We start from the raw sequence: 111,916 nt of genomic DNA, 5'->3' as shown, positions 1-111,916 counted from the left end.
CGCCGCCTGGCCGAGCGCCACGGCGCCGGTCAGCCAGGTGAACGCCTCGGTCCGCGCCCCGGCCGGGACGAGGCCCTCGACCAGGGTGTAGCCGGTGATCAGCGCGGGCGCGATGCACATGCCGACCAGAAGGCCGAGGCCGGCCAGCACGAGCACCGAGTGCGCGGCCCACAGGCCGGACGCCGTCAGCGCGAGGGCGGCATAGCCGACGACGAGGCGGTGCTGCGGGGCGGTTTTCCAGGCGATCGCGCCGCAGACCAGGCCGGAGAGCATGTTGCCGGCGGCGAAGGTGCCGTACAGGACGCCGTTGAGGCCGGGCTCGCCGATCGACTCGGTGAACGCGGCCAGCGAGACCTGCATGCCGCCGAAGACCGAGCCGATGCCGAGGAAGGTCACGATCAGCACGCGCACGCCGGGGATGCGCAGGGCGGAGGTGTGCTCCACGTGCGCGTGCCCGGCCGCGGCGACCGTGGGCTGGGTGCTCTTCTGCGCGGCGAACAGCAGACCGCCGATCAGGGTCAGCGAGGCCTCCGTGATCAGACCGGCCGCCGGGTTCACGGCGGTGCACAGGGCGGTCGCCAGCAGCGGGCCGAGGACGAAGGTCAGCTCGTCGGTGACGGACTCGAAGGCCGCGGCGGTGGTCATCAGCGGCGAGCCCTTCAGCCGCACGCCCCAGCGGGCCCGGACCATGGGCCCGACCTGCGGGACCGAGGCGCCCGTGGGCACGGCGGCCACGAACAGCGCCCACAGGGGGGCGTGCGCCAGCGCGAGCGCCGTGAGGGTGAGGCCCGACACGGTGTGCACGAGCACGCCGGGGATCAGCACCGCGCGCTGCCCGTGGCGGTCGGCGAGGCGGCCGCTGTACGGCGCGAACAGCGCCATGGAGACGCCGGTGACCGCGGCGGCGGCGCCGGCCGCGCCGTAGGAGCCGGTGGTGTGCTGCACGAGCAGCACGATGGAGATGGTGAGCATCGCGAACGGCTGGCGGGCTGCGAAGCCGGGCAGCAGGAATGTCCAGGCGCCGCGGGTGCGCAGCAGTTGTCCGTATCCCGGACGGGCGGGAGCCGGCGAGTCCTTCGACTGCTTCGACGGCTCGGAGGTGACCGTGGATGCCACGGCCCGTGCCTTTCTGCCGCCTGGTAGCGCGCCCGTGCGGGGGCGCCGAGAGCTGTCCTCTTGCGCTACTGCGGTAGATACCGGTGCCACTGACGAGGACGTCCCGGCCGCCATACGGTCGCGCCAGCTCTGCGTCAGGCAGAGTTGGTTCGATCAAAGTGCGCCTTCATCGTACAGGGGTCACTGATCCTCGTACCTGTGAAAATGAGCACCAAGATGCCTCCGGGCCTCTGAATGGCATCCGTGTGAACAGGACGAAACACGCACTTAACGCGCGTCCTCAGTGCACGTTGCCGTTCGTGCCCAGCCAGCCCGCGAGCTTGCCGCCGTGGCCGACGGCGCGCAGCCGTCGCTCGGCCGCGTCCCGGACGGGGTCGGTGGCGACGACGAGGAGTTCGTCGCCGTGCCGCAGGACGGTCGTGGGCAGCGGCACGAACGACGTCCCGTCGCGCACGACCAGGGTGACGGCGGCCCCGGCCGGCATCCGCAGCTCGTTGACCTCGACGCCGTGCATCTTCGAGCCCTCGGGGATCGCGACCGACAGCAGATGTCCGCGCAGCCGCTCCAGGGGCGCCGACTCGATGCCGAGGTCGGCGGCCTCGCTGCCGTCGCCCAGCCGGAGCTTGCGGGCCAGCCAGGGCAGCGTCGGACCCTGGACCAGGGTGTAGACGACGACCAGCACGAAGACGATGTTGAAGATGCGGCGGCTGGCGTCGACGCCCTGCACCATGGGGATCGTCGCCAGGATGATGGGGACCGCGCCGCGCAGCCCGGCCCAGGACATCAGCGTCTGCTCCTGCCACGGCACCCGGAACGGCGTCAGGCACAGCACCACGCTCAGCGGCCGCGCCACCATGGTCAGCACCAGCCCGATGACGAGCGCGGGCCACACGTCGTCGCCCAGCTCGTGCGGGGTGACCAGAAGGCCGAGCAGCACGAACATGCCGATCTGGGCGATCCAGCCGAGCCCTTCGGCGAACCCGCGCGTGGCGGGCCAGTGCGGCAGCTTGGCGTTGCCCATGGCCATGGAGGCGAGGTAGACGGCCAGGAAGCCGCTGCCGTGCGCCATCGCGCCCGCCGCGTACGCGGTGACCGCGATCGCCATGACGGCGATCGGGTAGAGGCCGGAGGCGGGCAGCGCGACGTGCCGCAGCCCCCAGGAGCCCAGCCAGCCCACCGCGAGGCCGATGGCCGCGCCGATGGCCAGCTCCAGCGCTATCTCGCCGATCAGGACGTACCAGTGCTCGACGGGGCCCGAGGTGGAGAAGGAGACCACCAGGATGACCACCGGGGCGTCGTTGAAGCCGGACTCGGCCTCCAGGGTGCCCGTCACGCGCGCGGGCAGGGGGATCCGGCGCAGGACGGAGAAGACCGCCGCGGCGTCCGTCGAGGAGACGACCGCTCCGATGATGAGCGCCTGCCGCCACTCCAGGCCGATGAGATAGTGCGCGCCCGTCGCCGTGACGCCCACGCTCACCGCGACCCCGGCCAGCGCCAGCGCGGAGGCGGCCGGCAGGGCCGGCTCGATCTCCTTCCACTTCGTGCTCAGACCGCCCTCGGCGAGGATCACGACCAGGGCCGCGTAGCCGATGACCTGGGTGAGCTCGGCGTTGTCGAACTTGATGTCGCCGATGCCGTCCTGGCCCATGAGGACACCGATGCCCAGGTACACGAGCAGGCTGGGGAGTCCGCTGCGCGAGGAGATCCGGACCGCGGCGACGGCGACGAGCAGGACGAGCGAGCAGACGAGCAGGAGCTGGTTGAGGTCGTGGACAGTCAGCGGCGGTTCCCTTCCCTGGCGCGCACTCATCCCGCGCGTGGGAGCACATCTCCCTATGGGACACGAAAAGGCGCGTCCCGGGCCCAACTACTTCGTTACCTTACCTAACTCTTGACGATTTCTTGACGCTCGGCGAGGCAGGATCGAACATCCTTCCGTGCTGGTTCCCTACTCCGAGTCAAGTGGCGCGAGGCCCTGCGCCTATGGTTGCTCCAGCACTCCAGGACCGCCTGCCGCTCGCGTTAGGACAGCAAGGACAGCGATGCCCCCCAACACCACCGCCACAACGGGTGACAAGCCCGGCAAGTCCGGCAGGAAGAAGGGGCGCAAAGCCCGTCTTATCGTGCTTGTACTGGTGCTGGCCGTGATCGGCGGCATCGGTTTCAGCGGGTACTGGTCGATCAGTACCGTCCGGGCCTCGTTCCCGCAGACCAAGGGTTCGATCACGCTCCAGGGCCTTTCGGGGCCCGTCGACGTGAAGCGGGACGGGTACGGCATCCCGCAGATCTACGCCTCCTCCGACGAGGACCTCTTCATGGCGCAGGGCTATGTCCAGGCGCAGGACCGGTTCTACGAGATGGACGTGCGCCGGCACATGACGTCCGGCCGTCTGTCGGAGATGTTCGGCGAGAGCCAGGTCGACAACGACGAATTCCTGCGCACCCTGGGCTGGGACCGTGTCGCCAAGGAGGAGTACGACGACAAGCTGTCGGACTCCACGAAGAAGTACCTCCGGGCCTACGCCGAGGGGGTCAACGCCTACCTCGCGGGCAAGGACGCCGAGGAGATCTCCCTCGAATACGCGGCGCTCGGCTTCGTCAACGACTACAAGCCGGCCGAGTGGACCCCCGTCGACTCGGTCTCCTGGCTGAAGGCGATGGCCTGGGACCTGCGCGGCAACATGCAGGACGAGATCGACCGCGCCCTGATGACCAGCCGCCTCGGCCCGCAGCAGATCGCCGACCTGTACCCGGACTACCCGTACAAGGTCGACGGCGAGTCGAACACGATCGTCCAGGACGGCGAGTACAGCACGCTGAACGAGGCGTTCGAGGCGAGCGACGGCACGAGCGGCTCCGGTGACGGCTCCGGCGACGGGTCGGGCACGAGCGGCACGTCCGGCGCCACGGGCACGTCCGGCTCCTCGGACGCCTCGGGTACCTCCTCGGACACCTCGGGCCTCCAGGGCCAGCTGATCGGCCTCTACGACGTCCTGGACGACCTGCCGACGGCCGTGGGTGTGAACGGCAACGGCATCGGCTCGAACTCCTGGGTCGTCTCCGGGGCCCACACGATCACCAACAAGCCCCTGCTGGCCAACGACCCGCACCTGTCGGCCTCGCTGCCCTCCGTCTGGTACCAGATGGGCCTGCACTGCCGCACGGTCTCCAGCAAGTGCCAGTACGACGTCACCGGCTACACCTTCGCGGGCATGCCCGGCGTGATCATCGGCCACAACCAGGACATCTCCTGGGGCATGACCAACTCCGGCGCCGACGTCACCGACCTCTACCTGGAGAAGCTCTCCGGCGACGGTTACCAGTACGACGGCAAGGTGAAGCCCTTCACCACGCGTGAGGAGACCATCAAGGTCGCCGGCGGTGACGCCAAGAAGATCGTCGTCCGTGAGACCCAGGACGGCATGCCCCTGCTGTCCGACCGCAGCAAGGAACTGGTGAAGGTCGGCCAGAAGGCCACCGTCGACAACGCGGCGCCGGACCGCGGCGACGGCTACGGCATCGCCCTGAAGTGGACCGCGCTGGACGCGGGCAACACGATGGACGCCGTCTTCGCCATGGACAAGGCGAAGGACTGGGACGGCTTCCGGAACGCGGCCGAGAAGTTCGACGTGCCCTCGCAGAACCTGGTCTACGCGGACACCGACGGCAACATCGGCTACCAGCTGCCCGGCCGCATCCCCACGCGCGCGAAGGGCGACGACGGTTCCGTCCCGGTCGCGGGCTGGGAGTCGAAGAACCAGTGGACCGGCCAGATCGAGTTCGACGAGCTGCCCTACGAGTTCAACCCGAAGCGCGGCTACATCGTCACCGCCAACCAGGCCGTGATCGACCCGGACAAGTACCCCTACACCCTCACCACGGACTGGGGATACGGCACCCGCAGCCAGCGGATCACCGAGCTGATCAAGAACAAGATCAAGGGTGGCGGCAAGATCTCCACCGACGACATGCGCCAGATGCAGACGGACAACTCCAGTGAGATCGCCCAGGAGCTGGTGCCCGACCTGCTGAAGATCAACATCGACGACCCGGACGTCCGCGAGGCGCAGGAACTGCTCCAGAACTGGGACTTCGTCCAGGACGCCGACTCGGCGGCGGCCGCCTACTTCAACGCGGTCTGGCGCAACATCGTCACGCTGGCCTTCGGCAACAAGCTGCCCAAGGAGCTGCGCGTCGAGGGGCAGTGCCTGTGGGTCGACCCGGCCAGCGCGACCAACGCCGTGGACAACACCCAGAAGGTCCGTGAGTGCGGCCAGCGCGAGCCCGACCAGGCGCAGCCGGACGGCGGCGACCGCTGGTTCCAGGTCGTGCGCAACCTCATGGACAAGCCGGACAGCGACTGGTGGACGACGCCCGAGGTGGGCACCCGTGAGGGCGCCGACCACAACCGCGACGACCTGCTCAAGCGCGCCATGGTCGACGCCCGCTGGGAGCTGACCGCGGAGCTCGGCAAGGACATCGACACCTGGAGCTGGGGCCGGCTGCACCGCCTGTTCCTGAAGAACCAGACCCTGGGCACCAGCGGTCCGGAGTTCCTCCAGTACATCCTCAACCGCGGCCCGTGGAAGCTCGGCGGCGGCGAGGCGGCGGTCGACGCGACCGGCTGGAACGCCGCGGGCGGCTACGACGTGGTGTGGGTGCCGTCGATGCGGATGGTGGTCAACCTCGACGACCTCGACAAGTCGAAGTGGATCAACCTCACCGGTGCCTCCGGGCACGCCTTCAGCGCCCACTACACGGACCAGACCGGTAAATGGGCCAGCGGAGAACTGCTCGACTGGTCGTTCTCGAAGAAGGCCGTCGACGACAGCACCAGCGACACCCTGGTGCTCAAGCCCTGAGCGCATGAGCACCTGAGCCACGACGAAGGGACCCTCCACGCGCGCGTGGAGGGTCCCTTCGTCGTTGGCGGGGGCGTCCCGCTCAGGTGAAGCGGCGCACCCCCGACGGCGTCACCACCGCCTGTACCGGCCGGTCGTGCGGCTCCGCGGGGACCCGTGGGACGACCTCGGTGTCGTACAGCAGCACCACCAGCGCGGGACGGGCCCCGGCCGCGTCCAGCCGCGCCAGCACCCGGTCGTACGACCCTCCGCCGCGCCCCAGGCGCATCCCGCGCGCGTCGACCGCGAGCCCCGGCAGGAGCACCACGTCGGCCTCGCTCACGGCGTCGACGCCGAGCCGCTCGCCGGCCGGCTCCAGAAGCGTCATCCGGCCGCCGTGCCGGACGCGGGCGAGGGAGCCCTCCCCGGTGTACGCGCCCCAGTCCAGATCGTTGTCCGGCAGGAGCGCGGGGAGCAGGACCCGCACGCCCCGCGCGTGCAGCGCGTCCAGCAGCGCAGGCGTGCCGGGCTCGCCGCCCACGGAGACGTACGCCGCGACCGTGCGCGCATGCGCCAACTCGGGCAGTTCGAGGGCGTGCTCGGCCAGCGCGGCGGCCGTTGCCCGCAGGTCATCCGTCGTCAACCTGTTCCTCACGGAGAGGAGCTCTCGCCGCAACATATGTTTGTCAGAATCGGGTCCGGTCCCGTCGTGGCTCATGGCTGACATCCACTCCACTCCAATGCAGTCATATGAACACGTATTAACCGGAGCTACAGATTCCTCTCAAAGCCACCGGATAAGGTTGCGGACATGACTCAGTCGCACCCCAGGATCAGCAAGGCTGTCATTCCCGCGGCCGGCCTCGGTACCCGGTTCCTGCCGGCCACCAAGGCCACTCCCAAGGAGATGCTGCCGGTCGTGGACAAGCCCGCGATCCAGTACGTGGTCGAGGAGGCCGTCTCCGCCGGTCTCGACGACGTCCTCATGATCACCGGTCGCAACAAGCGCCCCCTCGAGGACCACTTCGACCGCAACTACGAACTCGAGTCGGCGCTCCAGAAGAAGGGCGACGCCTCCCGGCTCGCCAAGGTCCAGGAGTCCAGCGACCTCGCCACCATGCACTACGTGCGCCAGGGCGACCCCAAGGGGCTCGGACACGCCGTCCTGTGCGCGGCCCCGCACGTCGGGCAGGAGCCGTTCGCCGTCCTGCTCGGCGACGACCTCATCGACCCCCGCGACCCGCTGCTCCAGCGGATGATCGAGGTGCGGGAGCAGCACGGCGGCAGCGTCGTCGCGCTCATGGAGGTCGAGCCCGCCCAGATCCACCTCTACGGCTGTGCGGCCGTCGAGACCACCGCCGACGGCGACGTGGTCAAGGTGACCGGCCTGGTGGAGAAGCCGGACCCGGCGGACGCCCCGTCGAACTACGCGATCATCGGGCGGTACGTCCTGGACGCGGGCATCTTCGAGGTGCTGCGCAAGACCGAGCCGGGCCGCGGCGGCGAGATCCAGCTCACCGACGCCCTCCAGCAGCTCGCCCAGGACGAGAAGGCCGGCGGCCCGGTGCACGGCGTCGTCTTCAAGGGCCGCCGCTATGACACCGGAGACCGCGGCGACTACCTGCGTGCCATTGTCAGACTCGCGTGCGAACGTGAAGATCTGGGTCCGGACTTCCGGTCCTGGCTTCGCAGTTACGTCACCGAGGAGATGTAGCCACTTTGAGCACCGCCGCGCCTCACCCCACCGGCCAGGACCACCTCTGGTCGGTGGACGAGCACCTGGAGGACATCCTCGCCACCGTCCGCCCCCTGGAACCCATCGAGCTGCAACTCCCCGACGCCCAGGGCTGTGTCCTGGTCGAGGACGTCACGGTGCCGGTCTCCCTGCCGCCGTTCGACAACAGCTCCATGGACGGGTACGCGGTCCGGGTCGCGGACGTCGCGGGCGCGAGCGAGGAGTTCCCGGCGGCTCTGGAGGTCGTCGGGGACGTCGCCGCGGGTCAGGCCGACCTGCTCCACGTGGGGCCCGGACAGGCCGCCCGCATCATGACCGGCGCCCCGCTGCCGTCCGGCGCCGAGGCCGTCGTCCCCGTGGAGTGGACCGACGGCGGACTGGGCGAGGGCCCGGTGAGCGCGATGCGCGCCCGCAGCCTCGCCCCCGAGCAGGCCTCCGGGCAGGTGCGCGTGTACCGGGCCGCCGAGGCACGCGCGCATGTACGTGCGAAGGGCAGTGACGTGAAGGCCGGGGACCGCGCCCTCGACGCCGGCACCGTCCTCGGACCGCCCCAGATCGCCCTGCTCGCCGCGATCGGCCGCGGCACCGTCCGGGTCCGCCCGCGCCCGCGCGTGGTCGTCATGTCCACCGGCAGCGAACTCGTCCAGCCCGGCGAGGAACTGCTCAGCGGCCAGATCTACGACTCCAACAGCTTCGCCCTCACCGCCGCCGCCCGGGACGCGGGCGCCATCGCCTACCGGGTCGGCGCGGTCGCCGACGACGCGGAGACCCTCCGGTCCACCATCGAGGACCAGCTAGTCCGCGCCGACCTGATGGTCACCACCGGCGGTGTGAGCGTCGGCGCGTACGACGTCGTCAAGGAGGCGCTGTCGTACGTGGGCGACGAGGACGAGCCCGGCAGCGGCATCGAGTTCCGCAAGCTCGCCATGCAGCCCGGCAAGCCCCAGGGCTTCGGCTCGATCGGCCCCGACCACATCCCCCTGCTGGCCCTCCCCGGCAACCCGGTGTCGTCGTACGTCTCCTTCGAGCTGTTCGTGCGCCCCGCCATCCGCACCCTGATGGGGCTCGACGACGTCCACCGGCCCACCACGCGCGCGAGGCTGATCGCGGACAAGGCGCTGACCTCGCCGAAGGGGCGCAGACAGTTCCTGCGCGCCACCTACGCCGACGGCGTCGTCCGCCCGGTCGGCGGCGCCGGATCCCACCTGGTCGCGGCCCTCGCCCACGCCGACGCGCTGATCGTCGTCCCCGAGGACGTGGAGTCCGTCGCGCCGGGCACCGAGGTCGAGGTCGTCCTCCTCGGCTGACCGGCGGCCCGCCACGTGCGCGTGCCCGTCCGTAGGACGATCCCGTTCCGCTGAGTGCTCCCGCATGGGGGTACCGTGTCGCGCACAGCTGGCCCTGCGCCGCACCGCGACGGGCCCGGACCGGGAGCGCCACACAAGCATGAGTACGCAGGACCGACTGACGCACATCGACGACGCGGGCGCCGCCCGCATGGTCGACGTCTCCGGCAAGGACGTCACGGCGCGCACCGCGCGCGCCAGCGGACGCGTCCTCGTCTCGCCCCGGGTGATCGAGCTGCTGCGCGGCGAGGGCGTCCCCAAGGGCGACGCGCTGGCCACCGCGCGGATCGCGGGCATCATGGGCGCCAAACGCACCCCGGACCTGATCCCGCTGTGTCACCCTCTGGCCGTCTCCGGTGTGAAACTGGATCTGTCGGTCGCGGACGACGCCGTGGAGATCATCGCCACCGTGAAGACGACGGACCGCACGGGCGTCGAGATGGAGGCGCTCACCGCGGTGTCCGTCGCCGCGCTCACCGTGATCGACATGGTCAAGGCGGTCGACAAGGGAGCGGTGATCACGGACGTGCGTGTGGAGGAGAAGACGGGCGGGAAGTCGGGCGACTGGAGCCGGGCATGAGCGAGGGCTCGTACCGCGCGCTGGTGGTGACCGCCTCCAACCGGGCCGCCGCCGGTGTCTACGAGGACAAGGGCGGCCCGCTGATCGCCGACGCGCTGGGGCGCTTCGGGTTCGCGGTCGACGGTCCGCTCGTGGTGCCCGACGGGGACCCGGTCGAGGCCGCGCTCCGGGACGGCGCCGAGGCCGGGTACGACGTCGTCGTCACCACCGGCGGCACCGGGATCTCGCCCACCGACCGCACCCCCGAGGCCACCCGCCGGGTGATCGACCACGAGGTGCCGGGCATCGCGGAGGCCATCAGGGCGTACGGCCGGGAGAAGGTGCCCACATCGGCGCTGTCCCGGGGCCTCGCCGGGGTGGCGCGCCGCACCCTGATCGTCAACCTGCCCGGATCCACCGGCGGGGTGAAGGACGGCCTCGCCGTCCTGGAGCCCCTGCTGATCCACGCCGTCGACCAGCTCCGCGGCGGCGACCACCCCGGACCCAGCCACGGGGGTGCCAGCTGAACAGCCCATCCTGGCCCGTCGAACTCGCGGAGGGCGACATCGTCCTGCGGCCCATAAAGCTGCGCGACCAACGGGCCTGGCGCGAGGTGAACCGGCGCAACCGGGACTGGCTGCGCCCCTGGGAGGCGACCATTCCGCCGCCCGCGCCCAGCGGGCCCATCGCGCACCGGCCGACCTACCGCCAGATGGTCCGGCATCTGCGCTCCGAGGCGAACGCGGGCCGGATGCTCCCGTTCGTCATCGAGTACCAGGGGCGGCTCGTCGGGCAGTTGACGGTCGCCGGGATCACCTGGGGCTCGATGTGCTCCGGGCACGTCGGCTACTGGGTGGACCAGTCGGTGGCCGGCCGCGGGGTGATGCCGACGGCGGTGGCGCTCGTCGTGGACCACTGCTTCCGGACCGTCGGACTGCACCGCATCGAGGTCTGCATTCGGCCCGAGAACGGGCCCAGCCGCCGGGTCGTGGAGAAACTCGGATTCCGCGAGGAAGGGCTGCGGCCGCGCTATCTCCACATCGACGGAGCCTGGCGCGACCACCTCGTCTTCGCACTCACGTCCGAAGAAGTGCCGGAGGGCGTGCTGAACCGGTGGCGGCGGACCCGTCCCCGGACAGAACCGCGCAATCACCCCCAGAGCACCCCCGGGAATCCCACCACCCCCGGAAATTGAATAAGTGTTCGAAAATGATCGAGTGGTGACCGTCTCGGGGCAATGAATTCGCGCCCTCGGCGGCCTGCTGATCGCATCGGTCACAAAAAAAGCTCGAAATATCAGCCAGATCGTGCGACACACCGGCCCAATTGGCGGATGGCCTCACGCAAACCCCTCTACCGTGTGAGGCGTGAGCAGCAGCGGCCTCATCTACGCAGTCATCGTCGGGGCCTGGGCCGCCTACTTGGTGCCGATGTGGCTCCGTAGGCAGGACGAGCTGAACGAGGCCCGTCCGACGGAACGCTTCAGCACCGCCATCCGGCTGCTGTCCGGACGGGCGGGCATGGAGCGCCGGTACGCCAAGGACCTGCGGGCGCGCTCCACCGAGGAGGGGGAGTCCGGCGCCGAAGCTCCGGACGGCCTCACCGGCTCGGTGGACGTCCGGGCCTTCGCCATGCCCCCGACCCGGCCCCAGGCGAAGGCGACGATCCACGAACGCGGCGGCCCGGAGCGCGCCGGTCAGGAACGCGGCGGCCCGGAGCGCGGCGGTCAGGAACGCGGCGGCCAGGAACGCGGCGGCCCGGGGCGTTCGGACCCCTCCCGCGATCCGGCACGTGACCCCTCCCGCGACCCGGCACGTGACCAGGCGCGCGAAGCGGCCGCCCGTGATCAGTCCTCCGCCAAGCCCGGGCGGGAGCAGGCGCACCCGGGTGCGGCGCGCGGGGACCACGCACCCTCCGGCCCCACCGGCCCCTCCGCACCCGCCCACGAAGGCACGGCCGCACCGGCCCCCCAGCGGGTGCCGGCCGCCCGGCGCACGCCCGCCGCACAGGCGGCCGCGGCGCGCGCCCAGCGCACGAAGGCGCTCGCGCGCCGGAGGCGCACCACCGTGATGCTCTTCGTCGCCTTCACCCTCGGCGCGGTCGTCGCGGCCGTCGGAGGGCTCGCCTTCCTCTGGGCGCCCGGCGTGCCCGCCGTACTGCTCAGCGCGTACATCGCCTATCTGCGCGCCCAGGAGCACCGCCGCTTCGCCTACCAGATGGACCGCCGGCGGGCCGAGGTCGCCGCGCAGCGGCTGCGGGAGCGCCAGCCGCGCCGGCGCGCACCGTCGTCGGCGTCGGTGACGGTCGAGACCGGCCTCGACGCCGGCGCAGAGGAGCCGCACGCGGGCCCCGAACCGGAGACGGACCCGGGCCTGCTGGCCCTGGCCGCCGACCGCCGGGCCCTCGTCGAGCAGACCGACCACGCCGAATGGGTCGACCAGCAGCGCGAGCGCCAGCGGCGCCCCGGCCAGGGCGACAGCTGGGACCCGGTGCCGGTGCCGCTGCCGACGTACGTGACCGCCCCGGTCGCGCCGCGCGCCACCTCCGACGTGGACCTCGGGGCGCCGGACGCGTGGAGCTCGGCGCGCTCCAGCACGGTCACGCCGGAGCAGGACGCGGCGGACGCCACCGGCGAGCGCGACGCCGAGGACGGACCCGACGGGGAGCCGGGAGACGCGGACTCCGCGGACGGCAAGGCGGACGGCGGCAAGCACAGCGGAGCCCGCCGCGCCGCCTCCGCCCGCCGCGCCCGCGAACGGGGCCGCACCCCGCTGTTCGACCAGTACGAGGACGGCGAGCGCCCGCGCGCCGCCAACGAGTGAGCCGTCCGCTCGCCGTCCTCACCCGTGACCTGCGCCGGGCCCCGGGAACGGATTTCCAAGCACCCCGACAGGGATGCTAGAGTTTCACTCGTTGCAAGGGCCTGTGGCGCAGTCTGGTAGCGCACCTCGTTCGCATCGAGGGGGTCTGGGGTTCAAATCCCCACAGGTCCACGCAGCTCAAAGCCCCGGTCGGGATTCCTGACCGGGGCTTTGGCCATGTCGTACAGCAGCGAAGTACAGCAACTACTCCGGATCTTGCTTCCCAAGGTGCTTGCCCAGCTTGCGCAGTGCCCGGCGGGTGGCCTCCGACGGGACGTGCGTGTACACCTCCATGGTCACCGCGATCTTGCTGTGCCGAAGGATCTGCATCGCGACCCGCGGGTGCACGTCGAGGGCAGCGAGGAGCGAGCCGCAGGTGTGCCGGGTGTCGTGAAGCCTGATCTGGCGGACGTCGGCGCGGGCGGATCGGTCCATGAACCGGCGGTTGAAGTTGCGCGGTTCGAACGGTGTGCCGTAGCGCGTCGTGAACACGAAGCCGAAGTCCGACCACAGCTCGCCGGCCGCCTGCTTGGCCAACTCCTGTTCCTTCCGCCTGCGCTGAAGAGCAGCGATGCAGATCTCCGGGAGCGGCAGCACGGCCGCGGAGGCTTCGGTCTTGGTCTCGGCATGGACCAGGCGCCGGTTGATGCGCTGGAGCTGCATCTGAACCGTGATCACCCCGGCGTCCAGGTCGACGTTCTCCCAAGTGAGGCCCAGCACTTCGCCGCGCCGGAAGCCGAGTACGAGGATGAGCACGTAGGCCGCGTACAGCGGGTCGTGGGCCGCGCTCGCGGCTTCGAGGAACTGCCGAGCCTCTTCGACGGACCACGGGTGCCGCTTCTTCCTCCGTGCCGACCGCACCTTGACCAGGCCGGCCACGTTCTTCGGGATCATCTCCTCCGTCATGGCGTTGGTCAGGGCCGACCGCAGGACCGCGCGGGCGTCCTGGACGGTGCGGCGGGACGGGACGCGCTCGCAGCAGTCGCCGGCGGCGCAGCAACGGGGCGTGTCCCGCTTCGCGTCGAGACCCTGGGCGCAGCACTGGCACTGTTCCAGAAGGGTGTTCACCCAGTTCCGCACGTCCCGGACGGTGAGCTTGTCGAGCCGCTTCGAGCCGAGCCCCGGCGTGATGTAGAGCCGGACGTGCATCGCGTAGGTCTCGGCGGTCTTCGGCTTCAGGTCGGGCGTCACGACCTCCTTCAGCCACCGCGCGAGGTACTGCGCGAGCGTCGGGGAGGACGTGACCACCGGCCCTTGCTTGGCTTCGGCGTGCAGCTTGATCCACTTGTCGTGGACCTCTTCCCGGGTCTTGCCGTAGACGTACTTCCGCTTGCGGTTGCCCTCGGGAGTGGTCACCCAGGCGTAGGCGGCGAAGCCGTTCTTGTACGGGTAGATCGAGCCCTCACCGTTGCCGCGCTTCCCGCTCATGCTGACACCCCCTCAGGAGCGGAGGTGACGCGCTGGACGTACTCGTCCACCCAGGCCGGCAGGATGCGCCGGTTGCGGCCGACCTTCACCGAGCGGATCTCTCCGGTGAGGATCAGCATCTTGGTCTTGGAGAGGCCGAAGCGGAGCAGGACCGCGACTTCCTCTGTGGTGTGCCACTTCGGTTCGATGATGGTCGTGGTCATGCTGCTCGTTCCTCCCAGTCCGGCTGGTCTTGCAGGGCTTCGCGTGCGGTTTCGCGGTTGAGTTGGATGTCGCGGCGGATGTTCCCGGCGAGCCAGGATTCGCCGGGGCTGTGGCCGTGGCCGGCGTAGGTCCAGTGGGCGAGGGTGAGCGTGGTTGCCTCCGGGGCGTCGGGGGCGGGCAGGCCGAGGGCTTCGCGTTGCTGGGTGGCGCGGTAGTCGGCGCGGGTCTGGCGGAGGGCGCCGAGGGTGGTGGAGTAGCGGCGGGATTTGGTGGAGAAGTGGCCGCGGAAGCCGAGCATGTGGGCCCAGTCGCGGAGCTTGCGGTCCGGGTAGAGCGCGTGCAGGTCGAGACAGGTTTCGATGAGCCGGCGGGGGTGTTCGGGGACATCGAGGAGGGTCAGGGCTTCCTTGTTGCCGATGCGGCGGTCGACGGTTCCGGTCGTCTCCGCGGCTTTGGTGGCGTACTTGGCGACGTAGGAGGCGACGGCCTGTTCGGTGATGTCCTCGCCGTCGCCGAAGGCCCGGATCGTGCGGACGTCGAGCTGTGTCCCCCAGGCGAGGGTGCGGGCGGGCTGGTCACCGGCCGGGGGGATGTCGACCGCGACGCGGGCGGCTGCGGCGTGGATCGCGTCGGTGAGGAGATCAAGGGTGGCCCAGGCCGGGGGCGGCGAGTCGGGCCCGTCGGGTCCGTCGAATCGGATCACCGCGTGGAAGTGGACGGCCCCGCGCTTCTGGTACTCGGCGACCTTGCCGAAGGCGACCCGGGACTGTGCGTGGGCTTCCTTCTGGGTGAGTCCGGCCCGCTTGGCGATCTCACGGCGCAGGTAGATCGTGAAGTACCGCCACAGGTCGGAGGCATGGTTGTTCCACAGCACGGCGCCCGCGTAGTCGTACGTGTCCGGGTCGAGCGGGGTCCCGAGTTCGGGCGCGTCCTCGGCGTGGCGGATGCCGCAGCGGCAGGGCCGGGTGCCGGGCCGGTTGTGGACCGGGCCGAAGGACGGGGCGGTGAGGGTGGCGAAGACGCGCGGGTGATTGCGGATGGTGGGCGGGGTGCCTTTGGCGGGGTCGCCGACGAGGCCGGCGCGGATGAGGTGGTAGGTGTCGCCCGCGTACGTCCAGGCGCAGGCCGGGCAGCGGGAGGCGCGGCGGTTGCCGCAGGCGATGCGGAGCCGGCCGCCGGGTTCGTTGTCGGTGTCGTACGCGTGGAGGACGTGGCCGGTGGCGCGGTCGCGGGTGACGGTCGCGCCGCGCAGGTGGATGGGGTCGGAGCAGCCCCCGGTGCGGCGGATCTGGTCCTGGATGCGGTCGAAGCCGGGGGACCCGGCCAGCCTCAGCACGTCGGCGAGGGTGGCCGGGTCCTCCAGGCCCGCCGCGGGGGCGAGACTCATCGGGCGCCGTCCTTGCGGTTCTTGCTCGGGGGGTCGGAGTGGAAGCGGGCGGTGCCCAGGTCGCGGCCCTCGTGCTCGTGGCGAGGGGAGTTGGGGTTGCGGTCGTTCCAGTCCTCGGCGCAGACCTTGTGGACGGGTTCGCCGGTGTGGGAGCGCATCGGGGTGGGCCGGCCGCACTGGGTGCAGGGGCAGTCGCCGCTGTGGTCGAAGTGGCTGGACGACCGCCAGTTGAGGAGGGCCATGGTCACCGCCCCCAACGACGCTTCTGCGGGGTGCCAGCGGTGTTGCTGGACGGCCCGGACAGCGGGGTGCGGCCGGGGCGGGACGCCTGCGCGTCGCGCTCCTTGTCGTGGCGCTGGTGTGCCTTGGCGATCTTCTTCAGGTGGTCGAAGTCGCCGTCCAGTGCGTCCGGGGGGATGCGGTCGGCGCCGCGGCTCCAGTTGCGGGGCATCAGACGGTCACCCCCTGCTTGCGCGATGCGCCGGTGGTGCCGGTGCCCTTGCAGGTCGGGCAGTTGACGGTGAGCGTGGCGCGGGTGCCGTCGCAGTGGCGGAGACCGGTGGTGATGGTGGCGGTGGCGTGGCCGTTGCAGTCGCGGCAGACGCGCGAGGCATGGATGTGCTGGGGCATGATGGGGCTTCCCTTTCGGGTCCGTTGGATCAGGAAGGTGGAGCCGTCCGGGGCGGCGGAAGTTTGGCGACCGAGGCCGCCCCGGACGGGCGTTACTTGCGGCGCTTGCGCGGGATGGGCGGGATGGAGTCGTAGGACTCCTGGCCGGCCCGGAAGTCGTTCAGGTCGGTCACGCTCTTGTCCGTGCCGATCTCCCGCATGATCCGGTTCATGGCCCGGGTGTCGCGGTGCCGGCGGGCGATCGCGTAGTCACGGCCCAGTTCGGCCATGCGCTCGTCACGAGCGGGCTCGGCGTTGCTGCTCTTGCGGCTGAACAAGCCCATCTCAGTGCTTCCTTTCGGAGTTGAGGATCGAGCGCAGGACGACCGCGCAGACGGCCACGGAGGCGGCGGTGATGGCGACCGCGAGCAGGAGCGAGACGAGGACCGCGCCGACGACGAGGACCACTCCGGCACCGCCGGCGGCGAAGGCGAGCGCGCTGCCCGGGGTGAGCTGCACCGTGGGCCGGTTCGAGACCGGAGCCACCGGGACCGCGGCCGGGGCGATCGGGACGACTGGTGCCGGGGTGGGTCCGGTGGGGGCCGCCGTGGTGGCGGGCGGTGCGGTGTCCTGGGGCGGGTACTTCGGGGTGAACATGCAGGTGATCCCTTCTGTGAGCTACTTGATGACGGTGGACAGCGCGGGGGCGAGGAAGCTGTCGGCGACGAGGTAGCCGCCCAGGAGGAGCACGGCGACCAGCCACCAGGGCGGGCGGGCGAGCTTGATCCCGAGGAAGCCGACCGCGAGCAGGGCGAGCCAGAGCGGAACGTCCATGACGGGTGGTCTCCTAGGCCTTGCAGTGATGGGTGCGAGCGGCGAGTTCGGCAGCGGCACGGTCGCGGTAGTCGGTCGAGAAGCCGCAGCCGGGGGCGGTGCAGGCGGCGGTGTGCATGTCCCTGCCGCGCCCGTCGTAGTAGGTGGCGACCTGGACGGGGCCGATGCGGATGCGGTCCCGGAAGCGGCGGTGCACGGTCATGGGCGGTTGGTCCTTCCCGGTCAGGTGAGTTGGAGTTGCGCGGCGATCGCGGCCGTCGTCGGCGCGGGCAGGCCGAGACGGGCGGACAGGACGTCAGCCGGCATCGGGCTTCCCGTGCTGGCCCGGTGGGCTTCGGCGAGCCTTCGGGCGTGGTCCAGCAGCGCGGCCGGAACCGCGGGGGCAGGCTGCGGCGGCGCGGGGTCGAGTTCCGGGACGGTCGCGGCCGGCTCGGGGGCGGGTTCGTCGTCGGTGCGGTGCATCTCGACTTGAGGTGCGGCCGGTTCATCCACAGGCTGTGTGGGGGCGGGCGGGTCGGCGGGGGTGTGGACCAGGAGGGTTCCGCCGAGGAAGGCGAGGGCGGGCCAGCCGGCTACGAGGAACCGCAGCCAGGCCGGGACTTCTCCGAGGTCGAGGAGTCCGGCGGTCGCGACGTTCGCGCCGAGCGAGGCGGTCAGGGCGATCACGAACCAGGTCCAGGCGGAGCGGTCCCGGCGGGCGGTGCGCAGTCGGCGCCAGGCGGCGACAAGAAGCAGGTCCACCGAGATCGGGTAGGCCCAGGCCTTCCAGCCGGACTGTCCGGCGGCTTCGGCGAGGTCGTGCAGGTGGGCGAAGGACAGCGCGCCGGCGATGACGGCTTGGATCAGGACCGCGTCCGGGCGCAGGGACTGTGCCGAGGCGTTCACGTCTGGCTCCGCGGAGGACGGCCGAGGGCCTGGGCCACGGCGTCGCGGTCGGCGTCGGTGTAGGCGGTGCGGACGCCGGAGATCGAGAGCCCTGCCGCATCAGCGAGCGACGCCAGCGTGTAGGGACGCGGGCCGACGAACTCCCTGCCATAGGCCAAGTGGGCTCGTATCTGCTGGTCCAACTGATCGCGCGCGTCCCGCAGGGCGGCGAGCTGGCTGAGGAAGTCAGCCGGCAGGAGGGTGTCCAGCGCTGTCAGGTGCTCAGGCATGGGAAGGGCTCTCCCTCTTCAGGCAAGACGGATGAGGATCGGAGACGGGCGGGGGTCGGCCGCCCGGCTCCAGGGCGGTTTCAGTCGTCGGCCGAGATCACGCCAGCGCCCAGGCAGTTCAGGCAGAGGCCGGTCTGTTCACCGGCTACGCGGCGCTTGCGTCCGACGTGGACGGTGCGGGAGACCTCACCCGTGCCGTGGCACACCGGGCACTCCGCGGGCGCCGGGGCGATCTTCTTCTTCCTGGTGGCCATGGCGGTCACGCCCCGAGCCGGGGGTAGCCGTGGCCGGCAGGCGGGTAGACACCGGCGGCACGGTGGGTGAACTCGGCGTCGAAGGCGTTGCTCAGGGCCGTGGTGAAGGCGTCCCGCTCGGGGTGGAAGTGCAGGTGATCGAGGAAGGTCTCGAACAGGACCCCGAGGCGGTTGGCGTCGTCGCGTTCGGCCGGGTCGTACTCGTACCAGTGCTTGCGGGCCATGGGTTCCTCCCGGTTCCAGGCATGGCGGGGGTAGGGACCTGGCGCGAGGGGCGGTCGCGCCGACCGTGGAGCAAGGGGTGCTACTCGGTGACCGGGCGGGGCTTGACCAGCGAGGGACCCGCGGCCGGCGTCTCAGCCGGGGCGAAGGGGAGGAACGGGTCCAGGAACGGCAGCTCCGGGACCAGGTGGGCGAACTCCCGGCACACCGCGACCACTTCGGCCTTGGAGGTCTGAGGGGTGCGAATCTTCGACCAGCCCCCGGAAGCGTCCGCCGCGACGGCGGTGCCGGGGCGCTCCATCGGGATCAGGCTCGCGGCCTGGACCGCGTCCGGGGCGACGTCGGCGAGGCCCATTTCCGCGGTCTGCTTGTCGTTGACGCGGTGCACGACCCGGCCGGTGAGCTGGGCACGGAGCATGGTGGCGCCCTTGCCCAGGTCGGAGCCGAAGCGCTGCCCGCAGATCTCCAGGTACATACCGGCCGCACGGGCCATCTGCGCGAGCCGGATCAGCGAGGTGACCAGCCGTTCACGGCGCTCTTCGTCCTTCCGGCTGGAGATCAGGAAGAGTTCCGCGATCTCGTCGACCAGGACGACCACCGGCACGGGACGCACACCATCGGGCAGTTCCCACAGGTCAGAGACGCCGTGCAGGCTCAACAGGTCGAAGCGGTCTTCCATCTCCGCGACCAGCACCGCCAGCAGCGAGGCGGCCTCATCCGGAGTGGTGGCCAGGGCGGAGAGACGGGGCGCGAAGGCGGACTGTTCCACCCCGCGCTTGCAGTCGATCCCGACCAGGGCGACCGGCAGTTGAGCCAGCCCCTTGATCAGGTTGCGCAGGAACATCGACTTCCCCGAGCCGTTCGCGCCCAGGGTCAGCGCCATGGGGGCGTTGCGGTAGTCCCGCTCGAACGCGGTCCCGTCCTCCCGCAGCGCCACCGGAACCACCAGATCGTGAGGGCGGGCGGCACGGGGCATCCGCACCCGGTTGAGCACGTCGTAGCCGGTCATCCGCAGTTCCACGAAGCCGGGCTTCGTCTCCACCACGGTCACCGAGTGCACACCCCAGGCGTGACGCAGCCGCTCCGAGGACGCCACCAGGTCCGCGGGCTCGAGGCCGGCCGGGAGCCGCAGGGTCACCCGCAGCCCGGTCGACGTAGGCCGCACCCGGCGGATCTTCGGCGGAACCGGCTGCACCTCACGGCGGGCGACGTTGCGGGTCATGAACGCCCGCAGTCCCGACGGCTGCACCGTCAGCCCGCACACGTCCATCGTCGACCGGTACGACAGGGAGAACCGGCCCCAGGTGACCGGCAGTCCGACCAGCGACCAATACACACGCGGGGCGCGTACCTTCGCGTAGCCGAGGCCGCCGGCCCCTGCTAAGGCTCCCGTGGCTTCCAGCCACACCGACAGGTCTGTCATGTCAGGCCGCCGGGGTGATCGCGACCGCGCGGAACGAGATCCCGTGGCGCTTCTCGCCGTTGAAGGTGTTCTCCCAGTCACGGGCCTTGAGTCCGATCACCTTGACCGGCATGCCCGGGGTGAGGCCCTCGGGGAAGCCCGTCTCCGGGATCGTCACCTGGTACAGGTTGCCCTCACCCTCGTCCGAGACCAGCAGGCCCACGGTCGACAGGCCCGCACCGGTCTCACGGTCCATGGCCCGCTCACCGGTCTTGGCGTTGGCTAGCTTCGGCGCCGGCGCGGTGGCCACGAACACCACAGCGGTCGAGACGTCGATCTTGAAGGACGGCATTATGGAATCTCCCTCAGGGGATGAGCCCCGGGCTGCGTTGTGATCTTGGCGGATGCACGTAGCCCGGGGCGTCTTGGTGTCCGACACCAACGAAGCTACTCGCAGAAAAACTGCGAGTCAACAGAAAACCTGCGACTAGCAGTAGAAGTCCGACTCTGCGAGACTTGGCGCGACAAGAAGGAGGAGGAATGACCAACTTTGGGCTTTTCGTTCGCTTCACGCTTCGCGAGGGTGCCGGCGAAGCATTTGACGCCCTGATGCGAGAAACCACCGCAGCGATCCAGGCTCACGAGCCCGGCACGCTGGTCTACGCCTGCCACCAGGTCGAGGGCGCACCGAATGAGCGGATCTTCTACGAGCTGTACGCCGATCTCGACGCGTTCGAGGAGCACGAGCGCCAGCCCCACACTCAGCACTTCCTCGCCGAGCGGACCAAGCACGTCGAGAAGACCGAGGTTGACCGGCTCCAGCCGTACGCCGGCAAGTACCCCACAGGAGACGAGGCGTGACAGGCTCCGACCCCAAACTCCTCGGCCCGCGAGTCAAGGAGTTGCGCCGCGCAGAGGGCATGTCGCAGGGCGATCTTGCGGTCGCGGTGGGGCGCTCGGAGAGCTGGGTTTCGCAGGTTGAGCGAGGCGTACAGCCCGTCGAGCGGCTCTCTGTCCTTCAAGCCCTTGCCGATGCGCTGAACGTGCCTGTCCGTGAGCTTCGCCCGGACGCCGCGCCAGCCGAGAGAGCCGAGCCTGAAGAGGCGCACGCGAGCAACGACCTTGACGGTCTGCGCGTCGCACTCACCGGGCACCCGGCTCTGGGCAGCTTGTTCGGTCAGCCGCCATCCGGACCGGTCCCGTCTCTCGCTGAGTTCCGTCACCAGGTGGACGTGGCCTGGACACTGACGCACGCGTCGAGCTACGCGTCATTGAGTGATCATCTCGCCAACCTGCTCCCGAGCATTGAGGCAGCGGTGCGCCACGCGCCGGCGAGCGACCGCATAGAGCTTCACGCCCTCCGCGCGAAGGCGTACCAGGCGGCAGCAGCGAGCTTCACCCGGCAGGATCAGGCCGACGCGGCATGGGTCGCAGCCGATCGGGCGCTACAAGCTGCCGAACTTGCAGGCCAGCCGTTGGAAGTGGTGGCGAGCCTGTTCCGCATGGCGCACGCTTTCATGCGGCAGCAGCACATGGACCAGGCCGAGCAGGCAGCAACGTCCGCCGTGGCGGTCATGGCTCCCAGGGCGGAGGCATCCACGTGCCCCCCGGAAGAGCTGTCGCTCTTGGGCGCCATGAACCTGGTTCTCTCGGTGATCAACGCCAAAGAGGGCAATCGCGGGCGAACCCAGGAGCACATCCACCGGGCACGAGAGATCGCCGCGCGGTTGGGCGAGGACCGCAATGACTTCGACACCGAGTTCGGGCCGACGAACGTCGAGATCCATGCCGTAAGCACGGCTGTGGAGCTGGGAGACGCAGGGCTCGCCCTGGAGGTGGCCCAGCAGGTTGATGCCTCGGGCCTTTCTCCCGAGCGGCAATCGCGTTTCCTCCTTGATGTGGCGCGAGCGCACGCGCAGCGGCGACACGTCGGCGAGGCCACAGCCGCACTCTTGGAGGCCGAGGTTCTGGCGCCTGAACAGATCCACGATCATCGCTTGGCCCGGGATGTGATCCGCGACCTGGTCCAGCTCTCAGAGCCCCGCGTCCCCGAGTCCCTGCGTGGCTTGGCCGAGCGCAGCGCAGTCGGCTAGGTCGCTTCTTCTGGATCACTTCGCGCCAGAAGAGGGCAGTTCGGCGCGTCATATGGGGAGCCAGCGTGCCCGGCCTGGCCAATGCCTCTGCTGCAGCTCGCCTTTCTGGCCCAACAGGCGAGTGACGGGCTCAACATCAGCTGAGATCGTGGGTTGCCACGAGGAAGCTTCGAATGCAGGAGGTTGTGGTGGCGCACGAGTGGGAGTTGCTAAATGACCAGCCGTCTGAGGAGGGGTTTCCCGAGGCCCTCCGCGCTCCGACCGCATCGCCGGCGCTCAATCTCGGCGTGCAGGTGATCGGTAGCAACATCGTTGGAAACGACGTGGTCGAAGTTGCTGCGCAGTACATGGCCGAGCACGCGCGGCTCGAAATGTGGATGGGTAGGCACAGGCCACCCCTGGGTTTCCGTCAGCAGTTCGAGATGGGCCGTGCCGCTCACGAGGGTCTGATCCTCGCCCACGAGGCATGGATCGCGTTCCAGGCGGCGTATCAGGTGTCTGGCCGGAAGGTGGACCACGTACGGGACGAGCGGGAGAGGTTGAAGGCAGCCTTGTGCCAGGCCACCGACGCTCTGGTCAGCGCCCGAGGCGACGACTGAGCATCTGGACCGGCACGCCGCGCGTGGCATGCAGCCACAGCCAAGCTCAAGCACTGGCACGGCCTGACCACCCGCTACGACAAGACGGTCACCATTTACCTTGCCGCACACCACCAGTGAGCGGGCTGCCAACGGCCCGCCCTGCCGTGGACACGCGACGTGATGTTGTTACAGGTTTCTCTACCTCATCAAGGCCCGCGCACGGCGCGGGCGCGCGCCGCCTCGTTGTCGGGGCCGCCGCCCTGTCTTCGCCAGCGGCGGCCCCGACAGGCGGCGCGCTACGTGCAACGGGCAGGCGAGAAATGATCTACCACGTACGTGAGTCCCTGGACAGACTTATCGCATGGGGGCATCCACAGAACACGTCGCATTCCGCCTGACGTTCACCGACTACCACCAAGACCCGCACGACAGCGACGTCCTACGCCGAGCTGTCACGATCCAGGCGGACCGACTCACCTTCCGCGATGAGCACCTGACGCTCTGGCTCGCTGGTACCGAAGTCGGTCACTTCCCTCTAGAGATCATCGAGTCCGTGTGCCCCGACGCACAGCCCAACAAGATCCGGGCAACCCCGGAAGAGCTCCGGGCCCGATACCCGAACATGGGCGCCCCCTGGTCCACCGAGGACGACAAACGTCTCCTTGCCCTCTACCAGCAAGGCGAACGAAGCCTCAACTCCCTCGGCAAGCAGTTCGGCCGGAAGCCCAGCGCCATCGGCTCTCGTCTGGCGAAGCTCGGCCTCGAAAGCCTGGGCTGAGAGACCCCTCCAACCAGCACCCATGCGGGCTCACCTGAGGCACAAACATGCCTCCGGCGGGGGCGCTCAGGCTCCGAGATGGCGGGGGCGCCGTTCGCGGGTGCTGGCCGAGTGTGGCGTGCGCGGGGTACTCCCATCCCGTCTGCCGTCGACCCAGGCAGAGCCGAGCAGCCGCGGCCCAGGGCGTCAAGGTCGTTCGTCCAGCAGGGCGCTCCACCTTGACGCCCTGAACCACGCCTGCTCCACGATGTGTGGGTCGACGGCAGACGGGATGGGAGTCAGGGCGAGTGGTCATCGGACCCTGGAGAGTTGCAGGCGACGTCACAGCCAGAGAATCAGCGCGACGATCACGACAAGGACAAGGAAGGGGCTGGCTATAGCTTTACGAAGCTCCCGTTCACCTTTGCCGGGAAACATGGGGTCGTCGCCTTCATCGGTGAACTTGATCGATGAGTCGGATTTTCCGGTCAGGATGTCACTCGCATCCCGGATCAGCGCTGCGGCTGCCTTCACATCGCCCGATTCCTTCAGCATCGAATCCACTTTGGCCAGCATCTCGGGTGAAGAAACTGCCAGACGTCGTACGTTTTGCTTGGTCTCCTCGTCAACTCCTTCATTTCTGATAATCGTTTGAAATACGCTGCCGTTATTGGTCTGGATGTACTGATCAATCGCCGTCCCGGTCATGATCCCCTCCGCCGCATGTCGTGTTGCTCACCAGTGAGGGTGCACGGTCCAGGCTTAGGCGAAACGATGAGGCGCACTCGCCTCCGCTCTTGGACTGCCCGAGCGGACCAGCCAGAATGAGTGCGATCAAGACGGCGGCGACAGCCGACACGGTGGCCACACCTACCCGTGCAAACGGATTGAGAGCCTGGCCGATCGTCTTGACCAAGGTGGGCCACTTGTGTGTGACCCAGAGGACGAAGATCACACCGATGAAGGCAAAGACGAAGACTCGATCTCGCACAAATGCCCCGACATGCTCATCGGAGGACAGTTGCACCAAGTTTGTTATGAGCCATTCGAGAGTTGGCAATACGTAAGGGAAGTACTTGTTAATCAGTTCGATGCCGAACAGGGCCGCCAAAATGGCCAAGACGGCGCCGGACGCGTAATAAGCAATTCCAAGCCACCCCGCGTTGTTGGTTGCAGGAAGCTTCACTGCTTGCCGTCGCGGTAATTGGTCTGTGAAACGCTGCCATTGTTCGTCTCAATGAACTGCCCGTTGACGGTGATGCCTCCCGACCGTGAGTTATGAGGAGGGGGAGTGTTGGCAGTGCCGCCGTCCGGCTGTGTGTTGTTGGCAGGAGGTGCAGGGGCAGGGGTGGGGTTGGTGGTGGAGCGTGAGCGCGTCCACCTAGCGGTGATCACGGCGCCGCCGAGTAGGAACACTCCGCCGATCAAGGCGGTGAATATCTCGATCATGAAGCCCCCCAGAGCATCCGCCAAAGGTCATCAAAATGCTACCCGCTACAGGTAGTTGAGGGCCCGGGCATCCGTCAACGGGGACACGCAGCAGCGAGGCACGACAAGCAGTCCCGGCCAGTAGCGTGAGGCTGCTCTGCTGTACAGCAACGAAGTACAGCAACCACCGCGACCGCAGCCAGGCATCACCGACCGCAGACACCTGAGCGACCAGCCCGGCAGACCCCAGTGACCTCCCCGCCTGTAGTTCGCATCGAGGGGGTCTGGGGTTCAAATCCCCACAGGTCCACGCAGCATAGAGCCCCGTCGGCGGAAGCCGACGGGGCTCTATCGTGTTTCCGGCCCGGCCGGGGCTCAGTCCCGCTCGCCCGCGGCTTCTCCCGGGTGGGTGCGCAGGGCCAGGGCCGTCGGGAGCAGGGTGCCCGCCAGGGCCAGGACCGCGCAGGCGGCCGTCGTCAGGGCGAGGGCCGGCCAGGGGACGGCGAGGGCCCAGGGCGCCGCGAGCAGGTGCAACGCGCCGGTCATCCCGGCCAGGTTGACGACCGTCACCAGGAGACCCGGCACCGCACCCACCGCCACCACGGTCAGCGCCTCCGCGGCCGCCAGCCGCAGCACCTGCCCGCTCGTGGCACCGGCCAGCCGCAGGACCGTCAGATCCCGGCGGCGCTCGGCGGCTCCCATCATCAGGGTGTTGGTGAGCGAGATGCCCGTGTAGACGAGCGCGATGCCGAGGACCAGCAGGGTGACCAGCCGGGTCGTCCGGTTGGACTGCGGGGAACTCGCCCGCACCCACCGCGACTTGTCCGCGACCCGTACGCCGTCCACCGCCCGGAGCGCGGCCAGGGCCGCCGCCCGGTCCGCCCCGGACCGGACCCGTACCTCAACCCGGTCCACGCCCGCGCCACCGGCGTTGGCCGGGGTGACGTACGCGCCGTTGTCCCCGGTCCCGGTGGCCAGTACGGCGGCGATCCGCAGGGTCCGTGCCGTGCCGTCCCCGAGCCACACCCGCACCCGCCGCCCCACCTCGTGCCGTGCCCACTCCCGCGTGACGACGATCGACCCGTCGTCCAGGTCCGCGACCCGGCCCGCGGTCACCGGAAGGCGCACGGTGGCGGCGAGGAGCGCCGGATCGGCCGCGCGCGCCCCGGACTTCACCAGGGCGACCCCGTCCTCCAGGGTGTACACGGCGGTGGCCGCGCTCGCCGACACGACGGTTCCCGGCACCCCGCGCAGCCGCGCGACCGACGCCGCCGGGATCGTCGTACCGCTCTCGGGGGTCACCACGTAGTCCGCGGCCGTCCGCTGCCCGGCCTCCGCGGCGCGGGCCTCGCGCAGGGTGGCCGTCGCGCCCAGCAGGGAGCCCGCCAGGGCCACGGTGACCAGGACGGGCGCGGCCGCGGCCGCGGTCCGGCGGGCGCCGGTGACGGCGTTCGCCCGCACCAGCGGGCCGAGGGCACCGGGCAGCCGGGGCACCAGCGGACGGACCAGCACCGGCGAGAGCAGCGCCACCGCCGTGATGAGCAGCATCGGGCGGCTGATGTACGTCTTGCGGTGCAACAGGTCGCCAGGGGCGGTCATCAGGGCGTACGTCAGGGTCGCGCACGCCGTGAGCAGCAGCGCGACACCGCACGCCCGCCGCCCCCGGGTCAGCGCGCGCCCGTCGGCCGAGGCCTCGCGCAGCGCCTGTGCGGGCGTGGTCCGGCCCGCCCGCCAGGAAGCGGCGGCCGCCCCGCACAGGGCGACCAGCAGGCCCGTCCAGAAGGCGAGATGGTACGGCCAGGCTCCGGCCTCGCCGCCGCCCATCGTGTACCAGTCCGGCGCGAGCCCGCCGTCGACCACCAGCTCGGCCAGCCGCGGGGCGGCGTACGCCCCCAGGGCGCAGCCCGCCGCCGAGGCGAGCGCGCCGACCAGCAGCGCCTCCGCCAGGACCGAGCGCCGGAGCTGGCCCGGGGTGGCCCCCGCGGTGCGCAGCAGCCCGAACTCCCGGCGCCGGCGGTCGACCGCGAAGGCGAAGGTGGAGGCCACCACGAACACCGACACGAAGGCCGTCACCCCGCCCGCCGTGCCGAACAGGGCGTTGAGCGCGGTGAGCGCCTCGGCGTCCCGGCCGGGGTCGGCGTCCGCGAGGCGCCGCGCGTCACCGGTCAGCACCCGCGCCCCGGCCCCGGCATCAGCCCCGGCTCCGGTACCGTCGCCACCGCCCGCCCCGGCGGCGACGACGGACCGGACCGCCGAAGGATCCGCCTCCACCACCAACTGCACGGACTCGGGCGCGAGTCGGGCGGCCTCGGCGTCCGGGTAGAAGACGGCGTCCTCGAAGCCCCGCGCGGGCACCGTCCCGACGACCCGGACCGTCCCGTCCCCGGTGCGCAGCCGGTCGCCCACCCGCGCCCAGCCGCCGGTGGTGACCACCTCGCCGGGCGCCCCGGGAGCCCGGCCCGCGCCGAGTTCGTACGGGGCGAAGCGTGCCGTCGACCAGGGGTGCCCGACCAGGCCGCCGGGGCCGCCCGCCACGCGGACCGGGAAGGAACGGTCCTCGGTCACCGGGCCCAGGGCGCGCAGCGCGGTCACGGTGGCGGGCGGGACCGGGCGGGGGCGTGCGAGGCGCGCCGTACGCTCCCCGGCCGGGGTGTCCACGCGCAGGGTGTCCCCGCCCCTGACCACCACGGGCGCCGCCGCGAAACGCTCCGGCGTGCGTGCCGGTGCCTGTTGCGAGGCCGCCAGCGCCTGGCCCATCACGGCGAGCAGCCCGACGCCGAGGGCGAGCGCGACGAAGCTGCCGGCGAAGGCGGCCCAACGGGCGCGCAGGGTGCGCAGCGTGACGCTCAGCATCGGGAGTCCTCCGGGGAAGCGCCGCGCACGCCCGGCGCACTGCTCAAAGAATCCGCCCCCGGCCCCGGCCCCGGCTCCGCCCCCGGCCCCGGCTCCGCCCCCGGCCCCGGCTCCGCCCCCGGCCCCGGCTCCGCCCCCGGCCCCGGCTCCGGCTCCGGCCCCGGCCGCAGCTCCCGCCCCAACTCCTGCCGCAGCCACGTCTCCCGTCCCAACTCCCGCCGCAGCCCCGTCTCCCGCCCCACCTCCCCGCAAGCGGGAGCCGCCTCCCACCCCGCCATCCGTGCCGCGATCGTCTCCGCGTCCGCCCCGGCCAGTTCGCCGTGGACGCGGCCGTCGACCAGGAAGACGACGCGGTCCGCGTACGAGGCGGCCAGCGGATCGTGAGTGACCATCACCACCGTCTGGCCCCCGTCGTCGACCAGGGCGCGCAGCAGGGTGAGCACCTCGCGGGCGGTGGTGGATTCGAGGGCGCCGGTCGGCTCGTCGCCGAAGAGGACCTCGGGGCGGGTGATCAGGGCGCGGGCGAGGGCCACGCGCTGCTGCTGGCCACCGGAGAGCTGGGCGGGGCGGTGGCCGGCCCGGTCGGCGAGCCCGACCTGGCGCAGTGCCTCGCGCACCCGCGCCCGGGGCGGCCGGCGCCCGGCGAGCCGCAGCGGCAGGACGACGTTCTGCTCGGCGGTCAGCGCCGGCAGCAGGTTGAACGCCTGGAAGACGAAGCCGACACGGTCCCGGCGCAGCAGCGTCAGCCGGCGCTCGCTCAGCCCGGTCAGCTCGGTCCCGCCGATCCGTACCGACCCCGAGGTGGGCCGGTCGAGACCCGCCGCGCACTGGAGCAGCGTGGACTTGCCCGAACCGGACGGGCCCATGACGGCCGTGAAGGAGCCGCGGGGGAGGGCGAGGGTGACGTCGTCGAGAGCGGTCACCGGGGCGCCCGCCGATCCGTACGTCCTGCGCACGGCGGTGAGTTGGACGGCATGGTCGGTCATCGTCTTCTGGACTCCCACTCGTCGGCGGCGACGCCGCAACAGATGCCCGGTCGTTCTCCGGTGGGACCACGAAACCGTGCGAGGGGCCGTCCCGTCGTTGGGGCAGGGGCGAGAGCCGGGGTGGGGCCAGGCATACCCCAAAGGCTCGGCCTGGGGGGATGGTCCGCCCTCGTTCCCCCTGCCTACGGTGATCCGCATGCGACCCCGAAACGTGTGGCAGGCCCTGACCCGCCCGGGCTACCTGCTCTCCCCGTGGCCCTGGCGCGCCGCCGCCTACCTGCTGACCGGGGCGGTCACCGGGGCCGTCACGCTGGTGGTGCTCACGGCCTCGGCCGTCGCCGGCGGGGTGCTCGCGCTCGTTCTCGTCGGGCTGCCGCTCCTCGTGGTCACCGCGCTCGCCGGACTGCCCGTGGCCGCGCTGGAACGGCGCCGGCTGCGGCTGGTCGACGCGGACGACGCGCCCGGCACGCACACCGAACCGCCGGCGCCGGGACTGCGCAGCTGGCTCACCACCCGGCTGCGTGAACGGGCCACCTGGCGTGAACTCGGCCACACCGTCCTGACCGCCTGCCTCCTGTGGCCGGCCGAGGCGCTCCTGCTCGCCGTGGCGCTGCTCTGCCCGTCGGCCGTCGTCGCCACCCCGCTGCTGCTGGCGACCGTCGGCGACGGCCGGGAGACGAAGGTGCTGAAGGTGTGGACGGTCACCGGATGGCCCGCCGCCCTCGCGGCCGCCGCGCTGGGTGTGCTGCTGCTGGCCGCGGGCGGATACGTCCTCGGGGTCGCGGCCGGTGCCCGTGCCGCGCTCACCCGGCTCCTCGTCGCCCCGCCCGACGGCGGCCCCGGCCCCCGGGTCGTCGAACTGACCCGCTCCCGCGCCCGCCTGGTCCACGCCTTCGAGGCGGAACGCCGGCGGATCGAGCGGGACCTGCACGACGGCGCCCAGCAGCGGCTCGTCGCCCTCACCCTGAGCCTGGGCCTGGCCCGCCTCGACGCCCCGCCCGGCGGCCCGCTCGCCGAGCAGCTGGCCCGCGCCCACGAACAGGCGGGCGCCGCCCTCGCCGAACTGCGCGAGCTGATCCACGGGATCCACCCCAAGGTGCTCGCCGACCACGGCCTGGAGGCGGCCGTCGCGGACGCCGCCGACCGCTCGCCGATACCCGTGGACGTGGCGTTCGCGCCGCCCGTGCCCCGGCTGCCGCAGGCGGTGGAGGCCGCCGCCTACTTCGTGGTCAGGGAGGCGCTCGCCAACGTGGCCCGGCACAGCGGGGCGGACCGCGCCGGCGTACGCGGGGAGCACCGGGACGGACGGCTGGCCCTGGAGGTGACGGACGACGGCCAGGGCGGTGCCGACGGCGCTCGCGGCACCGGCCTCACCGGACTCGCGGACCGGGTGTCCGTGCTCGATGGAAGACTGACGCTGACCAGCCCCCCGGGCGGACCGACCCTGCTGCGTGTGGAGATCCCTTGCGAGCCGACAGCGACGGCCGAACCCTGCGTGTAGTCCTCGCCGAGGACGGCGTCCTGCTCCGGGACGGCCTCACCGCGCTGCTCACCCGCTTCGGCCACCGGGTCGTCGCCGCCGTCGGCGATGCCCCGGCCCTGCTCACGGCGGTCGCGGAGCACACACCCGACATCGTCGTCACCGACGTCCGGATGCCGCCCGGCTTCCAGGACGAGGGGCTGCACGCGGCGGTCCGGCTGCGCGCCGAACGCCCCGGCCTGCCGGTCCTCGTCCTCAGCCAGTACGTCCAGCGCGCCTACGCCGCCGAACTCCTCGACTCCGGCGACGGCAGCGGCGTCGGCTATCTGCTCAAGGACCGTGTCGGTCAGGTCGAGGAGTTCGTGGACGCCCTGCGCGAGGTCGCGGCCGGCGGCACGGTCGTCGACCCGGAGGTCGTACGACAGCTGCTGCGCCGCCGCCGTGACCCGCTGGCCCGGCTGACACCGCGTGAGCGGGAGGTGCTGGCGCTGGTCGCGGAGGGCCGGTCCAACGGGGCGATCGCCAGGGCGCTGGTGGTGTCGGAGGCGGCTGTCGGCAAGCACATCGGCGGCATCCTCACGAAGCTGGACCTGCCGCCCGCCGACGACACCCACCGCCGGGTGCTCGCGGTGCTGGCCTACCTCAGGAGCTGAGGGGCTTCGCGAAGCACCGGCTGGACTCGTACTCCCGGTAGTAGCCGAACTTGGTGCAGGGCGTGTAGCCGCTGGAGGCGTAGAGGGCGATGGCCTCCGGCTGCTCGGTGCCGGTCTCCAGCACCATCCGGGTCCGGCCGGACGTCCGGGCGTCCTCCTCCAGCGCGAGCAGCATCCGCCGCGCCAGCCCGCGTCCGCGCATGTCCCGGATCACGAACATCCGCTTCAGCTCGGCGTCGCCGTTCTCGTTGCCCTCGCCGTTCTCGTCCTGGCTGCGCCAGCCGCCGGTGGCCACGGGCCGGTCGGTCGCGTCGTAGGCGATGAGGTACACCCCGCGCGGCGGCTCGAAATCGGCCGGTTCCAGGACCGTGGCGTCGCCGCCGTCGCCGTAGCGCTCGTGGTACTCGGCCTGGACCTCGTCGTTGAGCTTGACGGCGTCGGGGTGGTCGAAGGGGACCCGGCGTATATTCATGTCACTCACAGTACATCTATACACAATCGTGGACGGCGGACATCGGACCCCGTCCAGTGTGCCGGTATCGTGCCCGGGTGCTGACCGTGACCTCCGTGAACGTGAATGGACTGCGCGCCGCCGCGAAGAAGGGCTTCGTGGAGTGGCTCGCCGACACCTCCGCCGATGTGCTGTGCCTCCAGGAGGTGCGCGCCGAGGCGAAGCAACTGCCCGACGAGGTCCGCGCCCCCGAGGGCTGGCACGTCACCCACGCCCCCGCCGCCGCCAAGGGCCGGGCCGGCGTCTCCCTCTACACCCGCCGTGAACCGGACGCCGTCCGTGTCGGCTTCGGCTCCGCCGAGTTCGACACGAGCGGCCGCTACGTCGAGGCCGACCTGCCCGGTGTGACGGTCGCCTCCCTCTATCTCCCGTCCGGCGAGGTCGGCACCGACCGCCAGGAGGAGAAGACCCGCTTCATGACCGAGTTCCTGGCCCACCTCAAGGACCTGCGCGAACGCGCCGCGGCCGACGGCCGGGAGGTCCTGGTCTGCGGCGACTGGAACATCGCCCACCAGCAGGCCGACCTGAAGAACTGGCGCTCCAACACCAAGAACTCCGGCTTCCTCCCGGAGGAACGCGACTGGCTCACCCAGGTCCTCACCCCGGAGGCCGGCGGCTACGTCGACGTCGTGCGAGCCCTGAACCCGGACACCGAGGGGCCGTACACGTGGTGGTCGTACCGGGGGCGGGCCTTCGACAACGACTCGGGATGGCGGATCGACTACCACGTCTCGACGCCCGGGCTCGCCGCCAAGGCGGTCAAGGCGACCGTGGAGCGTGCCGCCACGCACCCCGAGCGCTGGTCCGACCACGCGCCGGTGACGGTGGTCTACGACCTCTGAGACCCCGCCCCGCGCTGAAGCCGTCGGTCCAGCGCCAGGGACAGTTCCGCTTCGACCACGCTGCGGGCCAGGGGGCGCAGGCGGGGGAGGGCCTCTTCGCCGGCGTGGTGCAGGACGAGGGTGGTGAAGAGTTCGGCGAGGGCGTCGGCGTGCTCGCGGACGCGGGCGCCGACGGCGAGGACGTCCGCGAGCGGGATGCCCTCGTGGACCAGGGCGGCGGAGACGTCCAGCAGGCGGCGGCTGATGTGCACGATCTCCTCGCCGTCGGTGCCGAGGTAGCCGAGGTCGAGGGCGGCGGCGAGGTTCTCGGGGGTGACCTGGCCCTCGAAGCGGGCGGCGAGTTCCTCGGGGGTGAGGTGGACCGGCTCCTCCTCGGTGGGGCCGCCGACGCCGATCAGGTCGGCGACGTCGCGGCCGTGGTCGAGGGCGTCGGCGAGTTCGGCGATGCCGTTCAGGGTGTGGCCGCGCTCCAGGAGCGTGGCGATGGTGCGCAGCCGGGCCAGGTGGCTGTCGTCGTACCAGGCGATACGGCCTTCCCGGCGCGGCGGCCGGATCAGTTTGCGCTCGCGGTAGAAGCGCAGGGTGCGCACCGTGATCCCGGCCTCCCCGGCCAGTTCCTCCATGCGGTACTCACGCTTGTCTGCCACGTCGGAAGCCTATGTTGTACCGCCGGTAACTTTCCTTCCCCCGGGCTCTATCGCTCGGTGCGGAGCTGCTCTACAGTCCAACTGCGCCAGTGTTCACTGGCAGAGTCGCAGCGGGAGGTGACGCGATGGCCGAGCACGTACGGGTGGCGGTGGTCGGATCCGGGTTCGGCGGACTGGGAGCCGCCGTACGGCTGCGCCGGGAGGGGATCACCGACTTCGTCGTCCTGGAGCGGTCGGACAGCGTCGGTGGCACCTGGCGGGACAACAGTTATCCGGGGTGCGCGTGCGACGTGCCCTCGCATCTGTACTCCTTCTCCTTCGCGCCCAATCCGGACTGGCCGCGCACCTTCTCCGGGCAGGAGCACATCCGCGCCTATCTGGAGCACGTCACGGACGTCTTCGGGCTGCGGCCGCATCTGCGGTTCGACGCCGAGGTCCAGCGGATGACCTGGGACGCCCAGGAGCTGCGCTGGGACATCGAGACGAGCGGCGGGCGCTACTTCGCCGATGTCGTCGTCTCCGCCACCGGGCCGCTGTCCGACCCGAAGATCCCCGACATCCCGGGGCTCGACACCTTCCCGGGCAAGGTCTTCCACTCGGCCCGCTGGGACCACGACCACGATCTCACCGGCCGACGGGTCGCCATGGTCGGCACCGGCGCCTCCGCGATCCAGATCGTGCCCGCCATCCAGCCGCAGGTGGAGCGGCTCACCCTCTTCCAGCGCACCCCGCCGTGGGTGATGCCCCGCGTCGACCGGTCCATCTCCGGCGCCGAGCGCGCACTGCACCGGGCCCTGCCCTTCACCACGCAGCTGCGCCGCGGGCTGCTGTGGGGCATCCGCGAACTCCAGGTGCAGGCCTTCACCAAGCACCCCGACCAGCTCGGCCTGGTCGAGAAGCTCGCCCGGCAGAACATGGCCCGTGCCGTCAAGGACCCGGCCCTGCGCGCCAAACTCACCCCGGACTACCGCATCGGCTGCAAGCGGATCCTGCTCTCCAGCAGCTACTACCCGGCGCTCACCCGGCCCAATGTGGACGTCGTCACCGGCGGTCTGAGCGAGGTCCGCGGGTCCACGCTGGTCGCCGCCGACGGCACCGAGGCCGAGGCCGACGTGATCGTTTTCGGTACGGGCTTCCATGTCACCGACATGCCGATCGCCGATCGGGTCGTCGGCGCCGACGGGCGGACCCTCGCGGAGAGCTGGAAGGACGGCATGGAGGCCCTGCGCGGCGCCTCCGCCGCCGGCTTCCCGAACTGGATGACGATCATCGGGCCCAACACCGGCCTCGGGAACTCCTCCATGATCCTGATGATCGAGTCCCAGCTGAACTACATGGCCGACTATCTGCGCCAGCTGGACGTCCTGGGGGTCCCCCCAGGCCCTCAAGGCACTGGGGGAGGCCGCGCCGCCCTCGACGCCCGCCCGAGTGCCGTGCACGCCTGGAACCGGCGCGTGCAGGACCGGATGCGGCGCACGGTGTGGAACACCGGCGGCTGCACCAGCTGGTACCTCGACTCCAACGGCCGCAACACCACCATCTGGCCGGGCACCACGGGCGAGTTCCGGCGCGCGACCCGCCGCGTCGACCTCGCGGAGTACGAGGTGCTGCGGGCGCCCGCCCTCAAGAAGGACGAGGTGACGGCGTGAGCGCCCACCGCGAGCTGACCGCGGTCTCCGCCGACGGCACTGCTCTGCACGTCGAGGTCCACGGGCCCGACTCCGCACCCGCCGTCGTCCTCGCCCACGGCTGGACCTGCTCCACCGCCTTCTGGGCGGCCCAGATCCGCGATCTGGCCGCCGACCACCGGGTCATCGCCTACGACCAGCGCGGCCACGGACGCACACCGCCGAGCCCGGTGTGCAGCACGGACGCGCTCGCCGACGATCTGGAGGCGGTGCTCGCCGCGACGCTCGCGCCCGGCGAGCGGGCCGTGATCGCCGGTCACTCCATGGGCGGGATGACGGTGCTGGCGGCGGCCGGCCGGGACCGCTTCCGGGAGCACACGGCGGCCGTCCTGCTGTGCAGCACCGGGGCCTCGCGGCTGGTCGCCGAGTCCACCGTCGTACCGCTGCGGCCCGGGCGGTTGCGGACCTGGCTGACCCGGCACATCCTCGGGTCGAGGGCGCCCCTGGGGCCGGTCACACCGGTCGCCAAGCGGATTCTCAAGTACGCCACGATGGGCGCCGGATCGGCCCCGCACCTGGTCGACTCGTGTGCCCGGATCGTGCACGCCTGCCCGCGCCGCGTGCGGTACGCCTGGTCGCACGTCCTGAGCATGCTCGATCTCGAGCACGGGGTCCGGGAGTTGAGGGTGCCGACCGCGGTGATCGTCGGTTCCGGCGACCGGCTGACCCCGCCGGTGCACGCCCGCCGGATCGCGGCCGCGCTGCCGGACTGTCTCGGCGTGACCGAACTGCCGGGCCTCGGCCACATGACGCCGGTCGAGGCGCCCGAGCTGGTCAGCGGCCGGATCCGGGCACTCGTCACCACGTACACGCAAGCGAAGGAGGGCGCATGAGCAGGGTGGGTCTCGAAGGACAGGTCGTGGTCGTCACGGGAGCGGCGCGGGGCGTCGGTGAGCTGCTCGCCCGCAAGCTGTCCGCGCGCGGTGCGACGGTCGCGCTGGTCGGGCTGGAGCCGGATCTCCTCAAGCAGGTCGCGGAGCGGCTGCACGGGGACAGCGGGCACTGGTACGCCGACGTCACCGACCACGAGGCGATGGCGCGGGTCGCGGCGGAGGTGAAGGAACGCTTCGGCAAGGTGGACGCCGTCGTCGCCAACGCGGGTGTCGCGAGCGGCGGGCCCTTCGTCGACTCCGACCCGCAGGCGTGGCGGCGGGTGATCGAGGTCAACCTCATCGGGTCGGCGGTGACGGCCCGCGCCTTCCTGCCGCTGCTGATGGAGAGCCGGGGGTATCTGCTTCAGATAGCCTCCCTCGCCGCGATCACACCGGCCCCGATGATGACGGCGTACTGCGCGTCCAAGTCGGGCGTGGAGGCGTACGCGCACAGTCTGCGCGCGGAGGTCGGGCACCGGGGGGTGCGGGTCGGCGTCGGGTACCTGTCCTGGACCGACACCGACATGGTGCGCGGCGCCGATCAGGAGGACGTCATGCGGGAGTTGCGGCAGCGGCTGCCGTGGCCGTCGAACAAGACGTACCCGCTGGGCCCGGCGGTCGACCGGATCGTGGCCGGCATCGAGCGGCGCTCCGCGCATGTGTACGGGCAGTGGTGGCTGCGCGGGATGCAGGGGGTGCGCGGATATCTGCCGGGGCTCATCGGTACGGTCGGGCAGCGGGAGATGAAGCGGTTCGCGCCCAGGTTGCAGGGCATGCGGACCGGGCTGGTGGGGGCGGGCGGGGCGGCCGACGAGGAGGCCCGCGCTACGCACCGTAGTTGATCGAAATGCGCGGCATGTCCTCCCGTGTGAATCTGGTCGAGGCCCCGACGCGGGGCCTCAAACCCCCTCATCTCCCACAGGAGTGAACCCACATGGGTATGAAGGACAAGTTCCAGGACCAGTCCGAACAGTGGCAGCAGCAGGCCAAGCAGAAGGCCCAGCAGGCCAAGGAACAGGGCCAGCAGCGGGGCCGCGGCCGCGAGATGGACGAGGACCCGGAGCGCATGCGGCGCGAGCGGGAAGACAGGGACCGCATGAACCAGGACTACGACGCCTAGCCGCCGCGCTGGGCTTCGGCCACTGACGCGGGGTGCCCTTCCCTTCGGGGGAGGGCACCCTGCTTTTGGGCGTGCGCGTTGGGCCCGCTTCGGGCCCGCGTTGGCCCTGCGCCGGGCCTAGGGGGTGTCTCGCTAGGAACCTTGCCGGGGAGGGAGTTTCGGGCGGGAGCGGTCCGGGACTCCGCTGTGGTCCGGCGGTGATGCCGGGGGGTTGGTGGTCAGGAGGTCGAGGGCCAGTCGGACCGCGTCGTCGAGCTGGGCGTAGCGGCCCTCGGCCCAGTCCAGGGGGGTGCGCAGGGCCTCCAGGTCGGGGATGACACCGCGGTTCTCCACGGACCAGCCGTACGCGTCGAACCAGGCCGCGTTCATCGGCACGGTGATCACCGTGCCGTCGCCGAGCTGGTGGCGGCCGGTCATGCCGACCACTCCGCCCCAGGTGCGCTGGCCGACGACCGGCCCGAGGCCGAGCAGCTTGAAGGCCGCCGTGATCATGTCGCCGTCGGAGGAGGTCGCCTCGTCGGCGAGCGCGACGACCGGGCCGCGGGGCGCGTTGGAGGCGTACGACACCGGCTGGGCGTTGCGGGTGAGGTCCCAGCCGAGGATGGTGCGGGTGAGCTTCTCCACGACGAGTTCGCTGATGTGGCCGCCCGCGTTGCCGCGCACGTCCACGATGAGCGCGGGCCGGGAGACCTCCATGCGCAGGTCGCGGTTGAACTGGGCCCAGCCCGAGCCGCCCATGTCGGGGATGTGCAGGTACCCGCACTTTCCGCCGCTCAGCTCCCGTACCACCGCGCGCCGTTTGGCCACCCAGTCCTGGTAGCGCAGGGGGCGTTCGTCGATCAGCGGGACCACCGCCACCCGGCGGGAGCGGCCCGCCTCGCCCTCGGCCGGGGTGAACGTCAGCTCCACCGTCGTGCCGCCCGCCCCGGCCAGCAGCGGGTACGGGCCGGCCACCGGGTCCACCGGGCGGCCGTCGACGTGGGTGAGGACCGCGCCCTCACGGATGCCGGTGCCGGCCAGCGGCGAGCGCGCCTTGGAGTCGGAGGAGTCGCCGGGCAGGATCCGGTTGACGGTCCAACCGCCTTCCCGGTGCGCGAGGTTGGCGCCGAGCAGGCCCTGGCGGCGCTGGTAGTGCGGCGGTCCTTCGTTGCGGCGGGCGGCGGAGACGTACGCGTGCGAGGTGCCCAGCTCGCCGAGGACCTCGCGGAGCAGGTCGGCGAACTCGTCGGGGGAGGCGACCCGTTCGACCAGCGGGCGGTACTGGTTCAGTACCGCGTCCCAGTCGATCCCGCACATCCCGGGGTCCCAGAAGTACGCGCGGATCAGCCGGCCCGCCTCCTCGTACGACTGGCGCCACTCCGCGCCCGGGTCGACCTCGTGCAGGATGCGCCGCAGGTCGATCCAGACCGTGGAGTCCAGGTCCCCGGACTCGCTGGAGGGCACCGCCCGCAGTTCGCCCTCGTCCACCACGACCAGCCGGGTGCCGTCCCCGCTGACGGCGAACCAGTCGAGGTCGCCGACGAGTTCGGACTTCTTCGCCTTGCTGATGCTGAAGTGCTCCAGCGTCGGGCGGCCGCTGGTGTCGTCCGGGTTGGCGAACGTCTCGCCGAGCGCGCCCGAGATGGGCCACCGCAGCCAGACCAGTCCGCCGCCCGCCACCGGGACGAGCGCCGAGTACTTGGACGCGCCGACCGGGAAGGGGGTCACCCGGCTCTCCAGGCCCTCGATCTCCACGGTGACCGCGCCGTCGGCGCCGTTCTCGTCCTCCGCGGGGTCCAGGCCCCCGGCGGCCGGCCGGCCCTCCGGGGTGAGTGCGAAGGGGGAGGGTGTCGCGGAGGACAGGGGCACCAGGTAGGGGCGGCAGCCGAGCGGGAAGGACAGGTCGCCGGTGTGGACGTCGTAGACCGGGTCGAAGCCGCGCCAGGAGAGGAAGGCGAGATAGCGGCCGTCGCGGGTGAAGACCGGGTTCTCGTCCTCGAAGCGGCCGTTGGTCACGTCGACGATCAGCCGGTCCTTGGTGCGGGCCATCTTGATCTGGCGCAGCGACCGCCCGATCCCCGGGTGCGACCAGGTCAGCCAGGCCCCGTCCGGCGAGAACGCCAGGTCGCGGACGGGCCCGTTGACCGAGGAGATCAGCTCGGTGACCTCGCCGTTGGAATCCTCGGTGGCGTCGATGAGCAGCAGCCGTCCGTCGTGGGCGGCGATGGCCAGCCGTTCGCCCTCGGGGTCGGAGACCATCTCCAGGACCCGGCCCAGTTCTCCGGAGGCCAGCCGCCGGGGGGTGCGGTCGCCGGTGGCCCGGGGCAGATAGGCGATCTCGACGGCGTCCTCGCCCTCCGTGTCCGTCACATAGGCGACCTGTCCGCCCGAGCCGAGCATCTCCGGCAGCCGTACCCGTACCCCGGGTGTGTCGGTGATGGTCCGGGCGGGCCCGTCCCGGTGGGTCAGCCAGTACAGGCTGCCGCGCACGACCACGGCGCTCGCCCGCCCGGTCTCGTCGACGGAGATGCCGTCGACGTGCTGGGCGGCCGGGATCTGGTACGGCCGCCGTCCGGCCCGCGGCCCGCCCAGCCGTACGTCGAGCCGGCGCGGGGCGGAGCCGGCCGCGAGGTCGTCGACGATCCACAGGTCACCGGCGCACTGGTAGACGACGCGGGTGCCGTCGCCGGCGGCGTGCCGGGCGTAGAAGGCGTCGTGGTCGGTGTGCCGGCGCAGGTCGGAGCCGTCGTAGGCGCAGGAGTAGAGGTTGCCGACGCCCTCGTGGTCGGAGAGGAAGGCGATCCGGCCGCCGGCGAACAGCGGGCTGGAGAGGTGGCCGTCGAGGTCGGGCAGCAGCCGCTGTCCGTGCAGCCAGAGCCGGCCCGTGGCGCCGCCCCGGTAGCGCTTCCAGGCGGCGGGTTCGTGCGGGGGAGTGCCGGTGAGGAGCAGGGTCCGGCGTTCGCCGTCGAGGTCGGCGGCCTGGATGTCGGAGACCGGGCCCCAGGGCAGTTTGCGGCCGGGGGAGCCGTCGGTGGGGACCTTGTAGGACCAGGTGAAGTAGGAGAAGGGCTCGCCGTGGGAGGCGACGGCCAGGATGTCGCTGTGGCCCTCGGCGTCGGGGGGTGTCCAGCCGCAGACCTGGGTGTCGGCGCTGCCCCAGTACGTCAGCCGTTGTCCGGGGCCGCCGTCCACCGGCACCAGGTGGATCTCCGGGACGAGGCTGCGCCAGGTCGTGTACGCGACCTGGCTGCCGTCGGGCGAGAAGCGCGGGTGTCCGGTCTTGGTGCGGTCGACGGTGAGCCGCCAGGCGCGGCCGGGGCCGTCGAGGGGGGCCAGCCAGAGGTCGTCCTCGGCCACGAAGCACAACAGGTCACCGCTGAGATGGGGCAGACGCAGATAGCTCACCTCCCCATGCTTTTCCGGCGAATGGGGCCGGGCAACTTATGTGCCCTTCACAGACGTGAGCCAGCGCACGTACGAAACAGTTTCGTTTCGCTAGCTCTCAGGGTATCTTCATGGTGTACGAACACGAGATGCCGTCGCAGCGGGAAGGGTGAGGGGCATGACTGAGACCACAACGGTGCGTCGCAGTCGCATCACGCCCGAGCGTGAGGCCGAGCTGTACGAGGCCGTGCTCGACCTGCTGCGCGAGGTCGGCTACGACGCCCTCACCATGGACGCCGTCGCCGCCCGCACCCGATCCAGCAAGGCCACGCTCTACCGCCAGTGGGGCGGCAAGGCCGACCTGGTCGTGAAGGCTCTGCGACACACCAAGCCGGACCACACCGACCTGATCGACACCGGCTCCCTCCGCGGTGACCTGCACGCCCTCGTGATGCTCGAGGACGACTGCACCATCGAGCAGAACTCCGCGCTGATGCGGGGCATCGCCATGGCGATGCACAACAACCCGGACCTGCGCCAGGCGTTCCGGGCGCAGCTCGTGGAGCCCGAGATGAACGGGTTCCACCAGGTGGTCCAGCGCGCCGTCGACCGGGGAGAGATCCGCCCGGACTGTCCCGCGCTGGAGTTCGTCCTGCACATGATGGTCGGCGGCTTCATCACCCGGGCCCTGCTCGACGACCAGCCGCCCACGCAGGCCTTCATGCGTTCGTACCTCGACGCCGTGGTCCTCCCCGCCCTCGGCGCGCCCACCTCCTGAGACACCCGACCGTCCCCACGGTCCGCCCATCCTGACGTCACCGCTCACGTCGTCGGGCCGATCACCCCTGCCTCCCCGCCGGGTTGGTCACCCCTGCCCTGAACCACACACGACCTGACCGGGAGTACGCCTCCGTGGCCACGTTCCTCTACAAACTCGGCCGGCTCGCCTTCCGGCGACGGCACTTCGTCGCCCTGATCTGGGTGGCGCTGCTGACGCTCGCGGGCGTCGGCGCCGCCTCCGCACCCGCCGCCGGCAACTCGTCCTTCTCCATTCCGGGTACGGAGGCGCAGAAGGCCTTCGACCTCCTCGAACAGCGCTTCCCGGGCATGAGCGCCGACGGCGCCACCGCCCGCGTCGTCTTCAAGGCGCCCGACGGCGAGAAGATGACGGACGCCGCCAACAAGGCCACCGTCGAGAAGACGGTCAAGGAGCTGTCGGACGGCTCCGAGGTCGCCTCCGTCGCCGACCCCTACGAGGGCAACGCCGTCAGCAAGGACGGCACGATCGCGTACGCGTCCGTGAGCTACAAGGTCTCCGGCATGGAGCTGGAGGACTCCTCGCGCGAGGCGCTCGAGACGGCCGCCGACGAGGCACGGGACGCGGGACTGACCGTCGAGGTCGGCGGTGACGCGCTCCAGACGACGCCGGAGACCGGCGCCACGGAGATCATCGGCATCGCGGTCGCCGCGGTGGTCCTGGTCATCACCTTCGGCTCGCTCCTGGCGGCCGGTCTGCCCCTGCTGACCGCGATCGTCGGCGTGGGTATCGGTGTCTCGACCATCGCGGCCCTGGCCAGCGCCCTGGACCTCGGCTCCACGACATCCACCCTGGCGTCCATGATCGGCCTGGCGGTCGGCATCGACTACGCCCTGTTCATCGTCTCCCGCTACCGCGGAGAGCTCGCCGAGGGCCGCACCCGCGAGGACGCGGCGGGCCGCGCGGTCGGCACCGCGGGCTCCGCGGTCGTCTTCGCCGGCCTCACGGTCGTCATCGCGCTGGTCGGCCTCTCCGTCGTCAACATCCCGATGCTGACGAAGATGGGCGTCGCGGCCGCCGGCACGGTGGTCATCGCGGTCCTGATCGCCCTGACCATGATCCCCGCCCTGCTCGGCTACGCGGGCCGCCGGGTGCGCCCGGCGGGCGAGAAGAGCAAGCTGCTCGGCGGCGGCCGCGCCAAGTCCGCCGAGAAGGCCGCCCGCCCCAACATGGGCACCCGCTGGGCCAGCTTCGTCGTACGCCGTCCGGTCGCCGTGCTCCTGCTGGGCGTGATCGGCCTGGGCGCCGCGGCCATCCCGGCCACCTCCCTGGAACTGGGTCTCCCGGACGACGGTTCGCAGCCGACGGCCACCACCCAGCGCAAGGCGTACGACCTGCTGTCGGACGGTTTCGGCCCCGGCTTCAACGGTCCGCTGATGATCGTCGTCGACGCCCAGGGCAGCGACGACCCGCAGGCCGCGTTCACCGAGGTCGGCGATGAGATCAAGGGCCTGAAGGACGTCGTCACCGTCACTCCGGCGGCCCCCAACAAGGCCGGCGACACGGCGACCATCACGGTGATCCCGGACTCCAAGCCGTCGTCCGTCTCGACCGAGGACCTGGTCCACGCGATCCGCGACAAGGGCACCGAGATCAAGGCCGGCACGGACGCCGAGGTGCTGGTCACCGGCTCCACGGCGATGAACATCGACGTGTCGCAGAAGCTCAACGACGCGCTGATCCCGTACCTGATCCTGGTGGTCGGCCTCGCCTTCCTGCTCCTGATCGTGGTCTTCCGCTCGATCCTGGTCCCGCTGAAGGCGGCCCTCGGCTTCCTGCTGAGCGTGATGGCGGCGCTCGGCGCGGTCGTCGCGGTCTTCCAGTGGGGCTGGCTGTCCGGCCTGCTGGGCGTCGAGGAGACCGGCCCCGTCATGTCGATGATGCCGATCTTCATGGTCGGCGTGGTCTTCGGCCTCGCGATGGACTACGAGGTGTTCCTCGTGACCCGGATGCGGGAGGCGTACGTCCACGGCGAGAAGCCGGCGCAGGCCGTGGTGACGGGCTTCCGGCACGGCGCGCGGGTGGTCACGGCCGCGGCGGTGATCATGATGGCCGTCTTCGCCGGATTCATCGGCTCCAGCGAGTCCATGATCAAGATGATCGGCTTCGGACTGGCCGTCGCCGTCTTCTTCGACGCGTTCGTGGTGCGGATGGCGATCGTCCCGGCGGTCCTGGCACTGCTGGGCAAGCGGGCCTGGTGGCTGCCGAAGTGGCTGGACCGCGCCCTGCCCAACGTGGACGTCGAGGGCGAGGGACTGCGCACGTCGTCCGACGCCGACGACGACCGCGAGCTGGTCCGCGCCTGACGCGCGAGACCGACTGAAAGACCGCCGGTGAGGGCTCCGTGGGGACGGGGCGCCCTCACCGGCACTTTTTTCTCTGTGACGCACTTTCGGGTGAGGCCGCGCCCGGCGCACCCCGAAGAGGGCGACCATGACGGTGATTCGGCGCATTCAGGTCATGGATGGACATTACATCCGACTGTCACCGGAATATGGAGGATTTGTAACGGGCGGCGTCACCGCCCCCGTGTGGCGGACCTGATGGGCAAATGTGGGTTGTGCGACCGAATGGTCACAACTCGCAACAAACAAGGAGATCTTGTGTCCGTTTCCGCTGTTTCCGCCCGTCGTCTCGCCGCCGCGGTCCTCGCCGCCGCAGCCGTGACCGGGGCGGCGGCCCTGCCGGCGTCGGCCGCCGACGCGCGTCCGCACCGGCAGATCGTGAAGATCAGCGCCGTGCAGTACGACGCCCCGGGCCGGTACGACCGCTCCGCCCGCTCCCTGAACAAGGAGTGGGTCGAGCTGACCAACACCACCCGCCAGACGGTCAACCTCCGCGGGTGGACCCTCTCGGACGAGGACGGCGACAGCTACACCTTCCGCCGCTTCTACCTGGCCCCGCGCGCCACCGTCCGCATCCACACGGGTGAGGGCCGTGACACCAGCACGGACCTGTACCAGGACCGCAGCCGTGAGGTGTGGGACAACCGCTCCGACACCGCCACCCTGCGCAACGACCGCGACCGCCTCGTCGACGAGGAGTCCTGGGGCAACGACCGCCGCCACGGCGGCTGGGACCGTCGTGACGGCGACGACCGCCGTCACGGCCACGGCGACTCGGACCGCCGTCACGGTCACGACGACTCGGACCGCCGCCACGGTCACGACGACTCGGACCGCCGCCACGGCCACGACGGCCGCGACCGCCACTGACGTCTCAACGCCCGACGGCGCGCCCACCCCTTCGCGGGGTGGGCGCGCCGTCCTGTTGGTGGGCCGGGTCAGTTGGTGAAGGCCATGTACTTCCAGGCGCCGTGGGTCGTGGAGTTGACGCTGTCGCCGGAGGACCCGTTGATGTACGACGAGCGCATCCGGGCGCGGATGCCGGACTCGCCCGGCGCCTCCAGGCTCACGGCCGACTTGCCGTTGGTGGCCAGGGCGAAGTACTCGGACCCGGAGTCGTACCAGGAGCCCTGGTAGTAGACCTGGAGCTGGAACCGCTGCTTGCGGCCCGCGTAGTAGTTCATGGTCGTGGTGAACACCGGGTCGGTGTTCTTGCGGAAGTAGTAGTACGTCGTGGAGCCGATCTTCCCCGTCCTGTAGTGCTTGGAGACGGTGGTGGAGACCTTGGCCAGCGCGTACGCGGTCGACTTCGCGGTCTTGGCGGCGGAGCGGGCGTCACCCGCGAAGACGGCGGTGACCGTGGTGTCCCGGGTCATGTCGACGACCGCCGACAGATTGCCCTGGGAGTTCACCTTGGCGCTCTTGAGCAGCTTCTTCGGCTTGTCGGAGCCGAAGGGGTCCGCGTAGATCGCGACCGTGCGGTTCTTGTACGTCGAGCCGAGGTGCGCGGTGAACGTGACGTCCTTGCCGTACGCGTACAGCTTGCCGTTGTTCGTCAGGGTGAGCGTGGTCGCCTTGCGGGAGACCTCCACCGCGTCGGCGCCCGAGGCGGCCGCGTGGGTCGCGTCGCCCGCGAAGGACACCTTGTAGGTGACCTTGCCGCCGGCCGGCGGGGTGTCCGCGAAGGAGAAGCTGCCGTCCGCCTTCGTGGTGACGGCGGGCAGCGTCCTGCCGCTCGGCGACTCGACGTCCGTCCGGGTGACCTTGAGGGCGGTGCCCGCAGGGAGCGCCGTCCTGGACGTCAGCTTGCCGGTGACGGTGAGCTTCTTGGCGCGCTCCGCCTTCGCCGGGGCCGCCACCGTGAGCTTCGGCAGCTCCTTGGTGGGGTCGGTCAGGGTGCGCAGGGTGTACGTGCCGTACGTGTTCACGGAGACCGCGAACACCCGGCTGCTGTCCGGCGCCCAGGCCAGCGCGCCGTCCACCAGGGTGTCGGAGCCGCTGCTGTTGCCGGTGTTGGGGAAGTCGTACTCCCGCACCGGCGTCGTCTCGCCCGGCCGGTGGATGTGGACGTCCGGCTCGTACCAGGAGGAGCTGCCGCCCGCGACGCTGCCGTCGGGCGCGATCCGCACCGCGTTCGGGTACGCGTCGATCGGGTAACTCGCCACCTCGTTCAGGTCGGTGGTCGAGTAGGCGGGCAGGCCGTAGCCGTTGCCGGTGCCGTCCCACGAGGTGAGGACCCGGCTGCCGTCGGGCGTGAGGTCCAGCTGCTTCACGGACGTGTCCATGCTGCCCTTGACCCGCAGCGTGGCGCCGTCGGCCGTGACGTCGTACACGGCGAGCCCGCCGCCGGTGCCCGCCACCAGGACGCCCGGGGCGGACGGGTCGGAGCCCAGCAGGGTGGTGCCGCCGAAGAAGTCGACGTCCCCGCGCTGGTGGAGCCGGACGACGGGCTCGGCGCCGGAGACGTCGAGCGAGCCGAAGTCGGTGCCGTAGCCGAACCAGATCCGGCCGTCCACGACCTCGAGGTCGACGGGCGCCGCGCCCACCGGGTAGCTCGCGGTCTCGGTGTACGTCCCCGTCTCCACGGAGACGATCCGGTTGCCGTTCTTCACGGCCGCGTAGACCTGTCCCGAGTCGGCGGACAGCGCGAGGCCGGACACGCCGGACAGGCCGGTGAGCGTCGCCTTCACGGTCCCCGCGTAGTCGGTGACGACGATCTTGCCGCTGGTCGGGTCGGAGACGTAGACCCGCTGGTGGGCGCCGTCGACGACCAGGTCGCCGACCGAGGTCACCGGAAGGGTCTTGGCGGAGTCGGCCGCGGCGACCCCCGCCGAGCCCGCGGCGATGGCCACGGAGCTGAAGACGACCGCGAGCGTGGTCGCGGTCGAGATGCTGCGCCTGCGCACAGTGATGTGAACCCCCAGATGGAAGCCCGGTGTCCGCCGGGCGAGTCGAAGGAGCGGCATCCCCCCTCGCGCCCGCGTCGGGGCGCGCGAACGCCGCTGAGCGGCAGCGTATGGCATGCCAGTGACAATGCTGAAGCGGGTTTGCCGCCGGGGTCCGTGGATCCGGGGGGACGGTCCGGATGTGTGGGAAGGGTGTGGCTCATGTGATTGAATTAGAAACAATTCGGCCGGGTGGCTAGATCTGGTCACTCCGGACCGCTCGGCCCCCTCGCCCCGTGCCCCAGGGAAGGGACCGCATGAACGCCACCGTCTCCGACTTCTACTACGGAGCCGTGACGCCCATCGCCGCGTATGTGATGGCCTGCCTCGGCGCGGGACTGGGCCTGCGGTGCACCACCCGTTCCCTGCGCCGGACCCGGGGCGGCCACCGGGCCGGCTGGCTGATGCTGGGCGCCGTCTCCCTCGGCTGCGGCATCTGGGCCATGCACTTCATCGCCATGATCGGCTTCAGCGTCCAGGGCGCGCTGGTCAGCTACGACCCCGCGATGACCCTGCTCAGCCTCGCGGTGGCGATCGCCGTCGTCGCCGTCGGCGTCTTCCTCGTCGGCTACCGGGGCGTCGCGCCGCTGAACCTCGGCATCGCCGGCACCGTCACCGGACTCGGCGTGGCGGCCATGCACTACCTCGGCATGGCGGCCATGCAGACCCACGGCACCCTGCACTACTCCGTGCCGACCGTCGTCACGTCCATGGTGATCGCCGTCGTCGCCGCCACCGCGGCCCTGTGGGCGGCCGTCTCCATCCACGGGCTCTGGTCCAGCCTGGGCGCCAGCCTCGTGATGGGCATCGCCGTGACCGGCATGCACTACACCGGCATGGCCGCCGTCTCGGTCCACCTCACCAGCCAGACCGAGGTCGCGCAGTCCTCGGCGAGCCTGCTGTCGTTCCTCCTGGTCATGCTCGTCGGCCCGCTGTCGGTGCTGCTGATCGCCGGCGTCATCGTCATGTTCGACCCCGACATGATGCTCGGGGACGACGAGCGGGAGGCCCCGGAGACCCTGGCGGTCCCGGTCTTCTCGACCGAACCGGTAATCGAGTCGCCTGCGCCCTACACGCACCACTAGCGTGCGTCCATGACGACAGGCGCGCACCCCCGCTTCACCCAGGCCCTGGAGGCCCTCGGACTCGACGACGTGCCGCCGCGCGTCCGCCGCTTCCCCGACGCGACCAGGACCGCCGCCGAGGCCGCCGCCGCGATCGGCTGCGAGCTGAGCCAGATCTGCAAGTCGCTGATCTTCGCGGCGGACGGGGAGCCGGTGCTGGTCCTCATGGACGGCGCGTCCCGGGTCGACGTCGAGCTGGTGCGCAGGGAACTCGGCGCCGAACGCGTCACCCGGGCCGCCGCCGACGTCGTACGCGAGACCACCGGGTACGCGATCGGGGGCGTCCCGCCGTTCGGGCACCGCACCCGCACCCGCGTCCTCGCCGACCGCGCGCTGCTCGCGCACGACGAGGTGTGGGCCGCGGCCGGCGACCCGCACGCCGTGTTCCCCATGGAACCCCAGGCCCTCGTCGCCCACGCCGCCGCGACGCTCGTGGACGTGCGCGAGCGCACTTCGTGACGCCGCTGGTCGCCACGGCCGTCCTGCTCGCCGCGGTCACCCACGCCGGCTGGAACGCCATCGCCCACCGGATCACCGACAAACTCGTCGGCTTCACGCTGATCTCGGGCGGCGGGATGCTGATCGGGCTCGCGCTGCTGCCGTTCACCCGGCTCCCGGCGGCCGACGCGTGGCCGTACCTGCTCGGCTCCGCCGTCATCCACATCGTGTACCAGTCCCTGCTGATGCTGGCCTTCCGGCTGGGCGACTTCGGCCAGGCGTACCCCATCGCGCGCGGCTCCGCGCCCCTCGTCGTCACCGCCCTGGCCGCCGTGTTCGCCCACGAGGTGCCCGACGGCTGGGCCGCCGCCGGCATCGCGCTGTCCTGTGCCGGGCTGACCGGCGTCGCCCTGTGGGGACTGCGCGGGCGCCGGCCCGACTGGGCGGCGATCGGCGCCGCCCTGGCGACCGGGCTGACCATCGCCGCGTACACCGTCGTCGACGGGCTCGGCGTCCGCGCCGCCGGTTCCCCGCTCGGCTACATCGCCTGGCTGATGGCCCTTCAGGGCGCCGCCATCCCGGCGTACGCGGTCACCCGCCTGCGGGGCGAAACCCTCGCGCGGCTGCGCCCGTTCGCCGCCCTCGGCCTGTTCGGCGCGGCGCTCTCCGTCGCCGCCTACGCCCTCGTCCTGTGGGCCCAGACCCGCGCCGAACTGGCCCCCGTCGCCGCCCTGCGCGAGTCGTCGATCATCGTCGGAGCGGCGATCGGGGCCCTGTTCTTCAAGGAGCGCTTCGGCGCACCCCGCATCGCCGCGGCCGTGCTGCTCGTGGCCGGCATCGGGCTGATGCTGCGGGCGGGGTGACAGCGCCTGGGGGCCCTCCGAAGATCGGAGAGACGCCCCCTAGGGCCGGACGTACGGGCGGGTCATGATCTCCATGTTGTGGCCGTCCGGGTCGGTGAAGTACGCGCCCCGGCCGCCGAACAGGCGGTTGATCCGGCCGGGTTCGGTGTGCGAGGGGTCGGCGTGGTAGGTGACCCCCGCCGCCTCCAGCCGGGCGATCATCCCGTCGAACTCCTCCTCGGGCACGAGGAAGGCGTAGTGCTGGGACTGGATCGGTTCGTCGCGCTTCTCGTAGTAGTCGAGCGTCACCCCGTTGCCGAGGTCGACGGGGAGGAAGGGGCCGAAGGGGGCACCGACCTCCAGGCCGAGGATCCCGGCGAGGAACTCGGCCGAGCGGCGGCGGTCGTGCGCGTAGACGGCGGTGTGGTCGAGCTGGGCGATCGTGGTCATCTGAGGGGTTCTCCGTGTCCCGGTGGCATTCCTGAGCTGTAGGAAGGGAAGACGCGGAGGAACGGCGGGGCTCGCGCCCGCCTCGGGCTCACGCCGAGGCCGGGCGCCTCACTCGTGCGTGGCCCATGGCCGACCCGGCAGTCACCCGGCCGACGCTAGTGCGCGGCGCGGAGCCGTGGCAACGGGGTTTTCCGCCAGGGGTGCCGGCCGACTGGGTGCGGGGGCGCGTCCGGAGGCGCACCCTGGAAGCAGGTGTTCCGGAGGTGATCGTCATGATGCACACCACTGTGGGATGGCATGTCGAGCTGGAGTTCAAGGAGGACGGCCGGCACACGGACGCGGCCGCTCTGGTCCGCTTGCCCGACGGCAGCGAGATCCGGGCGCACGGTCATGCCGTCCGCCACCAGATCGACTCCGACCAGCCGAGAGTCGGCGAGGAGATCGCCGGCGCCCGCGCCCTGAACGAGATCGCCATGCGGCTGCTCACCAAGGCGCACACGGAGATCGACGAGGCGTCGGGGCGGACGTCGCATTCCATCAACGTCTGAGGCGCTGCCGCGGGCGGGCCGGACGGCCGCCACCGGGCCGCGGGCCCGTTCAGCGGGCTGCGGCCGCCGCGGCCGTCCGTACCGCCCGCAGCAGTGCCTGCGCCCGCGGGTCCGCCGTCACGCTCGTCCGGAAGCCGTTGGTGACATAGCCGAACGCGAGGCCGGACTCCGGGTCGGCGAGGCCGAGGGCGCCGCCGCGGCCCGGGTGGCCGAAGGAGGTGGGGGACAGCAGCGGGGAGGCGGCGCCGTGCAGCATGGGCCCGAGGCCGAACCGGGTGTGCACCACGAGCACCCGGTCCGCGCCGGCGGACCGCTCGCCCCGGGCCAGCTCCGCCGTCTCCGGGGTGAACAGCCGTGTCCCGCCGTCCACTTCGCCGATGAGTGAGGCGTAGAAGCGGGCGAGGCCGTCGGCGGTCGCGATGCCGTTGGAGGCGGGCAGGACGGCGGCCCGGTAGCCCGGGTCGTTCTCGTCGGGCAGCGGGGTGATCGCGGCGAAGGCGCGCCGGGTGAGGGAGTCCGGGTCGGCGTAGGCGTCGGCGACGGACTGCTTGGGCCGGGTCCTGAGGGTCCCGGTCTGCGCCGGCGCGTCGATCTGGCCCACGCGCCCCACCCGGGCGCGCCGCGCCGCCGGGAGTCCGACCCAGAGGTCGGCGTCGAGCGGTCCGGCGATCTCGTCGGCGATCCACTCGCCGACGGTCCGCCCGGTGATCCGCCGCACCAGCTCGCCCGTCAGCCAGCTGTACGTCTGCGCGTGGTAGCCGTGGCCCGTGCCCGGCTCCCAGGCCGGTGCCTGCGCGGCGACGGCCGCGGCGCCGAGGTCGGGGTCGGCGGCCTCGGCGGGCGTCAGCGGCCGGTCCAGCACGGGCACGCCCGCCCGGTGGGCGAGCAGATGCCATACGAGGGTCCGCTCCTTGCCTGCCGCCTTGTACTCGGGCCAGTACGAGCCCACCGGCGCGTCCAGGTCCAGTTCGCCGCGCTGGTGCAGCAGGAGGAGGACGGCGGCGGCGACGCCCTTGGTGGCGGACCGCACGATCTGCGCGGTGCCGTGCTCCCAGGGCGCGGTGCCGTCGACGTCCCGGGTGCCGCCCCACAGGTCCACGACGCGGTGCCCGTCCCGGTAGACGGCCACGGCCGCGCCCCGGTCCCCGAGCACCTCGAAGTTCCGCGCGAACGCCTCCCGGACCGGCTCGAAGCCCTCGGCCACCGCACCGTGCACGTCCACGCCCGCACGCCCTTTCGTCTCGCCTTCGACTCCAGGGGAACACGCCCGTGAAGCCTGCGATTCCTGCGTCCGGTCAGCCCAGGAGGATCGTTACATCGATGTTGCCGCGGGTGGCGTTCGAGTACGGGCACACCTCGTGCGCCGCGTCGACCAGCTTCGCGGCGAGGTCCGCGTCGAGGACGGGGAGGGAGACGCTGAGGGCGACGGCGAGCCCGTACCCCTTGGTCCGGTTCGGTCCGATGCCGACCTTCGCGGCGACCGTGGAGCCGGTCAGGTCGTAGCCGGCCCGGTTGCCGACGAGGATCAGCGCGTTGTGGAAGCAGGAGCTGTAGCCGGCCGCGAAGAGCTGTTCCGGGTTGGTGCCGTTGCCGTCCCCGCCCATGGCCGGCGGCATCGCCACTTTCAGCTTGATCTGCCCGTCCTGGCTGGTCACGAAGCCGTCGCGACCGCCGTGCGCGGTGGCCTCGGCGACGTACATGATCTTCGTCGGACGGGTGTCGACGGTCTCGGCTGCGGCGGCTTCTGTCACGGCGGTACCTCCCCCAGGATGTTCACAATTACATCGTGCACAAGGTACCGGCCGGTAGGGATGTGCTCCATGGCCAGGGGGGTGGTAACCGCGGGTAACCTCGTGTGAGGGGCGGTGGCGTGGGGGACTACCCAGCGCCGGGCGTCAGTGCGCCCGGTCCGCCGCGCCGTGCGCCCTCTCCGCGAGCTGCCACAGCTCCTCGCGCAACCGCGCGACCTCCGCGCCCGCCAGCTCCGTCGCCGCGAGCAGCGCGCCGGGGACACGCTCCGCGCGCCCCTTCAGCTCCTCGCCGCGCCCGGTGCACGCCACGAGCACCGAGCGCTCGTCCCGTGCGGAGCGCTCCCGGCGCACCAGCCCCGCCGCCTCCAGCCGCTTCAACAGCGGCGACACCGTGCCGTAGTCGAGCCGCAGCGCGGCCGCCAGCTCCTTGACGGTCGTCTCGCCGCGCTCCCACAGCACCAGCAGCACGAGGTACTGCGGATAGGTCAGGCCGAGTTCGTCGAGGAGCGGGCGGTAGGCGGACGTCACCGCGCGCTGCGCCGCGTACAGCGCGAAGCACAGCTGGTCGTCGAGCCGCAGTGAGCCGTCGGTCTCCTGGTTCGTCACGCGCCCATTGTCGCGGTGCGCGGGTCGAATCCGAAGGGCAGCTCGAGCCGATGCGCGCGCATCAGCGTCTCGTCGGCGAGCAGCTCGCCCGTGCGCCCGTCCGCCGCGATCACGCCGTCGCTCAGGATCAGGGCGCGCGGGCACAGTTCGAGCGCGTACGGCAGGTCGTGCGTGACCATCAGGACGGTGACGTCCAACGAGCGCAGGATGTCGGCGAGTTCGCGGCGGGAGGCGGGGTCGAGGTTGGACGACGGCTCGTCCAGGACGAGGATCTCCGGCTCCATGGCGAGCACGGTCGCGACGGCGACCCGGCGGCGCTGCCCGAAGGAGAGATGGTGCGGTGGGCGGTCCTTGAACTCCGCCATCCCGACCTGCGCGAGCGCGCGGTCCACCCGCTCCTCCAGCTCGGCGCCCTTCATCCCGGCCGCGGCCGGCCCGAAGGCGACGTCCTCGCGGACCGTCGGCATGAACAGCTGGTCGTCCGGGTCCTGGAAGACGATGCCGACCTTGCGCCGGATCTCCGCCATGTGCCGCTTGCCGACGGGCAGTCCGGCGACCGTCACCGCGCCGGTGCCGCCGCCCAGGATGCCGTTCAGGTGCAGGACGAGGGTCGTCTTGCCGGCGCCGTTCGGTCCGAGCAGCGCGACCCGCTCCCCGCGCGCGATCGAGAAGTCCACGCCGAACAGGGCCTGATGGCCGTCGGGGTAGGCGAAGGCGAGGCCGGAGACCTCCAGGGAAGCAGTGCTCACAGGATCCATCCCACCATGCAGACGACCAGGGCGGCGACCGGCAGGGCGAAGGCGTACGACCACTGCGCCCGGGTCGCGGTCACCTCGTCGATCACCGGCATCGAACCGGCGTACCCCCTGCTGACCATGGCCAGGTGCACCCGCTCGCCGCGCTCGTAGGAGCGGATGAACAGGGCGCCCGCCGACTTCGCGAGCACTCCCCAGTGGCGTACGCCGCGCGCCTCGAACCCGCGTGACTCGCGGGCGATCCGCATGCGCCGCATCTCGTCCGTGATGAGGTCGCCGTAGCGGATCATGAAGGAGGCGATCTGCACCAGCAGCGGGGGCAGCCTCAGGCGCTGGAGGCCCAGCAGGAGGGCGCGCAGCTCGGTGGTGGCGGCCAGCAGTACGGAGGCGGCGACGCCCAGGGTGCCCTTGGCGAGGACGTTCCAGGCGCCCCAGAGGCCGTTGACGCTCAGGGACAGCCCGAGGACGTCCACCCGCTCGCCCTCCGCCACGAACGGCATCAGCACCGCGAACGCCACGAACGGCACCTCGATCAGCAGCCGCTTCAGCAGAAAACCGGCCGGCACGCGCGCGCGGTGCGCGACGACGGCGAGCAGCAGCGCGTACAGGCCGAACGCCCACATCGCCTCCCGCGGCGTCGACACGACGACGACCACGAAGGCGAAGGTGGCGGCCAGCTTGGTGTGCGGCGGCAGGGTGTGCACCGGTGAATGCCCGTGCCGGTACAACCGGTGCGCGTGTCCCGCTCCCATGTCAGACGCTCGTGCTCGCCGGGGACACGGCGTCCGTGCGGCGCCTGCGCACGGCCCAGAACACCGTGCTGCCCGCGACGACGGTCACGCCGACGCCGATCACACCGGCGAGGCCGCCGGACAGCCGGGCGTTCTGGACGTCCTTGACGCCGTAGTCGGCGAGCGGGGAGTCGGCGGCCGCGTGATCCTCGACCTTCGCGTCGATGCCCTTGTCGGCGGCGACCTTCTCCAGGCCGTCGGGGTCGGCCGAGGCGTAGAAGCTGACGAAGCCGGCGAGGACGAGGGAGGTGACCAGACCGGTGAGCCACAGCGTGCGCCGGGAGGTGCGCGCCGCCGCAGGCGCCGTGCGCGCCTTCTCGGCCGGGGGCGCGTCGACGAGTTCGCCGTTCACCCGCAGCTGGAGCCGCTGCCCGAGGCCGCGCGCGCCGTGGACGAGGTCCGGGCGGACGGCGATGACGGCGCCCACGGTCAGCGCGGTGATCACGGCCTCGCCGATGCCGATCAGCACGTGCACGCCGACCATCGCGGTGGCGACCTTGCCGATCGCGATGTCGGTGGTGCCGCCGATCCAGTAGATGAGGGTGAAGGCGAGGGCGGCGCCCGGGACGGACAGGAGCGCGGCGGTGAAGGAGGCCACGGTCACCGAACGGCGGGTGTGCGGCAGCACCTTCACCAGGCCGCGGAAGACGGTGTACGCGACGACCGTCGTCACACAGGCCATGACGGTGATGTTCACGCCGAGCGCGGTCAGTCCGCCGTCGGCGAAGAGGATGCCCTGCATCAGCAGGACCACGGACACGCACAGGACCCCGGTGAAGGGGCCCACGAGTATCGCGGCGAGCGCGCCGCCGAGCAGATGGCCGCTGGTTCCCGCCGCGACGGGGAAGTTCAGCATCTGCACGGCGAAGATGAACGCCGCGACCAGGCCGGCCAGCGGCGCCGTGCGTTCGTCGAGTTCGCGGCGCGCGCCGCGCAGGCTCACCGCGATGGCGCCGGCGGCGACGACTCCGGCGGCGGCGGAGGTCGGGGCGTTGATGAATCCGTCGGGTACGTGCACCCGTCGATGATAGTGGCTTAATGCGAATGGTTCGCAAGAGCGAGTGTCTGGTTTTATCGCCCGGGGTGCACCGCCGCGGATATCGCACACGTGAGATAGGGATCCTGCGCGAACGGGAGACCGGACGGCGCGGAGCGGCGCATTCCGGAATTTGTGCGACATTGGAGGGGGAGTAGACGCACAGCTTCCGCACGGGTCACGCAGGGTGAGAGGGCCGGTCGATGTCTGTAGTCGAACAGTATGCGCGCGCCCACATCGTCACGGACGCGGACATGGTCGAAGAGGAACGCGCGGCCGTCCCCGTCGTTCTGCGCTACGACCCCGACGACGATCCCCGCTCGGTGCACTTCGGTCTTCCCGACCGGCACGAGTGGACGTTCGCCCGCACCCTCCTCGAACAGGGCCTGCGCGCTCCGGCCGGCACCGGAGAGGTACGGGTGTGGCCGTGCGGCCGGGTCCAGGCCGTCGTCGAGTTCCACTCCGCGCGCGGCGTCTCCGTCGTGGAGTTCGACTCCAAGACGCTGATGCGCTTTCTGCGCCGGACGTACCTGGCCGGCGAGCCGGTCGTCCGCTGAGCCCGCCGGTGCGGGTCGGCCGGGTCAGCCGCCCGTCTTCAGCAGGGACGCCACGATCGGACCCGCCGTGTCGCCGCCGTGGCCGCCCGCCTGGACGACACCGGCCGCGGCGAGATCGCCCCGGTAGGCCGTGAACCAGCCGTTGGGCTTCTTCTGGTTGTCGACCTCCGCCGAGCCGGTCTTGGCGCCGTAGTCGGGGCCGAGACCGGACATCGCCTCGGCGGCCGTGCCGTACGCGGCGGTGTAGTTCATCAGCTCCCGCAGCTGCGACAGCGTGTCCGAGGACATGGTGCGCGAGGCGGTGGCCAGCGTGCGGCCGTCGACCGACGGGGCGACCAGGTACGGCTGGTGGAAGGTGCCCGACTTCACCGTCGCGGCGACCGACGCCATGTTCAGCGGATTCATCCGCACCCCGCCCTGCCCGATCAGCTCCGCCGCCTTCTGGGCCGCCGACTGCACCGGCACGGAGCCGTCGACGGTGGGCACCCCGACCGCCCAGTTGTTCATCGACAGGCCGAAGACCTGCTGGGCCTGCTTGGTCAGGCTGTCGTCGTCCAGCTCGCCCGCCTGGCTGATGAAGGCCGTGTTGCAGGAACGGGCGAAGCTCGCCTTGAACGTGCCGCCCTTGATCTCGAACTTGTCGTCGTTCTGGAACTTCCAGCCGCCGTACGTGAAGTACTTCGGACACGGATGCGTCTTGTCCACCGACGCCAGGCCCTTCTCGATGAGCAGCGACGACGTGATGACCTTCATCGTGGAACCCGGCGCCAGGGAGCCCTGGAGTGCCACGTCGAAGCCGTGGCTGCTGTTGGCCACCGCGAGGATCTCGCCCGTCGACGGACGCAGCACGACGACCGACGCGCGCGAGCTCGCCGCCACCTGCTTCTCGGCGGCGGCCTGGAGCGTCGGGCTGAGCGTCGTCTCGACCGTGCCCGGCGTGCCCTTGCTCAGCTCCACGAGCGTCTTGTCGGAGGCCTTCTTCGCCTTCGCCGCCTTGCCGCGCACCACGCGCAGTTCGACGCCCGCCGTACCGCCCGCCTTCTTGCCGTACTTCTCGCGCAGGCCGTCCAGCACGCTGCCCAGGGAGGGGTAGTCGGCGGCGGTGAGCTCCCCGCCGTCCCGGTCCAGCGCCTTGACGGGCGGGTCGCCCGCCTCGCCGGTCACCAGGGTGTCCCCGTCCGTGAGATCGGGGTGCACCACGGACGCGTGCCAGTCGACCAGCGGCTTGCCGTCCTTGGCCCGCCGGACGACGGTCAGCGCGCTGTCGTACGAGACCGGCTTGCTGACCTTCTTGTACGTCACCGTGCCCTTGACGGTGAACGGCACCTTGTCGCCCGTGCGGGCACCGGGGGTGAGGGTGACGTCCGTGATGCGGGCGTCCTCGGTGTAGCCGGTCAGCAGGGCGGTGGCGGCCGCCGTGTCGTCGGTGCCGGCCGCCGCCCGGGTCACCTTGCCCTGCTGCCAGGCCGAAAGGAACGTCCGCGCCGCGGTGGTGACCTCGGTCGCCGACAGCGGGCCGGTCTTGACGACGGGCTTCTCGGCCGCACGGTCCTCGGCGGCCGCTCCGCCGTACAGCGCGTAGACGCCGATCCCGGCGCCGCCGACGACGACCGCGATCATGCCGCCGACGACGGCCGGCCGCCGCTTGCTGCGCCGCTCGTCGACGCGCCTTCTCTTGCCCACGACCTGTGATCCTCCGGATCCCCAGGGGCAGGGCCCCCGCGCCCCGATGCCCTCGTTGTCCTCACGCACCCCAACGACGACAACCACCCTAGAGTCCCGTGCTGTGCGGGTGACACCATCTGTGACGTCAGCCACCCCCGGCGCGTCGCGTCGCTACCCTGCCCGCAGCACCTGCGCGACGATCGGGCCGGACGCGTCGACCCCGTGGCCGCCGTCCTGGACCATCGCCGCCGCGGCGATGTCGTCGCGGTAGCCGGTGAACCAGCTGTTGGACCTGGCCTGTCCGTCGACCTCGGCCGAGCCGGTCTTCGCGCCGATCCGGTCGCCCAGCCCGCGCATCACCTCGGCCGCGGTGCCGCTGGTCGCGGTGCGGTTCATCATGGCGCGCAGCTGGGCCACGGTGTCCGCCGACAGGCCGCGCGCGCGGGCCAGTTCACGGCCGTCGAGGCTCTTCGGCACGATCACCGGCTGGTGGAAGGCGCCGGTCATCGCGGTCGCCGTCACCGAGGCCATGTTCAGCGGGTTCATCTGCACCTGGCCCTGGCCGATCAGGTTGGCCGCGGTGTCCGGGCCGCCGGAGGCCGGGACGGAGCCGTCGAAGGACGGGATGCCGGTCTGCCAGTTCAGGCCGATCCCGAAGCGGTCCGTGGCCTCCTTCGTGAGGGTGTCGACCTTCACGGCGTCCGCGTACTTCACGAACGCCGTGTTGCAGGAGCGGGCGAAGCTCTCCGACAGGGTCGCGTTCTCGTTCGGCTTCATGCCGTCGATGTTGTGGAAGGTCTGGCTCTGCCACACGGCGTCCGGCGTGCAGGGCGCCGGCCCGTCGGCGGTGGTGATCCCGTTGTCGATGAAGGTGGCGGCGCTGAGGATCTTCAGGGTGGAGCCGGGGGCGACCTGGCCGAGGAAGGCCGCGTTCCAGCCGTCCTTGCGGTGGTTGGCGACCGCGAGCACCTCGCCGGTGCTCGGTTCGACGGCCACCACGGAGGACTCCGCGTACTGGGTCACCGCCTGTTCCGCGGCCGCCTGGACGCCCGCGCTGAGCGTGGTGGGCAGCTTGCCGGCCTTGCCCTTCGCGAGGGTCAGCAGCGGGGTGTCGGCGGCGTTCGGGTCGGCGTGGTGGATCGCCAGCTCGACGCCGGGCGTACCGCCCGCCTTCTCGCCGTACTTCTCGCGCAGCTGGTCCAGGATCGGCCCCAGGGAGGGGTACTTCTCCTTCGTCAGCACCTTGCCGTCGCGGTCCACCGCCTCGATCGGCGGTGCCGAGGACTCGCCCGTGACCAGGGTGTCGTCCATGTCCGTCAGCTCGGGGTGGACGACCGACGGCTGCCAGTCGACCAGGGCCTTGCCGGTGGTGACCCCGCGCACCACCGTCAACGAGCTCCGGTAGGAGAGCGGCTGGGACTTCCCGTCGTACGACACCGTCGCCTTGACGGTGAACGGCACGGTGGCCCCGGTGGCCGCGCCGGGTGTGATCTTCACGCCCGTGATGTGGGCCGCCTGGCCGTACGAGGTCAGCAGCGGACCGGCCTTCTCCGCGTTGTTGGTGAGCGCGGCCGCCGACGCCGCCTCCCCCTTCTGCCAGGCCGCCAGGAAATCGGCGCCGGTCTCCTTTACCTCCGCCGCGCTCGGCGGCCCGGTTCTCACCGGTGCGGGACCGCTCCCACCGGCCTCGCCGCCACCCCCGTTCAGCGCGTCCACGAGGTTGAAGGCGCCGTACCCGGCCCCGCCCACCATCACGGCGAACACCGAGCCGACTATCGCGGCTTTGGCCCCCTTGTGCATGTCTCTTGTCCTCCCCGTTCACCCCGTCGGCCTCCGTGAGCCCCTCCGCACGTTTCTGAACGTGTTCAGAACGGCTGGCCGCATTCCGAACTGTAGGCGGACCAAGGGGCTCCTGTGACGAGGGTTTCCGGAACTTGTGCCAGAAGTTGTGCCGGAAGTTGTCCGAACGGAGATGTGCGGGGGGCGGGGTCAGGACCGCTTCTTGTTCCTCTCGAACCAAGGGCAGTTGAGCACCGCGTCGCGCTTCACGCGGTACTGGGCCACCGGCTCCGACCCGGCCGGGCGGGTCTGCACCCCGGGGGCGTCCGCCAGCAGGCTGCTCAGCACGGCGTCGGACGGCGCGGGCACCAGGAACACGTACAGCCAGAACTCGTTGCCGGTGTCGCCGGCCTCTTCGCCGACGCCGAACGTGTCGATGTGCCAGGTCGTCCCCCCGTCGGTCTGGCGGGCGCGCTGGAGACTCCAGAAGCCGCCCACCCCGGGCGTGCCCGCGGGGTCCCGGTTGTTGGCCAGCCAGAGCCCCCAGCCCTCGGGGACGCGCCCGGTGCCGGACATCTCCAGGCAGGCGTCGACCGTCAGTTCCGCGTCCGCGCCCGGCACGTTGTCGCCGATCCTGGTGACGGTGATGCCCTGGGCGATCTCCCGCGCGGAGACGTTCTTGGCGTCGGCCCGGTCCTTGCGCCCGTCGGCCCGGGGGCCGGCGTCGGACCAGGCCAGGACCGACCCGGCCACGGTCACCAGGGCCAGGAGCCCCACCAGCAGGTTCCGTTGGAGCGTGGGGTGCGTGCCCGGGCGCAGCCATCGCCACGCGGCGAAGGTGACCGTGCCCCCGATGACCAGCGCGCAGGCGGACCCCAGCCACTCGGGGAGGTCGGTGTAGTGGTCGGCCACCAGGGCGACGACGGCCACGAGGAGCGTGGCGACGCCGGTCCAGGTGTCGATCTTCGGGCTTCTCGATGTGCTCACGGCCCGATGTCTACCGGCGCCCGGCGGCCGCACGCGGGGCGACGGCGACCCCGTGGCGCCGCCGTGACCGTACCGGCACCGATCGTTACGGACCGTTCTAAAGCGCGCGTTCCACCCGAACGGCGGCGAACGGACGTCCTAGGACCGCCCCGGCCGACCCACCTGTCCCGCTACACCCACCTGTCCCGCTACACCCACGTGTCCCGCTACACCCACGTGTCCAGCCACATCCGCGACCGCCAGTCGTCGATCGGGATCGCCGTCCCCGTGTACAGGGGCCAGAAGTAGATGAAGTTCCAGGCGATCAGCAGGACCAGGACGCCCGCGCCCGTGGCGCCGGCCACGCGGCGGGTGTCGCTCGAGCCCGGTGGGCCGACGAGGGCGCCGATCATCATCGCGACCGCAAGACACAGGAACGGAAGGAAGACGACGGCGTAGAAGAGGAAGATCGTGCGCTCCTGGTACATGAACCAGGGCAGGTAGCCGGCCGCGATGCCGCAGGCGATCGCGCCCGCGCGCCAGTCGCGGCGGAAGATCCAGCGCCACAGCACGTACAGGACCGCGAAGCAGGCCGCCCACCACAGCAGCGGGGTGCCGATCGCCAGCACCTCGCGCGCGCACTTCTCGCCCGCGTCCGTCGGGCAGCCGTCCGCGCCGGGCGCCGGGGACTCGTAGAAGTACGAGACCGGGCGGCCCAGGACCAGCCAGCTCCACGGGTTGGACTGATAGGTGTGCGGCGAGGTGAGGTGGGTGTGGAACTCGAACACCTCGTGCTCGTAGTGCCACAGGCTGCGCAGCCAGTCCGGGAAGAGCCAGGTCCAGTTGCCGCCCTTGCCGTCGGTGGCCGCCCAGTTGCGGTAGTAGCCGCCGGAGCCGTCGCTCGGGGAGAGGATCCAGCCCGTCCACGACACCAGATAGGTGACCAGCGCGACCGGGACGGTGGCCAGGAACGTCAGACCCGTGTCGTGCTTCAGCACCGCCAGGTACGGCCGGCGCGCACCGGCCACCTTGCGGGAGCCGACGTCCCACAGGACCGTCATCAGCAGGAACGCGGCCATGATGTACAGGCCGTTCCACTTGGTGCCGATGGCCAGGCCGAACATCACACCGGCCGCCCAGCGCCAGGGGCGCAGACCGAGGCGGGTGGTCTCCGCGATGTGCGCGTCCGGACGGCAGCGGCCGTCCACGTCCGGCGGGAGCGCAGCGGCGAGCCGTTCGCGCGCCCTGTCGCGGTCCACGACCAGACAGCCGAACGCCGCCAGCACGAAGAACATCAGCACCCCGTCGAGCAGCGCGGTGCGGCTCATCACGAAGTGCAACCCGTCCACGGCCATCAGGGCGCCGGCCAGGCAGCCCAGGAAGGTGGAGCGGAACAGCCGGCGGCCGATCCGGCAGAGCATCAGCACGCTGAGCGTGCCGAGCAGCGCCGTCATGAACCGCCAGCCGAACGGGTCGAAGCCGAACAACAGCTCGCCCAGCCCGATCACGTACTTGCCGACCGGCGGATGCACCACGTACGCCGCGTCCGTCGGGACGGTGACATGGCCGCCGGAGGAGAGGATGAGGTCGTTGGCGTTCTTGTCCCAGTTGACCTCGAACCCGCGGTGGACGAGCGCCCACGCGTCCTTGGCGTAGTACGTCTCGTCGAATATCACCTTCTCGGGGCTGCCCAGGTTCCAGAACCGGATCACCCCGGCCACCAGCGTGATCAGCAGCGGACCGCCCCACCCCGACCAGCGCAGGATCCGGTCGGTCCACACCGGCGGCAGGCCGAGCGACTGCCACAGCCGCGGGGCGGGCTGCGCGTACGGCGGCACCAGCCGCTCCCGGACGTCGCCGACCGGCCGCCCCGCCGTGTATCCGAAACGGCGCAGCCGCTGCTGCCACGACGACGGCCGCTGGTCGTGCGGTGCCGGGACGGGCCGGTGGTCAGTGGAGCCCGTGGAGTCCATGGAGGACGCGGTACTGGTCACCGCGCCATCGTAGGGAACAGGTCTGTGTGAGTCCCGTGCATGGGCCTGCGAGGATGGAAACGTGACAGTTGCTCCCGGAACCAAGTCCGCAGCCCCCGCCGGAGGCCGGCCCGGAATCCTCGTTCTCGCCGGTACGCCCATCGGTGAGATCGCCGACGCCCCGCCCCGGCTCGCCCAGGAGCTGGCCGGGGCCGATGTCGTGGCCGCCGAGGACACGCGCCGGCTGCGTCGGCTCACGCAGGCGCTGGGCGTGATGCCCAAGGGGCGGGTGGTGTCGTACTTCGAGGGGAACGAGTCCGCGCGGACGCCCGAGCTGGTCGAGGAGCTGCTCGGCGGCGCCCGGGTGCTGCTGGTGACGGACGCGGGGATGCCGTCGGTGTCCGACCCCGGGTACCGGCTGGTGGCCGCCGCCGTCGAGCAGGACATCCGGGTGACCGCCGTGCCGGGGCCGTCCGCCGTGCTCACCGCGCTCGCCCTGTCCGGGCTGCCCGTCGACCGTTTCTGCTTCGAGGGCTTCCTGCCGCGGAAGGCGGGCGAGCGGCTGTCCCGGCTGCGGGAGGTCGCCGAGGAGCGGCGCACCCTCGTCTACTTCGAGGCCCCGCACCGCCTCGACGACACGCTCGCCGCGATGGCCGAGGTCTTCGGGACGGACCGGCGCGCCGCCGTCTGCCGCGAACTGACCAAGACGTACGAGGAGGTCCGGCGCGGCCCGCTGGGCGAGCTGGCGGAGTGGGCGGCCGAGGGCGTGCGCGGCGAGATCACCGTCGTCGTCTGCGGTGCGCCCGAACGCGGCCCCGAGGAACTCGACGCGGCCGAACTCGTCCGCCGGGTCCGGGTGCGCGAGGAGGCGGGCGAGCGCCGCAAGGAGGCCATCGCGGCGGTCGCCGTGGAGGCCGGACTGCCCAAGCGGCAGGTGTTCGACGCGGTCGTGGCGGCGAAGGGCGCCGGGGTGCTGTGACGGGGTGCTGTGACGGGGTGCCCGTGAGGGGGCTCACACCCCGCGCACAACCCCTCTGAGCAGGGCGCATGCCGGATGAGCGTGCGCCCCATGTGCGGGCAAAGCGCGGGAGCGGAAGGCAAAGTTCAGCCCCTGCCCGCAGGGCCGTTATGGCAAGGAAAGTCCAAAACGGATCCAACACTCGACAGGCCTCGTGCATTCACGCCGGTGCGGGCGTCCACTGGGTCGTGGGACGCAACCGTCCCCCGTCCAGCGGACCAGAGGAGCTGGCATGAGCGAGATCACTGGGCAGACCGGCCCGCGCACCGCGGCGACCCCGGTCGTGCACGAGTCGTACTCCTTCGCCTGCATGCGCTGCGGGCACGGCTGGGAGCAGTCGTACGAGATAGAGCACCACACCGACGCCGAGGGCCACGCGTTCGTCCTCTACGTCGCGGACGGCCGTGTCGTGCCGTCCCCGCTGAGCCGCCCCGCGTGCCAGAACTGCGACGGGCACGTCGTGCGGATCATGCGGGCGGGGCAGGTCTCGTCGGTGCTCAGTGCGGCCCGCCGGGCCCGCCCGGAGCCCCCGGCCGGTCCCGCCGAGGCCCCCGGGTCGCCGGCCGGCGCCGAGGAACGGCCGACGGCGGCGCACCACCACTGGCATCTGTCCGACCTCCTGCACCCCTTCCACCGCAAGGCGGGCTGAGCGGACCGACGGACGGCCGGCCGCGGCGGGGCGTGCCCCTTTCGTAGGATCGGGGCATGTCTTCGAACGCCGACAAGAACACCGACAAGAACGCCGCACCGCCGCTCCCGGAACCCCTCCGGGTGCCCGTCGCCGACTCCCACACCCACCTCGACATGCAGTCCGGCACGGTGGCGGAGGGACTCGCGAAGGCCGCGTCGGTCGGCGTGGCGACGGTCGTGCAGGTCGGCTGCGACATCAAGGGCTCGCGGTGGGCCGCCGAGACGGCCGCCACGTACGACAACGTCCACGCGACCGTCGCCCTGCACCCGAACGAGGCGCCGCGCATCGTGCACGGTGACCCCGACGGGTGGTCCCGGCAGGGGGAGCGCGAGCCCGGCGGCGCGGGGGCGCTCGACGAGGCGCTCGCCGAGATCGACCGCCTGGCCGCGCTCGCGCACGTCAAGGGCGTCGGCGAGACCGGCCTCGACTACTTCCGCACCGGCCCCGAGGGCAAGGAGGCGCAGGAGCGTTCCTTCCGCGCCCACATCGAGATCGCCAAGCGGCACGGCAAGGCCCTGGTCATCCACGACCGCGACGCCCACGCCGACGTGCTGCGCGTGCTGAAGGAGGAGGGCGCTCCCGAGCGGACCGTCTTCCACTGCTACTCCGGCGACGCCGAGATGGCCGGGATCTGCGCCCGCGCCGGCTACTACATGTCCTTCGCCGGCAACGTCACCTTCAAGAACGCCCAGCATCTGCGCGACGCCCTCGCGGTCGCCCCGCAGGAGCTGGTCCTGGTGGAGACCGACGCGCCCTTCCTGACCCCGGCGCCCTACCGCGGCCGGCCCAACGCGCCGTACCTGATCCCGGTCACGGTGCGTGCGATGGCCGCCGTACGGGGCGTCGAGGAGGACACGCTCGCGAGCGCGCTGGCCGTCAACACGGCCCGGGCGTTCGGTTACTGACTCACCCGAACACAACTCTGGGTAGCCACGTCGCTTTGGAGAGTGACGATCGCTCCGCTAGGTTCTGGGGGCCCCGATCCGGACCCCCGGACTCCCAGGACCCCTGGAGCGTGTCGGCGTGAGCAACTCGCAGTATCTGCCGGATGCGCGGTACGCGCAGACCCCCGGGCCCGAGCCGTACGGCGCGGGCGGGGCGTACGTCGACCTGCACGAAGCCGAGACCCTCGCGTACGGCGTGTACGTGGCGCCGGGGGAGTACGACGACCACCGGGCCGGGTACGACGACCCCTACGGGCACGGGTACGACGCCGTGAACGGGCCGGTGTACGCGGACGCCGCGAACGGCCCGGTGTACGGCGACCCGACGACCCGGCCGGAGTACCCGGAGCACCCGGAGCACCCGGAGTACGAGGACACGTACCGGCCCGCCTACGAGGCCCCCGTGCCGCCGCCGCCCCCGCCGCCCCCGCCGTCCTCGCCGCACGTGACGCTCCGGCTCGGCGAGCCGCCGCTGCCGCGGCAGGCGGTGCCGGCGCCCGAGACGCCCACCCTGGTGGGACGGGCCGCGCGCCGGCGCAGGGCGCGCTACGCCGAGCGCCCGGAGTCGACCATGCGCCGGCTGCTGCCGCAGGCGCTCGTCGTCGCCTTCCTCGCCGGCGGCACCACGGCCTTCGTCGCCGAGGACAAGGCGGTCGAGCTGACCGTCGACGGCAAGCCGCGCACGCTGCACACCTTCGCCGACGACGTGACCGAACTCCTCGCGGAGGAAGGCGTGCGGGTCGGGGAGCACGACCTGGTCGCCCCCGCTCCCGACGCGGACCTGACCAGCGGCGACGAGATCGAGGTGCACTACGGGCGCCCCGTACGGCTCACCCTGGACGGCCGGCGCCGCGAGGTGTGGACGACGGCGCGCACGGTGGAGGGGGCGCTCAGACAGCTCGGGGTGCGCGCGGAGGGCGCGTACCTCTCCATCGCGCGCTCCCAGTACATCGGACGCCAGGGGCTCGCGCTGGACGTGCGCACCGAGCGCGCCCTCACCGTCATGGCCGATGGCCGGGCCCGCACCATCCGCACCAACGCGGCGACCGTACGGGAGGCCGTCGAGGAGGCCGGGATCACCCTGCACGGCCAGGACACCACCTCCGTCGCGCCCGGCAGCTTCCCGCGCGACGGGCAGACGATCACCGTGCTGCGGATCACCGGCGGCAAGGAGGTGCGGGACGAGCCGATCGCCTTCGACGTGCACCGCACGGCCGACCCCTCCCTGTTCAAGGGCACGGAGGTGGTGGAGCGGGCCGGGCGGCCGGGGCTGCGGCGGATCACCTACTCCCTGCGCACGGTCAACGGTGTCCGGCAGAAGCCGAAGCGGATCCGGACCGAGGTCGTCCGCGAGCCCCGGCCGCAGCTCGTCAAGGTCGGCACCAAGCCGCTGCCGGCCTCCGTGCGGGGCGCCGACGGCCTGGACTGGCAGAGCCTCGCCGCCTGCGAGTCCGGCGGCCGGCCCCGGGCGGTGGACCCGTCGGGCACGTACGGCGGCCTCTACCAGTTCGACACCCGCACCTGGCAGAGCCTCGGCGGCAGCGGGCGCCCCCAGGACGCCCCGGCGGCGGAGCAGACGTTCCGGGCCAAGAAGCTGTACGTGAGCAGGGGCGCGAGCCCCTGGCCGCACTGCGGGACCCGGCTGCACGGATAGCCGACCCGAGCGCGGCTCCACCGCCCCGTACCCTTGTCCCGTGACGAGCCCCACCCCCGACGCCCTCCTGGGCCCCGCCGACATCCGCGAACTCGCGGCAGCCCTCGGCGTACGGCCCACCAAGCAGCGCGGCCAGAATTTCGTGATCGACGCGAACACGGTCCGCCGTATCGTGCGCACCGCCGACGTGCGGCCCGACGACGTGGTCGTCGAGGTCGGACCGGGGCTCGGCTCCCTCACGCTCGCGCTGCTGGAGGTCGCCGACCGGGTCACGGCCGTCGAGATCGACGACGTCCTGGCCGGCGCCCTGCCCGCGACGATCGCCGCGCGCATGCCGGAGCGCGCGGAGCGTTTCGCGCTGGTGCACTCCGACGCCATGCACGTCACCGAGCTGCCCGGACCCCCGCCGACCGCGCTGGTCGCGAACCTGCCCTACAACGTGGCCGTGCCCGTGCTGCTGCACATGCTCGCCACCTTCCCGAGCATCCGGCGCACCCTCGTGATGGTCCAGTCGGAGGTCGCCGACCGCCTCGCCGCCGCCCCCGGCTCGAAGGTGTACGGCGTACCGTCCGTCAAGGCCAACTGGTACGCCGAGGTCAAGCGGGCCGGCGCCATCGGACGCAATGTCTTCTGGCCCGCGCCCAACGTGGACAGCGGGCTCGTCTCCCTGGTCCGCAGGACCGAGCCGATCAAGACCACGGCGTCGCGCCGGGAGGTCTTCGCCGTCGTGGACGCGGCGTTCGCGCAGCGCCGCAAGACGCTGCGCGCCGCGCTCGCCGGATGGGCCGGCTCGGCGGCCGCGGCCGAGGTGGCCCTGGTCGCCGCCGGGGTCTCCCCGCAGGCGCGCGGGGAGTCGCTCACCGTCGAGGAGTTCACGAGGATCGCCGAGCACAAGGCGACCGCCGACCACGAGGAGCCCGAGTGACCGTCACCGTCCGCGTACCGGCCAAGGTCAACGTCCAGCTCGCGGTGGGTGCCGCGCGCGCCGACGGCTTCCACGACCTGGCGAACGTCTTCCTGGCGGTCGGCCTGTACGACGAGGTCACGGTCACCCCGGCCGACGAGCTGCGCGTGACCTGCGAGGGACCGGACGCCGGCCAGGTGCCCCTCGACGCCACGAACCTCGCCGCGCGCGCCGCGATCGCGCTCGCCGAGCGGTACGGCCGCACCCCCGACGTGCATCTGCACATCGCCAAGGACATCCCCGTCGCCGGCGGTATGGCGGGCGGCAGCGCGGACGGCGCGGGCGCGCTGCTGGCCTGCGACACGCTGTGGGGCACGGGCGCCTCCCGCGACGAACTCCTCGACATCTGCGCCGAACTGGGCAGCGACGTCCCGTTCAGCCTGGTCGGCGAGGCCGCGCTCGGCACCGGGCGGGGCGAGCGGCTGACCGCCCTGGAGGTCGGCGGTACCTTCCACTGGGTGTTCGCGATGGCGGTGCGCGGACTGTCGACGCCGGCGGTGTTCCGGGAGTTCGACCGGCTCGGCGAGGGCCTCGACGTCCCCGAGCCGGTCGCCTCCCGGGAACTCCTCGACGCGCTGGCCAAGGGCGACCCGGACGCGCTCGCGGCCACCGTCTCCAACGACCTCCAGCCCGCAGCCCTGTCGCTCTTCCCCGAACTCGCCGACACCCTGGCGGCGGGGCGCGCGGCGGGCGCGCTCGCGACGCTCGTCTCGGGTTCGGGGCCGACCACGGCGTACCTCGCCCGTGACCCCGCCTCCGCGGAGAAGATCGCCGAGGCCCTGCGCACCTCGGGCACCTGCCGCAGCGTGCGGGTGGCATCGGGCCCGGTGCCGGGGGCGACGGTCGTCGACTCCCGCTGACGGGACGGCCGCGGCGGCGCGGACGGCGGAGACGGCGGTATGGAGGGGCGCCGCCGGCGGCGCGACGCGCGAGAGGCGCGCCGGGACCGGCCGGCAGGCGTCCCGCGCGGGTGAACGTCCGTACGCCGGACAGGTGTGAGGGCTCGTACGTCGGCGCGTGCGACCGGCCGTGTCCCGCTCCGCGCAACCGGCCGCGTCCCCGCGGCGCACGAGCGGCCGCCGGGAGCCGGCCCGGGAGGGCGTGCCCCGGACGCGTACGCGCTGTGTGTCACCGGCGCACACCACCATCACGCGCGGATCGTGCTTCCCGTACGCCTCACGCGTACGCCCGTTCCCCCCATGCCCCGCGCGTCCCGCCGCGGCCCGTTCCCCCACGCCCCGCGCGTCCGGCCGCCTCCCGGGGCCCGCCCCGGCCGGCCTCCGCCCGCACCGCGGTGGACGCCCCGGCCGGACGCCGGTCCGCCCGACTACCCTTGAGGGTCGATCGAACCCCCCGGGCAGGAGAGAAATGGCCGTCAATCTGGTCAATGTCGAGAACGTCAGCAAGGTGTACGGAACCCGTGCGCTGCTCGACGGCATCTCGCTCGGCGTGTCCGAAGGGGACCGGATCGGTGTCGTCGGCCGCAACGGCGACGGAAAGACCACGCTGATCCGCATGCTCGCCAAGCTGGAGGACGCCGACACCGGCCGGGTCACCCACTCCGGCGGGCTGCGCATGGGCGTGCTCACCCAGCACGACTCCCTCGACTCCACCGCGACCGTCCGGCACGAGGTCATCCGGGACCTCGCCGACCACGAGTGGGCCGGCAACGCCAAGATCAGGGACGTCCTCACCGGGCTGTTCGGCGGGCTCGACCTGCCCGGCTTCCCGCAGGGCCTCGACACCGTGATCGGCCCGCTCTCCGGCGGTGAGCGCCGCCGGATCGCGCTGGCCAAGCTCTTGATCGACGAGCAGGACCTGATCGTCCTCGACGAGCCCACCAACCACCTCGACGTCGAGGGCATCGCCTGGCTCGCCCGCCACCTCCAGACCCGCCGCTCGGCGCTCGTCTGCGTCACCCACGACCGCTGGTTCCTCGACCAGGTCTGCACCCGCATGTGGGACGTGCAGCGCGGTGACGTCCACGAGTACGAGGGCGGCTACTCCGACTACGTCTTCGCACGTGCCGAGCGGGAGCGGATCGCCGCGACCGAGGAGGTCAAGCGGCAGAACCTGGTCCGCAAGGAGCTGGCCTGGCTGCGCCGCGGCGCCCCCGCCCGGACGTCGAAGCCCCGCTTCCGCGTCGAGGCCGCCAACGAGCTGATCAAGGACGTGCCGCCGCCCCGGGACACCAGCGAGCTGATGAAGTTCGCCTCCTCACGGCTCGGCAGGACCGTCTTCGACCTCGAGGACGTCTCCGTGCAGGCCGGCCCCAAGACGCTGCTCAAGCACGTCACCTGGCATCTCGGCCCCGGCGACCGCATCGGCCTGGTCGGCGTCAACGGCGCCGGCAAGACCTCCCTGCTGCGCGCCATGGCCGAGGCCGCGCGCACCGAGGGCGAGACCCAGCCCGCCGCCGGGCGGGTCGTCGTCGGCAAGACGGTCAAGCTCGCCTACCTCTCCCAGGAGGTCGGCGAACTCGACCCGAACCTGCGGGTCCTGGAAGCCGTGCAGCGGGTGCGCGAGCGCGTCGACCTCGGCAAGGGGCGCGAGATGACCGCCGGGCAGCTGTGCGAGACGTTCGGCTTCAACAAGGAGAAGCAGTGGACGCCGGTCGGCGACCTCTCCGGCGGTGAGCGCCGCCGCCTCCAGCTGCTGCGGCTGCTCATGGACGAACCGAACGTCCTCTTCCTCGACGAGCCCACCAACGACCTCGACATCGAGACCCTCAACCAGCTGGAGGACGTCCTCGACGGCTGGCCCGGTTCGATGATCGTCATCTCCCACGACCGGTTCTTCGTCGAGCGCACCACGGACCGGGTGTTCGCCCTCCTCGGCGACAAGACCCTGCGGATGCTGCCGCGCGGCATCGACGAGTACCTGGAGCGCCGCGCGGGGATGGAGGAGGCCGCGGCCGCCTCGGCCCCGGCGGCCGTGCAGAAGCCGGCCCCCGAGAAGAGCGCCGCCGACCAGCGCGCCGCCAAGAAGGAACTCCAGAAGGTCGAGCGGCAGTTGGACAAGATCTCCGAGCGGGAGTCCAAGCTGCACACCCAGATCGCCGACAACGCCACCGACTTCGAGAAGGTCGCCAAACTCGACGCCGAACTGCGGGAGTTGGCGGGCGAGCGGGAGGAACTGGAACTGCGCTGGCTGGAACTCGCGGAGGACGCGTAACCGACGGGGAGGTGCGCGCGCCGTGCCCGGGGCGCGCACTGACGGCGCGTGCGCCGCGTGAAGGGTGCGTGAAGGCGCATAACGAGGGCATTACGGGCCGGTCCGCCCTTGGGAACAGGGGCGGATCCGGCCCCCTTCGCTGTCGGACATGGGTGATACAAAGGGCTGGCTAAAAATCAGTGACAAGGGGGAGCACGCTGATGGCTCAGCCGCCCAATCAGCCGCCGCAGGGCGGGTTCGGACCGCCGGAGAACCAGCCGCCGCAGCCTCCGGTCCCACCACCGGCCCAGCCCCCGCAGGCTCCCCAGCCCCCGCAGGCCGCGCCGCAGGGCGGCTTCGGCGCACCTTCCGCCCCGCAGCCCCAGCCCCCCTACGGCTACCCGCAACAGCCGCCGCAGCCCGGCCCGTACGGCCAGCCCGGACCCTACGCGCAGCCCGGTCCGTACGGGCAGCCGAGCGGTCCCTACGCCCAGCAGCCCGGTTACGGCTACCCGCAGCAGCCGCAGTACCCCGGCGCGCCCGGGGCCTTGCCGGCCGGCGGTTCGCGCAACCCCTTCAAGGGGCGCCCGGCGCTGGTCGTCGGCGCGGCCGTGGCGGCCCTGCTGGTGATCGGCGGGACGGTGTTCGCCGTGACCGCCGGCGGGGACGACAAGGGCGACGACAAGAAGCCGGTCGCCGGGCCCAGCGACGACGGGAAGGCGACCGGCAGCGGCGCCCCGGTCAACCCCGGTGACGGCAGCGGCGACGGCGGCGAGGAGCAGGAGGACTTCAACGCGGGCCGCAAGTCGGGCGAGGCGAAGGTGCTCTGGTACAAGGAGGCGCCGGACGCGCCCGCCTCCGGCGCCGACGCCCCCGGCATGTGGATCACGTCCAAGGCGTCGGTGAAGGCGGCGTACAAGGACCTCGTCGCGTACAACGTCGGTGACGGGCGGCCGGCCTGGGACCCCATCACGTTCCCGCAGAAGATCTGCGCGGTCACCCCGCAGAAGACGGCCGACGACAAGATCGTCGTCGCCTACATGAGCGGCACCAGCGACCGCGCCGACTGCAACCAGCTCCAGCAGATCGACCTGAACACCGGCGCCAAGGGCTGGTCCGGGGAGGTCGCCGACGGCGAGCTGTTCGACAGCACGAGCAGCATCGGGATGTCCCTCACCGGCAACACGCTGATGGTGGGCCGCTCGATGTCGGGGACGGCGTACGACGTCCGCACCGGCAAGAAGCTGTTCGACAAGAAGAAGTACGGCGACGCCTGCTTCCCGACCGCGTTCGCGGGCGGCACCAAGCTGATCGCGGTGTCCTCCTGCGCGGCGACCGACCCCGACGAGCACGACGAGGTCCAGGAGCTGGACCCGGCGACCGGCAAGGTCAAGTGGACCCAGAAGTTCGACAAGGGGTGGACGGTCGCGCGGACCTACTCCGTCGATCCGCTGGTCGTCTACAGCACCAACAGCGACAAGAACACCTGGAACATCTCCACGTTCAAGCCGGGCGGCGGCTTCCGCTCGCAGGTCGGCTTCGACGAGGACTTCGCGCCCGAGTGCGGCTGGGCCGTCCTCCAGCGCAACCTCCAGGGCTGCCTGGGCGCGGTCGCCGACGCGAACACCCTTTATCTGCCGACCGACGCCACCACCGGGGCCAACGAGATCGTCGCGATCGACCTCGCCACCGGCAAGGAGAAGTGGCGCGTGAAGTCCCCGTCGGACGCGTCGGCGCTGCCGGTGACCGTCGAGGGCGGCAAGCTCGTCGCCTATGTCGAGGCGTCCTACAGCGCGCCCGGACAGGTGGTGTCGATCCCGACGACCGGGTCCGCCCACCAGCCGGTGAAGCTGTTGCAGATGCCCGAGAGCACGACCGAGATCGAGAGCGGCTTCTCCTCGCGAGACCTCGCCTGGGTCGACGGGCGCTTCTATCTCTCCACCACGCGGCTGACGGGCCGGGACGACGAGAAGGAGAAGCTGATGCTCGCCTACGGCAAGTGAGGCGACCACCGACCGCCGCCTTCCCCCCGTCCCCGCCCGCCGAGCTTTTCCCCGAGGTACCGACACCATGACGCAGCCGCCGCCCAACCAGCCGCCCCAGGACCAGCCCCCGCAGCAGGGCGCCTTCGGCCCGCCCGAGCCGCAGGACGCGGTACCGCAGGAGGGCGCGGGGCAAGACGCGGCCACGCCGCAGGACGCCCCGCCGCCGGCTCCGCAGAACACCCCCGCCCCGCCGGCCGGTGCCCCCGGCTTCGGCGCGCCGCAGACCCCGGCCGCCCCTCCGTTCGCGCCGCCGGCCGCCCCTCCCGGGGGGCCGCAGCTCAGCAAGACCCCGGAGGGCGGGGGCCCGATGCCGCACCAGACCGGCCGGCCGCCGCAGGCCCCGCAGGCTCCGCCCACCCCGCCGCAGCCCGGTTACGGCTACCCGGGCCAGGCGCCCCCCACCCCGCCGCAGCCGGCGTACGGCTATCCGCAGGCGGGTGCCCCCCAGCCGCCCCAGCCTCCGACCACCCCCGGCTACGGCTACCCGGGTCAGGCGCCCGCGCCCTCGCCGTACGCCCAGTCCCCGCAGCCGCCGGCCCCCTACGGCCAGCCGGGCGCCCCGTACCCCCCGCAGCAGGGGTACGGCTACCCGGGCCAGCCTCCGACGGTCCCCGGCTACGGCTACCCGGGCCAGCCCACCGTGCCCCTGCACGCCCAGGGCGGCCCCGGCACCGGTGGCGGCGGGAAGAAGATCAACGCGCAGGCCGCGATCATCGTCTCGGCGGTCGTCGCGATCGCGCTGATCGTCGGCGGCGGTGTCTGGTACGCGAACTCCGGTGACGGCGGCAAGAAGGACGACACCGCGAGCACCGGCGGCACCGACGGCGGCGGCGACGACAAGGGCGACACCGGCGGCACCACGTCCACCGGCGGCAAGGAGAAGGCGCCGGCCGACACGTCCGCCAAGATCCTGTTCCAGCTGCCGATGCCCGTCGTCAAGAAGGACGACAGCGTCGGCGTCCGGGGCTCCTGGATGACCGACAAGGCGTACGTGAAGACAGGCGTCAACGAGGTCGTCGGCTACGACCTCGACAAGGGCACGAAGCTGTGGACGGTCAAGCTGCCCGGCCCGGTGTGCGAGGCCAGCCGGTTCGCGACGGACGACTACCGCACGGCGGTCGTCTTCCAGGCGAGCACGGCCGACACCGCGAGCTGCGACCAGGTCGCCGCGATCGACCTCGCGGCGGGCAAGCAGCTGTGGAAGAAGACGGTCGCGTCCGGCGACTACCCGGTCGACTTCGACAACGTGACCGTCAGCGCGAACACCGTCGCCCTGGGCGGCACGGACGGCGGCGCGGCCTTCGACATCGACTCGGGCAAGGCGCTGTGGGCGCCGAAGGCGACCGACACCTGCTACGACGCCGGCTACGGCGGCGGTCCCAAGCTCGTGGCGGTGCGCAAGTGCGGTGGCTTCGACGACCCGCAGCTGAACATCCAGACCATCGACCCGGCCTCCGGCAAGGTGATCTCCGAGTACAAGATGACCAAGGGCATCGAGTACGCGTCGGTCGTCTCCACCGAACCGCTGGTCGTGGCGGCCGACGTCGGCGACAGCGCCGGTGACGGCAGCGGCATCTCCGACTTCTTCTCCATCGACAACAAGACGGGCAAGCTGCGCACCCGTATCTCCGTGCCGGGCGACGACTTCGCGGCCGACTGCGAGGGCATCACGAAGATCGAGCAGTGCTCGGGCCTGGCCGTCGGCAACGGCCGGATCTACGTCCCGACCGAGGAGCACGAGGGCACCGCCGAGTACAGCCGCACGAACGAGATCGTCGCGTTCGACCTGGCCACCGGCAAGCAGACCGGCCAGCGCGCCGACGCGGGCGACGAGTACACGATCTACCCGCTGCGGATGGACGGCAGCAGCCTGATCGCCTACAAGCGTCCGCCGTACGACAAGGGCGGCCAGATCGTCAGCATCGACGGCGGCTCCTTCAAGGAGACCAAGCTGCTGGAGAACCCCTCCACGGAGGCGTCCGTGGACGCGGAGACCAGCATGCTCCCGGAGTACTCCGAGATCCTCTACTCCCAGGGGCACATGTACATGTCCCAGGTGTACGCCAGCGAGTCCTCCTCGGACGACCCGGAGTACCTGGCGCTGGCGTTCGGCACGAGCGGTTGATCATCTAGTCGTACTGTTCCGTCGGTCGCGGCCCCGTCCCTGCTCAGGGACGGGGCCGTGCACGTACCGCTCATCACCCTCGAATGCGAGGAATTTCGGCGATCCGGGGCACTTCTCACCGGTAGGGGGAGCGCAACGTCGAACAAGCGTGTAGCTTCCGGGGGCATGAAGGACGGGGTGCCGGGGGGCACCCTTTGTCTGTGTGCCAGGCCTGTTGTGTTTCGTGGGGGGACTGGGGGGTTGCTCGATGGGAGTGCGGCTGATGGTGGTCGACGACCACCGCCTGCTGGCCGAGGCGTTGGCCTCGGCTCTCAAGCTGCGAGGACACCGGGTGCTCGCCGCGGCGGCCCCGGCCGCGGGCGCGGCGGAACTCGTGATCAGCCGGGCGCCCGAGGTGTGCCTGCTGGGCACGGCGGCCCCGGCCGAGCCGGGCATCTTCGACCCGGTGGTCCGCATCAAGCGGGAGCGCCCGCAGGTGGCCGTCCTGGTGCTGGGTCCGGTTCCGAGCCCCCGGGGCATCGCCGCCGCCTTCGCGGCGGGGGCCTCCGGCTATGTGCGCCATGACGAGCGCATCGAGGGCGTGGAACGGGCGATCATGAAGGCGAGGTCCGGCGAGGCGGCCGTGGCCCCGCAGTTGTTGCAGGGGGCCTTCAGCGAGCTGCTGAACCCCGCGGCCCAGCCGGACGACGAGGGCCAGCGTCTGCTCCAGATGCTCACCCCCCGCGAGGTCGAGGTCCTGGTCCGTGTCGCGGACGGCGAGGACACCCGGCTGATCGCCGCCGGCATGGGCATCGCCCCGTCCACGGCCCGCACCCACGTCCAGCGCGTCCTCATGAAACTCGGCGTAGGCTCCCGCCTGGAGGCGGCGGCCCTGGCGGCCCGCACGGGCCTGCTGGACAGGGCGGGCCCCGTCGTCCGCGAGTGAGGGGGAGGGGCAGTGAAGATCATCCTGACCGTACCGCTGTTGCTGCTGGCCGCGCTCTTCGCCGCGTCCGGCGTCGCGGCGATCACCCGGTCCTGGGTGCTCCCCCGGAACCGGCGCCATGTCCGCAATTTCCGTGTGTACGGCGGGGGCCAGCTGATGGTGGCCTTCGCGCTCGCCTGCCAGGCCGTCTTCGGTCTGCTGATCGACGACATCGACCTCCGCCAGGTGGGCACCCTGACCGGGAGCGTGCTGCTGGTGGCCGGCCTCTTCGTGATGATGGCGGGCCAGTTGAGGGGCCGTCAGCGCGAGGGCCGCATCCCGGGGGCGTAGCCCTACGCCGCCGCCGGGCCCGCCGGGAGCGAGCCGGTGCGTATGCCTTCCAGGAGGTGGGCGAGGGCGGCCGGGGTGGCGGTGAGGGCCGTGGCCGGGGTGTCGCTCTCACGGAGGTGGAGGGTGGTGGGGGTGGCGGAGAGTTCGACGCAGGCGTTGCCTTCGGCGCCACCGGAGAACGTCGACTTCTGCCAGTGCAGGGCCTCGGCCATGGGGACGCCTCACAGTTCCTTTGACAGGCGGTGGATGAAGTCTCGGGACGCGTCGGGATCCAGCGTCGCCTTCTCCACCTTACGGAAGAGCGTTCGAAGCGTATTCAGCTGAGGTTCTGCGTCGATGAACGCCGTACCGGTCGCTCCCTCTCGGAGCCCCGTGTCGAGTTGGGGTACGGGACCACCCATGTACATCATCGAGGCGCCAGCACCGCCGAAGTTGTCCTGGTCGGTCGGGATGACGCGCACCGTGACGTGTTGCTGCTCGGTCTGCTCCAGGATTTGCAGGAGTTGAGCACGCGATACCTGGCGGTTGGCGACACGGATACGCAGGGCGAACTCGTGGACGATCGCGTCGTACCGGGTGGGCTCGTTGTCCTCAATGACGCTGCGCCGTCGCATGCGATGTTCCACTCGGGGCGTCAGCTCGCTCTCGGGTAGTTCCGGGCGCATGTACCCGAAGACGGCTCGGGCGTAGTCCGGGGTCTGGAGGAGACCGGGGACGTAAGTGATGACAACCTCACGCAGGAACATCGCATGGTGCTCTGCCTCAGCCAGGTCCAGGTTCACCGGTGGCAGGATTCCGCGGTATTCCTCCCACCAACCCCGTGTGCGGTCGGTCGCCATGGCCACCAGGGCCTCGATCAACTCCTCGTCCGTGCAAGCACAATGAGCTGCCAGCCGACGCAGGCGCTCCTCGCTGATCCCCGAACTGCCCGCCTCGATCTGGCTCATGTGTGCCGAGCTGGTGGCGAGCAGCCCTGCCACCTCCTTGGCGGGCTTGCCGACGGCCTCCCGTAGTTTGCGCAGCTCGGAGCCCAGACGTACCTGCCGTGCCGTGGGCTGATTCCGCATGGTCATCCGAGTAACTGCCTCTCTGGGACTCCTCGTTCGAGGGACAGATTACGGGAGGCTGTTGCAGAGGTATGAATTTCTACCCTACCGTCGGTGACGCGACCTTCACGCAGCGGAAGCGCATCGCGCCCGAAATCACCGACCCTCAGCCGGAGCTGACCCATGCCTGAAACGGACTGGGAGTACACCCTGTACATCCCCACCGACCCCCGTGCCGTCACCGTCTGCCGCCGCACCCTGCGCCTGATCCTCACCCTGCACGGGCTGGCCCATCTCGCCGACACCGCCGAGCTGCTCGCCTCCGAGCTGGTCTCGAACGCCGTCCTGCACACCAAGGGCCCCGCCGCCCTCCGGATCCGCCACCGCGACGGCGTCCTCCAGATCGGCGCCTGGGACGCCGACCCCCAGCCCCCCGAGCCTCCCGGAAAGCTGGAGCGGCTCACCGACGCCGAGAACGGCCGCGGCTTCGCGATCGTGCGGGCCTGCTCGGACACCTGGGGCTGGCAACCCCTCTCCCGGCAAGGGCATCGCGGCAAGCTCGTGTGGTGCGAACTGGGGGCTGCCTAGGTCCCCCGAGTGGCACGTCAGCGGTTGCGGCGGGTGCGTCGGCGTGGTGGGGTGCAAAAGGTGCAATCGTAACATACAGTGCTCAATCGTAACGTTGCGTTACGCCATCAAACCCCCCACACTCAATGAAAAGGGATGTAATGCGCAAGATTCGCACGGCCACCCTTGTGGCTGCCATGATCGGGACCCTCAGCCTGGCCGGCGCCGGGGTTGCCTCCGCCGCCGACTACGACGGGGGCAAGGACGACGGCGGCAGGAACTGTGTTCAGGGCGCCGACCAGAGCGAAAACAACCCGAGCGTCACGGTGGGCCTCATCAACCTCGGCGACCTCCTCAGCACCAGCTCGGAGCAGAACTCGATCCAGCAGACCTGCATCAACGGTGACGGCAGCGGCGCCTGGACCGGCTCCAGCCAGGACTCGTACCCCATTGGCGGGGCCCTCGGCGGCGGCATCCTGAACGGTCTTCTCGGCGGCGTCTGAGCCTCTGAAGCCCGGCGGCTCCGGTACCCGAATCCTCGGGTCCCGGAGCCGCTGTGCGTCACCCGCCCCGCGGACCCTCCCCCTCCACCGCCTCCGGCGGCAACGTCGGCGTCGGGTGGGCCGCCGGCCTCAGCCACAGCCAGGCCAGGAAGAAGATCCCGAGGGCCAGCATCCCCAGGCCCGTCCAGAGGTTGATGTTGATCCCCTGGGCCTTGTCGATCTCCGCGTCACTGTTGGTCAGACCGGTGATCGTGAGGATGACTCCGTACAGCACGAACAGGCCGCCGATGATGCGCCGCAGGTCGAAGATGCGGGCCGCCGTCGCGGACTTCTCCTCCAGCTCGATGATCTCCCGCTGGAGGTCGGCGTCGGAGTACCCCGCTCGCCGCAGCCGCTCGGCCGCCTCCGCGTGCTCGTCGGGTTCGAATTGCTCTGACATGGTCCTTCCATCCTCCCGCGATCAGCGTCAGCAGGCTCGGCGGTTCAGAACGAGAACGGGATGTAGCAGGCCGCGGCCAGGATCACCGCGCCCCAGCCCAGCAGGGCCGGCCTGCGGTACCAGGCGTCGTCGCCCGCCGCCGGCGGCTCGGCCATGCCGGGGGAGACGGTGCCGTACACCAGGCCCTGGAGCTCCTCGGCCGGCTTCGGGGCCGTGAACAGCGACACCGCGACCATCACCACCGCGCCCGCCACGAACCCGGCGATCGCCGAGACGAAGTTGGCGCCCTGGTCGGTGGGGATGCCGATGATGTCCTGCTTGTAGAGGACGAAGTAGTTGACCATCGCCGCCGTCGTGCCCGCCAGCAGGCCCCAGAAGCCGGACTTGACCGACGCCCGCTTCCAGAACATGCCGACGATGAACACCACGAACATCGGGACGTTGAAGAAGCTGAACAGCGTCTGGAGGTAGCTCATGATGTTCGAGAACGACGACGCCAGGAACGCCGTGCCGATCGACGCCATCACCCCGATCGCGGTGATCAGCCGGCCGAAGCGGACGTAGTACGCGTCCTCCCGCCCCAGCACCACGTACCTCGCCCAGATGTCGGTCGTGAACACCGTGTTGAAGGACGAGATGTTCGCCGCCATGCCCGCCATGAACGCCGCCAGCAGGCCGGTCACCGCGATGCCCAGCACGCCGTTCGGCAGCAGCTCCTGCATCAGGTAGGGGATCGCGTCGTTGTACTGGAGGTCCGAGTCCGACGTGCCGATCTCCGGGACCAGCACCGCCGCCACCAGGCCCGGGATCATCACCAGGAACACGATGAAGACCTTCGGGTAGGCGGCGATGAGCGGTGTCCGCTGGGCCGCCGAGAGGTTCTTCGCGGACAGGGCGCGCTGGACCTCCGCGAAGTTCGTCGTCCAGTAGCCGAAGGACAGGACGAAACCGAGGCCCAGCACGATCGTCAGCCAGTTCGCGCCCAGCGGGTTGTCGCTGCCGATGCCCGTGCCGCCCCAGGCGGTGACGAAGTCGTCGCCGTGCGAGGCCTTCAGTGAGTCCGTCAGGCCGTCCCAGCCGTCGACCGCCTTCAGGCCGAGCACGGACAGCGGGATCAGCGCCGCCAGGATCACGAAGAACTGGAGCACCTCGTTGTAGATCGCCGAGGACAGGCCGCCCAGCGTGATGTACGCCAGCACGAAGAAGCCGGCGACCACGATCGCGACCCACTGCGGCCAGCCGAGCAGTGCCTCGACGACGATCGCCAGCGCGTACAGGTTCACGCCCGCGATCAGGATCGCCGCGAAGGCGAACAGTACCGAGCTGAGCAGATGTGCCCATTTGTCGAAGCGCAGGAGCAGGAACTCGGGGACCGAGCGGACCTTGCTGCCGTAGTAGAACGGCATCATCACCAGGCCCAGGAAGACCATCGCCGGGATGGCGCCGATCCAGTACCAGTGGACGGTGTAGGCGCCGTACTGCGCGCTGTTCGCGGCCATGCCGAGGATCTCGGTGGCCGCCAGGTTGGCCGAGATGAAGGCCAGGCCGGTGATCCAGGCGGGCAGGGAGCGCCCGGAGAGGAAGAAGTCGAGCGTGGTCTTCACCGACCGGCGGGCGGCGAAGCCGATGCCCAGCACGACGACGAAGTAGATCCCGAGAATCGTGTAGTCGAGCGCGTTCGTCGGGAGCCGCAGTTCGGCGGCGAGGTGCACGGGGTGTGCGGGGTGTGTGGGGTCCGCGGGGTACATGTGGGCATTTGTGGGGGTCTGCATCCAGAGCTCACCTTGTCTGGTGGTCTTTGTTCGGTTGTGGTGGTGACTACCGTGGGGGATTGTGGTTTGATGTGTTCGGTTCTGTTTGAAGACTTCAAGGCAATGTTGATATTGCTCGGTGTACGGATGGAGAGTCGCGGTGAAGAAGACCTCGACCCGCTTGGCCGACGGTCGTGAGCTCATCTACTACGACCTGCGGGACGACTCGGTGCGCGACGCGGTGGACCGGCGCCCTCTCGAGCGCACGGTCACCACTTCGGAGGTACGCCGGGACCCGCTGCTCGGCGACTCGGTCGCGATCGCCTCCCACCGGCAGGGGCGCACCTACCACCCGCCGGCCGACGAGTGCCCCCTGTGCCCCTCCCAGGGCGACCGGCTCAGCGAGATCCCCGACTCCTCGTACGACGCCGTCGTCTTCGAGAACCGCTTCCCCTCGCTGGCGGGCGACTCCGGGCGCTGCGAGGTGGTCTGCTTCACCTCCGACCACGACGCGTCCTTCGCCGACCTCACCGAGGAGCAGGCACGGCTCGTCCTGGACGCGTGGACGGACCGGACGTCCGAGCTGTCGCATCTTCCCTCCGTCGAGCAGGTGTTCTGCTTCGAGAACCGGGGCGCCGAGATCGGTGTGACGCTGGGTCACCCGCACGGGCAGATCTACGCCTACCCGTTCACCACACCGCGCACCGCGCTGATGCTGCGCTCCCTCGCGGCCCACAAGGACGCCACCGGCGGCGAGAACCTCTTCGACGCCGTCCTGGAACGTGAACTCTCCGACGAGCGGGTCGTCCTGGAGGGTGAACACTGGGTGGCGTTCGTGCCCTACGCGGCGCACTGGCCGTACGAGGTGCACCTGTACCCGAAGAAGCGGGTCCCCGACCTGCTCGGGCTCGACGAGGACGCACGCACAGAGTTCCCCAAGGTCTACCTGGAACTCTTGAGGCGCTTCGACCGTATCTTCGGCGAGGGTGAGACTCCGACGCCGTACATCGCCGGCTGGCACCAGGCGCCGTTCGGTCAGCTCGAGGAGTTCGAGGGCGTCAACCGCGACGACTTCGCACTCCATCTCGAGCTTTTCACCATCCGCCGGACGTCCGGCAAGCTGAAGTTCCTCGCGGGCTCCGAATCCGGCATGAACGTGTTCATCAACGACGTGCCGCCGGAGCGCGCGGCCGAGCGACTGCGAGAGGTAGCGAGTTGATGAGCAGCGGAAAGTATCTGGTCACGGGCGGTGCGGGATACGTCGGCAGCGTGGTCGCCCAGCACCTGCTGGAGGCGGGACACGAGGTCGTCGTCCTCGACAACCTCTCCACCGGCTTCCGCGAGGGCGTCCCGGCCGGGGCCTCCTTCGTCGAGGGCGACATCCGCGACGCCCGGAAGTGGCTCGACGGCTCCTTCGACGCCGTGCTCCACTTCGCCGCGTCGTCGCAGGTCGGCGAGTCCGTCGTGAAGCCCGAGAAGTACTGGGACAACAACGTCGGCGGCTCCATGGCCCTGCTCGGCGCCATGCGCGAGGCAGGCGTGCGGAGGCTCGTCTTCTCCTCCACCGCCGCCACCTACGGCGAGCCGGAGCAGGTCCCGATCGTCGAGACCGCCCCGACCAGCCCCACCAACCCCTACGGGGCCTCCAAGCTCGCCGTCGACCACATGATCACCGGCGAGGCCGCCGCCCACGGGCTGGCCGCCGTCTCGCTGCGCTACTTCAACGTGGCCGGCGCGTACGGCACCCAGGGCGAGCGCCACGACCCCGAGTCCCACCTCATCCCGCTCGTCCTCCAGGTCGCGCAGGGCCGCCGCGAGGCCATCTCCGTCTTCGGCGACGACTACCCGACCCCGGACGGCACCTGCGTCCGCGACTACATCCACGTCGCCGACCTCGCCGAGGCCCATCTGCTCGCCGTCGCCGCCGCCCGGCCCGGCGAGCACCTCATCTGCAACCTGGGCAACGGCAACGGCTTCTCGGTCCGCGAGGTCATCGAGACCGTCCGCGAGGTCACCGGGCACCCGATCCCCGAGGTCGTGGCCCCGCGCCGGGGCGGCGACCCGGCCGTCCTGGTCGCCTCCGCGGCCACCGCCCGCGAGCAGCTGGGCTGGAACCCGTCCCGCGCGGACCTCGCGGGTATCGTCGCGGACGCGTGGGAGTTCGCGCAGCACATCGCGAAGGAGCAGTAGTGGGGGCACAGCAGGTGCAGCACGTCCGGGACGCCTTCGAGGCGCTGTACGCCGTGGAGCCGGAGGGCGTCTGGGCGGCCCCGGGCCGCGTCAACCTCATCGGCGAGCACACCGACTACAACGACGGCTTCGTGATGCCCTTCGCGCTGCCGCACACCGCGCTCGCCGCGGTCGCCCGCCGCACGGACGGGGTGCTGCGCCTGCACTCCTCCGACATCGAGGGCGGCGTGGTCGAGCTGCGGCTGGAGGGGCTCGCCCCGCAGACCGACGACGCCTGGACGGCGTACCCGGCGGGCGTCGTCTGGGCCCTGCGCGAGGCCGGCCACGCGATCACCGGCGCCGACATCCACCTGACGTCGACGGTCCCGACGGGCGCCGGCCTGTCCTCCTCGGCGGCCCTGGAGGTCGTCGTCGCCCTGGCCCTCAACGACCTCTACGACCTCGGCCTCCAGCGCTGGCAGCTGGCCCGTCTCTGCCAGCGCGCGGAGAACGTCTACGTGGGCGCCCCCACCGGCATCATGGACCAGACCGCGTCCGCCTGCTGCGAGGCCGGCCACGCCCTGTTCCTCGACACCAGGGACCTCTCCCAGAAGCAGATCCCCTTCGACCTCGCCGCCGAGGGCCTGCGGCTGCTGGTCGTCGACACGCAGGTCACGCACGCCCACAGCGGCGGCGAGTACGGCAAGCGCCGCGCCGGCTGCGAGAAGGGCGCCGCCCTGCTCGGCGTCGACGCCCTGCGCGACATCCCGTACGCCGACCTGGACGCGGCGCTGGCCCGCCTGGGCGACGAGGAGGAGGTCCGCCGCCTGGTCCGCCACGTGGTGACGGAGGACGCGCGCGTCGAGCGCGTCGTCTCGCTCCTGGAATCCGGCGACACCCGCGCCATCGGCCCGATCCTCAACGAGGGCCACGCCTCCCTCCGCGACGACTTCCGGGTCTCCTGCCCCGAGCTGGACCTGGTCGTCGACACCGCCGCCGCGAACGGCGCCCTCGGCGCCCGCATGACCGGCGGCGGCTTCGGCGGCTCGGCGATCGTCCTCGCCGAGGCCACCGACGTCGACACCCTCACCAAGGCCGTCCACGAGGCCTTCGCGGCCGCCGGCCACCCGGCCCCACGCGTCTTCGAAGCCGTACCCTCGGCAGGCGCCCACCGGCTGAACTGACCCCCCTGCGACCCTGACACCGGCCCCGCACGCGATCCGACGACGCGTACGGGGCCGGTTCCGTCGGGGGCCGGCCGGGGCGGCTGCCCGAGGGGCGGCAGCCCGGGGACGAGGAGGACCTCCAGCCGGGCGGCACGCGGGAGGAGCGGGAGGCCGACGCCGTACCGGAGAGCGCCGCCCTGCTGTGAACCCCCGGGCTCACCCCAGCCGCTTGGTCAGCGTGTACTCCGTCAGACCCGGTGGGTAGTCCTCGATCACGCACACCACCTCGTAGCCCTGCTTCCGGTAGAAGTCCGGGGCCTGGAAGTCCCAGGTCTCCAGGCGCACCCGGCGGCAGCCGCGTTCCTCGGCGGCGACCTCCTCGGCCCGGGCCAGCAGGCGGGTGCCCAGGCCGGTGCCGCGGTGACGTTCGTCGACCCAGAGGTAGGTGACGTGCAGCCAGGTGGTCCAGGTGTGGCCGACCAGCCCGCCGGCGAGGGCGCCCTCGGAGTCCGAGGCCCAGACGTGCAGCGGCGTCTCGCGCTCCGCGGGCGTGCCGCGCAGGGCCCGCAGGATTGGGGAGGCGGTCGTGTTGGTGTCGAGGAGCCGGGAACGGAGAAGATCGCGCCGACCCTTGTCGACTTCTGTCTCAAGACGAAACATGCAGCACACCATAAACGCGCTGGCCAATCAGTTCTGCAATTTGCCTTCCGCTGCCCGCCCACAGCCCTACCCTGTGAACAGCGCCGGTGGGGGCCGGTGCTGATCAGGGGGCGAGACAGTCGGGTACGACGCCCGCGGTGGGGGTAAGCAGTCTCTGCACGGCGGCGGCCGTGCGGCAGCGGCATCCTCCCCGGGCGTCGTACCCGCGCCGGTCGTCGTTCTCCGTCTCCGGCCTTGGGGTATCCCCTGCTCTGACAAGGAGCTTGGGGAAGGGGGTTTCGTGGTTCGTATCCGAGTCCTGGTCGTCGACGATCACCGTATCTTCGCCGAGTCGCTGGCCGCAGCGCTCGCCGCCGAGCCGGACGTCGACGTCTCCGCGGCCGGCAGCGGCCCGGCGGCGCTGCGCAGTCTGGAGCGCGCGGCCGCCGAGGGGCGCCGCTACGACGTCCTGCTCGTCGACGCCGATCTCGGCGCCGGCCTGCCGGGCATACGGCCGGCCGTGCCGGTGCAGGAGGTCGGCGAGGACGGCCTGGTCGACGGGCTCTCGCTCGTCGCCGGGGTGCGGGGCGCGCAGCCCCACGTCCGGATCGTCGTCCTCGCCGAGAAGGACGACCCGCGCCGCGCCGCGCTCGCCCTCCAGGCCGGCGCCTCCGGCTGGGTGGCGAAGGACTGCTCGCTGTCCCGGCTGCTCACCGTCATCCGCGGGGTGCTGCGCGAGGAGACCCATCTGCCGCCGGCCCTGCTCACGGGCGTACTGCGGGAGTTGACGGCCGCCCGCAAGCACCGCACCGAGAGCGAGCGGCTGGTGGAGTCCCTCACGCCGAGGGAGCGGGAGGTGCTGCGCTGCATGGTCGCGGGCCTGGGCCGCAAGGCCGTCGCCGAACGGCTGTTCCTCTCGCCGCACACCGTCCGCACCCATATGCAGAACGTCCTCGGCAAGCTCGGCGTCCACTCCACGCTCGCCGCGGTCGCGCTCGCCCGCCGGGCCGGTGTGGGGCCCGTGGATCTGGGGCCGACCGGGCGGATCATGTCGGAGGAGAGCAGCAGCGCCTGACGGACGGCGGCACGGGTGCGTCCCGCGTCCGCGGCGGGATCCGCAGGGTCGACTCCCGGCTTCACTGCCTGAGCCGGGATTCGTACGGCCGGTCCCGGCGTCGCAGGCGTCGGGACCCCGGCGTCCCAGGCGTCTCAGCCGGGGATGTTGTCGAACGGCGCGGTCAGCTGGCGCAGCAGTGCCGCCAGGTCGCCGCGCTGGGCGTGCGACAGCTCGGCCAGGATCGCCCGCTCCTGGTCGAGCAGTCCGGCGAGCGCCTGGTCGGCGCGGTCCTTGCCGTCGTCCGTGAGCCGGACCAGCACACCGCGCCGGTCACTGGGGTCCGGCAGCCGCTCCACCAGGCCCTTCTTCGCCAGCCGGTCGATACGGTTCGTCATCGTGCCCGAGGTGACCAGCGTCTGCGTCAGCAGCTGCCCCGGTGAGAGCTGGTAGGGGGCGCCCGCCCGCCTGAGCGCCGTCAGGACGTCGAACTCCCAGGGCTCCAGCTGATGCTCGGAGAACGCCAGGCGGCGTGCCCGGTCCAGGTGCCGGGCCAGTCTGCTCACCCGGCTGAGTACTTCCAGCGGCTCCACGTCGAGGTCCGGGCGCTCCCGGCGCCACGCTGCGACCAGCCGATCGACCTCGTCCTCCATGACGATCAGTGTAGTGGTTGTGTCGACATGAAGTCTCTTGATGTCGAGTCTCTTGACGTCGAGATAAGTTCGGCGGGAGAGTGGACGACATGACCCACGCCCCGACCGACCCGGCCAACCCCACCTGGGACCCCGCCCAGTACCTCCGTCACGCCGGCCACCGCGCCCGCCCCTTCACCGACCTCCTCGCCCGCGTCCCGGCCCTGCCCGGCGACCCGCCCCGGATCGCCGACCTCGGCTGCGGCCCCGGCAACGTCACCACCGTCCTCGCCGACCGCTGGCCCACCGCCCGCGTCACCGGCTACGACAACTCGCCCGAGATGCTCGCCGACGCCCAGGCGCACGCCGGCGCCCGCCTCGACTTCGCGTACGCCGACCTCACCACCTGGACACCCGACGAGACCTACGACCTGCTCGTCTCGAACGCCGCCCTGCACTGGGTCCCGGGCCACCTCGACGCCTTCCCCGCCTGGCTCGACGGCCTCGCCCCCGGCGGCACCTTCGCCTTCCAGGTCCCCCACAACACCGACGCGCCCCTGCACGCCCTCATGCGTGACCTCGCCCGCACCCCCCGCTGGCGGGCCCGCCTCGCCGACGTACTGCGTCACGAGGACTCCGTCCACAGCCCCGGCCGCTACCTCGACCGGCTCGCCCGCCTCGGCTGCGCGACCGACGTCTGGACCACCACGTACCAGCACGTCCTGCACGGCGAGGACCCCGTCCTGGACTGGGTCAAGGGCACCGGACTGCGCCCCGTCCTCGACGCCCTCGGCGACGACCCCGACGCCCGGGACGCCTTCCTCGCCGAATACCGCGACCTGCTCCGCGAGGCCTACCCGAGCGCCGAGTACGGGACGGTCCTGCCGTTCCGGCGCCTGTTCGCGGTGGCCACCAGGCAGGCGCGATGATCGTCTCCCTGGACCATGTCCAGCTGGCGGCACCGCCCGGCTCCGAGGACCTGCTGCGCTCCTTCTACACCGGCGTCCTCGGCATGACCGAGATCCCCAAGCCACCCGTGCTCGCCGCGCGCGGCGGCTGCTGGTTCCGGGCGGGGACCGTCCGGCTCCACCTCGGGATCGACCCCGGCTTCCGCCCGTCCCCGAAGGCCCACCCCGGGCTGCGGGTCACCGGCATCGAGGCCTGCGCCGCCCGGCTGGAGAGCCACGGCGTCCGCGTGCTCCAGGACTCCGACCTGCCGGGACACCGGCGCTTCTACGCCTGGGACCCCGTCGGCAACCGGCTGGAGTTCCTCGAACCCGGGGTTTGAGCGGCGCGCACACGGCCACCCGGACGAGGACGTCAAACGTCAAACGTCAAACGTCGCATGTCGCTGGGAGTGATCCGGAGTGGCGAAGGAACAGAAGGCCAAGGCCAAGAAGGAACAGATCAAGGGCAAGGTCGAGGAAGTCGTCGGCCGGGCCACGGGTGACGCGCGGATGGAGACCGAGGGGCGCGCCGGTCAGGCCAAGGGCGACGCACGCCAGGCCAAGGAGAAGGCGAAGGACGTCTTCAAACACTGATGAGCCAGGCGCCCCCGGGGAACCGTCCGTCGACGGGCCCACGGGGGCGTCCCGTCACGCCTTGCGCCGCCCGATGAGATGCGGCTTGGCCTCCAGGCCGTCCAGGCCGTGCCACGCCAGATTCACCAGATGCGCCGCGACCTCCGCCTTCTTCGGCCGGCGTACGTCCAGCCACCACTGCCCGGTCAGGGCCACCATGCCGACCAGCGCCTGCGCGTACAGCGGAGCCAGCTTCGAATCGAAGCCGCGGTTCTTGAACTCGCGGCCCAGGATGTCCTCCACCTGCGTCGCGATGTCCGAGATCAGCGAGGCGAACGACCCCGTCGACTGGGGGATCGGCGAGTCGCGGACCAGGATCCGGAAACCGTCCGTGTACTCCTCGATGTAGTCCAGGAGCGCGAAGGCGGCCTGCTCGCACAGCTCCCGCGGATGGCCCGCCGTCAGCGAACCGGTGACCATGTCCAGCAGGCGGCGCATCTCCCGGTCCACGACGACCGCGTACAGCCCCTCCTTGCCGCCGAAGTGCTCGTACACCACCGGCTTGGACACCCCGGCCTTCGCCGCGATCTCCTCCACCGACGTGCCCTCGAAGCCCTTCGCGGCGAACAGTGTGCGACCGATCTCGAGCAGCTGCTGCCGGCGCTCCGCACCCGTCATCCGGGTCCGACGCGCGCGTCTGGGCTTCGCTTCGTTGCTCGGGGTGCTGCTGGGATCGGTCGCCACGCCGTCCATCATGCCGCGTCGGCGGTCGCCTTCCGGCGCCGGGAGCCGCCCTCACCCGTGTTGCGTCGCGAATCGATACGCGAGCGTGACGGCCAGCGCACGTCGTACGCCCACCCGGCCAGCTCGAACCAGCGGATGAACCGGGCGGAGGAGTCCAACTGTCCGCGCTCCACCCCGTGCCGCGCCGACGTCGGGTCCGCGTGGTGCAGGTTGTGCCAGGACTCGCCGCAGGACAGGATCGCCAGCCACCACACGTTCCCGGACCGGTCCCGCGACTTGAACGGCCGCTTGCCCACCGCGTGGCAGATCGAGTTGATCGACCAGGTCACGTGGTGCAGCAGCGCCACCCGCACCAGTGAACCCCAGAAGAACGCCGTGAACGCGCCCCACCAGGACATCGTCACCAGACCGCCCACCAGCGGCGGCAGCGCCAGCGACAGCATCGTCCAGAAGATGAACTGACGCGAGATCGCCCGGATCGCGGGGTCCTTGACCAGATCCGGCGCGTACTTGTCCTGCGGGGTCTGCTCCTCGTCGAACATCCATGCGATGTGTGCCCACCACAGGCCCTTCATCAGCGCGGGGACCGTCTCCCCGAACCGCCACGGCGAGTGCGGGTCACCCTCCGCGTCCGAGAACTTGTGGTGCTTGCGGTGGTCCGCCACCCAGCGGACCAGCGGACCCTCCACCGCCATCGACCCCATGACCGCCAACGCGATCCGCAACGGCCGCTTGGCCTTGAAGGAACCGTGGGTGAAGTACCGGTGGAAACCGATCGTGATGCCGTGGCAGCCGAGGTAGTACATGAAGACCAGCAGGCCGAGGTCCAGCCAGCTCACCCCCCAGCCCCACGCCAGCGGCACCGCCGCGAGCAGCGCGAGGAACGGCACGGTGATGAAGAGCAGAAGCGTGATCTGTTCGAGCGAACGCTTCTTCTCGCCCCCGAGCGTCGCGGAAGGCAGCTCGGCGCCGTCCGGCCCCGGGGCGTCGTCGATCACATCGGAGCTCGTGGTCATGCGTGTCCCCTTGTGGGGTCGAGGGTTGTGGTGGGTCGCCGGGTCACGGCCACACTCGCAGTCGCTTATGTACAGCTTCCTACGGTTCCGTAACCTACGGCATCGTAAGTATGGCAGCGCGCTGCTCGGCGGCAAGAGCCCGTGTCTGCGCGTCCGACCCGGCACCTATCCTTGGAGACGGTCGGACAGCGCGGTCCGCTCTGTTTCTTCCCGGATGTCCGGCTCGTATGCGGCACGCCGCCGCGCGAACGGCGCCCGGGTTCCCTCCCGGACGAGCTTCAACACTGCAAGGAGCCGCACCTGTGAGCAGTGCCGACGACCAGACGACGACCAGCCCCGAGCTGCGCGCCGACATCCGCCGACTGGGCGACCTCCTCGGTGAGACCCTCGTCCGGCAGGAAGGGCCCGAGCTCCTCGACCTGGTCGAGAAGGTCCGCCGCCTCACCCGCGAGGACGGCGAAGCCGCCGCCGAACTGCTGCGCGGCACGGAGCTGGAGACCGCGGCCAAGCTGGTCCGCGCCTTCTCCACCTACTTCCACCTCGCCAACGTCACCGAGCAGGTGCACCGCGGCCGCGAGCTGCGCGCCCGGCGCGCCGCCGAGGGCGGCCTCCTCGCCCGCACCGCCGACCGCCTCAAGGACGCCGACCCCGAGCACGTCCACGCGACGGTCCGCAACCTCAACGTGCGCCCGGTGTTCACCGCACACCCCACCGAGGCCGCGCGCCGGTCGGTACTCAACAAGCTCCGGCGCATCGCCGCGCTTCTGGAGACCCCGGTCATCGAGTCCGACCGCCGGCGCCACGACACCCGCCTCGCCGAGAACATCGACCTCGTCTGGCAGACCGACGAACTCCGCGTCGTCCGCCCCGAGCCCTCCGACGAGGCCCGCAACGCCATCTACTACCTCGACGAACTGCACGCCAACGCGGTGGGCGACGTCCTGGAGGACCTGACCTGCGAGCTCGAGCGCGTGGGCGTCCACCTCCCCGAGGACACCCGCCCCCTCACCTTCGGCACCTGGATCGGCGGCGACCGCGACGGCAACCCCAACGTCACCCCCCAGGTGACCTGGGACGTCCTCATCCTCCAGCACGAACACGGCATCAACGACGCCCTGAAGATGATCGACGAACTCCGCGGCTTCCTCTCCAACTCCATCCGCTACACAGGCGCCACCGAAGACCTCCTGGACTCCCTCAAGGGCGACCTGGAACGCCTCCCCGAGATCAGCCCCCGCTACAAGCGCCTCAACGCCGAAGAGCCCTACCGCCTCAAGGCCACCTGCATCCGGCAGAAGCTGGAGAACACCAAGCAGCGCCTCGCCAAGGGCACCCCGCACCAGCCCGGCCGCGACTACCTCGGCACCAGCGAGCTGCTCCAGGACCTCGCCCTGATCCAGACCTCCCTGCGCGCACACCGCGGCGGACTGATCGCGGACGGCCGGCTGAACCGCACCCTGCGCACCCTCGCCGCCTTCGGCCTCCAGCTCGCCACCATGGACGTCCGCGAACACGCCGACGCCCACCACCACGCCCTCGGCCAGCTCTTCGACCGCCTGGGCGAGGAGTCCTGGCGCTACACCGACATGCCCCGCGAGTACCGCACCAAGCTCCTCGCCAAGGAACTGCGCTCGCGGCGGCCGCTGGCCGGCACCCCGGCCCCCGTCGACGCGGCCGGCGAGAAGACCCTCGGCGTCTTCCTCACCGTCAAGCGCGCCCTGGAGGTCTTCGGACCCGAGGTCGTCGAGTCCTACATCATCTCGATGTGCCAGGGCGCGGACGACGTGTTCGCCGCCGCCGTCCTGGCCCGCGAGGCCGGCCTGATCGACCTGCACGCCGGCTGGGCCAAGATCGGCATCGTCCCCCTGCTGGAGACCACCGACGAGCTGAAGGCCGCCGACACCATCCTCGAGGAGATGCTCGCCGACCCCTCCTACCGGCGCCTCGTCGCACTCCGCGGCGACGTCCAGGAGGTCATGCTCGGCTACTCCGACTCCTCCAAGTTCGGCGGCATCACGACCTCGCAGTGGGAGATCCACCGCGCCCAGCGGCGCCTGCGCGACGTCGCCCACCGCTACGGCGTCCGGCTCCGCCTGTTCCACGGCCGCGGCGGCACCGTCGGCCGCGGCGGCGGCCCCTCCCACGACGCGATCCTCGCCCAGCCCTGGGGCACCCTGGAGGGCGAGATCAAGGTCACCGAGCAGGGCGAGGTCATCTCCGACAAGTACCTCATCCCCTCCCTGGCCAGGGAGAACCTGGAACTGACGGTCGCCGCCACCCTCCAGGCCTCCGCCCTGCACACCTCCCCCCGCCAGTCCGACGAGGCCCTCGCCCGCTGGGACGCCGCCATGGACGTCGTCTCCGACGCCGCCCACGCCGCCTATCGCGAGCTGGTCGAGGACCCCGACCTGCCGACGTACTTCCTCGCCTCCACCCCGGTCGACCAGCTCGCCGACCTGCACCTGGGCTCGCGGCCCTCCCGGCGCCCCGGCTCGGGCGTCTCGCTCGACGGACTGCGCGCCATCCCGTGGGTCTTCGGCTGGACCCAGTCCCGCCAGATCGTCCCCGGCTGGTTCGGTGTCGGCTCCGGCCTGAAGGCCCTGCGCGAGGCCGGCCTCGACACCGTGCTCGACGAGATGCACGAACAGTGGCACTTCTTCCGCAACTTCGTCTCCAACGTCGAGATGACCCTCGCCAAGACGGACCTGCGGATCGCCCAGCACTACGTCGACACCCTGGTCCCCGACGACCTGAAGCACGTCTTCGACCGCATCAAGGCCGAACACGCGCTCACCGTCGCCGAGGTCCTCAAGGTCACCGGCGAGAGCGAACTGCTGGACGCCACCCCCGTCCTCAAGCAGACCTTCGCCATCCGCGACGCCTACCTGGACCCCATCTCCTACCTCCAGGTCACGCTCCTCAAGCGCCAGCGCGACGCGGCCGCCGCCGGCGCCGAACCCGACCCGCTGCTCGCCCGCGCCCTGCTCCTCACCGTCAACGGTGTCGCGGCGGGCCTGCGCAACACCGGCTGACCCCACCGCACGACCGCAAAAGGGTGCCCCCGAGCGCGTTCGCCGCTCGGGGGCACCCCCATGTCGCACCGCACACCACGGCGCCGCCTCAGACCGCCAGGAACGCCGCCGTCAGCAACGCCACCCCCGACCCCGCCAGCACCCATCCGGCCCGCGCCCGCCCCAGGCCGCCCGCCACCACCACCGACGCCAGCAGCAACGCACCCCCCATCGGCACCCACGCGTACAGAATCCCGGCAGGCCCCGACCGCACCACCTCGTCGCCGTCCGGCTTCACCACCACCGTGTACGTCTGCCCCTTGCGCACCGCCACCGACTTCTCGATCACCACCCGCGCCCGGGGCGTGGAACCCGCCGACAGCGGTGCGTACGGCCCCGAACACGTCTCACCGCCGCACCGCGTCACCACGACGGTGCCCCGTTCCCGGCCCTTCGTCAGCATCACCTGCTGCGCGGTACCCCAGGAACCCCACACCCCGGCGAGCAGGATCAGCGCGGCGACCCCACTCGCGGCCGCGAGCCGCCCGAACCGCAGCGCGGCCGCCGAGAACCCGGTCCGACGACTCCTGGAGCCGCCCTTGTGACCGGCTCTGGCGCCTTTGCGGCCCTTGCGGGAGGCGGCCTTGCGCCGATGGGACGAGACTGCTGTGGCAGGCATGGCGGGGATCATTGGCCATGCCTGAACGGCGCGTCAACCTCGGTGGGGTTCGCCGGCCGGACAAGTCACGAGTTGTACGTGCTTTGCGCCCGCTCCAGACCGTCGATCACCAGGCACTCCACCGCGTCCGCCGCCCGGTCCACGAAGTAGTCCAGCTCCTTGCGCTCCGCCGAGGCGAAGTCCTTCAGCACGAAGTCCGCCACCTGCATCCGCCCCGGCGGCCGCCCGATCCCGAACCGCACCCGGTGGTAGTCCGGCCCCATCGCCTTCGTCATCGACTTCAGCCCGTTGTGACCGTTGTCCCCGCCCCCCAGCTTCAGCCGCAGCACCCCGAAGTCGATGTCCAACTCGTCATGCACCGCGACGATGTTCCCGACCGGCACCTTGTAGAAGTCCCGCAACGCGTTCACCGGGCCACCGGACAGGTTCATGAACGACATCGGCTTCGCCAGGATCACCCGGCGCCCCGTCGGCCCCGGCGCCCCGATCCGCCCCTCGACGACCTGGCCCTGCGCCTTCCCCGCCCGCTTGAACTTCCCCCCGATCCGCTCGGCCAGCAGATCGGCCACCATGAACCCGACGTTGTGCCGGTTCATCGCATACTCCGGCCCGGGATTGCCGAGTCCCACGACGAGCCACGGGGCACTCGCATCGGTCGTCACGCGCATGTCTCCTTCTGCCCTTATGCAACAGCCGCTGCTCCCCCCGGAGGGAGAACAGCGGCTGGAGCCGATGTACCGCTACGAAACTACGGGGCTCAGGCCTCGGCGGCCGCTTCGCCCTCGGTCTCGCCCTCCGGGGCCTCCTCGGCCTGCGCGGCCAGGATCTGGAGGACGACGGTCTCACCGTCGACCGCCAGCGTCACACCGGACGGCAGCGTGATGTCCTTGGCGAGGACCGAGGCACCGGCCTCCAGGCCCTCCACGGACACGGTGACGCCCTCGGGGATGTGCGTGGCCTCGGCCTCGACCGGCAGCGCGTTCAGGACGTGCTCGAGCAGGTTGCCACCGGCGGCCAGCTCGCCCTCGGCGTTCACCGGGATCTCGACGGTGACCTTCTCGCCGCGCTTGACCAGCTGAAGGTCGACGTGCTCGAGGTAGCCCTTGATCGGGTCACGCTGCACGGACTTCGGGATCGCCAGCTCGTTGGTCTTGCCGTCGATGTCCAGGGAGATCAGGACGTTCGGCGTACGCAGCGCGAGCAGCAGCTCGTGGCCCGGAAGGGTCAGGTGCAGCGGGTCCGAACCGTGGCCGTACAGGACACCGGGGACCTTGGAGTCACGACGGATACGGCGGGCGGCACCCTTGCCGAACTCGTTACGGGTCTCGGCGGAGATCTTGACCTCGGACATGATCACTCCTCGTAGATAAAGGGACTGATGTGGTCACCCGGCCACGAACGGCCTGCTACGAAGAGCGCGTCGATAACGGACCGCCGCATCCGTCAGAAAACGGAGTACGGCCTCCCTCGCCGAGCAACTGGAGCAGTCTACTCGGCGAGGGAGGCCGCGGAAAAATTGACCTTGGACGCCCCGGGGGCGGACGGTCGGTCTAACCGGCGAACAAGGACTACTGCTCGTCGAAGAGGCTCGTGACCGAACCGTCCTCGAACACCTCGCGCACCGCGTTGGCGATGGTCGGCGCGATCGACAGCACCGTGATCTTGTCCACCTCCAGCTCGCCCGGCGTGGGCAGCGTGTTGGTGAACACGAACTCGCTGACCTTCGAGTTCTTCAGACGGTCCGCCGCCGGACCCGACAGCACACCGTGCGTCGCCGTCACGATGACGTCCTCCGCACCGTGCGCGAAGAGCGCGTCCGCCGCGGCGCAGATCGTGCCACCGGTGTCGATCATGTCGTCGACCAGCACACACACCCGGCCCTTGACCTCGCCCACGACCTCGTGGACCGTCACCTGGTTCGCCACGTCCTTGTCGCGCCGCTTGTGCACGATTGCCAGCGGCGCACCGAGACGGTCGCACCAGCGGTCCGCCACGCGCACCCGGCCGGCGTCCGGAGACACCACCGTCAGTTTCGCCTTGTCGACCTTCTGGCCGACGTAGTCCGCGAGCAGCGGCAGCGCGAAGAGGTGGTCCACCGGGCCGTCGAAGAAGCCCTGGATCTGGTCCGTGTGCAGATCCACGGTCAGGATCCGGTCCGCGCCGGCCGTCTTCATCAGGTCCGCGATCAGACGGGCCGAGATCGGCTCACGCCCACGGTGCTTCTTGTCCTGACGGGCATAGCCGTAGAACGGAACGATCACCGTGATCGAACGGGCCGACGCGCGCTTCAGCGCGTCGATCATGATGAGCTGCTCCATGATCCACTTGTTGATCGGAGCGGTGTGGCTCTGGATCAGGAAGCAGTCCGCACCTCGCGCCGACTCCTGGTAGCGGACGTAGATCTCACCGTTGGCGAAGTCGAAGGCCTTCGTCGGGACGACCCCGACACCCAGCTGGTGGGCAACCTCCTCGGCAAGCTCGGGGTGGGCGCGGCCGGAGAAGAACATCATCTTCTTCTCGCCGGTCGTCTTGATCCCGGTCACAGCACTGTCTCCTCAGAGGTGTCTCAGCTGGATGTCGAGAGACCTCGCCGCTGGGCGCGACGGGGCCGTCTCAGCTGGTGGGGTGCGGGTGTGCACTTATCACGGTACGCCGTGTTTGGCGCACCTGTTTCCGGTCAGCCCTCGCTGTCGCCCTGCCGGGAAGCCGTCTCGGCCGCCTTCGCCGCGGCGCTCCCCGGGCGCTTACGGGCCACCCAGCCCTCGATATTCCGCTGCTGGCCACGGGCCACGGCCAGCGAACCGGGCGGCACGTCCTTCGTGATCACGGACCCGGCGGCGGTGTACGCGCCGTCCCCGATCGTGACAGGAGCCACAAACATGTTGTCCGAGCCGGTACGGCAGTGCGAGCCGATCGTGGTGTGGTGCTTGTCCTGACCGTCGTAGTTCACGAAGACGCTGGCGGCACCGATGTTGCTGAACTCACCGATGGTCGCGTCACCGACGTAGGAGAGGTGCGGCACCTTGGTGCCCTCGCCGATCGAGGCGTTCTTCGTCTCCACGTACGTGCCGATCTTGCCCTTCGCGCCCAGCCGGGTACCCGGCCGGAGGTAGGCGAACGGGCCCACCGACGCCTGCGCACCGATCTGCGACGCGTAGGAGACCGTGTTGTCCACCCGCGCGCCCGCACCGACCGTGGTGTCCGTCAGCCGGCAGTTCGGACCGACCTCCGCGCCCTCGCCCAGGTGCGTGGCACCGTGCAGCTGGGTCCCGGGATGCACGACGGCGTCCTGCCCGAACGTGACGGTCACGTCCACCCAGGTCGTGGCCGGGTCGATCACCGTCACGCCCGAGAGCATGGCGGCCGTCAGCAGCCGGTCGTTCAGGGTGCGACGGGCCTCGCTCAGCTGCACCCGGTTGTTGATGCCGGCGATCTCCCGGTGGTCACCGGCGACGGACGCGCCGACCCGATGACCGGCCTCGCGGAGAATCCCCAGGACGTCCGTCAGGTACTCCTCGCCCTGGCTGTTGTCCGTACGGACCTTCTTGAGGGCGTCGGCGAGCAGCGCGCCGTCGAACGCGAAGACACCCGAGTTGATCTCCCGGATCGCGCGCTGGGCGGCGGAGGCGTCCTTGTGCTCGACGATCGCGGTGACGGCACCGGTCGCGTCGTCGCGGACGATACGGCCGTACCCGGTGGCGTCCGGCACCTCGGCGGTCAGCACGGTGACCGCGTTGCCGTCGCCGTGGTGGGTGGCGGCGAGCGCGGCGAGCGTGGCGCCGGTGAGGAGGGGGGTGTCGCCGCAGACGACGACGACCGTGCCGTCGATGCCGCTGCCCAGCTCCTCCAGGGCCATGCGGACGGCGTGTCCGGTGCCGTTCTGCTCGGCCTGGATCGCGGTGCGCACCTGGCTGTCGATCTCGTTCAGATGCGCGGTGACCTTCTCCCGCGCGTGCCCCACGACCACGACCAGGTTCTCGGGGTCCAACTCGCGGGCGGCGGCCAGCACATGGCCCACGAGACTGCGGCCGCAGAGCTCATGCAGGACCTTGGGTATGGCCGACTTCATACGGGTGCCCTCACCCGCTGCGAGAACGACGACGGCTGCCGGGCGAATGGCGCTCACGGGGTTGCCCTTCGGCTGTGGAGTGAGGTGGGACATCCGAAGGATACCGGGGCGTTTCTTGGACGACATGAGAGCGGGCCCTGACAGTGCTGTCAGGGCCCGAATCGAGCTTTGCTCCCCCGCCAGGACTCGAACCCGGACAAATGGCACCAAAAGCCACGGTGCTGCCAATTACACCACGGGGGAATGAATCCAGCTGAACCGGACATTCAGTCAGGTCGCCGGATGGCGCCTCCTACTATGCCGTACCACCAGCCTTCGATGCGACGGTGTACGGCGGCGCTCCGGAGTGCGCCGGCCCGGAGGTCTCCCGCACGTGGACGGGGCGGCCGGAATGTGAGGTTCCGGGTTCGAACGGGCGTGGTTCGGCAGTTCGAGGGATACCGGTGGGTTTCGATGCTGTTCGGTTGCGGAGCGTGGTGTAGGCCAGTCGACGAAACTCGCCGGAAAAGGCGGGGTCCGCGCCCGTAGGCTGGAGGCATGACCACGACGGGGGAAGAGTTCACGGCGGCCCGGGGAGGCCCGCTGTGGTGGACCAGATGGCGCAGCGCGGCGTTCGACTGGAGTCTGGCGCTGCTGTCGGCCGTGGAGTGCGCCGTGGAGGGTGTTCCGTTCGCGCGGGACGCGGGGCTCCCGGTGGCCGCGGGCGTGGTCTTCGGACTGCTCGCCGGCTCGGTGCTGGTGGTGCGGCGGCAGTGGCCCATCGCCGTCGTGCTGGTGGCGATCGCCATCACGCCGGCCCAGATGGGGTTCCTGATGGGGATCGTCGGCCTGTACACGCTGGCCGCGTCCGAGCTGCCACGCCGGATCATCGGCTCGCTGGCGGGGATGCAGCTGGTGGGGACGCTGATCGTGACGTTCGTGCAGGTGCGGCAGTCCATGGACCGGGGGCATCAGACGGTCGGGGACTGGTTCATCCCGTTCGCCGCGCTGGCGACCTCGCTGGGACTGACCGCGCCGCCGGTGCTGCTGGGGCTCTACGTGGGGGCGCGGCGGAGGCTGATGGAGAGTCTGCGGGAGCGCGCGGACAGCCTGGAGCGGGAGTTGCAGCTGCTGGCGGAGCGGGCGGAGGAGCGGGCCGAGTGGGCGCGCAATGAGGAGCGGACGCGGATCGCGCGGGAGATGCATGACGTCGTCGCGCATCGGGTGAGTCTGATGGTGGTGCACGCGGCGGCGTTGCAGGCGGTCGCGCGCAAGGATCCGGACAAGGCCGTGCGGAACGCCGCTCTGGTGGGGGACATGGGGCGGCAGGCGTTGACGGAGCTGCGGGAGATGCTCGGGGTGCTGCGCAGCGGTGGTCCGCGGGAGCGGGCGGTGGTGCCGCTGGCGGCCGTGGGGGTGGCCGCCGCGGCCGCGGCGTCACGGGCGGTGGAGGAGGGCGAGGGGCCCTGTCTGGAGGAGCTGGAGGAGCTGGTCGGACAGTCGGCGGCCGCGGGGATGGTGGTGGATCTGTCGGTGGAGGGGGAGGTCCGGTCCTACGCGGGGGTGATCGAGCAGACGGCGTACCGGGTGGTGCAGGAGGCGTTGACGAACGTGCACAAGCATGCTGCGGGGGCGAAGACGCATGTGCGCTTGGCGCACCGGGTGGCGGAGATCGCCATGCAGGTGGAGAACGAGCCGCCGCCGGAGGTGGGTTCGGCGTCCTCGGCGGGGCTGCCGTCGGGAGGCAATGGGCTGGTGGGGATGAAGGAACGGGTGGTGGGGCTGGGCGGGGTGTTCGTGTCGGGGCCGACGGAGGCGGGGGGTTTCCGGGTGTCGGCGGTGATTCCGGCCGCGTAGGGCCGTCGTCGGCCGGGGCCGGGGCCGGGGCCGGGGTCGGGTCCGGGTCCGGGTCCGTGCGGCCGTGCCGGTGGCCGGGTGCGGGCTATCCGGCGGTGAGGCGGACCGGTTCGATGCCGGAGACGAGGGCGCCGAGGGCCTGGTCGATGTCGGGGCCGAGGTACCAGTCGCCGGTGTGGTCGAGGGCGTAGACGCGGCCTTCGTCGTCGATGGCGAGCAGCGCCTGGGTGTCGGACTCGGTGCCCAGGGGGGCGACGTCGGCGTCGAGTGCGCGGCCGAGGTCGGCGAGGGTGCGGGCCATGTGGAGGCCGTGCAGGGGGTCGAGGTGCAGCGTGTTCGGGGCGACCTGGCGGCCGGGTCCGCCGGGGGTGATGGTGAGACCGCCGAATTCGGCCCAGGCCTCGACGGCCGCGGGCGAGACGGAGTGGCGGTGGCCGGCGGGTGTGGTGTGTTCGCGCAGGGTGTCGGCCCAGATCTCGGCCTGTTTGATGTCCCACCGTCCGGGTTGCCAGCCGGCGGCGCGCAGGGCGGCGTCGACGGGTACGGGGAAGCGGGTGGAGGAGGTGCGGTCGGGGTGCATCTGCCCTTCGATCGTCGTGCGGGTGTGCTGGGTGGTGCGGCCGGCACTGTCGCTTTCCTGCGGCCCGATCGGCCGGACAGGTCCTAGCCGGCGGTCTCCGGGTCGACGATACGGACGCCGAAGTGGGCGCTGAGGGCGGTGCAGGCGCGGCAGGGTTCGGCGAAGCTGCCGTGGAGGGGGTCGCCGTCCTCGCGGATCCGGCGGGTGGTGAGTTTGGCGGCCCTGAGGGTTTTGCGGGCTTCGCCGTTGGTCATGGGTTTTCGGGCGGCGCGTCTGCTGCGGGCGGCGTCGGCGGCGGCGAGGTGCCGGGAGATGAGGAGTGCTTCGGCGCAGCGGCCGGTGAAGCGGTCGCGCTGGGCGCTGGTGAGGGTGTCGAGGAAGTCCTGCACGAGGTGGTGCAGAGGCGGGGGCTGGTCGCCGCGGGCGGCGGTGCCGGTGAGGGTGGCGCCGCGGACGGAGAGCGCGGCGGCCACGGTGGGGAGTATGCCGTCGCGGCGGTGCAGGAGGGTGGGGGCGTGGGCGCCGTCGGTGGCGGACCAGCCGATGCGGGGGTCGCCGGAGTGCTGGTGCAGGTCGGCTGACCTGGCGTTGTGCGGCCCTGTTTGTGTGGCATTCATGATCGTCATCCCCTCCCGAGCATCCCCCCGGACGTCACAGGGTGCCAAATGGCGTGGCGGGTGCGGAAGCTGGGGCGGTGCGACACGCCCGGGTTTGGGCCGGCTGTCACAGCGGGGTGACGGCTGGTCACGGAAGCGGAGGCCCGGTGACCTGTGTCGTCGTACCGCATAGGCTGTCGCCACTGTGAGGCGCGCGGTCGACGCGCGTTGGCAACCGTTGGAGACAGTCGAATACGGGGCGTGGTGGTTCGGGACCGGAAGCGGAACCGGCCGCTGCGGGCCGTACAGAGTGCCGCAGGGGGCAACCGCCATGACGACGAGTCGGCTCGGGCAGCAAGCCGCGCCGCCGAACGCGGCCTATGCCGGGCAGGTCGTGCATTTCCCGGATCCGGTCCGGGCGGCACGGCACCCGAGAGGCGTCCGGATGGACGAGCGGGGCTACCCGGACTTCTCGGCGTACGCCCGGGCGGCCGCGGAGATCGCGGATCCGCCGGAGGGGTTCGGCGTCGACGAGCTGCGGCTGACGGACTATGTGTCGGCGAACGCGGCGCTGGCGGCCTCGGGGCACGAGTTGTGGGACACGGTGCCGAACGTGGCCACGCCGCACGGCTGGACGTGGCATCACGTGGTGGGTTCGCGGCGGCTGGAGCTGGTTCCGGTCGAGGTGAAGGCTCTGCTGCGGCATCACGGCGGGCTGTCGACGGCCGTGGTGGACCAGTCGAAGCGGGGGACGCGGCCGTTGCAGGAGACGCGTCCGGCGCACTTCGGGCTGCCGAAGTCGGGTGCGGCGGTGTCGGAGCAGCAGGTGCAGGGCGTCGAGGAGGATCTGGGGTACCGGTTGCCCGGGGCCTACCGGTCGTTCCTGAAGGCGGCCGGCGGGTGTGCTCCGGTGGGTGCGGCGCTGGACGCGGAGCTGGGGCTGTTGGTGGACCAGCCGTTCTTCACGGTGCGGGACGAGGCCGCGGTCAACGACCTGGTGTACGTGAACAAGTGCCTGCGGGACCATCTGACGAAGGACTACCTGTGTGTCGGGTTCGTCCAGGGCGGTCTGCTGGCGGTGAAGGTGAAGGGCGACCGGATCGGGTCGGTGTGGTTCTGCGCGTACGACGACGTGCGGGATCTGGACCCGGGGTGGCCGCCGGCGGAGCGGGTCGGGCGGTTGTTGCTGCCGTGCGGCGAGGACTTCGACGCGTTCCTGTCGCGGCTGGCCGGTAATCCGCCGGAGCTGGAGACGGTGGCGAATCTGATGGTGGACGGCGGGTTCGCGCGTGCGGTGTCCGTGGCGTCCGTGGCCGCGGGGGAGTGAGCGGGACGATGGTGACGTTCGCGCAGGCGCAGGAACGTGCGGAAGAGTGGATCAACGGGGACGTGCCGGCGTACCAGCACCGTGAGGTGCGGGTGCGGGAGTTCGAGCTCGGGTTCGTGGTGTGGGCGGAGGACCGTGCGGAGGGCCCGCGTTCGGACGGGGGCGCGCAGCGGCTGGTGATCGCCCGCGACAGCGGGGAGGCCACGTTGTGGCCGTCGCTGCCGGTGGGTGAGGTGATCCGCCGGTACGAGGAGGAGTACGGGCGTCCGCAGGAGCCGGCGGACGCGCCGCCGGCGCCGGCGGCGCGGGTGGACCTGAATCAGACGTCGTTCCTGTTGTCGCCGCCGGAGTGGTTGCAGGAGGCGGCGGACAGGATGGGGATCGGGGAGCAGCGGGGGGCGGCTTCGGCTTCGTCCTCGCCTTCTGGTCCGGCTGCCGCTTCCGCCTCCGCTCCTGCTTCCGCTTCGGCGGGGGCTTCTGCCGGGTCCGTGGGTGGGCCCGGTGGGCCCGGTGGGCGGGCGGCGCCCGATCCCGGGCTTCCGCAGACGCAGGCCGGGGTGCCGGGGAGCGGGCTGGCCGAGACGCGGGGCGGGGTGCCGGCGGCCGGTGCTCCGGTGAGTCCCGCCGTTCCGCCGGGGGCGACGCCCTGGACGGGGACGGACACCAACGCCGACGCCGGCGACGACCGTTCCGTACCGCTGCCGGCGACCGTCTTCGCTCCGCCGCTGAGCGGTTCGGACGACGAACTGCCGCCGCCGTCGACCGCGCCGGACGCCAAGACCGCGCTGATGTCCGGCGGCAGCCAGCTGCCGCCCACGGCGGTGGCACCGACCTTCGACGGTTCGGGCGGGCCGGCCGGGCCGGGTGCGCCGGGTACCTCCGGGGGTGCGGCGACGCCGCCGCCTCCGTCGCCGCCGCACGGTCCCGGCGGGGCGTCGTACGGCTATCCGCAGGGCGGCGCCACGCCGCCGCCGGGCGCGCCGTCCTACGGCTCCGCGCAGGGGGCGGGTGCGCCGGGTGGTCCGGGGACTCCGCCGCCGGGTGCTCCGGGTGCTCCGGGTGCTCCGGGTGCTCCGCTGGGGGCGACGCCTCCGCCGGGTGCGCCGCAGCCGCCGGCCGGTCCGGGTGCGCCCGCGCGGCCGCTGGCGCCGAACGCCGGTGACATCGCCGACGCGGCGACCAGCAAGGCCGCGCCGCCTCCGCGTCGCGCGCGGGGTGGCGGGTCGACGCCGCCGCCTCCGCCGGGTGTGCCGGGGGCCCCGGGTGCGCGGCCGGGCGGTACGCCTCCGCCGCCGCCTCCCGCTCCGGGTGCTCCGGGTGCTCCGGGGACGCCTCCGGCGGGCGGTTACGTGCCGACGCAGCTCGTGTCGGCCCTCGGTCCCGACGGTCCGGCGGGGCCGGGTGGCGCGCCGCAGGCGCCCGGTGCGCCCGGTGCCCCGGGTGCGCCCCAGGCGCCCGCCGGTCCGAACACGCCGGGCGGTACGCCTCCCGGCGGGGTCCACCACGCCGCCACGATGCTGGCCGACCCCGGCCGGATGGGCCCGGGCGCGCCGCAGTCGCCGGGAGCCCCCGGTGCCTCCCATGCGCCGGGCGCGCCGGGTGCTCCGAGCGCCCCCGCCGGGCCTCAGGCTCCGGGCGCCCAGGCCGGACCTGGCACGCCCGGCGCGGTTCACCACGCCCGGACCGTCATGGCGCCCCCCGTGGGCGGCCCCGGCGCTCCCGTGCCGCCGCCCGCCCCCGGTGCCCCGGGCGCTCCGGGCGCCCCTGGAATGCCTCCTGGCGCCCCTCAGCCCATGCCCCCCGGCGCCATGCCGCCGCCGCCCGCTCCGGCCCCGGGGCAGCCCGCGGCGTACGGGTATCCGCAGGCGCAGGGCATGCCGACGGTCGGACCGGGTTACCAGGCCGTGCTGCGCTTCCGCGCGCAGGACGGGTCGGAGCAGCAGCTGATCCGGCGTTCGGCGCCGGGCACCCCGCACCCGGAGTGGCAGATCTTCCATGAGCTGCGGGCCATGAACGTGCCGCCGGACCAGGTGCTGGAGCTGCACACCGAGCTGGAGTCGTGCGAGCTGCCGGGCGCGTACTGCGCGCGGATGATCCGGGAGCAGTGGCCGCAGGCGCGGATCACGAGCATCGCGCCCTACGGCACGGATCACGCGAGCCGGCAGCAGGGCATGCAGCAGTTGCTGGCCCACCAGGGCGAGTTGCACCAGGTGGCCGACGGTCCCGCGCGTCCCGCGCCGGTGCGGGCGCCGTTGCCGCCGGTGCAGCCGGCGCCGCCGATCCCGCCGGAGGCGATCGCGCAGGAGCTGGCGGCGGCGTTCGGGCCGGGTGTCTTCCGGTTCGAGCAGGCCGCGGTGTCGCGCCAGGGCGTGCCGCCGGTGGTCGCGCACACGCTGGTGGCGGCCGGGCTGCCGATGGACCTGGGGCCGTTCTTCTGGGCGCAGGCCCAGCCGGGGAGGCCGGTGCCGACGCTGGCGGAGCTGGCCGCCGAACGCGGGGTGCAGCCGGCTCCGGACGCGGGCTCGTACCTGGTGATGGGCAGTGACTTCGGCAAGGCGATCTGTGTGCAGTACGGGACGGCGAACATCGTCGCGGTGCCCGTGGAGGCGGGGCCGGGCGGGGCGCCCGTACCGCCGCAGTTCGTGAACACCGGGCTGCCGGAGTTCGCGCGCGCCCTGGCGCTGCTCGGGCGGATGTGGCGGCTGCGGTACGGGCTGAACCAGGAGCAGGCGGGCCGCTGGACCGTGGACTTCCAGGCGCAGCTGGTCTCGCTGGACCCGGCGGCGCTGGGGTCGCCGGACAGCTGGTGGTCGGTGCTGCTGGAGCAGATGTGGGACGGGCTGCTGTAGGGCGGGCCGTGCGGGGGCGGATGCCCCGCTGACCCGAGTGGGTCGAGGGTCGGGCCCGGTCGTCATGACCGGGCCCGACCCTTTTGTGTTCTGGGGTGTTCATAACCTTTCTGCGGAGTGTCGCGTTATGAACACTTAAGCCCGGTACATCAAGATATGCGCGAAATCATTTTTTCGCGTCCGTCTGGTGGAGAGGGGCTGCACGATGAGCAGCGCACGGGTGTCAATGCCGGGATTCGTGACGGTCCGCGGGCGCGGCTACCGGCCCAAAGAAGTCGACGTGTACACCGCCGCGCTCTCCGCCGAACGCGACGGAGCCTGGGAGCGGGTCGCCCGGCTCACGGTGCTCGCCAAGGACATGGTGGTCGACGTCGAGCGGCTGCGCGAGGCCGTGACACGCCTCGGGCCGCAGGCGTACGACTCGCTCGGGGAGCGTGCCCGGGACCTCTTCGCCCTCGCGGAGAAAGAGGCGACGGAGATGGTCGCCAACGCCCGGCGCGAGGCCGAGGCGCAGGTCGCGGAGGCCGAGGAACGTGCCGACGTCCTCCACCGGTCGACGCAGAAGCAGGCGGAGATGCTCCGTGAGGACGCCAAGGAGAACGCTCGTCGGCGGCTGCTCGCCGCGCGTGCCGAGGCGCACGCGATCAGGGTCGACGCCCGGGACAAGCTGAAGGAGTTCCGCCACGAGGCGCTCACGTCGCTGCGCGATGTGCGCCACGGCACCGCCGCCCTGCTCGTCGAGCCGAAGAGGGATCACGAAGAGCGGATGGCCGCGGCGGAGCGTGAGGCCGCCGAGCAGATCGCCGCGTTCGACGCGCAGCACGCCCGGGCCGTGGCGCGGGCCGAGGAGGCCCTGGCCGAGGCGCAGCGGGATCTCGCCGAGGCCGAGGAATCGTCCCGCCGGCGCGAGGAGGAGACACGCACGCGTGCCGCCGAGATCGTCGCCGAAGGCCGTCTCCGGGAGGAACGGATCGGCCGGGACACGGAACGGGTGCTGCGTGAACACAGCGAGCGTTGGGACGACGTGCAGGCGCACATGGAGCAGATGCGCGACAGCCTGCGCGTGCTCACCGGGAACACGGTGGAGTGACCACCGGCCTTCCCCCGCGTACCGCACGGCCGAGGGCCGTCGGACCCCTCCGTACAGCGCGGTGGAGGGGCCGGCGGCCCCTTTTCGTGCTCCCTGAGGCCCTCTTCCGTGCTCCCTGAGGCCTCCTTCCGTACTCCTTCCGGCCTCCTTCCGTGCCGAAGACCGGCGGCCGCCGGTCCCTGTCCGCGTGCCGTACCGCGGCCGAGCCGTCAGTTCCCCTTGCGCACCGCCGCTCCCGCCAGGATCCAGCCCTCCACCGATTCGTAGCGGCGGCGCTGTTCCTCGGCGTCGCGGCGGCCGGAGACGAGGGTGCCGAGCCAGCCGAGGGCGAAGCCGAGGGGGACGGTGACGAGACCGGTGGTGGTGAACGGGAACCAGTTGAAGTCGGCCTCGGGGAAGGCGGAGGCGGGGGAGCCGGAGACCAGGTTGGTGCCCGGCATGAGGATCAGCACGGCCAGGGTGCCGCCGATCAGGGTGCACAGCAGGCCCGTGCGGGTGTAGCGGCGCCAGAAGAGGCTGTAGACGAGGGCGGGGGCGAGGGCCGAGGCCCCGATGCAGAAGGAGAGGGTGACCAGCGGCTGGAGGCTGCGGTGCTGCACCTGGGTGGCCAGCAGGATGGTGGGGATGCCGACGCCGAGCGCGGAGAGCCGGGCCAGCAGCATCTCGCGGCGCGGCGAGGTGTCCCGGGTCTGCGCGGCGAAGACGTCGTGGGCCAGGGAGTTGGCGCAGGCCAGGATCATGCCGGCGACCGAGGCGAGGACGGTCAGGAAGATCGCCGTCGTGACGGTCGTGAAGAGCAGGGTCTCCGCCGTCGACACGTCGGCGCCGAACGCGGCCCGGGAGCCCAGCAGATAGGCGGTGTTGCCCTGCGGGTCGGCCTGGGCGATCACGGCGCGGCCGATCAGGGCCGTGGCGCCGAACCCGACGACGGTGATGACCAGCACGAACAGGGCCACGCCCGACACCGCCCAGGACAGTGAGCGGCGGACCTGGCGGGCGGTGGTGGCGGTGTACATGCGCATGGTGATGTGCGGCAGGCACGCGCCGCCGATCACGACCGACAGCTGCGCGGTGATCATGTCGACCCGGGGGTACGGTCCGCCGGCGAACTCCAGCCCGGAGCGCAGGAAGGTGTCGCCGACGCCGCTGCCGCGGGCCGCCGCGTCGAACAGGGTGCCCGGGTTCCAGTCGAAGCGGCTGAGCAGCAGGAGGGCCACCGCGATACCGGAGCCGAGCAGCATCACGATCTTCAGGATCTGGATGAGGGCGGTGCCCTTCATGCCGCCGATCGCCGCGTAGCTGATCATCAGACCGCCCATGCAGACGATGCAGGCCGTCTTCACCGCGTCGCCGGAGAACCCCAGCATGAAGGCGAGGAGCTGTCCGGTGCCGGCGAGCTGGACCAGCATCATGGGCAGCAGCGCGGCGAGGGTCACGGCGCAGGCGGTGACGCGTACGGCGCGGCCGGGCATCCGGCGGGCCAGCGCGTCGCCCATGGTGAACCGGCCCGCGTTGCGCAGGGGTTCGGCCAGCAGGAACATCAGCAGCATCAGCGACAGGGCGGTGCTCAGCGCGAGGACCACGCCGTCGTAGCCGCACAGGGCGATCACGCCGGTGGTGCCGAGGACGGTGGCCGCGGAGATGTAGTCGCCCGCGATGGCCAGGCCGTTGCGCAGCGGGGACAGGGAGCGGTAGCCGGTGTAGAACTCGCCGAGGTCGTCGCGGTCGGGGCCGGTCATCACGCACAGCAGGAGGGTGATGGTGGCGACGGCGGTGAACGCCACGAGGGACATCGTCTGCGCGTCGCCGCTGAACTCCGTGACGGAGGCGGCGGTCCGGGTCGCGAGCCGGTGCGTGCTCATCGGGTGGCCCCCCGCCGCGCGTCGATCTCCGACTGCCGGCGGATCCGGTCCGCGAGCGGGTCGACATGGCGGCGGGCGGTGCGCTCGTAGAGGGCGATCGCCAGCCAGGTGACGGGCAGTTGGAGCAGGGCGAGGAGCAGCCCGGCGGGCAGTCCGGCGGTGACGGTGGCCGTCATCAGGGACGGCGCGAAGGCGGACAGCACCAGGAACAGCACGAAGTAGCCGAGCGCGGTGAACGTGGCCACGCGCCGCTGGCGGCGGTAGGCGCCCCGCAGGATCCGCAGGTCGCTGTGGTGCCCCAGTGGGGCGCGGTGGTCCGGCCGGCGGGGGGTGGGCGGCGGTGGGGGTGGTGGCGGCTGCCAGGGATAGGTCAGACGGGGCGGATACGGGTCCTGGGACATCCCGTACTCCTTGCATGGCTCGGGCCCATGGCGGTGGACCGCAGGGAGACTGGGGGGGTGGGAGTCACGCAGGCTACTCGGGAGTAGTGGGTACGCGAAGCCTTTTCACCAAACTGGTCGGTCGGTATGCGCTTACTGTGGAGATGTCCGTCTGACCTGCGGTGTTACCCGCGTTAACCCCCTAGAGTCCGTCAGTCGCCCTGTTCCTTGAGCACCGGGAAGCGGCGCGGGGCCACGCACAACAGCACCAGGAACGCCAGCGCGGCGGCGCACGCCGCGCCCAGATAGACGGCGTGCACGGCGCCCGCGATGGCGTGCCGGGTCGCCTCGGGCGCCGTCCCCGCGTCCAGCGCCCGCGTGACGGAGTCCAGATCGCCCGCGCCGCCCAGCCGCGCCGCCAGCACCCCGTTGGCGACCGCGCCGAACAGGGCCGCACCGACCGTCTGCCCGCTCTGCCGGCAGAACAGCACCGACGCGGTCGCCGTACCGCGCTCCGACCACCCCACCGTCGACTGCACCCCGACGATCAGCGGCAGCTGGAACAGACCCAGTGCCGCCCCCAGCGACAGCATCAGCAGCGTCGGCTGCCAGGCCGCGCCCGGATACGGCAGGAACGGGAACGCCAGCAGGATCAGCGCCCCCGCCCCGATGCCGAGCAGCGCGGTGTCACGGAAGCCGATGCGCCGGTAGACGTGCTGGCTGAGCGCGGCCGACACCGGCCAGCTCAGCGTCCACACCGACAGCACGAACCCGGCGGCCACCGGCCCCAGGCCCAGTACCGACTGGGCGTACGTCGGCAGGAACACCGTCGGCGCCACCATCAGCAGGCCCAGCGCGCCCAGCGCCAGATTGACCGCCGCGATCGTACGGCGCCGCCACACCCAGCCCGGGATGACCGGCTCCGCCGCCCGGCGCTCGATGACGACGACCAGCCCGGCCAGCGCCAGCCCCGCCCCGAACAGGGCCAGCGACGGCCCCGACAGCCACGGCCATGCCACCCCGCCCTGCACCAGCGCGGTCAGCAGCACCCCGCCGCACGCGAACACCGCCAGCGCCCCGGCCCAGTCGACACGCGCGCGTGGCGCCCCCTTCGGCGCGGACTCCCGCTGCGGCTCGTGCAGATGACGGACGATCAGCCACAACGCCACCGCACCGATGGGCAGGTTGACCAGAAAGATCCAGCGCCAGTCCGCGTACGCGGCGAGCACCCCGCCCACCCCCGGCCCCGCGACCGCCGACACCGCCCACACCGTGGACAGCTTCGACTGGATCTTCGGCCGCTCCCGAAGCGGGTACAGATCGGCGGCGAGCGTCTGCACCGTGCCCTGCAACGCCCCACCGCCCAGCCCCTGCACGACCCGGAACGCGATCAGCGCCCCCATGTTCCAGGCGAGCGCGCACAGCAGCGACCCGAGCAGGAACAGCGCGGCCCCCACCACCAGCACCGGCTTGCGGCCGAACGTGTCGGAGAGCTTGCCGTAGACGGGCAGGGTGACCGTCACCGCCAGCAGATAGCCGGAGAACAGCCACGAGAAGACGCAGAACCCGCCGAGGTCGCCGACGATCTGCGGGACGGCCGTGGAGACGATGGTGGAGTCGAGGGCGGCCAGCGCCATGGCGAGCATGAGCGCGGCGACGACCGCGCCCCGCCGGTGCGTATCGGCCGGCCGCCGTGCGGCCTCGCGTGTCGCGGGTCTCGCGTCTCCCACCGGATGCCCTCCCCGTATCTCCCGTGCCCCTTGCATCTATCTGCCGGGGACAGCTTCCCACCCGGGACCCGCGCCCGGGGAGGCTTGACCTTCACGCGACGGGAGGGTGGAGCCTGAGGGGGCCGAAGGGTGGAGACAACCCCGAGAGGCACTCCACCCTGCGGTGGACTGCCCCTAGGGGTATCTCCGTACCAGGGCTCGGGGAGGGGTCGTACCGCCGGAGGACGAGAACGGCCCCGACCCGTCCTTAACCTGGCTTTAGGCCGCTGGGGGGCGGCCAACCCCTCCGGCGGAGGGTGGGGTTAACCCCCCGAGAAGAGGGGTCCGGGCACCAGCGCGCCGGACCCCCACCCGCCGACAGACTCTTCGACGTAGCGCTTCTCGCTACGCACCCGATTCCGACTGAGGAGACTTACCGTGACTTCGGCTGTGACCATTCCCAGGCACGGGGGCACTGGAGGGCGTACGGCCGTCGCCGCGCGGGCGCGGCAGGTCGTCAAGGCGTACGGATCCGGAGAGACCCGCGTCGTCGCCCTCGACCATGTCGACGTGGACATCGCGCGGGGGCAGTTCACCGCGATCATGGGCCCCTCCGGGTCCGGCAAGTCCACGCTCATGCACTGCCTCGCCGGACTCGACACCGTCACGTCCGGGGAGATCTACCTCGACGAGACCGAGATCACCGGGCTCAAGGACAAGAAGCTCACGCAGCTTCGCCGGGACCGGATCGGGTTCATCTTCCAGGCGTTCAACCTGCTGCCCACCCTGAACGCGCTCGAGAACATCACGCTGCCCATGGACATCGCCGGCCGCAAGCCCGACAAGGCCTGGCTGGACCGGGTCGTGGAGACCGTCGGCCTCGCCGGCCGGCTCAAGCACCGCCCCACGCAGCTCTCCGGCGGCCAGCAGCAGCGCGTCGCCGTGGCCCGCGCCCTCGCCGCCCGCCCCGAGATCATCTTCGGGGACGAGCCCACCGGAAACCTCGACTCCCGCGCGGGCGCCGAAGTCCTGGGCTTCCTGCGGCAGTCCGTCGACGAGCTGGGCCAGACCATCGTCATGGTCACCCACGACCCGGTGGCGGCCTCGTACGCGGACCGGGTGCTGTACCTCGCCGACGGCCGGATCGTCGACGAGATGTTCAAGCCCACCGCGGACACCGTCCTGGACCGCATGAAGGACTTCGACGCCCGGGGGCGTACGTCATGACCGTCATGAAGACCTCGATGCGCAACTTCTTCGCGCACAAGGGACGTATGGCCCTCTCGGCCGTCGCCGTCCTGCTCTCGGTGGGGTTCGTGTGCGGGACGCTGGTGTTCACCGACACCATGAACACCACCTTCGACAAACTGTTCGCCGCCACCTCCTCCGACGTCACGGTGAGCGCGAAGGGCGCCTCCGACACCGGTGAGACCACCTCCGGCAACGGCAAGCCGCCGGTCATGCCGGCCTCCGTCCTCGGCGAGGTCCGCGGGGCGCAGGGCGTGAAGTCGGCGGAGGGAACCGTCTTCTCCAGCGCGGTCACCGTCGTCGACGCCGACAAGGACAACCTGTCGCCGTCCAGCGGCGCGCCCACCATCGTCGGCAGCTGGAACAGCAACGAAGCCCGCACCATGAAGGTCACCACCGGTACGGCGCCCAAGGGCTCCGACCAGGTCATGGTCGACGCCGACACCGCCGACAAGCACCACCTCAAGCTCGGCGACGAGCTCGGCATGATCACCGCGGTCGGCACGCACACCGCGAAGATCTCCGGCATCGCCACCTTCACCGTCACCAACCCCGGCGCCGCGATCTTCTACCTGGACACCAGGACCGCCCAGCAGGCCCTGGTCGGCGAGTCCGACGTGTACACGAACGTCAACGTCACCGCCGCGGCCGGGGTCACCGACGCCCAGCTGAAGAAGAACGTCGCGACCGCGATCGGCGCCGACTACAAGGTGCAGACCGCCAAGGAGACCGCCGACGCCAACCGCGAGGACGTGGGCGACTTCCTGAACGTCATGAAGTACGCGATGCTCGGCTTCGCCGGGATCGCCTTCGTCGTCGGCATCTTCCTGATCATCAACACCTTCTCGATGCTGGTCGCCCAGCGCACCCGCGAGATCGGCCTGATGCGCGCCATCGGCTCCAGCCGCAAGCAGGTCAACCGCTCGGTCCTGGCCGAGGCGCTGCTCCTGGGCGTCGTCGGCTCGGTCCTCGGCGTCGGCGCCGGCGTCGGCCTCGCGGTCGGCCTGATGAAGCTCATGGGCATGACCGGCATGAACCTGTCCACCGACGATCTGACGGTGGCCTGGACGACACCGGTGATCGGCCTGGTCCTGGGCGTCGTCGTCACCGTCTTCGCCGCCTACCTGCCCGCCCGCCGCGCCGGCAAGGTCTCCCCGATGGCCGCCCTGCGCGACGCCGGAGCCCCGGCCGACGCCAAGGCCAGCGCCGTACGGGCCGTGATCGGACTGCTTCTCACCGGCGCCGGCGGCTACGGCCTCTACCTCGCCTCCGCCGCCGACAAGGCCAGTGAGGGCTCGCTGTGGCTCGGCCTCGGCGTGGTCCTGAGCCTGCTCGGGTTCGTGGTGATCGGCCCGCTGCTCGCGGGCGGTGTGGTGCGCGTGCTGGGCGCGGTCCTGCTTCGGGCCTTCGGCCCGGTGGGCCGCATGGCGGAACGCAACGCCCTGCGCAACCCGCGCCGCACCGGCGCCACCGGCGCCGCCCTGATGATCGGCCTCGCGCTGGTCGCCTGCCTCTCGGTCGTCGGCTCCTCCATGGTCGCCTCCGCGACCGACCAGCTCGACAAATCCGTCGGCACCGACTTCATCATCCAGAGCGACAAGGGCGACCTCGTCACCCCGCAGGCCGTGCAGGCCGTGAAGTCCACGCCGGGCCTCGCGCGGGTCACCGAGTACAAGGTCCTCGACGCCGACCTGAAGACCCCCGACGGCAAGACGTCGAAGTCCGAGACCATCAACGCCGCCGACCCGACGTACGCGACGGACCTGGCGACCGAGACCGTCTCCGGCAAGCTCGCCGACGCCTACCGCCCCGACTCGATGTCCGTCTTCGAGGGCTTCGCCAAGGAGCACGGCATCCGGATCGGCTCGAAGGTCGACGTCGCCTTCAAGGACGGCACCACCGCCGCACTCACCGTCCGCGCGATCACCAGCGACGACGTCGTCATCGACAAGGGCGCCATGTACGCCGCGATCTCCACCGTCGCCAAGTACGTGCCCGCCGACAGGATGCCGCTCGACCAGCTGGTCTTCGCCTCGGCGAAGGACGGACAGCAGGACGCCGCGTACACGTCCCTGAAGAAGGCGCTGCACGACTACCCGCAGTACACCGTGCGCGACCAGACCGACTACAAGGAAGCCCTCAAGGACCAGATCGGCCAGCTGCTGAACCTGATCTACGGCCTCCTGGCCCTGGCGATCGTCGTCGCGGTCCTCGGTGTGGTCAACACCCTGGCCCTGTCGGTGGTGGAGCGCACCCGGGAGATCGGCCTGATGCGGGCCATCGGTCTCTCCCGCCGCCAGCTGCGCCGCATGATCCGCATGGAGTCGGTCGTCATCGCCCTCTTCGGCGCCCTCCTCGGCCTCGGCCTGGG

At 71.5% G+C, this 111,916-nt stretch carries 109 protein-coding genes, 2 tRNA genes and 1 pseudogene (2 of these 112 only partly in view); 54 read left to right on the top strand and 58 right to left on the bottom strand.

Translation table 11 applies throughout. The features are described from left to right. Window positions 1-1,116 carry the 5' portion of an MFS transporter gene (locus IE275_RS22815; protein ID WP_189713211.1) on the bottom strand. The gene continues 186 nt to the left of window position 1, outside the view, so 1,116 of the gene's 1,302 nt are visible here — the first part of the coding sequence; the start codon lies at window positions 1,114-1,116; the stop codon falls past the left edge of the window. A 280-nt stretch (window positions 1,117-1,396) separates the two neighbouring features. Next, window positions 1,397-2,926, bottom strand: coding sequence for a potassium/proton antiporter (locus IE275_RS22810; protein ID WP_189713210.1), 1,530 nt, complete (start codon window positions 2,924-2,926; stop codon window positions 1,397-1,399). A 232-nt stretch (window positions 2,927-3,158) separates the two neighbouring features. Here IE275_RS22810 and IE275_RS22805 point away from each other — a divergent pair, with 232 nt between their 5' ends. Beyond that, on the top strand, window positions 3,159-5,978 hold the full coding sequence (locus tag IE275_RS22805; protein ID WP_189713209.1) for a penicillin acylase family protein: 2,820 nt from the start codon (window positions 3,159-3,161) through the stop codon (window positions 5,976-5,978). A gap of 82 nt (window positions 5,979-6,060) precedes the next feature. Here the strand turns inward: IE275_RS22805 and IE275_RS22800 are convergent, their stop codons facing one another. Beyond that, entirely contained in the window at window positions 6,061-6,675 is a 615-nt protein-coding gene (locus IE275_RS22800) for a 5-formyltetrahydrofolate cyclo-ligase (RefSeq protein WP_189713208.1), read from the bottom strand. A 93-nt stretch (window positions 6,676-6,768) separates the two neighbouring features. On the opposite strand from IE275_RS22800, the gene galU reads away from it, so the two are divergent. From galU to IE275_RS22765, 7 genes are all read left to right on the top strand, one after another. Next, entirely contained in the window at window positions 6,769-7,671 is a 903-nt protein-coding gene (gene galU / locus IE275_RS22795; protein WP_189713207.1) for a UTP--glucose-1-phosphate uridylyltransferase GalU, read from the top strand. A 5-nt stretch (window positions 7,672-7,676) separates the two neighbouring features. Continuing rightward, window positions 7,677-8,999 carry a molybdotransferase-like divisome protein Glp gene (glp, locus tag IE275_RS22790; protein ID WP_189713206.1) on the top strand — a complete coding sequence of 441 codons (1,323 nt, stop codon included), beginning with the start codon at window positions 7,677-7,679 and terminating at the stop codon, window positions 8,997-8,999. Between the two features lie 139 nt (window positions 9,000-9,138). Continuing rightward, window positions 9,139-9,618, top strand: coding sequence for a cyclic pyranopterin monophosphate synthase MoaC (gene moaC / locus IE275_RS22785; RefSeq protein WP_189713205.1), 480 nt, complete (start codon window positions 9,139-9,141; stop codon window positions 9,616-9,618). Beyond that, window positions 9,615-10,124, top strand: coding sequence for a MogA/MoaB family molybdenum cofactor biosynthesis protein (locus tag IE275_RS22780; protein ID WP_189713204.1), 510 nt, complete (start codon window positions 9,615-9,617; stop codon window positions 10,122-10,124). The genes moaC and IE275_RS22780 overlap by 4 nt, the downstream gene beginning before the upstream one ends. Next, window positions 10,121-10,792: a GNAT family N-acetyltransferase gene (locus tag IE275_RS22775; protein ID WP_189713252.1), complete on the top strand. Its 672-nt coding sequence runs from the start codon at window positions 10,121-10,123 to the stop codon at window positions 10,790-10,792. Before IE275_RS22780 ends, IE275_RS22775 begins: the two co-directional genes overlap by 4 nt. 172 nt (window positions 10,793-10,964) lie before the next feature. Continuing rightward, window positions 10,965-12,419 carry a divisome protein SepX/GlpR gene (gene sepX, locus IE275_RS22770; protein WP_189713203.1) on the top strand — a complete coding sequence of 485 codons (1,455 nt, stop codon included), beginning with the start codon at window positions 10,965-10,967 and terminating at the stop codon, window positions 12,417-12,419. Window positions 12,420-12,516: 97 nt separating this feature from the next. After that, window positions 12,517-12,590: transfer RNA gene (locus tag IE275_RS22765), tRNA-Ala, on the top strand. 72 nt (window positions 12,591-12,662) lie between these two features. On the opposite strand, the gene IE275_RS22760 is transcribed toward IE275_RS22765, so the two are convergent. From IE275_RS22760 to IE275_RS22685, 16 genes are all read right to left on the bottom strand, one after another. Next, the gene (locus IE275_RS22760; RefSeq protein ID WP_189713202.1) at window positions 12,663-13,886 is read right to left on the bottom strand and encodes a site-specific integrase; all 1,224 of its coding nucleotides are present in this window, start codon (window positions 13,884-13,886) and stop codon (window positions 12,663-12,665) included. Further along, on the bottom strand, window positions 13,883-14,089 hold the full coding sequence (locus IE275_RS22755) for an excisionase family DNA-binding protein (RefSeq protein WP_189713201.1): 207 nt from the start codon (window positions 14,087-14,089) through the stop codon (window positions 13,883-13,885). Before IE275_RS22755 ends, IE275_RS22760 begins: the two co-directional genes overlap by 4 nt. After that, window positions 14,086-15,477: a replication initiator protein RepSA gene (repSA, locus tag IE275_RS22750; RefSeq protein WP_189713200.1), complete on the bottom strand. Its 1,392-nt coding sequence runs from the start codon at window positions 15,475-15,477 to the stop codon at window positions 14,086-14,088. Before repSA ends, IE275_RS22755 begins: the two co-directional genes overlap by 4 nt. Beyond that, on the bottom strand, window positions 15,474-15,719 hold the full coding sequence (locus IE275_RS22745) for a hypothetical protein (protein ID WP_189713251.1): 246 nt from the start codon (window positions 15,717-15,719) through the stop codon (window positions 15,474-15,476). The genes repSA and IE275_RS22745 overlap by 4 nt, the downstream gene beginning before the upstream one ends. Before the next feature lie 2 nt (window positions 15,720-15,721). Beyond that, the gene (locus tag IE275_RS22740) at window positions 15,722-15,928 is read right to left on the bottom strand and encodes a hypothetical protein (RefSeq protein WP_189713199.1); all 207 of its coding nucleotides are present in this window, start codon (window positions 15,926-15,928) and stop codon (window positions 15,722-15,724) included. Continuing rightward, window positions 15,928-16,107: a hypothetical protein gene (locus IE275_RS22735; RefSeq protein WP_189713198.1), complete on the bottom strand. Its 180-nt coding sequence runs from the start codon at window positions 16,105-16,107 to the stop codon at window positions 15,928-15,930. Before IE275_RS22735 ends, IE275_RS22740 begins: the two co-directional genes overlap by 1 nt. A 92-nt stretch (window positions 16,108-16,199) precedes the next feature. Further along, window positions 16,200-16,430: a hypothetical protein gene (locus tag IE275_RS22730; RefSeq protein WP_189713197.1), complete on the bottom strand. Its 231-nt coding sequence runs from the start codon at window positions 16,428-16,430 to the stop codon at window positions 16,200-16,202. A 1-nt stretch (window position 16,431) separates the two neighbouring features. Continuing rightward, entirely contained in the window at window positions 16,432-16,743 is a 312-nt protein-coding gene (locus tag IE275_RS22725; RefSeq protein WP_189713196.1) for a SpdD protein, read from the bottom strand. Between the two features lie 21 nt (window positions 16,744-16,764). Next, window positions 16,765-16,920, bottom strand: a complete 156-nt coding sequence (locus IE275_RS22720; RefSeq protein ID WP_189713195.1) for a hypothetical protein — start codon at window positions 16,918-16,920, stop codon at window positions 16,765-16,767. 13 nt (window positions 16,921-16,933) lie between these two features. Further along, window positions 16,934-17,122: a mobile element transfer protein gene (locus IE275_RS22715; RefSeq protein ID WP_189713194.1), complete on the bottom strand. Its 189-nt coding sequence runs from the start codon at window positions 17,120-17,122 to the stop codon at window positions 16,934-16,936. A gap of 20 nt (window positions 17,123-17,142) precedes the next feature. Continuing rightward, complete coding sequence (locus tag IE275_RS22710) at window positions 17,143-17,805, bottom strand: DUF2637 domain-containing protein (RefSeq protein WP_229870446.1); 663 nt, start codon at window positions 17,803-17,805, stop codon at window positions 17,143-17,145. Then, window positions 17,802-18,074, bottom strand: a complete 273-nt coding sequence (locus tag IE275_RS22705; RefSeq protein WP_189713193.1) for a hypothetical protein — start codon at window positions 18,072-18,074, stop codon at window positions 17,802-17,804. Before IE275_RS22705 ends, IE275_RS22710 begins: the two co-directional genes overlap by 4 nt. Window positions 18,075-18,154: 80 nt before the next feature. Beyond that, window positions 18,155-18,328, bottom strand: coding sequence for a hypothetical protein (locus IE275_RS22700; protein WP_189713192.1), 174 nt, complete (start codon window positions 18,326-18,328; stop codon window positions 18,155-18,157). A 5-nt stretch (window positions 18,329-18,333) separates the two neighbouring features. Next, window positions 18,334-18,552 carry a hypothetical protein gene (locus IE275_RS22695; RefSeq protein WP_189713191.1) on the bottom strand — a complete coding sequence of 73 codons (219 nt, stop codon included), beginning with the start codon at window positions 18,550-18,552 and terminating at the stop codon, window positions 18,334-18,336. An 80-nt stretch (window positions 18,553-18,632) separates the two neighbouring features. Then, complete coding sequence (locus IE275_RS22690; protein WP_189713190.1) at window positions 18,633-19,973, bottom strand: FtsK/SpoIIIE domain-containing protein; 1,341 nt, start codon at window positions 19,971-19,973, stop codon at window positions 18,633-18,635. A 1-nt stretch (window position 19,974) separates the two neighbouring features. After that, on the bottom strand, window positions 19,975-20,304 hold the full coding sequence (locus IE275_RS22685; RefSeq protein WP_189713189.1) for an SCO3933 family regulatory protein: 330 nt from the start codon (window positions 20,302-20,304) through the stop codon (window positions 19,975-19,977). Between the two features lie 188 nt (window positions 20,305-20,492). Between IE275_RS22685 and IE275_RS22680 the strand changes: the two genes are divergently transcribed. From IE275_RS22680 to IE275_RS22665, 4 genes are all read left to right on the top strand, one after another. Next, on the top strand, window positions 20,493-20,813 hold the full coding sequence (locus IE275_RS22680; protein ID WP_189713188.1) for a putative quinol monooxygenase: 321 nt from the start codon (window positions 20,493-20,495) through the stop codon (window positions 20,811-20,813). Next, window positions 20,810-22,045 carry a helix-turn-helix domain-containing protein gene (locus IE275_RS22675; protein ID WP_229870445.1) on the top strand — a complete coding sequence of 412 codons (1,236 nt, stop codon included), beginning with the start codon at window positions 20,810-20,812 and terminating at the stop codon, window positions 22,043-22,045. The genes IE275_RS22680 and IE275_RS22675 overlap by 4 nt, the downstream gene beginning before the upstream one ends. Before the next feature lie 173 nt (window positions 22,046-22,218). Continuing rightward, the gene (locus IE275_RS22670; protein WP_189713187.1) at window positions 22,219-22,644 is read left to right on the top strand and encodes a hypothetical protein; all 426 of its coding nucleotides are present in this window, start codon (window positions 22,219-22,221) and stop codon (window positions 22,642-22,644) included. 343 nt (window positions 22,645-22,987) lie between these two features. Next, the gene (locus tag IE275_RS22665) at window positions 22,988-23,404 is read left to right on the top strand and encodes a hypothetical protein (protein ID WP_189713186.1); all 417 of its coding nucleotides are present in this window, start codon (window positions 22,988-22,990) and stop codon (window positions 23,402-23,404) included. A gap of 321 nt (window positions 23,405-23,725) precedes the next feature. On the opposite strand, the gene IE275_RS22660 is transcribed toward IE275_RS22665, so the two are convergent. From IE275_RS22660 to IE275_RS22640, 5 genes and pseudogenes are all read right to left on the bottom strand, one after another. Continuing rightward, window positions 23,726-24,091, bottom strand: a complete 366-nt coding sequence (locus IE275_RS22660; protein WP_189713185.1) for a hypothetical protein — start codon at window positions 24,089-24,091, stop codon at window positions 23,726-23,728. Beyond that, window positions 24,072-24,569, bottom strand: coding sequence for a hypothetical protein (locus tag IE275_RS22655; protein ID WP_189713184.1), 498 nt, complete (start codon window positions 24,567-24,569; stop codon window positions 24,072-24,074). The genes IE275_RS22660 and IE275_RS22655 overlap by 20 nt, the downstream gene beginning before the upstream one ends. Further along, complete coding sequence (locus IE275_RS22650; RefSeq protein WP_189713183.1) at window positions 24,566-24,832, bottom strand: hypothetical protein; 267 nt, start codon at window positions 24,830-24,832, stop codon at window positions 24,566-24,568. The genes IE275_RS22655 and IE275_RS22650 overlap by 4 nt, the downstream gene beginning before the upstream one ends. Window positions 24,833-25,186: 354 nt before the next feature. Continuing rightward, window positions 25,187-27,664: an FtsX-like permease family protein gene (locus tag IE275_RS22645; RefSeq protein WP_189713182.1), complete on the bottom strand. Its 2,478-nt coding sequence runs from the start codon at window positions 27,662-27,664 to the stop codon at window positions 25,187-25,189. A 254-nt stretch (window positions 27,665-27,918) separates the two neighbouring features. Beyond that, window positions 27,919-28,650: pseudogene (locus IE275_RS22640) on the bottom strand (ABC transporter ATP-binding protein); the annotation flags it as partial. 196 nt (window positions 28,651-28,846) lie between these two features. Here IE275_RS22640 and IE275_RS22635 point away from each other — a divergent pair. After that, window positions 28,847-30,151: a sensor histidine kinase gene (locus IE275_RS22635; protein WP_189713181.1), complete on the top strand. Its 1,305-nt coding sequence runs from the start codon at window positions 28,847-28,849 to the stop codon at window positions 30,149-30,151. After that, window positions 30,115-30,783: a response regulator transcription factor gene (locus IE275_RS22630; protein WP_189713180.1), complete on the top strand. Its 669-nt coding sequence runs from the start codon at window positions 30,115-30,117 to the stop codon at window positions 30,781-30,783. The genes IE275_RS22635 and IE275_RS22630 overlap by 37 nt, the downstream gene beginning before the upstream one ends. Here IE275_RS22630 and IE275_RS22625 read toward each other — a convergent pair. Further along, window positions 30,773-31,255: a GNAT family N-acetyltransferase gene (locus IE275_RS22625; RefSeq protein ID WP_189713179.1), complete on the bottom strand. Its 483-nt coding sequence runs from the start codon at window positions 31,253-31,255 to the stop codon at window positions 30,773-30,775. The two genes, IE275_RS22630 and IE275_RS22625, sit on opposite strands and share 11 nt — an antisense overlap. Window positions 31,256-31,332: 77 nt before the next feature. Between IE275_RS22625 and IE275_RS22620 the strand changes: the two genes are divergently transcribed. After that, complete coding sequence (locus tag IE275_RS22620; RefSeq protein ID WP_189713178.1) at window positions 31,333-32,136, top strand: exodeoxyribonuclease III; 804 nt, start codon at window positions 31,333-31,335, stop codon at window positions 32,134-32,136. Here the strand turns inward: IE275_RS22620 and IE275_RS22615 are convergent. Further along, window positions 32,124-32,783: a MerR family transcriptional regulator gene (locus IE275_RS22615; protein ID WP_189713177.1), complete on the bottom strand. Its 660-nt coding sequence runs from the start codon at window positions 32,781-32,783 to the stop codon at window positions 32,124-32,126. The genes IE275_RS22620 and IE275_RS22615 overlap by 13 nt on opposite strands. A 125-nt stretch (window positions 32,784-32,908) precedes the next feature. Here IE275_RS22615 and IE275_RS22610 point away from each other — a divergent pair, with 125 nt between their 5' ends. The 4 genes from IE275_RS22610 (at window position 32,909) to IE275_RS22595 (ending at window position 36,463) form a co-directional block, all read left to right on the top strand. After that, on the top strand, window positions 32,909-34,432 hold the full coding sequence (locus IE275_RS22610; RefSeq protein ID WP_189713176.1) for a flavin-containing monooxygenase: 1,524 nt from the start codon (window positions 32,909-32,911) through the stop codon (window positions 34,430-34,432). Next, window positions 34,429-35,304: an alpha/beta fold hydrolase gene (locus IE275_RS22605; protein ID WP_189713175.1), complete on the top strand. Its 876-nt coding sequence runs from the start codon at window positions 34,429-34,431 to the stop codon at window positions 35,302-35,304. The genes IE275_RS22610 and IE275_RS22605 overlap by 4 nt, the downstream gene beginning before the upstream one ends. Further along, complete coding sequence (locus IE275_RS22600) at window positions 35,301-36,185, top strand: SDR family oxidoreductase (protein WP_189713174.1); 885 nt, start codon at window positions 35,301-35,303, stop codon at window positions 36,183-36,185. The genes IE275_RS22605 and IE275_RS22600 overlap by 4 nt, the downstream gene beginning before the upstream one ends. Before the next feature lie 92 nt (window positions 36,186-36,277). Continuing rightward, on the top strand, window positions 36,278-36,463 hold the full coding sequence (locus IE275_RS22595; RefSeq protein WP_189713173.1) for a hypothetical protein: 186 nt from the start codon (window positions 36,278-36,280) through the stop codon (window positions 36,461-36,463). A 132-nt stretch (window positions 36,464-36,595) separates the two neighbouring features. Here the strand turns inward: IE275_RS22595 and IE275_RS22590 are convergent, their stop codons facing one another. After that, window positions 36,596-39,847, bottom strand: coding sequence for a S41 family peptidase (locus IE275_RS22590; protein WP_189713172.1), 3,252 nt, complete (start codon window positions 39,845-39,847; stop codon window positions 36,596-36,598). A 157-nt stretch (window positions 39,848-40,004) separates the two neighbouring features. Between IE275_RS22590 and IE275_RS22585 the strand changes: the two genes are divergently transcribed. From IE275_RS22585 to IE275_RS22575, 3 genes are all read left to right on the top strand, one after another. Next, entirely contained in the window at window positions 40,005-40,604 is a 600-nt protein-coding gene (locus IE275_RS22585) for a TetR/AcrR family transcriptional regulator (protein ID WP_189713171.1), read from the top strand. A 134-nt stretch (window positions 40,605-40,738) separates the two neighbouring features. Beyond that, complete coding sequence (locus IE275_RS22580) at window positions 40,739-42,949, top strand: MMPL family transporter (protein WP_189713170.1); 2,211 nt, start codon at window positions 40,739-40,741, stop codon at window positions 42,947-42,949. A gap of 297 nt (window positions 42,950-43,246) precedes the next feature. Then, entirely contained in the window at window positions 43,247-43,858 is a 612-nt protein-coding gene (locus IE275_RS22575; protein ID WP_373299275.1) for a lamin tail domain-containing protein, read from the top strand. Between the two features lie 68 nt (window positions 43,859-43,926). Here the strand turns inward: IE275_RS22575 and IE275_RS22570 are convergent, their stop codons facing one another. Next, window positions 43,927-45,894: a YncE family protein gene (locus tag IE275_RS22570; protein WP_189713168.1), complete on the bottom strand. Its 1,968-nt coding sequence runs from the start codon at window positions 45,892-45,894 to the stop codon at window positions 43,927-43,929. A 296-nt stretch (window positions 45,895-46,190) separates the two neighbouring features. Here IE275_RS22570 and IE275_RS22565 point away from each other — a divergent pair, with 296 nt between their 5' ends. From IE275_RS22565 to IE275_RS22555, 3 genes are read left to right on the top strand one after another with little or no spacing between them, the layout of a single operon-like run. Continuing rightward, window positions 46,191-47,018, top strand: a complete 828-nt coding sequence (locus IE275_RS22565; protein ID WP_189713167.1) for an MHYT domain-containing protein — start codon at window positions 46,191-46,193, stop codon at window positions 47,016-47,018. 9 nt (window positions 47,019-47,027) lie between these two features. Further along, window positions 47,028-47,516, top strand: coding sequence for a YbaK/EbsC family protein (locus IE275_RS22560; protein ID WP_189713166.1), 489 nt, complete (start codon window positions 47,028-47,030; stop codon window positions 47,514-47,516). After that, a complete protein-coding gene (locus IE275_RS22555) occupies window positions 47,513-48,358 on the top strand; it encodes an EamA family transporter (RefSeq protein WP_189713165.1) in 846 nt (281 codons plus the stop codon). Before IE275_RS22560 ends, IE275_RS22555 begins: the two co-directional genes overlap by 4 nt. 39 nt (window positions 48,359-48,397) lie before the next feature. Here the strand turns inward: IE275_RS22555 and IE275_RS22550 are convergent, their stop codons facing one another. Beyond that, window positions 48,398-48,787 (bottom strand): VOC family protein, encoded by a 390-nt coding sequence (locus tag IE275_RS22550; protein ID WP_189713164.1) that lies wholly within the window; start codon window positions 48,785-48,787, stop codon window positions 48,398-48,400. A gap of 272 nt (window positions 48,788-49,059) precedes the next feature. Here IE275_RS22550 and IE275_RS22545 point away from each other — a divergent pair, with 272 nt between their 5' ends. Further along, window positions 49,060-49,335, top strand: coding sequence for a DUF1876 domain-containing protein (locus IE275_RS22545; protein ID WP_189713163.1), 276 nt, complete (start codon window positions 49,060-49,062; stop codon window positions 49,333-49,335). 49 nt (window positions 49,336-49,384) lie between these two features. On the opposite strand, the gene IE275_RS22540 is transcribed toward IE275_RS22545, so the two are convergent. The 6 genes from IE275_RS22540 to IE275_RS22515 form a co-directional block, all read right to left on the bottom strand. Next, complete coding sequence (locus IE275_RS22540) at window positions 49,385-50,557, bottom strand: serine hydrolase domain-containing protein (protein ID WP_189713162.1); 1,173 nt, start codon at window positions 50,555-50,557, stop codon at window positions 49,385-49,387. A gap of 73 nt (window positions 50,558-50,630) precedes the next feature. Beyond that, window positions 50,631-51,035: an organic hydroperoxide resistance protein gene (locus IE275_RS22535; protein WP_194539873.1), complete on the bottom strand. Its 405-nt coding sequence runs from the start codon at window positions 51,033-51,035 to the stop codon at window positions 50,631-50,633. Between the two features lie 195 nt (window positions 51,036-51,230). Next, on the bottom strand, window positions 51,231-51,692 hold the full coding sequence (locus IE275_RS22530; protein ID WP_189713160.1) for a MarR family winged helix-turn-helix transcriptional regulator: 462 nt from the start codon (window positions 51,690-51,692) through the stop codon (window positions 51,231-51,233). Further along, complete coding sequence (locus IE275_RS22525) at window positions 51,689-52,450, bottom strand: energy-coupling factor ABC transporter ATP-binding protein (RefSeq protein WP_189713159.1); 762 nt, start codon at window positions 52,448-52,450, stop codon at window positions 51,689-51,691. The genes IE275_RS22530 and IE275_RS22525 overlap by 4 nt, the downstream gene beginning before the upstream one ends. Further along, on the bottom strand, window positions 52,438-53,199 hold the full coding sequence (cbiQ, locus tag IE275_RS22520) for a cobalt ECF transporter T component CbiQ (RefSeq protein WP_189713158.1): 762 nt from the start codon (window positions 53,197-53,199) through the stop codon (window positions 52,438-52,440). Before cbiQ ends, IE275_RS22525 begins: the two co-directional genes overlap by 13 nt. 1 nt (window position 53,200) lies before the next feature. Further along, window positions 53,201-54,256 carry an energy-coupling factor ABC transporter permease gene (locus tag IE275_RS22515; RefSeq protein WP_189713157.1) on the bottom strand — a complete coding sequence of 352 codons (1,056 nt, stop codon included), beginning with the start codon at window positions 54,254-54,256 and terminating at the stop codon, window positions 53,201-53,203. A gap of 221 nt (window positions 54,257-54,477) precedes the next feature. Here IE275_RS22515 and IE275_RS22510 point away from each other — a divergent pair, with 221 nt between their 5' ends. Further along, window positions 54,478-54,831: an SsgA family sporulation/cell division regulator gene (locus tag IE275_RS22510; protein WP_189713156.1), complete on the top strand. Its 354-nt coding sequence runs from the start codon at window positions 54,478-54,480 to the stop codon at window positions 54,829-54,831. A 24-nt stretch (window positions 54,832-54,855) separates the two neighbouring features. Here the strand turns inward: IE275_RS22510 and IE275_RS22505 are convergent, their stop codons facing one another. The 4 genes from IE275_RS22505 to IE275_RS22490 all read right to left on the bottom strand — a co-directional run bounded on the left by IE275_RS22505 (window position 54,856) and on the right by IE275_RS22490 (window position 61,235). Continuing rightward, window positions 54,856-56,514, bottom strand: a complete 1,659-nt coding sequence (locus tag IE275_RS22505; RefSeq protein WP_189713155.1) for a penicillin-binding transpeptidase domain-containing protein — start codon at window positions 56,512-56,514, stop codon at window positions 54,856-54,858. 153 nt (window positions 56,515-56,667) lie between these two features. Beyond that, window positions 56,668-58,296: a penicillin-binding transpeptidase domain-containing protein gene (locus IE275_RS22500; RefSeq protein WP_189713154.1), complete on the bottom strand. Its 1,629-nt coding sequence runs from the start codon at window positions 58,294-58,296 to the stop codon at window positions 56,668-56,670. Window positions 58,297-58,485: 189 nt separating this feature from the next. Further along, on the bottom strand, window positions 58,486-59,262 hold the full coding sequence (locus tag IE275_RS22495) for a hypothetical protein (RefSeq protein ID WP_189713153.1): 777 nt from the start codon (window positions 59,260-59,262) through the stop codon (window positions 58,486-58,488). Between the two features lie 206 nt (window positions 59,263-59,468). Then, window positions 59,469-61,235, bottom strand: coding sequence for a dolichyl-phosphate-mannose--protein mannosyltransferase (locus IE275_RS22490; RefSeq protein ID WP_189713152.1), 1,767 nt, complete (start codon window positions 61,233-61,235; stop codon window positions 59,469-59,471). Window positions 61,236-61,296: 61 nt separating this feature from the next. Between IE275_RS22490 and rsmI the strand changes: the two genes are divergently transcribed. From rsmI to IE275_RS22435, 11 genes are all read left to right on the top strand, one after another. Further along, a complete protein-coding gene (gene rsmI / locus IE275_RS22485; RefSeq protein ID WP_189713151.1) occupies window positions 61,297-62,193 on the top strand; it encodes a 16S rRNA (cytidine(1402)-2'-O)-methyltransferase in 897 nt (298 codons plus the stop codon). Window positions 62,194-62,464: 271 nt separating this feature from the next. Then, window positions 62,465-62,881 carry a hypothetical protein gene (locus IE275_RS22480; RefSeq protein ID WP_189713150.1) on the top strand — a complete coding sequence of 139 codons (417 nt, stop codon included), beginning with the start codon at window positions 62,465-62,467 and terminating at the stop codon, window positions 62,879-62,881. Between the two features lie 56 nt (window positions 62,882-62,937). Beyond that, the gene (locus IE275_RS22475; RefSeq protein ID WP_189713149.1) at window positions 62,938-63,828 is read left to right on the top strand and encodes a TatD family hydrolase; all 891 of its coding nucleotides are present in this window, start codon (window positions 62,938-62,940) and stop codon (window positions 63,826-63,828) included. Window positions 63,829-63,946: 118 nt separating this feature from the next. Continuing rightward, window positions 63,947-65,521 (top strand): resuscitation-promoting factor, encoded by a 1,575-nt coding sequence (locus IE275_RS22470; RefSeq protein WP_308435679.1) that lies wholly within the window; start codon window positions 63,947-63,949, stop codon window positions 65,519-65,521. A gap of 40 nt (window positions 65,522-65,561) precedes the next feature. Further along, the gene (rsmA, locus tag IE275_RS22465) at window positions 65,562-66,446 is read left to right on the top strand and encodes a 16S rRNA (adenine(1518)-N(6)/adenine(1519)-N(6))-dimethyltransferase RsmA (RefSeq protein ID WP_189713148.1); all 885 of its coding nucleotides are present in this window, start codon (window positions 65,562-65,564) and stop codon (window positions 66,444-66,446) included. Further along, window positions 66,443-67,345: a 4-(cytidine 5'-diphospho)-2-C-methyl-D-erythritol kinase gene (locus IE275_RS22460; RefSeq protein WP_189713147.1), complete on the top strand. Its 903-nt coding sequence runs from the start codon at window positions 66,443-66,445 to the stop codon at window positions 67,343-67,345. Before rsmA ends, IE275_RS22460 begins: the two co-directional genes overlap by 4 nt. Before the next feature lie 508 nt (window positions 67,346-67,853). Continuing rightward, complete coding sequence (locus IE275_RS22455) at window positions 67,854-69,659, top strand: ABC-F family ATP-binding cassette domain-containing protein (RefSeq protein ID WP_189713146.1); 1,806 nt, start codon at window positions 67,854-67,856, stop codon at window positions 69,657-69,659. A 200-nt stretch (window positions 69,660-69,859) separates the two neighbouring features. Then, window positions 69,860-71,641 carry an outer membrane protein assembly factor BamB family protein gene (locus tag IE275_RS22450; protein WP_189713145.1) on the top strand — a complete coding sequence of 594 codons (1,782 nt, stop codon included), beginning with the start codon at window positions 69,860-69,862 and terminating at the stop codon, window positions 71,639-71,641. 67 nt (window positions 71,642-71,708) lie between these two features. Further along, on the top strand, window positions 71,709-73,808 hold the full coding sequence (locus tag IE275_RS22445) for an outer membrane protein assembly factor BamB family protein (protein WP_189713144.1): 2,100 nt from the start codon (window positions 71,709-71,711) through the stop codon (window positions 73,806-73,808). Between the two features lie 247 nt (window positions 73,809-74,055). Beyond that, a complete protein-coding gene (locus IE275_RS22440; protein ID WP_189713143.1) occupies window positions 74,056-74,733 on the top strand; it encodes a helix-turn-helix transcriptional regulator in 678 nt (225 codons plus the stop codon). A 12-nt stretch (window positions 74,734-74,745) separates the two neighbouring features. Next, entirely contained in the window at window positions 74,746-75,063 is a 318-nt protein-coding gene (locus IE275_RS22435; protein ID WP_189713142.1) for a hypothetical protein, read from the top strand. Window positions 75,064-75,065: 2 nt separating this feature from the next. On the opposite strand, the gene IE275_RS22430 is transcribed toward IE275_RS22435, so the two are convergent. Then, the gene (locus IE275_RS22430; protein ID WP_189713141.1) at window positions 75,066-75,275 is read right to left on the bottom strand and encodes a DUF397 domain-containing protein; all 210 of its coding nucleotides are present in this window, start codon (window positions 75,273-75,275) and stop codon (window positions 75,066-75,068) included. 9 nt (window positions 75,276-75,284) lie between these two features. Continuing rightward, window positions 75,285-76,136: a helix-turn-helix domain-containing protein gene (locus IE275_RS22425; RefSeq protein ID WP_189713140.1), complete on the bottom strand. Its 852-nt coding sequence runs from the start codon at window positions 76,134-76,136 to the stop codon at window positions 75,285-75,287. A gap of 156 nt (window positions 76,137-76,292) precedes the next feature. Between IE275_RS22425 and IE275_RS22420 the strand changes: the two genes are divergently transcribed. Together IE275_RS22420 and IE275_RS22415 are read left to right on the top strand one after the other, a co-directional pair. After that, the gene (locus IE275_RS22420; protein WP_189713139.1) at window positions 76,293-76,697 is read left to right on the top strand and encodes an ATP-binding protein; all 405 of its coding nucleotides are present in this window, start codon (window positions 76,293-76,295) and stop codon (window positions 76,695-76,697) included. A gap of 176 nt (window positions 76,698-76,873) precedes the next feature. Continuing rightward, window positions 76,874-77,179, top strand: coding sequence for a hypothetical protein (locus tag IE275_RS22415; RefSeq protein WP_189713138.1), 306 nt, complete (start codon window positions 76,874-76,876; stop codon window positions 77,177-77,179). 58 nt (window positions 77,180-77,237) lie between these two features. Here IE275_RS22415 and IE275_RS22410 read toward each other — a convergent pair whose 3' ends face one another. Both IE275_RS22410 and IE275_RS22405 read right to left on the bottom strand, forming a co-directional pair. Further along, entirely contained in the window at window positions 77,238-77,618 is a 381-nt protein-coding gene (locus IE275_RS22410) for a hypothetical protein (RefSeq protein ID WP_189713137.1), read from the bottom strand. A gap of 44 nt (window positions 77,619-77,662) precedes the next feature. Continuing rightward, window positions 77,663-79,390 carry a sodium:solute symporter family protein gene (locus IE275_RS22405; RefSeq protein ID WP_373299274.1) on the bottom strand — a complete coding sequence of 576 codons (1,728 nt, stop codon included), beginning with the start codon at window positions 79,388-79,390 and terminating at the stop codon, window positions 77,663-77,665. A gap of 139 nt (window positions 79,391-79,529) precedes the next feature. On the opposite strand from IE275_RS22405, the gene galT reads away from it, so the two are divergent. From galT to galK, 3 genes are read left to right on the top strand one after another with little or no spacing between them, the layout of a single operon-like run. Continuing rightward, window positions 79,530-80,588 (top strand): galactose-1-phosphate uridylyltransferase, encoded by a 1,059-nt coding sequence (gene galT / locus IE275_RS22400; protein WP_189713136.1) that lies wholly within the window; start codon window positions 79,530-79,532, stop codon window positions 80,586-80,588. Further along, the gene (gene galE, locus IE275_RS22395) at window positions 80,588-81,559 is read left to right on the top strand and encodes a UDP-glucose 4-epimerase GalE (RefSeq protein ID WP_189713135.1); all 972 of its coding nucleotides are present in this window, start codon (window positions 80,588-80,590) and stop codon (window positions 81,557-81,559) included. Before galT ends, galE begins: the two co-directional genes overlap by 1 nt. Then, entirely contained in the window at window positions 81,559-82,722 is a 1,164-nt protein-coding gene (gene galK / locus IE275_RS22390; protein ID WP_189713134.1) for a galactokinase, read from the top strand. The genes galE and galK overlap by 1 nt, the downstream gene beginning before the upstream one ends. 198 nt (window positions 82,723-82,920) lie before the next feature. Here the strand turns inward: galK and IE275_RS22385 are convergent, their stop codons facing one another. Continuing rightward, window positions 82,921-83,364 (bottom strand): GNAT family N-acetyltransferase, encoded by a 444-nt coding sequence (locus IE275_RS22385; RefSeq protein ID WP_229870444.1) that lies wholly within the window; start codon window positions 83,362-83,364, stop codon window positions 82,921-82,923. Between the two features lie 280 nt (window positions 83,365-83,644). Here IE275_RS22385 and IE275_RS22380 point away from each other — a divergent pair, with 280 nt between their 5' ends. Continuing rightward, a complete protein-coding gene (locus IE275_RS22380; RefSeq protein WP_189713133.1) occupies window positions 83,645-84,418 on the top strand; it encodes a LuxR C-terminal-related transcriptional regulator in 774 nt (257 codons plus the stop codon). Between the two features lie 134 nt (window positions 84,419-84,552). Here the strand turns inward: IE275_RS22380 and IE275_RS22375 are convergent, their stop codons facing one another. Then, the gene (locus IE275_RS22375; protein WP_189713132.1) at window positions 84,553-85,050 is read right to left on the bottom strand and encodes a MarR family winged helix-turn-helix transcriptional regulator; all 498 of its coding nucleotides are present in this window, start codon (window positions 85,048-85,050) and stop codon (window positions 84,553-84,555) included. Between the two features lie 89 nt (window positions 85,051-85,139). Between IE275_RS22375 and IE275_RS22370 the strand changes: the two genes are divergently transcribed. From IE275_RS22370 to IE275_RS22360, 3 genes are all read left to right on the top strand, one after another. Then, window positions 85,140-85,958 carry a trans-aconitate 2-methyltransferase gene (locus IE275_RS22370; RefSeq protein ID WP_189713131.1) on the top strand — a complete coding sequence of 273 codons (819 nt, stop codon included), beginning with the start codon at window positions 85,140-85,142 and terminating at the stop codon, window positions 85,956-85,958. Further along, window positions 85,955-86,317 carry a VOC family protein gene (locus IE275_RS22365; protein ID WP_189713130.1) on the top strand — a complete coding sequence of 121 codons (363 nt, stop codon included), beginning with the start codon at window positions 85,955-85,957 and terminating at the stop codon, window positions 86,315-86,317. Before IE275_RS22370 ends, IE275_RS22365 begins: the two co-directional genes overlap by 4 nt. A 79-nt stretch (window positions 86,318-86,396) precedes the next feature. Further along, complete coding sequence (locus IE275_RS22360) at window positions 86,397-86,570, top strand: CsbD family protein (protein ID WP_189713129.1); 174 nt, start codon at window positions 86,397-86,399, stop codon at window positions 86,568-86,570. 54 nt (window positions 86,571-86,624) lie between these two features. On the opposite strand, the gene IE275_RS22355 is transcribed toward IE275_RS22360, so the two are convergent. Next, a complete protein-coding gene (locus tag IE275_RS22355) occupies window positions 86,625-87,305 on the bottom strand; it encodes a TetR/AcrR family transcriptional regulator (protein ID WP_189713128.1) in 681 nt (226 codons plus the stop codon). Continuing rightward, window positions 87,302-88,309, bottom strand: a complete 1,008-nt coding sequence (locus IE275_RS22350) for an acyl-CoA desaturase (RefSeq protein ID WP_189713127.1) — start codon at window positions 88,307-88,309, stop codon at window positions 87,302-87,304. The genes IE275_RS22355 and IE275_RS22350 overlap by 4 nt, the downstream gene beginning before the upstream one ends. Before the next feature lie 302 nt (window positions 88,310-88,611). Between IE275_RS22350 and ppc the strand changes: the two genes are divergently transcribed. Further along, entirely contained in the window at window positions 88,612-91,341 is a 2,730-nt protein-coding gene (ppc, locus tag IE275_RS22345; protein WP_189713126.1) for a phosphoenolpyruvate carboxylase, read from the top strand. Window positions 91,342-91,429: 88 nt separating this feature from the next. Here ppc and IE275_RS22340 read toward each other — a convergent pair whose 3' ends face one another. From IE275_RS22340 to IE275_RS22315, 6 genes are all read right to left on the bottom strand, one after another. Next, window positions 91,430-92,011, bottom strand: a complete 582-nt coding sequence (locus tag IE275_RS22340; RefSeq protein ID WP_189713125.1) for a hypothetical protein — start codon at window positions 92,009-92,011, stop codon at window positions 91,430-91,432. Between the two features lie 53 nt (window positions 92,012-92,064). Next, complete coding sequence (gene pth / locus IE275_RS22335) at window positions 92,065-92,667, bottom strand: aminoacyl-tRNA hydrolase (protein ID WP_189713124.1); 603 nt, start codon at window positions 92,665-92,667, stop codon at window positions 92,065-92,067. An 89-nt stretch (window positions 92,668-92,756) separates the two neighbouring features. Further along, window positions 92,757-93,350: a 50S ribosomal protein L25/general stress protein Ctc gene (locus tag IE275_RS22330; protein WP_189713123.1), complete on the bottom strand. Its 594-nt coding sequence runs from the start codon at window positions 93,348-93,350 to the stop codon at window positions 92,757-92,759. A 217-nt stretch (window positions 93,351-93,567) separates the two neighbouring features. Further along, on the bottom strand, window positions 93,568-94,542 hold the full coding sequence (locus tag IE275_RS22325; protein WP_189713122.1) for a ribose-phosphate diphosphokinase: 975 nt from the start codon (window positions 94,540-94,542) through the stop codon (window positions 93,568-93,570). A gap of 134 nt (window positions 94,543-94,676) precedes the next feature. Beyond that, window positions 94,677-96,125: a bifunctional UDP-N-acetylglucosamine diphosphorylase/glucosamine-1-phosphate N-acetyltransferase GlmU gene (gene glmU, locus IE275_RS22320; protein ID WP_189713121.1), complete on the bottom strand. Its 1,449-nt coding sequence runs from the start codon at window positions 96,123-96,125 to the stop codon at window positions 94,677-94,679. 114 nt (window positions 96,126-96,239) lie between these two features. Then, window positions 96,240-96,311: transfer RNA gene (locus IE275_RS22315), tRNA-Gln, on the bottom strand. A gap of 294 nt (window positions 96,312-96,605) precedes the next feature. Here IE275_RS22315 and IE275_RS22310 point away from each other — a divergent pair. Beyond that, window positions 96,606-97,904: a sensor histidine kinase gene (locus tag IE275_RS22310; RefSeq protein ID WP_189713120.1), complete on the top strand. Its 1,299-nt coding sequence runs from the start codon at window positions 96,606-96,608 to the stop codon at window positions 97,902-97,904. An 85-nt stretch (window positions 97,905-97,989) separates the two neighbouring features. Here the strand turns inward: IE275_RS22310 and IE275_RS22305 are convergent, their stop codons facing one another. Together IE275_RS22305 and IE275_RS22300 are read right to left on the bottom strand one after the other, a co-directional pair. Next, complete coding sequence (locus IE275_RS22305) at window positions 97,990-98,484, bottom strand: SUKH-3 domain-containing protein (protein ID WP_189713119.1); 495 nt, start codon at window positions 98,482-98,484, stop codon at window positions 97,990-97,992. Window positions 98,485-98,567: 83 nt separating this feature from the next. Then, the gene (locus IE275_RS22300; RefSeq protein WP_189713118.1) at window positions 98,568-99,110 is read right to left on the bottom strand and encodes a YwqJ-related putative deaminase; all 543 of its coding nucleotides are present in this window, start codon (window positions 99,108-99,110) and stop codon (window positions 98,568-98,570) included. Between the two features lie 301 nt (window positions 99,111-99,411). Between IE275_RS22300 and IE275_RS22295 the strand changes: the two genes are divergently transcribed. From IE275_RS22295 to IE275_RS22285, 3 genes are all read left to right on the top strand, one after another. Further along, complete coding sequence (locus IE275_RS22295; RefSeq protein ID WP_189713117.1) at window positions 99,412-100,407, top strand: SMI1/KNR4 family protein; 996 nt, start codon at window positions 99,412-99,414, stop codon at window positions 100,405-100,407. 8 nt (window positions 100,408-100,415) lie between these two features. Continuing rightward, entirely contained in the window at window positions 100,416-103,256 is a 2,841-nt protein-coding gene (locus IE275_RS22290; RefSeq protein WP_189713116.1) for an SUKH-4 family immunity protein, read from the top strand. Between the two features lie 205 nt (window positions 103,257-103,461). Beyond that, the gene (locus IE275_RS22285) at window positions 103,462-104,346 is read left to right on the top strand and encodes a cellulose-binding protein (RefSeq protein WP_189713115.1); all 885 of its coding nucleotides are present in this window, start codon (window positions 103,462-103,464) and stop codon (window positions 104,344-104,346) included. Between the two features lie 209 nt (window positions 104,347-104,555). Here IE275_RS22285 and IE275_RS22280 read toward each other — a convergent pair whose 3' ends face one another. The 3 genes from IE275_RS22280 to IE275_RS22270 form a co-directional block, all read right to left on the bottom strand. After that, entirely contained in the window at window positions 104,556-106,208 is a 1,653-nt protein-coding gene (locus tag IE275_RS22280; RefSeq protein ID WP_189713114.1) for a sodium/solute symporter, read from the bottom strand. After that, window positions 106,205-106,609: a DUF485 domain-containing protein gene (locus IE275_RS22275; protein ID WP_189713113.1), complete on the bottom strand. Its 405-nt coding sequence runs from the start codon at window positions 106,607-106,609 to the stop codon at window positions 106,205-106,207. Before IE275_RS22275 ends, IE275_RS22280 begins: the two co-directional genes overlap by 4 nt. Before the next feature lie 191 nt (window positions 106,610-106,800). Further along, window positions 106,801-108,318, bottom strand: a complete 1,518-nt coding sequence (locus IE275_RS22270) for an MFS transporter (RefSeq protein ID WP_189713112.1) — start codon at window positions 108,316-108,318, stop codon at window positions 106,801-106,803. A 417-nt stretch (window positions 108,319-108,735) separates the two neighbouring features. Between IE275_RS22270 and IE275_RS22265 the strand changes: the two genes are divergently transcribed. Together IE275_RS22265 and IE275_RS22260 are read left to right on the top strand one after the other, a co-directional pair. Further along, on the top strand, window positions 108,736-109,524 hold the full coding sequence (locus IE275_RS22265; protein WP_189713111.1) for an ABC transporter ATP-binding protein: 789 nt from the start codon (window positions 108,736-108,738) through the stop codon (window positions 109,522-109,524). Further along, on the top strand, window positions 109,521-111,916 hold the 5' portion of the coding sequence (locus tag IE275_RS22260; protein ID WP_189713110.1) for an ABC transporter permease. It continues 184 nt past the right edge of the window; the window shows 2,396 of its 2,580 coding nt (coding positions 1-2,396); the start codon lies at window positions 109,521-109,523; the stop codon falls past the right edge of the window. The genes IE275_RS22265 and IE275_RS22260 overlap by 4 nt, the downstream gene beginning before the upstream one ends.

This window comes from Streptomyces phaeofaciens (assembly GCF_014648915.1).
In the GTDB taxonomy this organism is placed as follows: Bacteria; Actinomycetota; Actinomycetes; order Streptomycetales; family Streptomycetaceae; genus Streptomyces; species Streptomyces phaeofaciens.
This window is presented reverse-complemented; position numbering and strand designations above follow the sequence as displayed.

What these genes read in the sequence shown, in the direction of transcription:
- IE275_RS22810 (WP_189713210.1), bottom strand. Translation starts at nt 2,926, where the DNA reads ATGAGTGCGCGCCAGGGAAGGGAACCGCCGCTGACTGTCCACGACCTC.
- IE275_RS22805 (WP_189713209.1), top strand. Translation starts at nt 3,159, where the DNA reads ATGCCCCCCAACACCACCGCCACAACGGGTGACAAGCCCGGCAAGTCC.
- IE275_RS22800 (WP_189713208.1), bottom strand. Translation starts at nt 6,675, where the DNA reads ATGAGCCACGACGGGACCGGACCCGATTCTGACAAACATATGTTGCGG.
- galU (WP_189713207.1), top strand. Translation starts at nt 6,769, where the DNA reads ATGACTCAGTCGCACCCCAGGATCAGCAAGGCTGTCATTCCCGCGGCC.
- moaC (WP_189713205.1), top strand. Translation starts at nt 9,139, where the DNA reads ATGAGTACGCAGGACCGACTGACGCACATCGACGACGCGGGCGCCGCC.
- IE275_RS22780 (WP_189713204.1), top strand. Translation starts at nt 9,615, where the DNA reads ATGAGCGAGGGCTCGTACCGCGCGCTGGTGGTGACCGCCTCCAACCGG.
- IE275_RS22760 (WP_189713202.1), bottom strand. Translation starts at nt 13,886, where the DNA reads ATGAGCGGGAAGCGCGGCAACGGTGAGGGCTCGATCTACCCGTACAAG.
- IE275_RS22755 (WP_189713201.1), bottom strand. Translation starts at nt 14,089, where the DNA reads ATGACCACGACCATCATCGAACCGAAGTGGCACACCACAGAGGAAGTC.
- repSA (WP_189713200.1), bottom strand. Translation starts at nt 15,477, where the DNA reads ATGAGTCTCGCCCCCGCGGCGGGCCTGGAGGACCCGGCCACCCTCGCC.
- IE275_RS22745 (WP_189713251.1), bottom strand. Translation starts at nt 15,719, where the DNA reads ATGGCCCTCCTCAACTGGCGGTCGTCCAGCCACTTCGACCACAGCGGC.
- IE275_RS22740 (WP_189713199.1), bottom strand. Translation starts at nt 15,928, where the DNA reads ATGCCCCGCAACTGGAGCCGCGGCGCCGACCGCATCCCCCCGGACGCA.
- IE275_RS22735 (WP_189713198.1), bottom strand. Translation starts at nt 16,107, where the DNA reads ATGCCCCAGCACATCCATGCCTCGCGCGTCTGCCGCGACTGCAACGGC.
- IE275_RS22730 (WP_189713197.1), bottom strand. Translation starts at nt 16,430, where the DNA reads ATGGGCTTGTTCAGCCGCAAGAGCAGCAACGCCGAGCCCGCTCGTGAC.
- IE275_RS22725 (WP_189713196.1), bottom strand. Translation starts at nt 16,743, where the DNA reads ATGTTCACCCCGAAGTACCCGCCCCAGGACACCGCACCGCCCGCCACC.
- IE275_RS22720 (WP_189713195.1), bottom strand. Translation starts at nt 16,920, where the DNA reads ATGGACGTTCCGCTCTGGCTCGCCCTGCTCGCGGTCGGCTTCCTCGGG.
- IE275_RS22715 (WP_189713194.1), bottom strand. Translation starts at nt 17,122, where the DNA reads ATGACCGTGCACCGCCGCTTCCGGGACCGCATCCGCATCGGCCCCGTC.
- IE275_RS22705 (WP_189713193.1), bottom strand. Translation starts at nt 18,074, where the DNA reads ATGCCTGAGCACCTGACAGCGCTGGACACCCTCCTGCCGGCTGACTTC.
- IE275_RS22700 (WP_189713192.1), bottom strand. Translation starts at nt 18,328, where the DNA reads ATGGCCACCAGGAAGAAGAAGATCGCCCCGGCGCCCGCGGAGTGCCCG.
- IE275_RS22695 (WP_189713191.1), bottom strand. Translation starts at nt 18,552, where the DNA reads ATGGCCCGCAAGCACTGGTACGAGTACGACCCGGCCGAACGCGACGAC.
- IE275_RS22690 (WP_189713190.1), bottom strand. Translation starts at nt 19,973, where the DNA reads ATGACAGACCTGTCGGTGTGGCTGGAAGCCACGGGAGCCTTAGCAGGG.
- IE275_RS22685 (WP_189713189.1), bottom strand. Translation starts at nt 20,304, where the DNA reads ATGCCGTCCTTCAAGATCGACGTCTCGACCGCTGTGGTGTTCGTGGCC.
- IE275_RS22680 (WP_189713188.1), top strand. Translation starts at nt 20,493, where the DNA reads ATGACCAACTTTGGGCTTTTCGTTCGCTTCACGCTTCGCGAGGGTGCC.
- IE275_RS22670 (WP_189713187.1), top strand. Translation starts at nt 22,219, where the DNA reads ATGCAGGAGGTTGTGGTGGCGCACGAGTGGGAGTTGCTAAATGACCAG.
- IE275_RS22665 (WP_189713186.1), top strand. Translation starts at nt 22,988, where the DNA reads ATGGGGGCATCCACAGAACACGTCGCATTCCGCCTGACGTTCACCGAC.
- IE275_RS22660 (WP_189713185.1), bottom strand. Translation starts at nt 24,091, where the DNA reads ATGACCGGGACGGCGATTGATCAGTACATCCAGACCAATAACGGCAGC.
- IE275_RS22650 (WP_189713183.1), bottom strand. Translation starts at nt 24,832, where the DNA reads ATGATCGAGATATTCACCGCCTTGATCGGCGGAGTGTTCCTACTCGGC.
- IE275_RS22645 (WP_189713182.1), bottom strand. Translation starts at nt 27,664, where the DNA reads ATGCTGAGCGTCACGCTGCGCACCCTGCGCGCCCGTTGGGCCGCCTTC.
- IE275_RS22635 (WP_189713181.1), top strand. Translation starts at nt 28,847, where the DNA reads ATGCGACCCCGAAACGTGTGGCAGGCCCTGACCCGCCCGGGCTACCTG.
- IE275_RS22625 (WP_189713179.1), bottom strand. Translation starts at nt 31,255, where the DNA reads ATGAATATACGCCGGGTCCCCTTCGACCACCCCGACGCCGTCAAGCTC.
- IE275_RS22610 (WP_189713176.1), top strand. Translation starts at nt 32,909, where the DNA reads ATGGCCGAGCACGTACGGGTGGCGGTGGTCGGATCCGGGTTCGGCGGA.
- IE275_RS22600 (WP_189713174.1), top strand. Translation starts at nt 35,301, where the DNA reads ATGAGCAGGGTGGGTCTCGAAGGACAGGTCGTGGTCGTCACGGGAGCG.
- IE275_RS22595 (WP_189713173.1), top strand. Translation starts at nt 36,278, where the DNA reads ATGGGTATGAAGGACAAGTTCCAGGACCAGTCCGAACAGTGGCAGCAG.
- IE275_RS22585 (WP_189713171.1), top strand. Translation starts at nt 40,005, where the DNA reads ATGACTGAGACCACAACGGTGCGTCGCAGTCGCATCACGCCCGAGCGT.
- IE275_RS22565 (WP_189713167.1), top strand. Translation starts at nt 46,191, where the DNA reads ATGAACGCCACCGTCTCCGACTTCTACTACGGAGCCGTGACGCCCATC.
- IE275_RS22560 (WP_189713166.1), top strand. Translation starts at nt 47,028, where the DNA reads ATGACGACAGGCGCGCACCCCCGCTTCACCCAGGCCCTGGAGGCCCTC.
- IE275_RS22550 (WP_189713164.1), bottom strand. Translation starts at nt 48,787, where the DNA reads ATGACCACGATCGCCCAGCTCGACCACACCGCCGTCTACGCGCACGAC.
- IE275_RS22545 (WP_189713163.1), top strand. Translation starts at nt 49,060, where the DNA reads ATGATGCACACCACTGTGGGATGGCATGTCGAGCTGGAGTTCAAGGAG.
- IE275_RS22535 (WP_194539873.1), bottom strand. Translation starts at nt 51,035, where the DNA reads ATGTACGTCGCCGAGGCCACCGCGCACGGCGGTCGCGACGGCTTCGTG.
- IE275_RS22525 (WP_189713159.1), bottom strand. Translation starts at nt 52,450, where the DNA reads ATGGATCCTGTGAGCACTGCTTCCCTGGAGGTCTCCGGCCTCGCCTTC.
- cbiQ (WP_189713158.1), bottom strand. Translation starts at nt 53,199, where the DNA reads ATGGGAGCGGGACACGCGCACCGGTTGTACCGGCACGGGCATTCACCG.
- IE275_RS22510 (WP_189713156.1), top strand. Translation starts at nt 54,478, where the DNA reads ATGTCTGTAGTCGAACAGTATGCGCGCGCCCACATCGTCACGGACGCG.
- IE275_RS22500 (WP_189713154.1), bottom strand. Translation starts at nt 58,296, where the DNA reads ATGCACAAGGGGGCCAAAGCCGCGATAGTCGGCTCGGTGTTCGCCGTG.
- IE275_RS22480 (WP_189713150.1), top strand. Translation starts at nt 62,465, where the DNA reads ATGAGCGAGATCACTGGGCAGACCGGCCCGCGCACCGCGGCGACCCCG.
- IE275_RS22475 (WP_189713149.1), top strand. Translation starts at nt 62,938, where the DNA reads ATGTCTTCGAACGCCGACAAGAACACCGACAAGAACGCCGCACCGCCG.
- IE275_RS22455 (WP_189713146.1), top strand. Translation starts at nt 67,854, where the DNA reads ATGGCCGTCAATCTGGTCAATGTCGAGAACGTCAGCAAGGTGTACGGA.
- IE275_RS22450 (WP_189713145.1), top strand. Translation starts at nt 69,860, where the DNA reads ATGGCTCAGCCGCCCAATCAGCCGCCGCAGGGCGGGTTCGGACCGCCG.
- IE275_RS22445 (WP_189713144.1), top strand. Translation starts at nt 71,709, where the DNA reads ATGACGCAGCCGCCGCCCAACCAGCCGCCCCAGGACCAGCCCCCGCAG.
- IE275_RS22440 (WP_189713143.1), top strand. Translation starts at nt 74,056, where the DNA reads ATGGGAGTGCGGCTGATGGTGGTCGACGACCACCGCCTGCTGGCCGAG.
- IE275_RS22430 (WP_189713141.1), bottom strand. Translation starts at nt 75,275, where the DNA reads ATGGCCGAGGCCCTGCACTGGCAGAAGTCGACGTTCTCCGGTGGCGCC.
- IE275_RS22425 (WP_189713140.1), bottom strand. Translation starts at nt 76,136, where the DNA reads ATGACCATGCGGAATCAGCCCACGGCACGGCAGGTACGTCTGGGCTCC.
- IE275_RS22420 (WP_189713139.1), top strand. Translation starts at nt 76,293, where the DNA reads ATGCCTGAAACGGACTGGGAGTACACCCTGTACATCCCCACCGACCCC.
- IE275_RS22415 (WP_189713138.1), top strand. Translation starts at nt 76,874, where the DNA reads ATGATCGGGACCCTCAGCCTGGCCGGCGCCGGGGTTGCCTCCGCCGCC.
- IE275_RS22410 (WP_189713137.1), bottom strand. Translation starts at nt 77,618, where the DNA reads ATGTCAGAGCAATTCGAACCCGACGAGCACGCGGAGGCGGCCGAGCGG.
- IE275_RS22405 (WP_373299274.1), bottom strand. Translation starts at nt 79,390, where the DNA reads ATGCAGACCCCCACAAATGCCCACATGTACCCCGCGGACCCCACACAC.
- galE (WP_189713135.1), top strand. Translation starts at nt 80,588, where the DNA reads ATGAGCAGCGGAAAGTATCTGGTCACGGGCGGTGCGGGATACGTCGGC.
- IE275_RS22385 (WP_229870444.1), bottom strand. Translation starts at nt 83,364, where the DNA reads ATGTTTCGTCTTGAGACAGAAGTCGACAAGGGTCGGCGCGATCTTCTC.
- IE275_RS22375 (WP_189713132.1), bottom strand. Translation starts at nt 85,050, where the DNA reads ATGGAGGACGAGGTCGATCGGCTGGTCGCAGCGTGGCGCCGGGAGCGC.
- IE275_RS22370 (WP_189713131.1), top strand. Translation starts at nt 85,140, where the DNA reads ATGACCCACGCCCCGACCGACCCGGCCAACCCCACCTGGGACCCCGCC.
- IE275_RS22365 (WP_189713130.1), top strand. Translation starts at nt 85,955, where the DNA reads ATGATCGTCTCCCTGGACCATGTCCAGCTGGCGGCACCGCCCGGCTCC.
- IE275_RS22355 (WP_189713128.1), bottom strand. Translation starts at nt 87,305, where the DNA reads ATGATGGACGGCGTGGCGACCGATCCCAGCAGCACCCCGAGCAACGAA.
- IE275_RS22350 (WP_189713127.1), bottom strand. Translation starts at nt 88,309, where the DNA reads ATGACCACGAGCTCCGATGTGATCGACGACGCCCCGGGGCCGGACGGC.
- IE275_RS22340 (WP_189713125.1), bottom strand. Translation starts at nt 92,011, where the DNA reads ATGATCCCCGCCATGCCTGCCACAGCAGTCTCGTCCCATCGGCGCAAG.
- pth (WP_189713124.1), bottom strand. Translation starts at nt 92,667, where the DNA reads ATGCGCGTGACGACCGATGCGAGTGCCCCGTGGCTCGTCGTGGGACTC.
- IE275_RS22330 (WP_189713123.1), bottom strand. Translation starts at nt 93,350, where the DNA reads ATGTCCGAGGTCAAGATCTCCGCCGAGACCCGTAACGAGTTCGGCAAG.
- IE275_RS22310 (WP_189713120.1), top strand. Translation starts at nt 96,606, where the DNA reads ATGACCACGACGGGGGAAGAGTTCACGGCGGCCCGGGGAGGCCCGCTG.
- IE275_RS22305 (WP_189713119.1), bottom strand. Translation starts at nt 98,484, where the DNA reads ATGCACCCCGACCGCACCTCCTCCACCCGCTTCCCCGTACCCGTCGAC.
- IE275_RS22300 (WP_189713118.1), bottom strand. Translation starts at nt 99,110, where the DNA reads ATGACGATCATGAATGCCACACAAACAGGGCCGCACAACGCCAGGTCA.
- IE275_RS22295 (WP_189713117.1), top strand. Translation starts at nt 99,412, where the DNA reads ATGACGACGAGTCGGCTCGGGCAGCAAGCCGCGCCGCCGAACGCGGCC.
- IE275_RS22290 (WP_189713116.1), top strand. Translation starts at nt 100,416, where the DNA reads ATGGTGACGTTCGCGCAGGCGCAGGAACGTGCGGAAGAGTGGATCAAC.
- IE275_RS22285 (WP_189713115.1), top strand. Translation starts at nt 103,462, where the DNA reads ATGAGCAGCGCACGGGTGTCAATGCCGGGATTCGTGACGGTCCGCGGG.
- IE275_RS22280 (WP_189713114.1), bottom strand. Translation starts at nt 106,208, where the DNA reads ATGAGCACGCACCGGCTCGCGACCCGGACCGCCGCCTCCGTCACGGAG.
- IE275_RS22275 (WP_189713113.1), bottom strand. Translation starts at nt 106,609, where the DNA reads ATGTCCCAGGACCCGTATCCGCCCCGTCTGACCTATCCCTGGCAGCCG.